Below are 114,464 nucleotides of genomic sequence, written 5' to 3' on the forward strand. Positions count from 1 at the left end.
CATGTGCGCCCGCACCTCGTCCCACTCCTCACCGTGCTCCCGCAGCATCCGCTCCGTCTCCCGGGTGATGCCCTCCTCGCGGGAGACCGCGGCGGCGACCAGTTCCGCGCCCCGCGCCTCCGCGTCCTCCTGCCCGTGCCGCGCGGCCTCCTCCGCCTCCGCGAAGGCCCGCTTGGCCTCGGACAGGCCGGCCTCGGCGGCGGCCACGAGCGACGCCTCGTGAGCCTCCGCCTCGGCCTCGCGCAAGGCGATCTCCCGCTCGGCGGCATCCCATCGCTCGGCGTGCTCCTTCTCCTGCTCCTCCAGGAGCGCGGCGCTGCGCTGCCGCATCTCCCGCAGCGCGGCCAGGGCCTCGCCCCGCCACTCCTTCACGTCACGGCGGGCCGCGATCCGCGACTCGTCCGCCGCAGCGCGACAGGCGAGCAGCCGCTGCCGGGCCCGCTCCTCGGCCTCGCCGAGGACTTCGTCGGCGTACGCACGGGCGGCGTCGCGCAGCTCCCCGGCCTCCGTGTCGGCGGCCTCCGTCGCGCGCCGTGCCTCGGCCTCGGCCGCCTCCCGTACGGCCGCCGCCTCCGCCTCGCCCAGGGCGAGGATGTGGCGCGCGCGCTCGCTCAGCGTCTCGTACGTCTGAGGGGCGAGCCGCGAGACCACGTCCCGCAGCCGCTCCGCCTCCGCCTCCATCTCCTTGGCGAGGACGGTGAGCCGGGCGGCGCGTTCCCACGCGTCGTCGCGGTCCCGGGACAGATCGAGGGCGTACGCGTCCACCTGCTCGGGGCGGTAGCCCCGTCCGCGCACGGTGACGAAGCCGTGCTCCGACGCCGCTGAACCGCTGCTCATCCTTGAATCCCTCCTCCGACACACCACGCGCGTACTACGCGATTGGCGCACATCTTGATGGATCAAGCGGAAGCGCTCATAACGCGACACTCCGCGCATCTCATCTGCTCAAGGATGCGTTATTTCTTGCCAGAAGTCGGAATCGGGGGGTGCTGTTTCTTCGCGGCGCGACAGGCACGACTCCGGCGACCCCATCAAAATCGCCGCGAAGCGGCGGCCAGGGCTACGCGCGAGGCCGCAGCCCGAGCACGCAGGAGGCGCCCGACCCGGAGAATGGGTCGAGCGCCTCGGACACCTGCCGGGGGGCGGCGGGCTACAGCAAGCCGTCCCACATCTGCTCGAGCAGCACCGACCACCAGCTCTCCGGCGAAGCCAACGCCGCCGGGTCGAGCGCGGCCAGCTGCCCCTGGAAGTCCACGGTCCAGCGGCCCGCCTGCTCCTGGTTAAGCCCGTACCGCAGCCGCCACATGCGGCCGAGCAGCGCCAGGCAGCGCGCGAACTCCGGCAGCCCCGTGTTCACGAACTGCGGCGGCACCGGAGCACCACCGGGCCCGGACTCCACCGGCACGGCAACGATGTTCGCCGTGCCGTACTGGACACAGATCGCGCGGCCGAAGTCACTGCCCATCACGAGGTACGACCCGGCGTCCGACGCCGGCTGCACCCCGCGCTCCTGCGCCGTCTCGGCGAGCGTCGGCACCGGACGGCCCGGCTGGGCCTGCGCCCAGAAGAACGGACCGAAGTCGACCGGCAGACCCGCCACCACGAGCGTGTGCGCCACGAGGTCGGGCACGCCCTGCCGCGACACCGCACGCTGGTCGAAGCGGAAGATGCCGGGCCCGAACGCGGCCATCAGCTCCTGCGCCACGCCCTCCGGCGGGATCGGCGGCGCGGGCTGCACCTGCGGCAGCGGCGCGCGTACCGGCGCGGGGCGCGCCGGACCGTCCGCGACCTGGTGCAACTCGGCCTGGTGCGCGATGAGCTGCTGCATGCCGCCCTGCCGGGAACCGTGGTCCCTGCCGTACGGGGCGATGCTCGTGATCCGCGCCTGCGGCCAGGTCTCCCGGATCATGCGGGCGCAGTACGCGCCGGGCAGCTCGCAGGACTCCAGCTCGGTGTGGAGTTCGAGCACCTGCTGCGGCGGCACGTTCATGCCGCGCAGCTCGTGCAGGATCTGCCACTCCGGGTGCGGCGTGCCGGGCGCCGAGCGGCGGATGAGCTGCTGCTCGGAGCCGTCCTGCGCGCGGTAGCGGAGTACGGCCTGATAGCCGGGGCCGACGGTCGGCTGACCGGTGGGCGGCTGCGGGTAGCCGTAGGGCTGACCGGGTACGGGCTGACCCGGCGCGGGCGGCGGCATGCCGGGAGCACCCGGAGCGCCGGGAGCCTGCGGCGGCATGGGCGCACCGGGACCGCCGACCGCGGGACCGGCCAGCATCGTCGCGGCGTGGTGAACACCGCCACCGGGAGCGCCAGGAGCACCGGGAGCTCCCGGAGCCGCAGGCGGCTGGGGCGCACCAGGAGCGCCCGGAGCGCCGGGCGGACCGGGCGGACCGGGAGGCTGCGGGGCACCAGGAGCGCCGGGAGCACCCGGCGGCTTGATCCCACCAGGGCCACCCAGACTCGGGTCCGCCAGCATCGTCGCCGCATGGTGCACACCACCGGGAGGCGTACCCGGAGCACCGGGCGGGCCAGGAGGCTGCGGAGCACCCGGAGCACCCGGAGCACCCGGCGGCTTGATCCCACCGGGACCGCCCAGACTCGGGTCCGCCAGCATCGTCGCCGCATGGTGCACACCACCAGGGGGCGTACCCGGAGCACCCGGCGGCTTCGGCGCGTCCGGAGCCGGAGCCGCGGGCGGCTGAGGTCCGTCGGGGCCGAGCGCCGACACGAACTGCGTCGGGACGTAACCGCCCGCAGGGGCGCCCGGAGCACCGGGCCCCGACGGCGGCGGCGTACCGCCCGGCGGCATGCCCGGAGTCCCCGGGGCACCGGGAGGCGGCGGCGTGCTCGCACCGCCGCTGCCACGCGCACCACGCGGCGGGGCCTGCGCCTTGCTGGTCGCGGCGTCGGCGATGTCCCCCGCGCCGGGCGGCACGGAACCCTGCGGGTAGCCGTACGCGGACGGGTCAGGAGCGCTCACGCCCGGAGGCGGCGGCATGTTCACCGCGGCACCGGCGGGCGGCGGGGGCAGGTTCGGCCCCGGAGCAGCCGGCGGCTGCGTGCCGGGAGAGCCCGCCCCCGGAGGCGGCGGCAAGTTCGGGCCGTCAAGCGCGGGCGCCACCGTCGTCGACGGAAGGCCGCTCCCGCCGTGCATCAGCGCGGTCTTGGCCTCCGGCGCCACACCGGGCGGCGCAGTGTCGTCGTCACCGCCGACCAGCGGCGGCGCGAACACCGTCGCGGGCGCGGGCACCGAACGGTCGTCGCCGGAGTCCGCGTTGGTGTCCGTACCGGCCCACGGGGTGGCACCGACAGGCGCGCCACTCGACCCCCCGGCCGCGGGCCACGGCGTACCGCCACCGGGCGCCTCGGGAGAAGCGGACGCGGCGGGAGCCACGGGCGCCGCATCCGAGGGACCCGCATCCGAAGGACCCGCCCCCGCGGACGCACCCGCGCCCGAGGACGACTCCCCCCTGCGATCCGGGATGCCCAGCTTGTCCGCCGCCTCCTGGAGCCACTCGGGAGGGCTCAACAGGAACGACGTCTGATTCAGGTCGACCCGCTCCGGAGGTGCCGGCGCCGCGTCCTCCGGCGCCGTCTCCGGCGTGCCGTACTCCTCCTCGTACCGGCGGATCACCTCACCGACCGGCAGACACGGCCAGAGCGTGGCGTCGCCGCTGTCCCGCGCGATGACGAGCCGCTGACGGCCGCCGTCGGACACCGGACCGTTCTCACGGTCCTCCGCCCACACGACGAAACCCAGCTCGAACTCCCGTACCCGCACCGCACGATGCTGGTAGCCGGGCACATCGCCGTTGATCCATTCCTCGGCGCGCTCCTGCGCCTGCGCGAAGGTCACCATCGCCAAGTCACTCCCCCACCGGGACGGCGCGCGCGAAGCCACCGTCCACCATCAGGTTCGCCACGGTCTCCAACTCCGGCGGGTTACCCGCCAGACGGGACAAGAACGCGTCGAAGTCGTCACCGCACGGCAGCAGCAGCCGCTGCACCCGCTCGGCGGGCTGCCAGCCCACCGTCTCCGAGACGTCCCGTGCGTCGTCGTACGCGCAGAACCACACCGAACCGATCTGGTCACCCTTGACCTTCACGGCCAGGATGCCGCCCTGCACGAAACCGACCCCCAAGTAGTCCTTGGTGAGATGGTCACGCAGGCACTTGTTCACGTACACCAGGTCGTTGACCGCGGCCTCGTCCCGCACCGTGAAGAACGGCTGGTCGATCAGGAGACCGAGCTCCGCGTCGAGCGCCGTACCCACCGGCGCACAGCCGCCCGCCGCCTTCAGGAACGAACGGTAGGCGCCGGGCAGCCGGTACCCCAGCTCCTCCTCCGCGCCGAGGATCTCCTGCTCGCTCACCGCGACCGCCGACTTCGGCAGCGCGAGATGCGCGGGCCGGGTCTCCTGCAGCGGGCGCGTACCCCTCTTGTCCTGGTCCACCGGCGTCGTGGCGAGCCCGCCGTGATGCCGCAGGAGCGCCTTCACCTCCACCGGGACCAGCTCCAGACGCCGGCCGCCCGGCACGTGGTGCCAGGTCCAGCCGTGCGGGGTCGCCACCGGCGGAATCGTGTCCCACAGGTCATGGTCCGCCGCGGCCATCGCCGCGTTCGCGGAGACATAGTCCGTCAGGCGCAGCTCGTCGACACCGAAGCCCTCCGGGGGCTCGGCGATCTCGGCGGCCGCACGCGCGTAGGCCGAGAAGTCCGGATGGCCGTGCTCGTCCACGCGCACGCCTCTGGGATGGCGCGTGGCCCGGACCGGGTCCGGGAAGTGCACGACCTGCCCGGCGTAGGCCGCGTTCGGCGGTGCGGCTTGCTGCCCCAGCCGACCTGTCGTCATGGCGGTTGCCCCCTGCGGCACTGTTAATGGTTTCGCGGATCGGTGTGCGTGGATCGATGTGCGTGGATCGTGCGACTTCGTCCTGCGTTCCGCGGTCTGCGGATGTCGACAGCCTATGCGCAAGGACGACACCGGTCACCGGGCCTCCGGTTCCATGACCAGCAGCCACCGGACCGTCACCGTGCGACGAAAGCCGGGCGTGTCGCGGTGCCCCAGCTTCCGCACCACCCGCCCCATTTGGCAGGCTGTCCCCGCAACGCGGGGGCGTGGCACACGCGGTCACAGCCGCGAGTTGCGGGGAGGGAAGCACCACCATGCACACGGCACAGACCGGTACGGCCCACAGTACGGCGGCCACGACGGCGCCCTCGGCGACCGCCGAGCACCTCGCCGACGCGGGAGATCCACGCGTCGGCTGGAGCAGCGCGTCCGCGCACGCACCCGTCCTGCGCCAGCGCCGCGACGGCATACTTCCCACCGTCGCCGCCGCGCTCTCCGTGCGCGGCGCGACCCTCACGAGCACCGCGGGCCGCGGCGAGGAACCGCCCTCCCTGCACCCCCTCGTACAGGACTTCCTCGACACCCTCACAAGCAGTCAGCGCGAACGCTTCACCGGGCGGTGCGCCGAAGCCATCCTCATCTCGCGCCACCTCACGACGGCCGACGCGAGCCGCTCCAAACGCGCGGCACGCAAACCGATGACCAACGGCGAGGCCCGCAAGGCCCTCAAGCACGCCAAGCTCACCACCCGCCGCATCCGTGAGGACGGCGACCCGCTGCACGGCGGCTTCGCCCGCCCCTGCCGCTCCTGCACCGCCCTCACAGCGCACTTCGGCGTACGGATCGTGGAACCCGCGACACCCGAATCCTGATCCCCACCACCGAGCCGCTGACCCCGAACCGCAACGAGGGCCACCCATGCACGCCGAACAGCACACCGAGAACGCCGCGCACGCCACCCAGACCGCCGCGTCACCCCGCTTCCCCGTCCCCGTCGACGCCGCCCTGCGCGCGGCCGGCTGGACCCCCGGACGGTGGGACATAAAGCAGGCCGAGATCTGGGCCGACGTCCTGCGCCGCCACACCTCGCCCGCGGGACACCAGCACGCCGTCTTCCCCGCCGCCGTCGAGGCCTGGGCCGAATTCGGCGGACTGCACATCACCCCGCAGGGCCCCGGCCGCCACATAGCGCCCGCCGCCGTGCACCTGGACCCCCTCTACGGCCTCCACCTCGCCCGCACCCTCGGCGACCTGGGCCGCGCCCTCGACACCGAGGTGTGCCCCATAGGAGAGGAGACGGAGACCCAGGCACTCCTGGCCATCGACGCGGAAGGCCGCGTCTACAGCCTCGACCACAGCGGCGACTGGTACCTGGGCGCCCACATCGACGAGGCCCTCGCCACCCTGGCCTCCGGCACCCAACCGGAACGCCTCAAGGCGGGCTGAGAAGAGCCCGCCGACGACCGGCGCGCGGGCCCCGCGACAGTGGCCGGCCGCCATTGACGACGTCGGGCCGGGCAGGCCGAGAAACCGCCCGACGACTGCGCCCCTCCGAAGGCAGGCCGCGGACCTCCGCAAGCGGGCCGCGGACCCGCCCCGCGGCTACGCCGCCTAGGCCGCCGCCGGCAGTACCGCCGACACCCGGAAGCCGCCCGCGTCCGTCGGGCCCGAGACGAAGACGCCGCCCAGCGCGACGACCCGCTCCTTCATGCCCACCAGGCCATTGCCCCCACTGGGCAGCCGGGCGTCACCGGGACCCACCTCCGGCGGCGGCTCGTTCTCCACCTGCATCGCGATCTCCGCACCGCGATGCGCGAGACGCACGTACGTCTTGGCGCCCGCGGCATGCTTGTGGACGTTGGTCAACGCCTCCTGGACCACCCGGTACGCGGTCTGCTCGACGTCCGCCGCGTACGCACGCGACTCACCCTCCACGGACAGATCCACCGCCATCCCCGCCGCACGGGACTGCCCCACCAACTCGTCCAGCTCCGCCAGACACGGCCCGTCCTCGTCCACCGCACGCGACGCCGCGGCGGCAGCGGCGAACCCGACGGCGGCCAACGGCATCACGTCCGAGACCGACCCGTGCCGGCCCCCCGCCGGCGTCGGCTCCCCCGTCCGCAGCACACCCAGCATCTCGCGCAACTCCGTCAGCGCCTGCCGCCCCATGTCACCCACGAGAGCCGCGTTCTTCACGGCCTTCTCGGGATCCTTCCGCGCGACAGCCTGCAACGCGGCGGCATGCACGACCATCAGACTCACCCGGTGCGCGACCACATCGTGCATCTCCCGCGCGATCCGGGTCCGCTCCTCGTTACGCGCCCACTCCGCCCGCTCCTCGGCCCGCTCGGCCAGCAGCTGCAACTCGCCCTTCAGGCTGTCGGCACGCTCCCGAAGACTCTCCATCAGCCGCCGCCGCGCCCCGATATACAGCCCCAGCAGAATGGGCGGCGCGGTCAGACCGATGGACGTGGTGATCGCGATGAACGGTATGAACCCCTCCGCGAACCCCAGATCCCCGCTCTCCATGTCCTGCCGAGTCCGCACGAGCGTCACGATGAGCGTCCCCAGCAAGGACATCCCGGCGAGCGACCCGATGATCCGCCGGGGCAATTCGGAGGCGGCCAGCGTGTAAAGCCCGACGACCGTAAGAAAGATCCCCATCTGAGCAGGCGTGATCGCAATGGAAATGAGCACCACGGCGATCGGCCACCGCCGCCGCAACACCAGCGAAGCGCCCGCCACCACCCCGAACGCGACCCCCACCCCCGTGGGAATCCCCGTGTCCCCCGCGAACGTGATCCCCTCGGCCCCGCACTCCGCGGCCGAGGCCAACGCGAGCCCCACGTCCAGCACGGCACTGCGCCGCCGCTCCCACCACCACGGCCCACTCACGGCCGCGCTGTGGTTCTCCCCCGTCGTGGTCATGCCTTCCAGCCTACGGGCGACAAGCCCTCCTTTTCCGGCGAGTTTCCGGCTCGGTGATCGAACGCACGCGCTGTTCGATGCGAAACGAAACGGCCAGAAATCCCTCGAACTGTTGAACCGCTCCCGGTTCCCGGCCGGACGTTCGCATTCCGGACGAGGGTCGTCGCATGACAGAGATCACGGGCAAGTACGCCGACTTCGAGGGACTGCGGGAGCGGGCGATCGCCTTGCGGCGAGAAGGGCTGAGCCGCCGCCAGATCCGCGACCGACTGCACGTCGACAACAACGACATACTGAACCGCCTCCTGGAGGGCGAGCCTGCACCGGAGTGGACGAAGCGCCCGAACGCGAAGGACGACCTTCGGGAGCGGGCGCGGGAACTGCGGGGCCAGGGCCTGACCTACGACCAGATCCAGGTCGAGCTGGGCTGCTCGAAGGGTTCGATCTCCCTGTGGGTACGGGATCTGCCCAAGCCCGAGCGGAGGGACCCCTCCGAGCAGGCCAAGCTGGCGGGGCGGAAGCGGTGGGAACACGAGCTCGCGGTGCGGGACGCCGAGAGGCGGCGCACGAAGGAAGCCGCCGCCCAGTCGATCGGGAGGATGACGGAGCGCGAGCTCTTTTTGGCGGGCGTAGCCCTCTATTGGGCAGAGGGGACCAAGGACAAGCCGTACGCCCGCCGCGAGAACGTCACGTTCGTGAACAGCGACCCCGGCATGATCAAGGTGTTCCTGGCCTGGCTCGGCCTCCTCGGCGTGGAGCGACACCGCCTGCGCTTCTCCGTGATGATCCACGAATCCGCCGACGTGACGGCCGCGGAGCTCTACTGGGCCGACCTCGTCGGCCCGGACCAGACCTTCAACAAGACGACGCTCAAGAAGCACAACCCCAGGACCGTCCGCAAGAACGTGGGCCCCGACTACCGAGGCTGCCTGGTGGTCAAAGTCCTTCAGAGCGCCGACTTGTACCGTCGCATCGAAGGCGCTTGGTACGGCATAGTGTTGTCCGCGCACCGACTCGACCAGTCGAATCGGACATAAGGCGCAGACCATCCCGGGTCGTCTAATGGCAGGACAAATGGTTTTGGTCCATTGAATGAGGGTTCGATTCCTTCCCCGGGAGCAGCGCAGAACGGGTCCTGACCTCAAGGTCAGGACCCGCCCTCATTTCCGGCCCGCATCGCCCCGGTATCCTGCGGATGTCCACTCCCCGCACATTCGAAGCCGAAGGGCACCCCCGTGAGCGCCAACAGCCCGGCAGCCGTCGTCGTCCTTGCAGCGGGTGAGGGCACCCGTATGAAGTCGGCCACCCCCAAGGTCCTGCATGAGATCTGTGGGCGTTCCCTCATCGGGCATGTGCTCGAAGCCGCGTACGCGCTGAGCCCGGAGCGGCTCGTCACCGTCGTCGGGTTCGCCCGCGAGCAGGTCATCGCGCATCTGGGGACGATCGCTCCGGACGTGCGCACGGCGTACCAGAGCGAGCAGAAGGGCACGGGCCACGCGGTCCGCATCGGTCTGGACGAGCTCGGCGGTGCCGTCGACGGGACCGTCATCGTCGTGTGTGGTGACACTCCGCTGCTGACCGGCGCGACGCTGCGGAAGCTGGCCGAGACGCACACGGGTGACGGCAACGCCGTGACCGTGCTGACCGCCGAGGTTCCGGACGCGACCGGCTACGGGCGGATCGTGCGGGACGGCGAGAGCGGCGCGGTGACCGGCATCGTCGAGCACAAGGACGCCACCGAGAAGCAGCGCCTGATCCGTGAGATCAACTCGGGTGTGTTCGCGTTCGACGGGCAGCTCCTGGCGAAGGCGCTGGGCAAGGTGCGTACGGACAACAGTCAGGGCGAGGAGTATCTGACGGATGTCCTGGGGATCCTGCGGGAGGCGGGGCATCGCGTGGGGGCGGCCGTCACCGGCGACCACGAGGAGATCGCGGGGATCAACAACCGTGTGCAACTGGCTCAGGCGCGTCGGACCTTGAACGACCGGCTGCTGACCGAGGCGATGCTGGCGGGTGTCACGGTCGTGGATCCGGCGTCGACGTGGGTGGACGCGACGGTGACGTACGAGCAGGACGCGCTCGTGCACCCGGGTACGCAGTTGCAGGGGACCACGCATCTCGGTGAGGGCTCCGAGGTGGGCCCCAACTCGCGTCTGCTGAACGTCAGGGTGGGCGCGGGGGCGCGGGTGGACAACACGGTGGCGTACGACTCGGAGGTCGGGGAGCAGGCGAGCGTCGGTCCGTTCGCGTATCTGCGGCCGGGTACGCGGCTCGGTCTGAAGGCGAAGGCCGGCACGTTCGTGGAGATGAAGAACTCGAACATCGGCGAGGGCACGAAGGTTCCGCATCTGTCGTACGTGGGTGACGCGACGATCGGTGATTTCACCAACATCGGTGCTGCCAGCGTCTTTGTGAACTACGACGGTGAGGCGAAGCACCACACGACGGTGGGGTCGCACTGCAAGACCGGTTCGGACAACATGTTTGTGGCTCCTGTCACTGTTGGGGACGGGGCTTACACGGCGGCGGGTTCGGTCATCACGAAGGATGTTCCGGCGGGTTCGCTGGCCGTGGCCCGTGGGCAGCAACGGAATATCGAGGGTTGGGTGGCGCGCAAGCGTCCGGGGAGCGCGGCCGCGAGGGCGGCGGAGGCGTCGTCCGGGGAGCCCGGGAATCCGGCAAGCGGAAGCTGACCGGAAACAGGTGCGTCGGACACGGCGTACCGTGATAGATGCACACCATTTCGGCCGGCTCAGCGCTTCGGGACTGTGTTTTCCGGGGCGCGTGAGGACGGCAGCGGGAAGAACTCGTCTGAGGAGACTAGTGCTGTGACCGGGATCAAGACGACCGGCGAGAAGAAGTTGATGCTCTTCTCCGGCCGCGCCCACCCCGAGTTGGCCGAGGAGGTCGCACACAAGCTGGGTGTCGGCATCGTGCCGACGAAGGCCTTCGATTTCGCCAACGGCGAGATCTATGTGCGGTATCAGGAGTCGGCTCGTGGCGCGGACTGCTTCTTGATCCAGAGCCACACGGCTCCGATCAACAAGTGGATCATGGAGCAGTTGATCATGATCGACGCGCTGAAGCGCGCGTCGGCACGCTCCATCACCGTGATCGTGCCGTTCTACGGCTACGCGCGCCAGGACAAGAAGCACCGCGGCCGTGAGCCGATCTCGGCCCGCATGGTGGCGGACCTGATGAAGACGGCGGGCGCGGACCGCATCCTCACGGTCGACCTGCACACGGACCAGATCCAGGGCTTTTTCGACGGCCCGGTCGACCACCTCTTCGCGCTGCCGGTCCTCGCGGACTACGTGGGCGCGAAGGTGGACCGTTCGAAGCTGACGGTGGTCTCGCCCGACGCCGGCCGTGTCCGCGTCGCCGACCGCTGGTGCGACCGGCTGGGCGCGCCGCTGGCGATCGTGCACAAGCGCCGTGACAAGGACGTCGCCAATCAGGTCACCGTGCACGAGGTCGTCGGTGACGTGAAGGGCCGTGTCTGTGTCCTGGTCGACGACATGATCGACACGGGTGGCACGATCTGCGCCGCCGCCGACGCGCTGTTCGCGCACGGTGCGGAGGACGTCATCGTGACGGCGACGCACGGTGTGCTCTCCGGTCCGGCCGCGGACCGTCTGAAGAACTCCAAGGTGAGCGAGTTCGTGTTCACGGACACGCTGCCCGACCCGGGTGATCTGGAGCTCGACAAGATCACGGTGCTCTCGATCGCGCCGACCATCGCGAACGCGGTGCGTGAGGTCTTCGAGGACGGTTCGGTGACGAGCCTCTTCGACGAGCAGGCGTAGCCTCCGCGGGCTCACTGAAGATCGATTTCTGGGGCGGCCTCCCCGCCGGGTAGACTCACGGAGTTGCTCGGCGAGGGAGGCCGTACTCATATGAGGTACGGCTGTCCGTTATCGACGCGCTCTTCGTAGCAGGCCGCCAGTCGTGGCCGGGTGACCGACCTTTCTGTCACCACTTTTTACGAGGAGTGCACATGTCCGAGGTGAAGATCTCCGCGGAGCTCCGCAACGAGTTCGGCAAGGGCGCCGCCCGCCGTCTGCGTCGCGAGGACAAGCTGCCCGCCGTTGTCTACGGCCACGGCGCTGACCCCATGCACATCACGCTGCCGCACCACGGCACCCTGATGGCGCTGAAGACCCCGAACGTCCTGATCAACCTGGACATCGACGGCAAGAGCCAGCTGGTCATCCCCAAGGCCGTCCAGCGTGACGCCGTGCGCATCGGCATCCTCGAGCACGTCGACCTGCTTCTCGTCCGCAAGGGCGAGAAGGTCAACGTCGACATCTACGTGCACACCGAGGGCGAGCTCGCCCCGGGCGGCAACCTGCTCGAGCACGTGCTGAACGCGCTGCCCGTCGAGGCCGAGGCCACGCACATCCCGGAGTCGGTCACCGTCTCCATCGCCGGTCTCGAGGCCGGTGCGACCGTCCTCGCCAAGGACATCAAGCTGCCCGAGGGCACGACCCTGGCCGTCGAGGAGGACACCGTCGTCCTGCAGGTCCTGGCCGCGCAGGCCGAGGAGGCCTCGGAGACCGAGGCCGAGGGCGACGCCGCCGCCGAGGCCTGAGCCTTCGCCTTGCTCGACTGAGCTCCTCTGGGCTCGACTCTGCCGACCGCCGCTCCGCGCTCCTGCGCGGGGCGGCGGTTGGGCTATGAAGGAGACATGCAGATGACGACGGACCCCAGTGCGCCGTGGCTGATCGTGGGTCTGGGCAATCCAGGCCCTGGGTACGCCATGAACCGGCACAACGTGGGTTTCATGGTGGCCGATCTCCTCGCGGAGCGGATCGGTGGCTCGTTCAAGCGGAGCGGGCGTGCGCAGGCGCAGGTGCTCGAGGGCCGGATCGGTCCCGCGGGTCCGGGGAGCCGCCGTGTCGTGCTGGCGAAGCCGATGTCGTACATGAATGTGTCGGGTGGTCCGGTGACGGCGCTGCGCGATTTCTACAAGGTGCCGACGGCGAACATCGTGGCGGTGCATGACGAGCTGGACATCGATTACGGCACGCTGCGGCTGAAGCTGGGCGGCGGCGACAACGGGCACAACGGTCTGAAGTCGATGACGAAGGCGATGGGTCCCGACTATCACCGGGTGCGGTTCGGGATCGGGCGTCCGCCGGGGCGGATGCAGGTCGCGGACTTCGTGCTGAAGGACTTCTCGTCGGCGGAGCGCAAGGAGCTCGGTTATTTCGTGGACCGGGCCGCGGATGCGGCTGAGGCTCTGGTGATCGAGGGCCTGGAGCGGGCGCAGAGTTCGTACAACTCCTGACAACTCATGGCAACTCCTTGGCGGTGGCCCAGGAGTGTTGACTGAGCGCAGGCTCATGGCCAAGGATCGCCGCCATGAACGCGCTCCTTCTCCTTCGCCGGGTGGCGATGGGCGCGCTCGCGGCGCTGTTGCTCGTCGCGGGTGTCTGGGCGTCCTGGGGCACGGCGCAGCACGTGATGCTCACCGATGAGCGTGAGCGGGGCACGATGCGGGTGGCGCGCTGCTCCTCCGACACGTGCGTCGGTCCGTATGTTCCTTCGACCGCTGGTTTTCAGCCGCGTGCGGAGGTCGTGATCGACCGTTCCATCGCGGAGGAGAAGGGGGTGCGGGTGCCGGTGGCGGTGAAGCCCGGCACCGACGAGGTCGTCCGCACGGGTGGCCCCGGGTTCCTCCACGCGTGGCTGCCGCTGGGCGGCGCGCTGCTGCTGTCCTCGGTGGTGGTGGCCGGCGGCCTGCGCCTGCCCCGCACGGCGTGGGCCCTGGCCTTGGCGGGCGCCGCCTTGCTGACGGCGTCCTTCGCGACGCTGACGTTCTAGATGTCTCCCGCCCGCCGCAAACGGGTGGGTGGGCGGGAGAAATCCGCCGCGAAGCGGGCGGCACGGGCAGAGGCGAGGGCGCCCAAGGTGCCCGGGAGCGCAACAACCGCGCCCCGCGAGCAAAGGCGCCCCCGCCAGAGAAAATCAGCCGGTGTTGCGCAGGCCCGCCGCGACGCCGTTGACGGTGAGGAGGAGGGCGCGGCCCAGGAGGGGGTCCGGCTCCTCGCCCGCCGCTGCCGCGTCACGCTGACGCTTCAGGAGCGCGACCTGGAGGTACGAGATCGGGTCCAGGTAGGCGTCACGGATGCCGAAGGTCTGCTGGAGCTCCGGGTGGGAGTCGAGCAGCTTCGTGCCGCCGGTGATGCGCAGGACTTCCTGCACGGTCAGCGCGTGCTCGGCCTCGATGTCGTCGAAGACGTGCTTCAGCTCGTCGGGGACGAGGGTGTCCACGTAGTGACGGGCGATCCGCAGGTCCGTCTTGGCAAGGGTCATCTCGACGTTCGAGAGGAAGTTGCGGAAGAAGTGCCAGTGCTCGTGCATCTCGCCGAGCACGGTGTCCAGACCGGCTTCCCGCAGGGCCTTGAGGCCGGAGCCGACGCCGAACCAGCCGGGCACGATCTGCCGCGACTGGGTCCAGCCGAAGACCCACGGGATGGCGCGCAGTCCGTCGAGCGAGACGCCCGAGCCGGGGCGGCGGGAGGGCCGCGAGCCCAGGTGCAGGTCGGCGAGCTGGTCCACCGGCGTCGACGCGAGGAAGTACGTCGGCAGGTCCGGGTCCTCGACGAGCCGCCGGTAGGCGGAGTGCGCGGCGTCCGAGACGACGTCCATCGCGGCGTCCCAGCGGGCGAGCGCCTCGTCGGACTGGCGGGGAGAGGTGTGCAGGGCGGATGCCTGCAGCGTCGCCGCCACGGTCAGTTCGAGGTTCTCCCTGGCCAGGGACGGCACGAGGTACTTGTCGGAGATGACCTCGCCCTGCTCGGTCACCTTGATCTCGCCCTCCAGCGTGCCCCACGGCTGCGCGAGGATCGCGTCGTGCGAGGGGCCGCCGCCACGGCCGACGGTGCCGCCGCGGCCGTGGAAGAGACGCAGCCGCACGCCGTAGCGGTGCGCGACGTCGCGGAGCCTGCGCTGGGCGCGGTGGATCTCCCACTGCGAGGTGGTGATGCCGCCGAACTTGGAGGAGTCGGAGTAACCGAGCATGACCTCCTGGACGTCGCCCCGCAGCGCGACGAGCCTGCGGTACGAGGGGTCGGCGAGCATCTCGTCGAGGATGACGTCGGCGGCGCGCAGCTCGTCCGTCGTCTCCAGGAGCGGCACGATGCCGATCTTCGCCCAGCCGGCGTGCAGGTCGATCAGGCCCGCCTCGCGGGCAAGCACCGCGGCCGCGAACACGTCGTCGGCGCCCTGGCACATCGAGATGATGTACGACTCGATGACCTCGGGCCCGAAGACCTGCAGGGCCTTCTTGACGGTGAGGAAGACGCCGAGGGTCTTCTCGCCGGCGGCGTCCAGCGGGGCCGGCTGCGGGCCGAGCGGCCTGCGCGAGCGCAGCTCCTTGGCGAGCAGCTTCTGCCGGTACTCGCGCGGCATGTCCACGTAACGCCAGGACTCCTCGCCCAGGCGGTCGAAGAGCTGGCCGAGCGCGTGGTGGTGGGCGTCGGCGTGCTCGCGTACGTCCATGGTGGCGAGCTGGAGGCCGAACGCGGCGAGCGTACGGATCGTGCGGTTCATCCGGCCGTCGGCGAACAGGGCGCCCTTGTGCTCGCGCAGCGACGTCTGGACGAGGGTGAGGTCGTGCAGGAGCTCGCCGGTGCCGAGGTAGTCGCGGCCGTCCTCGTGGGCGGTGCCGCGGGCCAGGCGCTCCTTGGTGTTCTCCAGCTTCTGCCGGATGCAGGTGGCCTTGAGGCGGTAGGGCTCCTCGGCGTTCAGCCGCTTGTAGCGGGGGCTGATCTCGGGCAGCCGCTCCAGGTCGAGCTGGAGGGATGCCTTCAGTTCCTCGGTGGCTCCGGTGTAGCGGATGGAGTTGGAGAGGAAGCCGCGCAGCTCGTCGACGAGGGCGAGGGCGTCGTTGATGCCGTGCTCGTGCTGGAGGATCAGGACGTCCCAGGTGACGGCGGGCGTCACGTTCGGGTTGCCGTCGCGGTCGCCGCCGATCCAGGTGCCGAAGGTGAGCGGCCGGGTGCCTTCCGGCAGCTGGACGCCGACCCGCTCCAGCTCCGCGGTGAGGTCTTCGAGGACGTCACCGACGGCGCCGGCGTGCAGCTCGTCCAGGTAGTAGATGGCGTTGCGGGCCTCGTCCGCGGGTTCCGGACGGACGACGCGCAGCTCGTCGGTCTGCCACACCAGGTCGATGCTCTCGGCCAGGCGGGTGTCGTGACGGCGCCGGTCGGACTCGATGACCGGGGTCTCCAGGAGCTCGGCGATGCGGCGCAGCTTGTTCAGGACGGAGCGGCGGGCGGCCTCCGTGGGGTGCGCGGTGAAGACGGGGCGCACGTTCAGGTGTTCCACGGTCTGGCGCAGGTGCTCGGGGTCGGCGTCCTTGAGCCGGTCGGCGGTTCGGGCGAGGAGCCCGCCCTCGGCGGCCCTGCGGGCGCGCAGCTCGCGTCCGCGGTGGACCTGCTCGGTCACGTTCGCCAGGTGGAAGTACGTGGAGAAGGCGCGGACGAGCTTGGCCGCGGTCTCCAGTTCGGTGCCACCGAGCAGGCGCGCGGCGGCCTCGCCGTCCTCACGGGTCAGGCGGCGGACCTTCTCGACCAGTTCGAGGAGCTCGGAGCCCTCCTGACGTACGAGGGTCTCGCCCAGCAGATCGCCGAGGCGGCGGATGTCGGCGCGCAGCTCGGTGCTGGCTGTGGTGGTCTGGTCGTCGGCACTGCTCACAGGTGCGGCTCCTTGCAGTGTTGAAGCACGTCAGGTCTGGGAGGGGTCCCCGGCCGGATATGAATCCGTGTTCCGGGGGAATGAGAGAGAGCGGACCGCGCTGTCCGACCGATTCCAAGGATAGGTGTCACATCGCGGCACGGACTCGCGGCCTCTTGCCGCCGGGTTCCGCGCTGCCATACTTACGTCGCCGTAGGTTACGGGACCGTAGCCAACACGGGACCCGTGATCGTGCGCCCGCCGCACCCGCGCCGTGACCCTCACCCTCGACCCCACAGGGGACGTGCCCATGACCACATCTTCCGATGCGTATTCCGACACTGATGTGATCGAAGACGCTTCGCCCTCCCCCACACCCTCCGGCTCTCCCACCCCTTCCGCGACGCTGGGCGGTGAGCAGAAACGTTCGCTGGAGCAGCTGGCGCTGCTGCTCTTCATCACCGTCCCGTTCCTCGCCCTGCTCTTGGCGGTGCCGCTGGCCTGGGGCTGGGGGGTGAGCTGGCTGGACCTCGGCCTGCTGGTGTTCATGTACTACCTGGGCTGCCACGGCATCACGATCGGTTTCCACCGTTACTTCACGCACGGCTCCTTCAAGGCGAAGCGTCCGCTGCGGATCGCGCTCGCCGTGGCGGGGTCGATGGCGGTCGAGGGTCCGCTGGTGCGCTGGGTGGCGGATCACCGCAAGCACCACAAGTTCTCCGACGCGGAGGGCGACCCGCACTCGCCGTGGCGCTTCGGTGAGACGGTCCCGGCCCTGATGAAGGGCCTGTGGTGGGCGCACATCGGATGGATGTTCGACGAGGAGCAGACGTCGCAGGAGAAGTACGCGCCGGACCTGATCAAGGACCCGGCGCTGCGCGCGGTCTCCCGTCAGTTCCTGCTCTGGACGATCGTGTCCCTGGCGATCCCGCCGCTGGTCGGCGGTCTGGTGACGATGTCGTGGTGGGGTGCCTTCACGGCGTTCTTCTGGGGGTCGCTGGTCCGGGTCGCGCTGCTGCACCACGTGACGTGGTCGATCAACTCGATCTGCCACGCGGTCGGCAAGCGCCCCTTCAAGTCGCGTGACCGCTCCGGCAACGTGTGGTGGCTCGCGGTCCTGTCCTGCGGCGAGTCCTGGCACAACCTCCATCACGCCGACCCGACGTCGGCGCGGCACGGTGTGCTGAAGGGCCAGGTCGACTCGTCGGCGCGGATCATCCGCTGGTGCGAGCAGCTGGGGTGGGCGACGGATGTCCGCTGGCCGTCGGAGTCCCGTATCGACGCCCGCCGGAAGCAGAAGACCGTCGGCCCGGCATGATTGACGACGTGGCGACCGACTCCAGCAATTCCAGCCCCTCCAGCAAAGAGAAGCAGCCCCGGCGTGCGCGCCGGACCCGGATGACGGGTGCCGAGCGCCGGGAGCAGTTGCTGGACATCGGCCGCACCCTCTTCGCCGCCAAGGGCTTCGAGGGCACGTCGGTGGAGGAGATCGCGGCCAAGGCCGGGGTCTCCAAGCCGGTCGTGTACGAGCACTTCGGCGGCAAGGAAGGTCTGTACGCGGTGGTGGTGGACCGCGAGATGCGGGCGCTGCTCGACGGTGTGACGGGCGCGCTGACGGCGGGCCATCCGCGTGAGCTCCTCGAACAGGCGGCGTTCGCCCTCCTGGACTACATCGAGACGTACACGGACGGTTTCCGCATCCTGGTCCGTGACTCGCCGGTGGCGCAGTCGACGGGCACCTTCGCCTCGCTCATCTCGGACATCGCGACGCAGGTCGAGGACATCCTGGGCCAGGAGTTCAAGACGCGGGGCTTCGACCAGAAGCTGGCGCCGCTGTACGCGCAGGCGCTGGTCGGCATGGTCGCGCTGACGGGTCAGTGGTGGCTGGACGTCCGCAAGCCGAAGAAGGCGGAGGTGGCGGCGCATCTGGTGAACCTGGCGTGGCACGGCCTGGACGGCCTGGAACCGAAGCCGCGCCTGATAGGCCACCGCAAGAGCTAGCACCCCGGCCCCGGGCTACGGCTGCTCCGGTTCCAGGAATTCCAGGCGGTTGCCCACCGGGTCGTCGGCGTAGCAGCGCCGGTGGCCCGGCAGGGCGTCGTCCCAGGTGACGGGGGTGCCCCGGGAGGCGAGGCGTTCCGCGAACGCGGTGATGTCCCGTACCCGCAGCCCTGGGTGCGCCTTCCGTGCGGGGCGGAAGTCGGCCTCGATGCCGAGGTGGAGCTGTACGGCCCCCGAGAGGAACCAGCAGCCGCCCCGCGCGGCCAGCGCCGGCGGCTTGGGGATCTCCGTCATGCCGAGCACGCCGCCGTAGAAGGCCCGCAGCGCGGGCTCGCTGCCGGGCGGGGCGGCCAGCTGTACGTGATCGACGGCCACCAGCATCAGGCCCCGCCCTTCCGTGCCACCCCGAAGACCCTGCGGAAGGGGAACACCGTGCCGCCGCTCCCCGCCGGATATGCCTTGCGCAGCAGCTCGCGGTACTCGGCGAGGAACGCGTCCCTGGCCTGCGGGTCCTCCTCCAGCGCCGTGAGGACCGGCCGCAGGCCCGTCCCCTTCACCCAGTCCAGGACCGGGTCCTCGCCCTGAAGGAGATGCAGGTACGTCGTCTCCCAGACGTCCGCCTCGCAGCCGAGCCCCACCAGCCGTTCCAGGTAGGCCGTCGGCGTGAGCACCGCGTCCGCGTGCCGCAGCCGCCCGCCGAGCCGGTCCCGCCACCGCGCGGACTCGCTGAGCTCCCGCATCAGTACGTGGCTGGGGGCGTCGAAGTTGCCGGGGACTTGGAAGGCGAAGGTGCCGCCGGGGGTGAGCGCCGCGGTCCAGGCGGGGAAGGATTCGGGGTGGCCGGGGACCCACTGCAGGGTCGCGTTGGACAGGATCAGGTCGTACGTCCCCTCGGGCGGGGTCCAGTCGCCCGCGTCCGCCGGGGCGAAGTCGAGGCGGCCGCCGCCGGACGTGGGGCCCGCAAGGCGCTCGGCCTGCTCCAGCATCTGGGGGGAGTTGTCGAAGCCGGTGATGTGCGCGGTGGGCCAGCGTTCGGCGAGGAGCCGGGTGACGTTGCCGGGGCCGCAGCCCAGGTCCGCGACGCGTGGCGGGCGGCCGCCGGTGGCGGGGAGTTCGGGGATGCGGGCCAGCAGGTCCACGAAGGGGCGGGCGCGGTGCCCCTCGTGACGCAGGTACTGGCCGGGATCCCAGGTGGGGGCGGGGGCTGCGGACATGGGGCGGGACCTCCTCGATAAGACTCCGTACAGACGCCGTACCGCCATACTCAACCCCGAAGTATCTTGACGTCAAGAGACTTCATGTCGACAGACCCTCTACACTGATCGTCATGGAGGACGAGGTCGACCGTCTGGTCGCAGCATGGCGCCGGGAGCGCCCCGACCTCGACGTGGAACCACTCGAGGTGCTCAGTCGCGTCAGCAGGCTCGCGCGGCATCTCGACAGGGCCCGCAGGCTCGCGTTCTCCGAGCACCATCTGGAGCCCTGGGAGTTCGACGTGCTGACGTCGCTGCGGCGCGCGGGCGCGCCCTACCAGCTCTCCCCCGGACAGCTCCTCACCCAGACCCTGGTCACGTCCGGCACGATGACCAACCGCATCGACCGGCTCGCGAAGAAGGGCCTCGTCGAGCGGCTGCCCGATCCGAGCGACCGGCGGGGCGTGCTCGTGCGGCTGACCGGCGAAGGGCAGGACCGCGCGGACCAGGCCCTCGCCGGACTCCTCAAGCAGGAACGGGCGATCCTCGCCGAGCTCTCGCGCGGACAGCGCGGCGAACTCGCCGGGCTGCTACGCCAGTTGACCGCCCCGTTCGACAACATCCCCGGCTAGGTCGACCGGACCGACCCCTGCCCTGCGCGCGAGCGCGACGGCGGCGAGCGTGGAGTGGACACCCAGCTTCCCCAGCACGTTCTGCATGTGCGTGCGAACGGTGTGCGGGGAGAGGAAAAGCCGCTCGGCGACCGCCTTCCTGCCGAGACCCGCCACCATGCAGCGGAGCACCTCACGCTCGCGCGGGGTCAGCGACTCCACCAGGCGCTCGGATTCCGTGCGGTGCTTGCGGGCGGCGGTCAGCTCGCGCAGGACGCCGGTGAGCAGCGCGGGCGGCAGATGCGTCTCCTCGCGCAGCACCCCCCGGATGACCGTCAGGAGCCGGGAGAGCGAGCAATCCTTGGCGACCCAGCCCGAGGCGCCGGCCTGCAGCGCGAGGGCGGCCCTGCGCGGGTCGTCCTTCTCGGCGAGCACGACCGTACGGACCATCGGCTGGCCCGAACGGACCCCGGCCACCAGGGAGATGCCGTCCACCAGGCCGTCGGCGTTGCCCTCCTGCACGGAAGGCGCGGGGCGGACACCCTGCATGGCGCTCGCGGACGCGCCCAGATCGGCGTCGACGAGCAGCACGTCGTATCTGCGCCCCTCGGCTATCGCCCGCTCCAGGCAGCGCAGTGCGGCCGGGCCACTGCCCGCCGCGGACACGTCGACGTCGGGCTCCGCCGCCAGTGCCGCCGCGAGCGACTCGGCGAAGATGCGATGGTCGTCGACGACCAGGACTCGGATACGAACCACTGAAACCCCCTTCCCCAGGCTCTCCTCGAAGAGCAGGGGATACCCCGACCTCGGAGGACGTACGGTGCGGGCACGACACCCGGAACGGGGATCGCCGCAGTCGCACGGCCGCCGCCGAGCTGTGACTGCCACCCCCACGCCGGGTGTCGTACCCGACTGTCTCGCCCCCTGATCAGTGCCGGCCCCCACCGGCACTGCCACTCAGAGTAGGGCCGCACGGCAGGAGCGGAAGGTAATTTACAGAACTGACTGGCCAGCGCGTTTAGGGTGAGCCGTATGTTTCGTATTGAGACAGGAGTCGACAAAGACCGGTTCGCTCTGCTCCTCGCCGGTCTCGAGGACGCGAACTCCGCGGCGTCCCCCGTGATCCGTGCCCTGCGCGACACCCCGCAGGACCGCGAAATACCACTGGCCGTCTGGCTCATGGACGAGACGGAAGGCCTCGCGGGCGGTCTCGCCGGACACACCTGGGGCCGCTGGCTCCACGTCAACTACCTCTGGGTCAGCCGGAAACACCAGGGTGCGGGCCTGGGCGCAAGCCTCCTGGCGGAGGCGGAACGCATCGCACGCGAGGAACGCGAATGCGTCAACTCCCGAGTGGAGACCTGGGACTTCCAGGCCCCGGGCTTCTACCGCGGCCAGGGCTACGAGGTCGTCTCGGTGATCCCGGACTACCCGGAGGGCGCAAAGGAGTTCACCCTGACGAAGCGGCTCAGCTGAAGCCACCCTCCTCCCTGACACCCTTCCCCTCGGTCTTTCGGCACCGGTACTTTCGCCCATGCATGACAGTGACCGGTGTTGAGTACGTGACGGGGGTTACGAGATGGCGGGGAATCGTCCGGCGGACTGGCATGTCCTGGACCTGGACAGGGACCCAACGCCCGGTGATCCGGACCGGGTCCGAAACTTAGCGAAGAACTTGCACGACTTCGCCGACGACGTATCCAAGGTGCTGCGTGACATCAAGGGGATGGCGGGCGAGGACGCCATCCTCACCTGGGCGGGCAAGACCGCGGAGTCCTTCACGGCGGAATTCGAGGACGCCCCGGGCAAGCTGAAGAAGCTCAAGAAGAGCTACGAGATGGCCGGTGACGCGCTCTCCGCCTACTGGCCGGAACTGGAACGCTCCCAGGCCCTGGCCGACAAGGCCCTGGCCCAAGGCCGCGAGGCCCAGACCAGCCTCTCCGCCGCCCAGTCCCGCCTGACCTCGGCCGACTCCTGGGTCGACCGCGCGGGCAAGGAAGCCGACAAGTACAAGGACGACGACGGCGGTTCCAAGGCCGGCAAGGACGTCCCCAAGCCCGACCCGGACAAGGTCAAGGCCGCCACCCGCAACGCCGACTCCGCCGAAAAAGCCCAGACCGCCGCCAAGTCGGACGTCAACGCCGCCCAGGGCAACCTCGACGCCGCCAAGAAGATGGCCGAGGACGCCCGCAAGATGCGTGAGAACGCGGCGGGCACAGCGAAGAAGAAGCTCGAAGAGGCCTCCGACGCGGGCATCCAGAACCGCAAGTGGTGGGAGGAGGTCGGCGACTGGGTCACCGACAACTGGGACACCATCGTCGCCGTCTGCAAGGTCGTCGTCGCCGTACTCGGCGTCATCGCCCTGATCGTCGGTGGGCCCATCCTCGGCGCGATCGTCCTCATAGCCGCCCTGGTCGTACTCGCCGACACCCTCCATAAATACGCCAACGGGGAAGCGGGATTGCTCGATGTCGCCTTCGCCGCCCTCGACTGCATACCCGGCATGAAGGGCCTCACCTCCCTCCGCGGCCTCGCCAAGGGCATGAAGGGCCTCAAGGCCGGGATGAAGGGCATGGCTGCCGGAGTGAAGGGGCTCGGCAAGAGTGCCCGGTCCATGCTCGGGCGAGGCAAGGACGCCTTCGCGCGCAACTCCAAGGCGATCTGGAACAAACTGACCGACCCGGTCGACCTTGCGACCGGAAAGATGTACTTGCCGCAGACCGACCTGGAACTGCCGGGCCTGTTGCCGCTGGTGCTGTCACGCCGAGCGGAGTCAGGGTACGGGGTGGGCTGGTGGTTCGGCCCTTCGTGGACCTCCAGCTTCGACGAGCACCTGGAGATCGACGAGCAGGGGGTCGTCTACGTCACCGAAGGCGGGCAGCTGCTGCCCTACCCCCACCCGTCGGGGCCCGACACCCCTGTCCTGCCGGAGGCCGGCCAGCGCTGGCCGCTGCGGCGCCTGGACGACGGCGGCTATGCCCTCACGCAGACGGACACCGGTCACATACGCCGTTTCCACACCCCCGCGGGCGGCGTGGCCCGACTCCGGCAGATCACCGACCGCAACGGCAACTCCATCACGTACGAATGGGACGAGGACGGAGCCCCTGCCGCGGTGCGGAGTTCCGCGGGGCACCACATCACAGTGGACACCGAGGACGGGCGAGTCACCGCTCTCCACCTGTCGGAGGCGGCGACCGACGGCAGCGCCGTCACGATCAAGCGCTTCGGGTACGCCGACGGCAATCTCACCGAGGACATCAACTCGTCCGGCGAGGCGCTCCATTACGCCTACGACGAGCGGAGCCGCATCGTCTCCTGGACCGACCGCAACAACTCCCACTACACGTACACGTACGACGAGTCCGACCGTTGCACGGCGGAAAGCGGAGAGGGCGGGCACTTCAGCCTCACCCTCGACTACGACCGGACACTGCCGGAGTATCCGGGCTGCCGGGTCACCACGCTCACCACGGCCGACGGAGCGGTGTCCCATTTCGTCATCAATAACGCCTGCCAGGTGATCGCGGAGATCGACCCGCTCGGCCACACCAGCCGGACCAGCTACGACGACCGCCACTACATCACCTCGTACACGGACCAGGTGGGCAACGTCACCGAGTACGTGAACGACGAGGGCGGCCGCCCCGTGGTGATCCGTCGCCCCGACGGCGAGGAGACCACGGTGCGCTACAACGAGCTCGGTCTGGCCACCGAGACGGTGTTGCCCGGCGGCCGACGCTGGGTCCGCGCGTACGACGAACGGGGCAACGGCCTCACCCTCACCGACCCGAGCGGCGCCACCAGCCAGTTCGCCTACGACGAGCGGGGCCGCCTGACCACGTTCACCGACGCGCTCGGCCGCACCGCGCAGCTCAAGTGTGACCGGGCGGGGCTCACGGTGGAGGCGGTCGATCCGCTCGGCGGACGTACCCGCATCGAACGGGACGCCTTCGGCAGGCCGGTCGCCGAAACCGGGCCACTGGGCGCCACCTCACGCTGGCAGTGGACTCCCGAGGGCAATCTGCTCAGTCAGGAACTGCCGGACGGGTCCACCGAGTCGTGGACGTACGACGCCGAGGGCAACTGCCTCACGCACACGAGCGCGACGGGTGCGGTCACGCGGTACGAGTACACCCACTTCGACCAGCCCAGTCTGCGCATCGAGCCGGACGGCACACGGCATGGCTTCGAGTACGACGCGGAACTGCGGGTGACCCGGGTGACCGAGGCCTCGGGACTCTCGTGGGACTACACGTATGACGCAGCCGGTCGACTGGTCGCAGAATCGGACTTCGACGAGCGTACGACGCGCTACGAGCGCAACGCGGCAGGATGGGTCGTCTCCCGTACGACACCGCTCGGCGACGTCGTACGCCATGACCACGACGTTCTCGGCCAGTTGGTCCGCAAGGAGGCCGGCGGCCACATCACCTACTTCGCGTATGACGCGGCGGGAAACCTGATCCGTGCGGCGTGGCCCGACGGCGAGCTGAGCCGTTCGTACACATCCACTGGTCTGTTGGCATCCGAGACCGTCAACGGACGTACGTTGGAACTGACTTACGACGTCATGGGCCAGCTCGTCGAGCGACTGACGCCCACCGGGGCCCGGACGGCCTACACCTTCGACGCGGCCGGCCAGCGCACCCGGCTCACCACCGAGGGCCGCACGATCGACTACGCGCACGATGCCGCCGGCCGCGAGACGAGCCGACGCTGGGGTACCGCGGTGCGGCTGGCACACCGTTGGGACGCGGCGAACCGCCCGCTGGCCCGGCGCCTGAGCGGGAGGGGCGATGCCCACCTCGTCGAGCACAGGTACGACTGGCGGCCCGACGGAGTCCTCACCGGCGCCGACGAGCAGCGCTACACCCTGGACGGTGCCGGGCGCGTCACCGAGGTGCGGTCACCGGAGCGGACCGAGTCCTACGCCTACGACGCATCGGGCAACCAGACACAGGCACAGTGGCCGGAGGCCCTCCCCGGAGCCGACGCCGCCTGGACGCGGCACTACGAGGGCACCCGCCTGGCCGCGGCTGGGAACGTGCGCTACGAGCACGACGCGGGCGGGCGCCTCACGGCCCGGCGGCGCGCCCGGATCTCCCGCAAGCCCGACGTGTGGCGCTACAGCTGGGACGTGGAGGGCCGGCTTGCCTCGGTCACGGTGCCGGACGGCACGGTCTGGAGCTACCGGTACGACCCGCTCGGGCGCCGGATCGCCAAGCTCCACCTGGCCGCCGACGGGCGGACGGTCCTTGAGAAGACCAGCTTCACCTGGCACGAGGGGACACTCGTCGAGCAGTGCGCACGCTCCGCCGCGCAGCCCAGCAGGCAGACGCTGACCTGGGAATTCGATGAGGACGGCCTGGTGCCCGTGTCCCAGACCGACCGCTACACATTCGCTCCGGAGCCAGATTCTTCCCCTGCTGCCCTTGCGTCACAAGGAGAGATCAACACGCGGTTCTACGCCATCGTGACGGACCTCATCGGCTCCCCCACGGAGCTTCTGGACGAGGACGGCGCGGTCGTATGGCGCCGCAGCGCGACGCTATGGGGCAACACCACCTGGAACACGGACGCCACTGCCTACACACCGCTGCGTTTTCCCGGCCAGTACCACGATCTGGAAACCGGACACCACTACAACCTGCACCGGCACTACGACCCCGAGACAGGCCGCTACCTGAGCTACGACCCCCTCGGCCTGCAACCCGATCCCAACCCGGTCTCGTACGTCCAGAACCCGCTGACCGGAGCCGACCCCTTCGGTCTCTCTCCGTATGACCCCATCCGGATCAAGGCGGGGCAGCAATTGCCGGGGGCGTACAAACTGAGTCCGCCTGAGATGGACTTCGTCAAACAGCTGATGGCGAAAAAGCCGAACCTGCAGATCTTCCGCACGCACGGTGAGAAGTTCCAGGGCGACTTCATGGCAGTCGACCTGTCCAACCCTCAGGTCCCTGTCGCTTTCGTCGTGGACCATAAGATGGGCGGCGGCAATGCAGGCCAGCAGCTCAAGAACGCGATGCAGGCCGCGAATCACGTGGGCATCAGGAATCCCGCTCACGTCATCACCGGCTCCGGAGACACTCCGAAGCTACTTGACCTCATGAGTCGTGGGCGAGGGGAGTGGAGCACCTAATGATCATCCTGCCGAAGCGTCTCAACGACATGCTGAGCGAGGTCGATGAAGCCCGCAGGGCCACCCTGGCCCTGGACTTCGCCGAGCGTGCCATCGGCATTCAGGCGGAGGGGATTCACCCCAAGCTGCTTGGCGCCTGCCGCGAGTACATCGGGGCCGCCCGGGAAGCGCTGGAGCTGGGGCGGGCGCACGGGCGGCTGGTCGAGGCGCATGAGCAGCTCGTTCAGGTCAGTTGGGACTTTGCGGAGAAGTCCCTCTCCACCAACATCGTGAGCCTGGCCGTCGCGCTCGGTTGTCAGCGGATGATGGAGGAGGTCGGCGCGTTGCACAGGGCCTCCCGTAGAGCCAGGCTGGACTGCCAGTTCGTGGCACAGCAGGCTCAGTTGGACATCGCCGCGTGGTACTCCCGGCATGCACCGGACGGTGCCGACTCGCGGCAGGTGCACCAGGCCGCCCGTTGGGAGGAGGCCCGGTGGCAGCTGCTGCATGTCATCTCCACCGAGCCCAACCCATCCGTCGATCAGGCGAGTTGAGACACCCGCCCCTTACGCCTCCCGCCGCGCCCCCGCCGAAGGCACCGCCGGGAACACCCTCGGGGTCGTGAAGCCTGCCGAGGTGAATGCCTTCAGGATCGACTTCGTCACCGGGTCCGCGTCGGTCTCCTCCACCAGGACGACGGCCGAGCCGCCGAAGCCGCCGCCCGTCATGCGGGAGCCCAGTGCGCCCGCCTCGTTCGCGGCGGACACCACCAGGTCCAGTTCCTCGCAGGAGATGCGGAGGTCGTCCCGCAGGGACGCGTGGCCCTCGGTCAGTACCGGGCCGATCGCCCGCACATCGCCCGCGTCGAGCAGGCCGATGACCTGCTCCACCCGGTGGTCGTCCGAGACGATGTGGCGGACGTAGCGGCTGATCCGTTCGTCCGGCAACTTGGCCAGGGCGGCGGGGAGTTCCGCGTACGGGACGTCACGAAGGTGCGTGACGCCCAGGATGCGGGCGCCCTCCTCGCAGCCCGCACGCCGTTCCGCGTACGCGCCGTCGCCCAGTTCGTGCTTGACCCGCGTGTCGACCACCAGGAGCTGCAGGCCGTGCGCCGCCAGGTCGAAGGGCACCTGACGTATCGACAGGTCCCGGCAGTCCAGGTGCAGGGCGTGGCCCGCCTCGCAGCACGCGGACGCCATCTGGTCCATCACACCGCAGGGCACGCCCACGAAGGCGTTCTCGGCGCGCTGCGACAGCACCGCCAACTCCGGTCCGGGCAGGCCGAGTTCGTACAGGTCGTTGAAGGCCAGTGCCGTGACGACCTCCAGGGCCGCCGACGAGGACAGGCCCGCCCCCGTCGGCACCGTCGACGCCAGGTGGATGTCCGCGCCGCCGGAGACCTCGTGGCCGGCCTCCCGCAGCGCCCACACCACGCCCGCCGGGTAGGCGGCCCAGCCGCCCTGCCCGTACTCGGAGAGGGGCGTCAGGTCGTCGACCCGCAGTTCGGTGACCGGGGCGTCGATGTCCGCCGAGTGCAGGCGCAGCACACCGTCCGTGCGGCGCGCCACCGCCGCCACCGCCGTGTGCGGCAGCGCGAGCGGCATCACGAAGCCCTCGTTGAAGTCCGTGTACTCGCCGATGAGGTTGACCCGGCCGGGAGCCGACCAGACCCCGTCCGCCTCGTACCCGTACAACTCGGCGAACTGCCCCGCTACGTCCATCAGTTACCCCTTAACCCCTGTTGACCCAATTACCGCTGAGCGAAGGCCCACGCGTCCGCGACGATGCCCGCGAGGTCCGCGCGGGACGGCTTCCAGCCGAGCTTCTCGCGCGCGGTGGCGGCGGAGGCGACGAGGATCGCCGGGTCGCCGCCGCGGCGCGGGGCCATGACCTCGGGGATCGGGTGGCCGGTGACCTCGCGGACGGTCTCGATGACCTCGCGCACGGAGAAGCCGTTGCCGTTGCCGAGGTTGCAGATGAGGTGCTCGCCGGAGGTGGCTGCTTCCACGGCGAGAAGGTGCGCCTGGGCGAGGTCCGCGACGTGGATGTAGTCGCGGACGCAGGTGCCGTCCGGGGTCGGGTAGTCGTCGCCGTAGACGGAGATCGCCTCGCGCTTGCCCTGGGCGACCTGGAGGACCAGGGGGATGAGGTGCGACTCGGGGTCGTGCCGCTCGCCGAACATGACACCCGAAGACGCCCCGTACGCGCCCGCCACGTTGAAGTAGCGCAGCGACACCGCTGCCAGGCCGTGCGCCACCGCCTCGCCCGTGATCATGTGGTCGACGGCGAGCTTCGACGCGCCGTAGGGAGAGGTGGGGGCGGTCGGGTCGACCTCCGTGATGGGGGTGCTGACCGGCTCGCCGTACGTCGCCGCGGTGGAGGAGAAGACCAGCCTGCGCACGCCCGCGTCACGCATCGCGGCGAGCAGCGCCATCGTGCCGCCGACGTTGTTGTCCCAGTACTTCTCGGGCTTCGCGACGGACTCGCCGACCTGCGAGAAGGCGGCGAAGTGCAACACGGCGTCGAAGGAGGAGTCCAGCCACTTGGCGGCATCCCGGATGTCGCCCTCGACGAACGTCGCGTCGGCGGGGACGCCCTCGCGGAAGCCGGTCGAGAGGTTGTCCAGGACGGTCACCTCGTGCCCGGCCTCGATCAGATGCTGGGCCACCACGCTTCCCACATAGCCCGCCCCGCCGGTGACCAGGTACTTACCGCTCATGAACTCGCTACCTCTCGCAGTCGCTGGGCCGCGGCTTCCGGCGGCACGTCGTTGATGAACACGCTCATGCCGGATTCGGAACCCGCGAGGAACTTCAGCTTGCCCGAAGTGCGGCGAATGGTGAAAAGCTCGAGGTGCAGGGCGAAGTCGTCCCGATTGACGCCGTCATGTCCGTCCAGCGTGCCGAACGGCGCCTGGTGCCAGGCGGCGATGTACGGCGTGAGCGCCTCGCTCCCCGCCCCTCCTTCCCCTTCCCCGAAGATCCGGTCGAAGCGCCTCAACAGTTCCAGATAGACCTGGGGAAACTCTGTGCGCGCGGCTTCGTCGAGCCCGAGGAGGTCCGGGACCCGGCGCTTGGGGTAGAGGTGCACCTCGTAGGGCCAGTGCGCGGAGTAGGGGACGAAGGCCACCCAGTGCTCGGCGTCCAGGACGACGCGTTCGCCGGCCGACTCCTCGGCCACCACGTCGTCGAAGAGGTTGTGGCCGGTCGCCTCCTTGTGCGCGGCGAGCGACCTCAGCATCAGGGACGTACGCGGGGTGACGAAGGGATAGGCGTAGATCTGGCCGTGCGGGTGGCCCAGGGTCACGCCGATCTCGGCCCCGCGGTTCTCGAAGCAGAACACCTGCTCGACGGAGGGGAGGTGCGAGAGCTCGGCGGTCCTGTCGGTCCAGGCGTCCAGGACGAGGCGGGCCTGGGCCTCGGTGAGGTCGGCGAAGGACGAGTCGTGGTCGGAGGTGAAGCAGACGACCTCGCAGCGTCCCGCGTCCCCGGCCAGCGAGGGGAAGCGGTTCTCGAAGACCACCACGTCGTACGCGGAGTCGGGGACCTCGCTCAGCCGGCCGCCCGCGGAGGGGCAGAGCGGGCACTCGTCGGCCGGCGGGTGATAGGTGCGGCCCTGGCGGTGCGAGGCGATGGCGACCGCGTCGCCCAGGAGGGGGTCCCGGCGGATCTCCGATGTGGTGGAGATGGGGTCCAGGGGCCTCCGGTCGATGGCGTCGCGCACCGCGTCGTCGCGCGAGTCGTAGTAGATGAGCTCACGACCGTCGGCGAGACGGGTCGAGGTCTTCTTCACGTCCGGGGCTCCTCACCAACACCCACCCAACATAACCGCACATAACAAATCACAAGCCAACAGCATCGTCAATGGCGCGGCTGCAACGAGGCGCGAACAGGCCCACCTGGGCGACACCTGAGCGAAAGCTATGCGCCCGATCACAATCCAACAAAGAACACCAACAGAAGTCTTCAGTTCTTGAAGCGAGAAGCGTAGGTTCCGGTCTGATCAGTTCGCGCAACGAAGCGAGTTCCCCATGCAGTCCCCCACACAGACCCTGGCCGAGGGGCTTCGGCTGCCCACCAACGGCCTCGACTACGCGATCCTCGCGATCTACTTCGCCGTGGTCCTCGGCATCGGCTTCGCCGCCCGCCGCTCCGTCAGGACCAGCCTCGACTTCTTCCTCTCGGGCCGCTCCCTGCCCGCCTGGGTCACCGGCCTCGCGTTCGTCGCCGCGAACCTCGGCGCCACCGAGATCCTGGGCATGGCGGCGACCGGCGCCCAGTACGGCGTCGCGGTCGTCCACTGGTACTGGATCGGCGCCATCCCCGCGATGGTCTTCCTCGGCCTCGTGATGATGCCGTTCTACTACCGCAGCAAGGTCCGCTCGGTCCCCGAGTACCTGCTCCAGCGCTTCGACAAGTCGGCGCACCTGCTCAGCTCGGTGCTCTTCGCCTTCGCCGCCATCCTCATCGCGGGCGTGAACCTCTACGCCCTGTCGATCGTCGTCGAGGCGCTCCTGGGCTGGCCGCAGTGGGTGGCCATCGTGGTCGCCGGGTTCTTCGTCCTGATGTACATCACGATCGGCGGCCTCTCCTCGGCGATCTACAACGAGGTCCTCCAGTTCTTCGTGATCCTCGCCGCGCTCATCCCGATCTGCGTCATCGGCCTGAAGAAGGTCGGCGGCTGGGACGGCATGTCCGACTCACTCGTGAAGGCGCACGGCGACGACTTCATGAGCGCCTGGGGCGGCACCGGCATCGGTGACGCGAACCCGCTCGGCGCGAACTGGCTGACGATCATCCTCGGCCTCGGCTTCGTGCTCTCCTTCGGCTACTGGACGACGAACTTCGCCGAGGTGCAGCGCGCCCTGTCCGCGAAGAACCTCTCCGCCGCCCAGCGCACCCCGCTGATCGCCGCCTTCCCGAAGATCTTCATCGTCTTCCTGGTGATGATCCCGGGCCTGGTCGCGGCCGTCCTCGTCCCGAAGATCGGCACGCCGGGCTCGGACCTCACCTACAACGACGCGATCCCGTACCTGATGCAGGAGTTGCTGCCCAACGGCGTGCTCGGCATCGCGGTGACCGGTCTGCTCGCGGCGTTCATGGCGGGCATGGCGGCGAACGTGTCGTCCTTCAACACGGTCTTCACCTACGACATCTGGTCGAAGTACGTGGTCAAGGGCCGCGAGGACGCCTACTACCTGAAGTTCGGCCGTCTGATCACCGCGATCGGCGTCCTTGCCTCCATCGGGACGGCCTTCATCGCCTCGTCGTTCTCGAACATCATGGGGTACCTCCAGACGCTGTTCTCCTTCTTCAACGTCCCGATGTTCGTGGTCTTCATCATCGGCATGTTCTGGAAGCGCGCCTCGGTGAAGTCCGGCGTCTGGGGCCTGGTCGCGGGCACCACCGCCGCGATGGTCAACTACTTCTACATCTACAAGCAGGGCGTCATCGACATCCCGACCGACCAGGGCGCCAACTTCGTCTCGGCGATCGTCGGCTTCGTCGCCGGTGCCGTGGTGATGGTCGCGGTCACGCTGTTCACCGCCCCCAAGCCGGAGGCCGAACTGGCCGGTCTGGTCTACGGGACGACCGCGCCGGACCTCGACGAGCCGCCGGCCGAGGGCGACGACGCCTGGTACCGCAAGCCCGCGCTGCTCGGCTGGGGAGCGATCGTGCTCGCCGCGCTCTGCTACCTGCCCTACTCGCTCTAAGCCCGATCGGAGGTCTGGAAGAACATGTCTGAACTGCGAAAAGAAGTCTCCGCACTGGAGCGCAAGTCCGCCACGGCGGCCCGTCTCTTCGACATCCGGCGGATCATCGGCGGTCTGTTCGTCGTCTACGGCATCATCGTGACGATCGCCGGAATCTCCCCGTCCGACGCCGACATGAAGAAGGCCGAGGACATCAACATCAACCTCTGGACGGGCCTGGCCATGCTGGCGCTCGGGCTCTTCTTCCTCGGCTGGCTCTGGCTGCGGCCCACGCCGCCGCCCACCGAGGCGCCGGAGGAGGAAGAGTAACGTCCAAAGGCGGGGCCCGAGTTCACTGTGCCGGTGGCTCGGGCCCCGTCGGCGTCTCCGTGTCCTGCGGGTAGGCCGGGACGGGACGTTCCGCGCGGTCGAGCAGGCCCGTCCGCGCGGCGAGCGCCGCCGCCTCCAGGCGGGAGCCGACGCCCAGTTTCATCAGGACGCGCTGCACGTGCGTACGCGCCGTGCTGGGCGCGATCCCCATTCCGGCGGCGATGAGGCGGGTGTCCTCGCCGTCGGCGACCCGCACCAGGACCTCGACCTCGCGCGGCGTGAGCATCTGGAGCAGCCGCTGCCCCTCGTCGTCGGGCTGCGCGGCCGGATTGAGCAGTTCGCTGAACGCGCCCTGCAACAGCTGCGGCGCGACGGCCGCCTCGCCGGCTCTCGCCTTCATGATGGCGCGCTCGACACCCTCGATGCGCTCGTCATGGCGTACGTACCCGGAAGCACCCGCGGCGAAGGCCGCCGCGATGCCGCGCGGGCTCGGCACCGGGCCGAGCACCACCACGGCCACCTGCGGCCGCTCCCGCTTGATCTTCACGACCGGATCGAACATGCCGGTCTCCGCGGGTGTCGCCGTGCCGAGCAGGCAGACCTCGGGTGCCCGGCTGATGACCAGCTCCGCCGCCCCGGCCGCGGGCGCGGCCGCGGCGAGCACCCGGTGCCCGCGCAGTTTCAACGCCGAGGCGAGTGCCTCCGCGAGAAGTCGGTGGTCGTCGACCACCATGAGTCGCACACCCATCGAGCAGCCCCCCACTTTCCCCCACGGAACCCCCACGGATCGAGGGCCCCCCGGCCCCACGCCCACTCATCCCCCGGAAGCTACACGCTTGTTCGACGCCGCGCGCCCCCTCCCGGCGATAAGCGGCCCGGATTGCCGAAATCCCGGCCATATTCGAGTGAAGGGGAGTACGTGCGTACGGAACGGTGCACACGGGGAGACGAAACGGCCCCGCTCCTTTGCAGGAACGGGGCCGTCCGGTGCGTACGCGGAGGTCAGAGGGCTTACTGGGCGACGAAGCCCAGGGCCGTGTACTCCTTCTCGTCCTTCGAGTACGGCTTGCTGATCAGCTCCTTGCCGAGGTACAGCCTGCCTCCGGCGTAAAGGAGTTCGTTCGATTTCGGGACCATGCCGCTGATGGCGCTGCCGACGGATTCGGCCGCGGGGGTCTCCAGGAGCTTGGTCTCCTTCATCGTCTTGCCGTTGAGGGAGATGACCTGGGCGCCCTTGTCGTAACCGGCGTCCTTGTAGGCCAGGATGTTGCCGCCGTCCATGCGGATCGGGAACATCTCGCCGTTCTCGCCCGCGTCGGCACGGTCACCCGTGGTCTTGCCGGTGGCCAGCGAGAACGAGATGATCTCGTTCGTCTGGCTGTAACCGTCGCCGCCGCCGTCGTGCTGGCGGGTCGGGACGTAGAGCTTGTCGTTGCCGACGGCCAGCGAGGAGCAGGCGTAGACGACGTTGACCTCGCAGTCGTGGTCGTACTTGCCGTCGGGCAGCGAGATCTTGGCGCGGAGCTTGCCCTGGTCGTCGAGCGAGAAGGCATCCGTGACGCCGCTCGCGGTGATCTCCTGGGTGTCCTGGCCGAAGACGATCGGGCGCGTCGAGATGATCTTGGCGTTGTCGACGCCCGGCGTCACCGGGTACGTCCACTTCGACTTGCCGGTCTTGGCGTCGAGGAGCTGGATCTTCAGCTTCTCGTCGCCGTAGTCGCCGCACTTCTGGACGGCGACGAGCTGCTCGCCGCCCGCGTAGCCCTCGTCCTGGCACTCGTCACCCGGGGTGGGCTCCCACAGGTGCTTGCCCGAGGTGAGGTCGAAGGCCGCGCCACCGGCGCTGGAACCGGCCGCGACGGTGCTGCCGCTGATGGTGACCTCCTGGACGCGGGCGGCCATGCTGCCCTCGTCGATGGTCTCCGTCCAGAGCTTTTTGCCGTCCGTCAGGTCGACCGCAGAGATCTGCGAACAGGTCTTGTGGTCACCCTTCTTGGTCCGCTTGCCGTCTTCGTAGGCAACCGCGACGATGCCGTCCTTGGTGACCTCGCGCGATCCCGCGCAGGTCTGCCCCTTCAGCGGCAGCGTCCACAGTTCCTTGCCGTCGGACGGGTTGTACCCGACGATCTCGTTGACGCCCGCCTTGGCGTAGACGTCCTCGGTGAGCCAGGAACCCTTGATGCTCCAGACGTCGTCCTTGGGCACCTCGGGCTGCGGGAGCTGCATGGAGACGGTGGCGCTGGTGTTGGCCGGGACCTTCTCCTTGCCGGGACCGCTCGGGCCCTGCTCGCCGCCGCCGCCCTTCTTGTCCTCGCCGCCCTTGCCCGTGGGGCCCGCGGAGCTGGCCTCGTCGTCCTTCTTGTCCGAGGTCGAGGCGTAGAAGACACCGCCGCCGACGATCAGGGCGATGGCGACGACCGCACCGATGATGATCTTCATCTGGCCGCTGAGCTTCGAACCGCCCGGGCCGCCGGGCACGCCCGCCTGCGGAGCCATCGGCATCGTGCCGGGCTGCTGGTAGGCGCCGTACGGAGGCTGCTGGCCGTACGGAGCCTGCTGGCCGTACGGCTGCGTCGGCTGGTTGTACGGCTGCGTCGGCTGGCCCGGGTAGCCGTAGCCCTGGGGCTGGCCGGGGGGCGGGGTGCCGGGGGCCTGCGGCGCCTGCGGGTAGCCGTAGTTGGGCTGGCCCTGCGGCTGCGTCGGCGGCTGGGCAGGCGGCGTCGGCGGCTGTGCCGGCGGCGGGGTCTGCGGGTATCCGTACGACGGGTCGTTCGGCTCGGGGGCCTTGCCGAAGCCGACCGGCGGGGGGTCCTGCGGAGGGCCGAACCCGCCCTGCGGGGGCTCGTTGGGCGGCTGGGGCGGCTGGGTCATGACGTCGATTCCTTGGGGACGAGAGATGAACTGAGCGACGAAGAGGACGCGGGCACCTGCCCGACGGAGAAGGTCACTTGCCGTAGGCCAGCATCAGCTTCTCCTGGCCCTTCGCGCTGCCCGAGAGCCGCGTGGTGGAGATGTAGAAGCGACCGTCCACGTAGTCGACGTCCTTCGAGAAGAAGCCGCTCTCGATCTCCGAGGTCCCCTCGGGGTTCTTCAGGAGCGTCTTCGGCTTGTGCGAGCCCGAGAGCGGGATCGAGACGACCTGACCACCCGAGTCGTACGCGGGGCTGACGTAGGCGATCAGCTCACCGCCCTCGACCTTCATCGGCAGCATCGATTCCTCAAGCGGCGACTTCACGCGCCAGGCCTCCTTGCCGTTGGCCAGGCTGATCGCCACGACCTCGTTGGCGCCGGTGGTCGCCTTGGTCGGCAGGTAGAGGTTCTTGTCGTCGGTCGTCGCGCCGAGGCAGCCCTGGAGGCTGCCGCCGAGGAACGTCGAACCGCCGCACTCCGGCGCGAAGTCCTCGTCCACGCCGACCTCAGAGCGCGTGGCGCTGCTGTTGGGCTTCAGCGTGGTGATGTTCCACTGCTTCTTGTCCTCGTTGGTGAGGTAGACGATCGTCGGGCTCTCGGAGTAGATCCGGCCGATCTGCCAGCCCTTTTCGAACTTCCTCGTCCACACGGCCTTGCCGGTCTTCGGGTCGATCTGCTGGAGCTCGTCGTGCTCGGTGGGCGAGCTCGCGCCGCACGAGAGCGCGCGGAGCATCTTCTTGCCGCCGGTGAAGCCGCTGGGGAAGCAGGTGCCCTCGTCCTTCTTCCCGGACACGAAGAGCTCCTTGCCGTCGCTCATCCGCAGTGCCGTGCCGGACTGGGAGCGGCCGACCATCAGCGTGTCACCGGTGATGGAGAGGTCGGCGTCGCTGGAGAAGTCGAAGAGCCCCTCTTCCTTGACCGGCTTGGTCCAGCCCTTTTCGCCGGTCTCCAGGTCGACGACCTGGACCTGGCTGCACTTGGCGGAGTCCTTCTGGCCGTCCTTGTACGCGACGACGATCTTGTTGTCCTTCGTGACCTGCGGTGTCGTGCCGCAGATCTTCTGCGGGAACTTGATCGTCGGCCAGGCCTCGTCGCCCGTCTTGACCTTGTAGGCGGTGATCTCCTTGTACGCCGCCTTGATGGCGACGTCACCCTGGATCCACATGCCCTTGGCGTCGGCGCCGGAGCCGGGCACCTTGGGCGCCTCCTTGTACCAGAGCACCTTCGCCTCGCCGGGCTGGCGGCCCGCGTTGAGGTCCTCCTGCTGGCCGCCGTCACCGTCGCCGTCGCCCGGGTTGACCGGTGCGGACTCGCTGGACTTGGGGTCGTCGCTCTTCTCCGCGACCGGCTTCTTCTTGCCGCCGTCGTCACTGCCGACGACCGCCCAGGCGACGCCGCCGATGACGAGCGCCGCGGCGGCCACGGCCGCCACGACCAGAAGCGGCTTGCCCTTGAAGGGGTTCTTGCCGCCGCCACCGCCGCCGGGCGGCTGGGTGCCGGGCACGCCGGGGGGCGGGAACTGCTGCTGCGGGTAACCGTACTGAGGCTGCTGGGCGTAGGGGCCCGGCTGCGTCGGCTGGCTGTAGGGGCCCGGCTGGCCGGGCTGCGTGGGCTGGCCGTACGGCCCGGGCTGACCCGGTTGCGTGGGCTGGCCGTAGGGTCCGGGCTGGTTGTACGGTCCGGGCTGCTGCGGGTAGCCGTAACCCGGCTGGGGCGCGGGCGGCGTCTGCGGGTAGCCGTAACCGGGCTGGGGCGCGGACGCGGGCGGCGGAGTCTGCGGGGCTCCCGACGGCGGGGCCGGCGGCTGGCCGGGCATCTGCGGTGGCTGACCCGGTGGCTGCGGCGCGGATCCCTTCTCCGGATCCTGCGGAGCTCCGAAACCGCCGGACGGCGGCTGGTTGGGCGGCTGAGTCATCAGCGCTTCCCCCTTCACTGATTTTTCGGCACGCCAAGTGGTGCTCAGGCCGCCCTTTCTATCACCCTGCGGCACTAGCACAACTGACCGGTCCGTCCCCTGTTCCCAAGGGAGGACCGGCCCGTGATGCGTCTGTTACGAGACCTCTACGCGCTCTCCGCGAGCTCCAGCCAGCGCATCTCCAACTCGTCGCGCTCGCTCACGAGTTCACGCAACTCGGCGTCCAGTTTGGCCACCTTTTCGAAGTCGGTGGCGTTATCGGCGATTTGGGCGTGCAGCCACGTCTCCTTCGTCGACATCTTGTCCAGCTGCCGCTCGATCTTCTGCAGTTCCTTCTTCGCGGCGCGTGCGTCGGCGGAGGAGACCGCCGCTTTCTGCGGGGCCGCGGACGGCGCCGCGGACGTGGCGACGGGCGCCGAGGGAACGCCCGCTTCCGCCATCCGCTTGCGCCGCTCCAGGTACTCGTCGATGCCGCGCGGCAGCATCCGCATCGTGGCGTCGCCGAGCAGCGCGAAGACCTTGTCGGTGGTGCGCTCCAGGAAGAACCGGTCGTGGGAGATCACGACCATGGACCCCGGCCAGCTGTCGAGGACGTCCTCCAGCTGCGTCAGCGTCTCGATGTCGAGGTCGTTCGTCGGCTCGTCGAGGAAGAGGACGTTCGGCTCGTCCATCAGGAGGCGCAGGAGCTGGAGCCGCCGCCGCTCACCACCGGAGAGATCACCGACGGGAGTCCACTGCTTCTCCTTGTTGAACCCGAACGTCTCGCAGAGCTGCCCGGCGGTCATCTCCCGGCCCTTGCCGAGGTCGACGCGCTCGCGGACCTGCTGCACGGCCTGCAACACCCGCAGCGTCGGGGAGAGTTCGGCCACTTCCTGCGAGAGGTAGGCGAGCTTGACGGTCTTGCCGACCGCAACCCGCCCCGCCTCGGGCTGTACGTCGCCGTCGGAGCGCTGCGCCTCGGCCATCGCCCGCAGGAGCGAGGTCTTGCCCGCGCCGTTGACGCCGACCAGGCCGATGCGGTCACCGGGGCCGAGCTGCCAGGTCAGGTGCTTGAGGAGCACCTTCGGTCCGGCCTGCACGGTCACGTCCTCAAGATCGAAGACGGTCTTGCCGAGCCGGGTCGTGGCGAACTTCATCAGCTCGCTGGTGTCACGCGGCGGCGGCACGTCGGCGATGAGTTCGTTGGCGGCCTCGATGCGGTACCGCGGCTTGCTGGTGCGCGCGGGGGCGCCGCGCCGCAGCCAGGCGAGCTCCTTGCGCATCAGGTTCTTGCGCTTGGTCTCCTCGGTGGCGGCGATGCGCTCACGCTCGGCACGCGCGAAGACGTAGTCGGAGTACCCGCCCTCGTACTCGAAGACGGACCCGCTCTGTACGTCCCACATGCGCGTGCACACCTGGTCCAGGAACCAGCGGTCGTGCGTGACGCAGACGAGCGCCGAGCGCCGCGTCCGCAGGTGCCCGGCGAGCCAGGCGATGCCCTCGACGTCCAGGTGGTTGGTGGGCTCGTCGAGCACGATCAGGTCGGGCTCGCCGATGAGCAGTTTCGCAAGGGCGATACGGCGGCGCTCGCCACCGGAGAGCGGCCCGATCACGGTGTCGAGGCCCTGCGGGAAGCCCGGCATGTCCAGGCCGCCGAACAGACCGGTCAGCACGTCACGGATCTTGGCGTTGCCCGCCCACTCGTGATCGGCGAGGTCACCGATGACCTCGTGCCGCACGGTGGCCTCGGGGTCGAGCGAGTCGTGCTGGGTCAGCACGCCGAGCTGCAGACCGCCGTTGTGCGTGACCCGCCCGGTGTCGGCCTCCTCCAGCTTGGCGAGCATCCGGATGAGGGTCGTCTTGCCGTCTCCGTTGCGCCCCACGACGCCGATCCGGTCCCCCTCGGACACGCCGAGGGAGACACCGTCGAGCAGGGCACGGGTGCCGTACACCTTGCTGACTGCCTCGACATTGACCAGGTTGACGGCCATTAACGCTCCAGGGAAGGGGATCGATCGACCTCCAGCGTAGTCGGAGGCGGCGACCACCTGCCCGGGGGCCGGTCAGGGCCCCGGATCAGCAGGACGGCATTCCTGGGGCCCCGCCCCGCACGCCCCGGCCCGCCCGCTCGACAAGGAGCCACCCGGCCAGGGCCATGCCCACCGCCACCGGCGCCGTCACCCGCACCGCGACGAGCATCGCCGTACGCCCTTCGAGCAGTCCCCCGAAGCCGACCATGGAGAGGCCGAGCACCCCGAAGAGGCAGAGCGTGACGCCCACGGCAGCTGCCGGGCCCGCGCCCGGCGCACCCGTCGACTCCTTCGCCGCGACCGGCTTCTCGAAGCGGCGGAAGGCGGCGACCAGCAGTGCGGTGAGCACCACGGCGGCCGCCATGCGCAGCGGAACCTGTGTCCACCACTCCGCCGTGGCAGGCTCCGGCAACGGCACGTCCGCCGCGATCAGCACCCCGTACACCCCGAGCATCGCCGTCAGGTGCCACAGGAACGCCGTCATCGAGACACCGTTCGCCGCCACCACTCCCCGCCATACCCGCGGTCGTGCCAGCCACCGGGTCGCGGGGCCCCGCAGCAGTTCCACCGCGCCCACCAGCCACATGCCGTGGCAGAGCAGGGCGAAGGTCGGCGGAGCCATGTTCGAGACGCGCTCGCCGGGCATCCCCACCATGGAGAGGGGGTACGGGCCGAGGGCCACCAGGGCCGCGGCTCCGGCGAGACCCGCCCCGGCCATGGCCGCCGGCATCCGCAGCCTGCCGTCCGCCCGCAGGAAGCCCAGCTGATGCACGGCGAGCCACACGAAGGCGAAGTTCAGGAACTCCACGTACGGGACGCCGAACGCGAAGCGCGCCAGGTCCACCGCCCCCGCGGCGAGCACCAGGCCCCCGAAGGCGCCCCAGCCGTACCGCTCGTGGAGCTTCAGCAGCGGCGGCGTGAACGCCACCATCGCCAGGTAGATGCCGATGAACCACAGCGGCTGGGCGACCAGGCGCAGCGTCACGTCCAGCAACGCACCGCCCTCGCCCGCGAGTTGCACCGCCAGAGCGGCGACGCCCCACACCCCGATGAAGACCATCGTCGGCCGCAGCAGCCGTTGCAGCCGCGCCCGCAGGAACGCCGAGTAGACCGAGCCGCCGCCCTCGGGGGCCTTGCGGCTCAGGGAGCGGTACGACAGCGCGTGGGAGAAGCCGCCGACGAAGAAGAACACCGGCATGATCTGCAGCGCCCAGGTGAGCAGCTGCAGGTCGGGCACGACGGCGAGGAGGTTGCCGACCTCGGTGCGGCCGTCGTCCCCGACGGTCACCGCCGCCATCAGCCAGTGGCCCACGACGACCGTGCCGAGCGAGGCGACCCGCAGCAGGTCGATGTACCGGTCGCGCCCGGTGGGCGTCTTCTCGGCCAGTTCACGAACGCTTGATCCCATGTACGTACGGTCGCGCGCACCGCGGGTCCCGCGTCAGCGCGCACGTACTCAGATCGGCGTCTGAGTACGTGCCCCCTGTACGTGCCCTAGAGGATCGTGGCGCCCGGCGCCGGGGAGTCGGCCACCCGGGCGGTCCGGCAGGTGCCGGAGGCCGAGAGCGCTTCGGCGACCCGTCGCGCGGACTCCGCGTCCGCGGCCAGGAACGCCGTCGTGGGCCCGGAGCCGGAGACGAGCGCGGCCAGGGCGCCCGCCCGGGTCCCCGCGGCGAGGGTGTCGACGAGCGAGGGGAACAGCGAGAGCGCCGCGGGCTGAAGGTCGTTGCTCACGGCATCGGCGAGCGCCTCGGCGTTCCCGTCCCGCAGGGCGTCGAGCAGCGCGGGGGATGCCTGCGGGGCGGGGGCGTCCGGGGTCAGCCGGTCGAACTCGCGGTAGACAGCGGGCGTGGAGAGCCCGCCGTCGGCCACCGCGAAGACCCAGTGGAAGGTGCCGCCGACCTCCAGGGTCTCCAGCTTCTCCCCCCGCCCGGTGCCGAGCGCCGCCCCGCCGACCAGGCTGAACGGCACGTCGCTGCCCAACTCGGCGCAGATGTCGAGCAGTTCTTCGCGCGAGGCCTCGGTGCCCCACAGCGCGTCGCACGCCACGAGCGCGCCCGCGCCGTCCGCGCTGCCGCCGGCCATTCCGCCTGCGACGGGAATGTCCTTGGCGATGTGGATGTGCACGTCGGCGGTGCGCCCATGCCGTGCGGCAAGGAGTTCCGCGGCCCTCGCCGCCAAGTTCGTGCGGTCGAGCGGCACTTGGTCGGCGCCGGGCCCCGAGCAGGTGATCCGCAGCTCTTCCGCGGGCGTCACCGTGACCTCGTCATAGAGACCGACGGCGAGGAAGACATTGGCGAGGTCGTGGAACCCGTCCGGGCGGGCGGCGCCCACCGCGAGCTGCACATTGACCTTCGCGGGAACGCGGACGGTCACTTCGGGGTTCACAGGCCCGCGCCCTTGTTCTCGGCGATCCGCGCGAACTCCTCCACCGTCAGCGCCTCGCCGCGCGCCTGCGGCGACACCCCGGCGGCGACGAGCGCGGCCTCGGCGGCGGCAGCGGAGCCCGCCCATCCGGCGAGGGCGGCCCGCAGGGTCTTGCGGCGCTGGGCGAAGGCCGCGTCGACGACGGCGAAGACCTCCTTCTTCGAGGCGGTGGTCTTCACCGGCTCGGCACGCCGCACGAGCGAGACGAGACCGGAGTCGACGTTCGGGGCGGGCCAGAAGACGTTGCGCCCGATGGAACCGGCGCGCTTCACGTCGGCGTACCAGTTCGCCTTCACGGAGGGCACGCCGTACACCTTGGAGCCCGGATCGGCGGCGAGCCGGTCGGCGACCTCGGCCTGCACCATCACGAGCGTGCGCTCGATGCTGGGGAAGGTGTCGAGCATGTGCAGCAGCACGGGGACGGCCACGTTGTACGGAAGGTTGGCGACCAGCGCGGTCGGGGCGGGGCCCGGCAGCTCGCGCACCAGCATGGCGTCGCTGTGCACCAGCGCGAAGGACGCGGCCTTCGCGGGCATCCGGGCCTCGATGGTCGCGGGCAGAGCCCCCGCCAGCGCGTCGTCGATCTCCACGGCGATCACGCTGTCCGCGGTGTCGAGGAGGGCGAGGGTCAGCGAACCGAGCCCGGGGCCGACCTCGACGACCACGTCCTGCGGGCCGACGTCCGCGGTGCGGACGATGCGGCGGACGGTGTTGGCGTCGATGACGAAGTTCTGGCCGCGCTGCTTGGTCGGGCGTACGCCCAGGGCAGCGGCCAGCTCGCGGATGTCGGCGGCGCCGAGAAGGCTGCCGGGCTCACTGTTGCTCACCGCACCAGATTACGGGTCCTGACCTCGGGCCCCCACCAGCCGCCGGAGCGGGCCGGCCCCTCTACAACCGCCCCCCGCAGTGCGGCCACGGGCTCGCGCCCCGTTGTACGTACAGCTTCTTCGCGCGGAACGTCTGTTCCTCCGACGACGCGTCCTGCGGGCGGCCCGAGCCGCCGAGGCCCTGCCAGGTCCGGGTGTCGAACTGGTACAGGCCGCCGTACGTCCCCGACGCATCCACCGCGTTCGGGCGGCCGCCCGACTCGCAGTGGGCCAGCGAGCCCCAGTTCAGGCCCTCCGCCCCGGCCACCGAACTCGGACGCTGCTTCGTGCCGACCTTCACGATCTGCGTCTGCGGCTCCCGCACGATCTCCGAGCGCAGCCGCCGCGGCTTCTGCTTGACGCCGTTGACCGTACGCAGCGCGTACGTCACCCGCCGGGTCCCCTGGTGGCCCTGCCGTTCCACGACCTCCGTGCCGACGAACAGGGAGGAGTCGTCGGTCCGCCGCACGTCGAACGGGATCGGCTCGTCCCGCACCTCCTTGCGGCCGGAGATGCGCATGACGGTGATCGTCTGCCCGTCGCGCGGGAAGCTCTCGGGCGCGACGGAGGTCGTGTCCTGGCCGTTCAGGCTGATGCCGGACTCCTCGACGGCCTCCCGCACGGTCGCCGCGTTCGTCCGGATGGTCCGCTCACGGCCGTCCGCCATGATCGTCACCGTGCGCTCGGTACGTACGTCGAGGTCGAGGCCGCCCCGGTCGATCCGCTTGCTCCGCGAGGCCGACAGATAGGCGCCCTCGGCCCGCACCCCGAGCTGGCGCAGCGCACCGTCCACCGTGCGGGCCGTCGTCCACACCTCGCGCCGCTGCCCGTCGAGGGTGAGCTCGACCGGCCTGCCGTAGCGGACGGCGATCTCGTCGCCGCTGGCCAGGGCCGTGCTCGCGGTCGGCGCCACGATGTCGTGGGCGCCGAAGTCCACGCCCTCGTCCTCAAGGAGCTCGCCGACGTCGTCCGCGAAGGTGTGCAGGGTGCGCGACTCGCCGTCGACGCTCAGCTCGATGGCCTTGTCGTCGGCCACGAAGGCCGAGGTGCCGCCCGCGAGGAAGGCGACGACCAGCGCCTGCGGCAGCAGCCGGCGCAGCGTCTCGGGCCGCTGCGTCTCGGACCGCTGCGTCTCGGACCGCTCCGACGAGGCCGGGTCCGGGGTCCTCGACCTGGACTGCGGCTTGGACCGCGGCTTTGGCTTCGGCTTCTTCCGGCGGGCCGCCCGCCGTGCCTCGGCCCGCCCGCCGTCAGGGATGACCACGGTGGCCTGCCGGGGGAAGAACTCCGGCTCCGGCTCCGCCCCCTGCTCCGGCTCCGGGTCCGGCTCATAGGTCGTGCCGCCCCCATAAGACGTCTCGTACTGCGGCGCATGACTCACGACGACGCTCCAGCGTTCTCGTTCCGGTCCGGATCGGGCGAGGCGGACCAGAACCTAGCGGAGCAACCGTCACTCTCCAAAGCAGCGCGACCACGCAGCGTGGTGACGCTGCCCGGAACCGCGGGGGTATGGGCGTTATCGGTCAGTAATCAAAGGCGCGTGCCGTGTTGGCCGAGATCGCCTCGGCCATGGCGTCCTCGCCGATCCCCCGCACCTCGGCCATGGCCCGCAATGTGACCGGAATGAGATACGGCGCGTTAGGCCGTCCGCGGTAGGGGGCGGGCGTGAGAAAGGGCGCGTCGGTCTCCACGAGAACCAGTTCGAGGGGGGCCACGGCCAGCGCGTCCCGCAGACCCTGCGCGTTCTTGAAGGTCATGTTGCCGGCGAAGGACATGAAGTAGCCGTTCTCCGCGCACACTTGCGCCATCGCCGCGTCTCCCGAGTAGCAGTGGAAGACGGTGCGTTCCGGAGCCCCCTCCTCCTTCAGGACCCGCAGCACATCGTCGTGCGCCTCGCGATCGTGGATGACCAGGGCCTTGCCGTGCCGCTTGGCGATCTCGATGTGGGCGCGGAAGGACCGCTCCTGGGCGGCCTTGCCCTCGGGCCCGGTGCGGAAGTAGTCGAGGCCGGTCTCGCCGACGCCCTTGACGTGCGCGAGGGCGGCAAGACGGTCGATCTCGGCGAGCGCGGCGTCCAGCGCCTCGTCGCCGCCCGCCCGGCGCGCGCCCTGCCGGGACCAGCCGTCGGGGTCGCCGTGCACGATGCGCGGCGCCTCGTTGGGATGCAGGGCGACGGTCGCGTGCACGCTCGCGTGCGCGGCGGCCGTCTCGGCGGCCCAGCGCGAACCCGCCACGTCACAGCCCACCTGCACGACCGTCGTCACCCCGACCGCCGCGGCCTTGGCGAGCCCCTCGTCCACCGTCCCCGACTGCATGTCGAGGTGCGTGTGGGAGTCGGCGACCGCCACCCGAAGGGGTTCGGGCAGCGGCGGCGCGGCGTTCTTGGCGTCGGCGTTCTTGCGGTCGGCGTTCTTGGAAGGCATGCCCCCGATCCTACGAAGGGGACGTCACCCCGCCTTGCGGTGGTGGAAGGGATGCAGCAGCGCCGAGAGGTGCCAGTGGTGGTGCTTGGGCTCACGGGGCTCGGGCACTCCGGCACCGGTCTCGTCCCCCGTCGCCTTGCCCGCGCCGGCCGCCGCCCGCGGGGCGTGGTGCCGCTGCATCAGGTCCAGGACCGACGACACCTGTCCGGCCCGCATGATCCGCACGACGTGCCCGCCGCAGTTCTGACACGTCGGCCGGGTCAGCGGCGACGGCACGTGAAGGCCGTCCGCCACGTACACCACGAATTCCTTGCCCTTGCCGTCCACGTGATGCTCGATCTCGTAGGACTGTTCCCAGCCGTGCCCGCACCGCATACAGGCGAATGCATAAGATTCGTGAACGGTATTGGTCGCTTGCGTCGCACGCGTCGCATCGGGCGCCGTGGTGGGGTGACCGGTGTCGGCGATCTCACTCATGCCAGCTCCTCTTGTCCGCTGGACAAGCGCTGCCGGACCGGGGATTTCCTCCCGGCCGGAAGCGTGGGGACGGGTGCGTCCCCTTTGACCAGTGGACGCCTTTCCCGAGGCGAAAGCATCAGACCTGTCGACAGTTGAAGGCGATTTGGCCTTTCCTTAGCCTTCAGGCCCGGTGCACGGCCCGCACTTTGCTTTTCACGATAGTCCTTTGCCTTCCGATGGGGCGGCCCGAGCCGCATTCTTTGCCGCCACGACCGCATCGAACACGTCGCGTTTGGGCAGCCCCGCATCGGCCGCGACGGCGGCGATCGCCTCCTTGCGCCGCTCCCCCGCCTCCTCGCGCACCCGCACCCTGCGCACCAGCTCGTCCGGGCCCAGGTCACCGGGGCTCTTCTCCGGGGCTCCCTCGACGACGACGGTGATCTCACCGCGTACTCCGTCGGCCGCCCACTCGGCGAGTTCCCTCAGCGAACCGCGCTTGATCTCTTCGTACGTCTTGGTCAGCTCGCGGCAGACCGCGGCCCTGCGTTCGTCGCCGAACGCCTCGGCCATCGCGACGAGGGTGTCGTCGATCCGGTGCGGTGCCTCGAAGTAGACGAGTGTGCGACGGTCCTCGGCCACCTCGCGCAGTCGCGAGAGCCGCTCGCCCGCCTTGCGCGGCAGGAAGCCCTCGAAGCAGAAGCGGTCCACCGGGAGGCCCGAGAGGGCGAGCGCGGTGAGCACCGCGGACGGTCCCGGCACGGCGGTGACCCGGATGTCCTTCTCCACGGCGGCGGCGACGAGGCGGTACCCGGGGTCGGACACCGACGGCATCCCGGCGTCCGTCACGAGCAGCACCCGCGCGCCGCCGACCAGGGCTTCGACCAGCTCGGGCGTCCGCGCGCTCTCGTTGCCCTCGAAGTACGAGACGACCCGGCCGCCCACCTGCACGCCGAGCGCCTGGGTGAGCCGGCGCAGGCGCCGGGTGTCCTCGGCGGCCACCACGTCGGCCGACTGCAGCTCGGTGGCGAGCCGCGGCGGAGCGTCCGCGACGTCGCCGATGGGCGTGCCGGCGAGGACGAGGGTTCCGCCGGAGGAATGTCCGGGGGACGGGCTCGAGGGGGGCGGGCCGTCGGGAGAATCTGCGCTTCCAGTCACTGTTCCATCCTCGCAGGGGCCGGGTGGGGCCCAGGAGCGGGACTCACACAGTCGGGTTCCCTACGATGGCGCGGTGACCAGTACCGCGTCTTCCCCGGACACCCGCCAGGGCCAGGCAGCCGAGGAGCAGCAGCCGTCGTGGCAGCACAGGCTGCGCCGCTTCGGTTACGTGGCGCGGCCCGGCGAGCCCACGGCCGACGTCCGGGCCCGGCTCGTGCCCGCGTACACCGAACCGAGCCCGCGGCTGTGGGCGACGATCGGCCTGCAGAAGAGCTCCGCCGACCTGCTGGTCCGGTGGTCGGGCTGGATCGGCCCGCTGCTGATCACGCTGGTCGCGGGCATCACCCGGTTCTGGAATCTCGGCAGCCCGAAGGCCGTGATATTCGACGAGACGTATTACGCCAAGGACGCCTGGGCGCTGATCCACCGGGGCTTCGAGGTCAACTGGCCCGAGAAGGTCAATCCCGACGTCCTGAAGCAGGGATCGGACATCGCGATCCCCACGGACGCGGCGTACGTGGTGCATCCGCCGGTCGGCAAGTACGTCATCGGCATCGGCGAGTGGATCTTCGGCTTCGATCCGTTCGGCTGGCGCTTCATGACGGCGGTGCTCGGCACCCTGTCGGTCCTGATGCTGTGCCGGATCGGTCGGCGGCTGTTCCGCTCGACGTTCCTGGGCTGTCTGGCGGGCGGGCTGCTCGCGGTGGACGGGCTGCACTTCGTGATGAGCCGCACCGCGCTGCTCGACCAGGTCCTGATGTTCTTCGTCCTCGCCGCGTTCGGCTGCTTCCTGATCGACCGGGACAAGGCGCGCGCGAAGCTCGCGGCCGGCCTTCCGGCCGACGAGGACGGGCGGGTCCGTCCCGACGCGTGGGTCGCCGAGACGCTGCGCCTGGGGTGGCGTCCGTGGCGCTGGGCGGCCGGTCTCTGCCTGGGTCTCGCCTTCGGCACCAAGTGGAACGGCCTCTACATCATGGTCTTCTTCTGCTTGCTGACCGTCCTGTGGGACGTGGGCGCCCGCCGCGTCGCGGGCGCCGAGCGTCCCTACCGGGCGGTCCTGAAGCGGGACGTGTTCCCGGCGTTCGTCTCGACGGTGCCGGTCGCGATCGGCGTGTACGTCCTGTCCTGGCTCGGCTGGATCCTCTCCCCGACCGACGGCACCGGCGGCTACTACCGCAACTGGGCGGCGACGGACGGCAAGGGCGGCTCCTGGACGTTTTTGCCGGACTGGCTGCGCAGCCTGTGGCACTACGAACACGCGGTCTACGACTTCCACGTGGGGCTCTCCTCGCCGCACACCTACCAGTCCAACCCGTGGAGCTGGATCGTCGACGGCCGCCCGGTCTCGTACTTCTACGAGTCGCCGCTGCCCGGCAAGGACGGCTGCCCCGCGGGCACCGCGGAGAAGTGCGCCCGCGAGGTGCTCGCGCTCGGCACGCCGATGCTGTGGTGGGCGGGGGCGTTCGCGCTGCTCTACGTGCTGTGGCGGTGGGTGTTCCGCAGGGACTGGCGTGCGGGCGCGATCGTGTGCGGGATCGCGGCGGGTTATCTGCCGTGGTTCATGTACCAGGAGCGGACGATCTTCTTCTTCTACGCCGTCGTCTTCGTGCCGTTCCTGTGCCTGGCCGTGGCGATGATGATCGGCGCGATCCTCGGTCCGCCCGGTTCGAGCGAGCGGCGTCGGGTGGTGGGCGCCGCGGCCTCGGGCGTCCTGGTTCTCCTGATCCTCTGGAACTTCATCTGGTTCTGGCCCATTTACACCGGCCAGGCCATTCCGATCGACTCCTGGCGGGCCCGCATGCTCCTGGACACGTGGGTCTAGACATCTGGTTGTAGCGGGCACCCAGGACACCTTCGGATAACAGCTCCCTCCTTCTTCACCTGCGCCGCTTAAGGTTCTGTTCGAACCACCCTTCCGGACACACATTCGGGAGGGCTCCTGGGGAGGGGGCGCGGAATGCGCAAAGGGGTAAAGGTCACTTTGGTGGGCGGCGTGTTCGCCGTCATGGTCGGGGGCGCGGGGTACGGCGCGTACAACTTGGTGAACGGCGTGACCGGGGGCGGCGGTTCGCCGGGGGCGGGTCCCGCCTCGGTGAAGACGGGTCCGCCGACGAGCGGCGAGGTCAGTGAGACGGCGAAGGACTTCCTCGCCGCGTGGGCCAAGGGCGACGCCAGGCAGGCCTCGTCCCACACGAACAACGCGGAAGCGGCCTCGACGCTCCTGACCGGCTACCACGACGACGCCCATCTGACGAAGGTGCGGCTCACGCCGGGCAAGGCCTCCGGCACGACCGTGCCGTTCTCGGTCAAGGCGACGGTGTCGTACAAGGGGAAGACCAAGCCCCTCGCGTACGACTCCGAACTGACCGTCGTGCGGGGCGAGACCACGGGGCGCGCACTCGTCGACTGGACCCCCTCGGTCGTGCACCCGGACCTGAAGAGGGACGACACCCTGGAGACCGGCGAGGCCGCCGTGCCCCCCATCCAGGCCGTCGACCGGCACGGCACGGTCCTGGACAAGAAGGACTACCCCTCGCTCGGCCCGGTCCTCGACCAGCTGCGCGCGAAGTACGGCGACAAGGCGGGCGGAACACCCGGCGTCGAGCTCTACGTCCGGCACGCCGACGAGAACGCGGGCACCGAGACGCTGCTCACGCTCGCCAAGGGCAAGGCGGGCCACCTGAAGACGACGCTGAGCGCGCCCGCGCAGCGCGCCGCCGAGAAGGCGGTGACCCGGCACGCGGACTCCTCCGTGGTCGCCGTGCAGCCGAGCTCCGGCGAGGTCCTGGCCGTGGCGAACAACCGGAATGACGAGTTCAACGCGGCCTTCGAGGGCAAGATGGCCCCGGGCTCGACGATGAAGATCGTCTCGGCGGCGATGCTCATCGACAAGGGCGTGACGAAGGCGAGCGGTCCCGCGCCCTGCCCGGACACCGCGACCTGGCAGAGCAACACCATCCAGAACCTCCCCGGTCTCGCCCCGAACGAGAACGCGACCCTGGCGGACAGCTTCGCGCGCTCGTGCAACACCGCCTTCGTGAAGCTGGTCGACGAGGACGGCGTCACGGACTCCTCCCTCACCGAGGAGGCGCAGAACGGCTTCGGCCTCGGCCTCGACTGGCAGGTGGGCGTCCGGACGGTGGACGGCTCGGTCCCCGCGTCCCCCGGCCCCGACCGCGCGCAGAACATGATCGGCCAGGGCCAGGTGCAGCTGAACCCGCTCAACATGGCCTCGGTCACGGCGACCGCGATGACGGGAGCCTTCCGGCAGCCGGTGATCGTGGACCCGTCCCTCGACGACCGGCAGCTGGCCACGGCACGCGGCCTGCCCGCGTCCACCGTCCAGCAGCTGCGCCAGATGATGAACGCCACGGCGGTCAGCGGCACCGGCGCCCCCGCCATGTCCGGGCTGAGCGGCAGCATCGGCGCGAAGACGGGGTCGGCGGAGGTCGCGGGCCAGGAGAAGCCCAACAGCTGGTTCGCCGCATACCGCGGTGACGCGGCGGCCGCGGCCGTGGTGGAGCGGGGCGGCCACGGCGGCGACGCGGCGGGTCCTATCGTGGCGGCGGTGCTTGCCGCAGGCAGTTGAGGTGATTGGTAGGGGGCTTCATGAAAGCCCCCTAGTGTGGGGCCTTCCGGTGCAGAGCCTGGGGGTTCTGTGTTCTGGGATCTGCGGAGGGTCAGTGGGTAAGCGAGGGCGCGCCAGCGAGCGCAAGGGCATCAGGAACATCACGGGCACATCGGGCGCCAAGAGCGCCAAGGTGCACCCTGGTGTGCTCGGCGGCGCGGCCGCCGTGGTCGTGTGCGGCGTGGGCGTCGCCGCGTACAGCCTGATCGGGGGCTCGTCCGGCGACGGACCGACGGTCGACGAGAAGCCGGTGGCCGCGGGGCCGCCGACTGCCTCCGAGGTGCGTGCCACCACGCGGGACTTCCTTGCCGCGTGGGAGAAGGGCGACGTCGCGGGGGCCGCGGCGCTCACGGACGACCGGACGACGGCCAAGACCGCCCTCACCGCGTACGCCAAGGACTCCCACCTCACGAAGGTGAAGCTGACGCCGGGCAAGCGCTCGGGCGCGAAGGTGCCGTTCTCGGTCACCTCCACGGTCTCGTACGAGGGAACGAACAAGCCCTTCGCGTACGAGTCCGAGCTGACGGTCGTACGAAGAAAGCACGACGGCAAGACGCTGGTCGGCTGGCAGCCCTCCGTCGTGCACCCGGACCTGAAGGCCGGCGACCGGCTGGTCACCGGTGAGGCCGGGGACCCGCCGATCAAGGCGGTGGACCGCGACGGCGGCGAGCTGACGAAGGCGAAGTACCCCTCCCTCGGCACCGTGCTCGACAGCCTGCGCGAGAAGTTCGGCGACAAGGCCGGCGGCAAGGCGGGCGTGGAGCTGCGGGTCGTGCGCGGGGACAGCGCGAAGGACGCCGAGAAGTCGGCGACGACGAAGGACGACGCGAAGGCGACGCCCGACAAGACGCTCCTGACGCTCTCCCCCGGCACTCCCGGCACCCTGAAGACCACCTTCGACGCCTCGCTCCAGGCGGCGGCGGAGAAGGAGACGGGCAAGCGCAAGCAGGCCTCGGTGGTCCTGGTGAAGCCGAGCACGGGCGAGATCCTCGCGGCGGCCAACTCGAACCCGACCGGCTTCAACATCGCCTTCCAGGGCTCGCTGGCCCCCGGCTCGACGATGAAGGTCGTCACCTCCTCGCTCCTCCTGGAGAAGAAGCTCGCGGGAGTCGACAAGAAGCACCCCTGCCCGAAGTACGTGACGTACGGCGGCTGGAAGTTCCAGAACGACGACAAGTTCCAGATCAAGGACGGCACGTTCCGCGCGAGCTTCGCCCGGTCCTGCAACACGGCCTTCATCAGCCAGGCCAAGAAGCTGGAGAACGACTCCCTGACCAAGCAGGCGCAGGAGGTCTTCGGCCTCGGCCGCGACAACTGGTCGATCGGCGTCCCGACCTTCGACGGCGCGATCCCCGTCCAGAGCGACGCGCAGATGGGCGCGTCGCTGATCGGTCAGGGCGGCGTCCGCATGAACCCGCTGAACATGGCGTCGGTGGCGGCCACGGTGAAGTCGGGCGAGTTCAAGCAGCCGTACCTGGTCTCCCCGGACGTCGACAAGCGCACCCTCGCGACGGCCCCGCGCAAGATGTCGGGCGCGACGGCATCGGCACTGCGCGACCTGATGCACTACACGGCGGTCGCCGGGACCGCGGTGAAACCCATGTCCGGACTCGGCTCCGACATGGGCGCGAAGACGGGCTCCGCGGAGGTCGACAACCAGAAGAAGCCCAACGGCTGGTTCACGGCGTACCGCGGTGATCTGGCGGCGGGCGCGGTGGTGCAGGAGGGCGGCCACGGCGGCGACTCCGCGGGGCCGCTGGTGCGGGCGATGTTCCTGGCTGCGAAGTAGCCGCTCACGCGCTCACGCTGAGCGGGACCGGTTGTCCGTCATCCGGATACCTGGTCGCGTGCCCGGTACACGGACCGCTAGCGTGCGGCGCATGACGGCAACAGATTCCCGCGCCAATCCCCGTTTCGCCGAGGCCCTGCACCAGCTGGGCCTCGGCGAGCTGATCGCAGAGGTCCGCAGCTTCCCGGAGGGAACGCGCACTGCCCAGGAGGCCGCGGCGGCCATCGGCTGCGAGCTGAGCCAGATCTGCAAGTCCCTGATCTTCGCGGCGGACGGCGTCCCGGTCCTGGTCCTGATGGACGGCGCCTCGCGGGTGGATCTGGAGCGCGTGCGGTGGGAGTTGTGCGCGGCGAAGGTGACACGCGCTAAGGCGGACATCGTCCGCGAGACCACGGGTTACGCGATCGGCGGCGTGCCGCCCTTCGGCCACGCGACGAAGACACGGGTCCTGGCCGACCGCTCGCTCCTGAACCACGACGTGGTGTGGGCGGCGGCGGGCACTCCGTACGCGGTCTTCCCCATGGCGCCCAAAGACCTGATCCAGCACGCGAACGGCACCCTGGTGGACGTGCGCGAGACCGCCAAGTGACGCCGCTGGTCGCGACGGCGGTGCTCCTTGCCGCCGTCACGCACGCGAGCTGGAACGCGATCGCGCACCACATCACGGACAAGCTGGTCGGCTTTACGCTGATATCCGGTGGTGGGCTACTGATAGGCGTACTCATCGCCCCGTTCGCGGCGATACCGGCGGCAGGCGCATGGCCGTACCTGGTGCTGTCCGCGGTGATCCACATCGGCTACTACGCCCTGCTGATGAAGTCATTCAAGCTGGGCGACTTCGGCCAGGCGTACCCGATCGCACGGGGCACGGCGCCCCTGGTGGTCACGGTCTTGGCGGCCATCTTCGCGGGCGAGATCCCGGACGGCTGGCAGGCGGGGGGAGTCGCGGTCTCCTGCGCGGGCCTGACGGGGTTGGCGCTCTGGGGCATACGCGGCTCGGGCCGGCGCCCCGACTGGGCGGCGATCGGCGCGGCGCTGGCCACGGGCGTCTCGATCGCGGCGTACACGGTGGTGGACGGCCTGGGCGTCCGCGCCTCGGGTTCCTCGATGGGCTACATCGCGTGGCTGATGATCCTGGAGGGCATGGCCATCCCGCTGTACGCGGCGTACCGCTGGCGCGGGGCTTTCGTCGCCCGCCTACGCCCGTTCGCGGCGGTGGGCCTACTTGGCGCGGCCCTCTCCGTGGCGGCGTACGGCCTGGTCCTATGGGCCCAGACAAAGGCAGAACTGGCCCCCATCTCGGCACTCCGCGAGTCCTCGATCATCGTGGGCGCGGCGATAGGCGCGGTCTTCTTCAAGGAAAAGTTCGGGGCGCCGAGGCTGGTGGCGGCGGGTCTGATGGTGGCGGGGATCGGGTTGATGCTGCACGCGGGGTAGGGGTCGGCCGTCAGCCCCGGATCGCGTAGGAGGGGGAACGGAATTTCGCGCCTCCCGGGGGCTGGGGGGCGGCCTGGGGCTTCGGCGGGCCTGGGGCTTCGGCGGGCCTGGGGCTTCGGCGGACCTGAAGCTCCGGCGGACCTGAAGCTCCGGCGGACCTGAAGCTCCGGCGGACCTGAAGCTCCGGCGGACCTGAAGCGTTGATTCGTGCCGGGGCCATCCGGTGTCGCGAGGTTGGCGGTTCCGGGCCGGGAGTCAAGGGCGCTTCGCTGCGCTACGCGTCGGCTGCGCCGATTCCGCTGCGCTCCACCCTTGACACCCGTCCCTCCACCGCGCGAGGGAAGACGACCGGACGGCCCCAGGGGCGGGACTCTCGGGGACTCCCGTGGGTGGGGGCGGTGTGCGTGCCGGGTGCGGACCAGTCCGTCGCAGGGCACCCGGCGGCGGACGGGGTGCGCGGTCGGCCGGGAATGGGTGACGCTCTCGTCAAGCGGGCGCGGACCGGTGAGTTGGGGGTGAGTCGGGGGTGATCTGGGGGTGAGCCGGGAGAGAGTTGGCGGTGAGCCCCGGGGGGGAGAGAGTTGGGGGGTGATGGTGATGGTGATGGTGATGGTGATGGGGTACCTGGGTCGTTGGGTGGTTGGGTCGTTGGGTCGTTGGGCCGTTCGGGGATGGGCGTCGGGCTCGTCAAGCGTCTGCGGGTGATCTCCTCCCGACGGGAACCGAATGCAATGAACTCCCGGAGATAAGGCCTCTGGGGGGCGATTGCTGGGATTTCTTTGCATTCCGCGTGCGATGCGTGCTGTGGGCCCCGGCCCGGCGCCGGGGGTGGGGACCTACTTTGGGAAGGTTGTGTTCTGGCAGACAGGGGGCGCGCGGCACTGCGAAACACAACTTCTGCGAAGTAGGTGCCAGCCCCCCCACACACAGCCCGCTGGTCGCCATTCGCCATTCGCAGGTCGCCACTCTCCGGTAGCCGATCAGCCGCTCGCTCGGCCAAGACGCCCCCGCCCCCATATCCCGCCGACCACCCCCAACTCACCGGTCCGCAGCCGCTTGACGAGACCGGCATCTCACCCCCGGAGAGGCCGCGCGCCCCTGCCCGTGACGGTCACGCCGGAAGATCCGGTCCGCGCCCGGCAGCGAGACCCACGACCCCACGGGAGTCCCCGAGAGTCCCGCCCCTGGGGCCGTCCGGTCGTCTTCCCTCGCGCGGTGGAGGGACGGGTGTCAAGGGTGGAGCGCAGCGGAATCGGCGCAGCCGACGCGACGCAGGAGCGCCCTTGACTCCCGGCCCGCAACCGCCAACCTCGCGACACCGGATGGCCCCGGCACGAATCAACGCCCCAGGCCCGCCGAAGCCCCAGACCGCCCCCCAGCCCCCACCGAAGCCCCCGCCAACGCCCGTACAAGCCCCTGCGCCCGCGGATCCGCCGTAACCCCCTTGTTCATCCCGTTGGTCACGTACCCGAACGCCACCCCCGACTCCGGATCGGCGAAGCCCAGCGCGCCGCCGCGCCCGGGGTGGCCGAACGAGCCGGGGCCCAGGAGGGGCGACGCACCGCCATGCAGCATGTAGCCGAGGCCGAAGCGGGTGTTCACGATCAGGACACGGTCGGGACCCGATGACGCCTCCGCGCGGGCCAGTTCGACCGTGTCGGGCCTGAAGAGGCGTGCGGCGCCGTCGACTGAACCGATGAGCGAGGCGTAGAAGCGCGCCAACCCGCCCGCCGTGGCGACGCCGTTGGACGCGGGGAGGACAGCCGCCCGGTAAGCGGGATCGTTCTCGTCCGGCTCCGGAGTGATCGCGGCGAACGCCCGCCGCGTGAGCGAGGCGGGATCCGCGTAGGCCTCCGCCACGTCCCGCTTGGGCCGCACCCTGAGACCCCCGGCGGCACCGGCCGCCTCGATCCGGCCCAGCCGCCCCACGCGCCCCGCCTCCGCCGACGGAAGCCCCACCCACAGCCCAAGGCCCAGGGGCCCGGCGATCTCAGCGGACACGAACTCCCCGAGGGACCGCCCCGTCACCCGCCGCACCAGCTCACCGGTCAGCCAGCCGTAGGTGTGCGCGTGATACCCGTGGCCCTCCCCCGGCTCCCAGAACGGGGCCTGCGCCGCGACCGTCTCAGCGGCGAGATCGGGATCGAACGCCTCCGCGGGCGTCAACGGCCGGTCGAGCGCGGGAACGCCCGCCCGGTGCGCGAGAACATGCCGGACCAGCACCCGCTCCTTGCCCTGCGCCTTGAACTCCGGCCAGTAGGAGCTGACGGGAGCGTCCAGGTCCAGCTCACCGCGTTGATGCAGAAGGAGCAGAGCAGCGGCGGCCACACCCTTCGTCGCCGAGCGGACGATCTGCGCGGTGCTCCGCTCCCACGCCCCGCCGCCCCCGCCGCCCCCGTCACCCCCGTCGACGTTCTTCGTGCCGCCCCACAGATCCACGACCGGCCGCCCGTCGCGGTACACCACGACCGCCGCGCCCTGCTCGCCGAGGTCGGTGAAGTTCCGTACGAAGGCGTCCCTCACCGGCTCGAAGCCCTCGGCCACTGACCCGTGCACATCAACGTCCATGCCACACCCAACAGCCGCCCGCAGCCGTGGATTCCCTACCGGTTCACCTTCGCCGTCTTCGGATCGAAGCCGAAGGGTAGTTCGAGCCGGTGCGCGGCCATCAAGCTCTCGTCGGCGAGCAGCTCGCCCGTCGGGCCGTCCGCGGCGATCACGCCCTCGCTCAGGATCAGGGCCCGGGGGCACAGTTCGAGGGCGTACGGCAGGTCGTGCGTGACCATCAGGACCGTCACGTCCAACGAGCGGAGGATGTCGGCGAGTTCGCGGCGCGAGGCGGGGTCCAGGTTCGAGGACGGTTCGTCGAGGACCAGGATCTCCGGCTCCATCGCGAGGACCGTCGCCACCGCGACCCGCCTGCGCTGGCCGAAGGAAAGATGGTGCGGCGGGCGGTCCGCGAATTCCGCCATGCCGACTTGACCAAGGGCCTTCTCGACCCTGGCCTCCAGTTCAGGGCCGCGCATCCCCGCCGCCGCCGGGCCGAACGCCACGTCCTCCCGCACCGTCGGCATGAACAGCTGGTCGTCCGGGTCCTGGAAGACGATGCCGACCCGTCGCCTGATCTCGGCCATGTGCTTCTTGCCCACGGGGAGTCCCGCGACGGTGACCGTGCCCGCGCCGCCCGTCAGGATGCCGTTCAGGTGCAGGACGAGCGTCGTCTTGCCCGCGCCGTTCGGGCCGAGCAGCGCGACCCGCTCACCCCGGCCGATCCGCATGTCGACGCCGAAGAGCGCCTGGTGCCCGTCGGGGTAGGCGAAGGCCAGTCCGGCCACTTCGAGCGAGGGTGCGGCAGTCACAGGGTCCATCCCAGCAGGCAGACGACAAGAGCGGCGCCCGGCAGGGCGAAGGCGTAGGTCCACTGTGCACGGGAGGCGGTGACCTCGTCGATCACCGGCATCGAACCGGCGTACCCCCGGCTGACCATCGCCAGGTGCACCCGCTCGCCCCTCTCGTACGAGCGGATGAAGAGCGCCCCCGCGGACTTCGCGAGGACGCCCCACTGCCGCACGCCCCGCGCCTCGAAGCCGCGTGACTCACGGGCGATCTTCATGCGGCGCATCTCGTCCGTGATCACGTCGCCGTAGCGGATCATGAACGAGGCGATCTGGACGAGCAGCGGCGGCAGCTTCAGGCGCTGCAGGCCCAGGAGCAGTGAGCGCAGTTCGGTGGTCGAGGCGAGGAGGACCGATGCCGCGACGCCGAGTGTGCCTTTGGCCAGGACGTTCCAGGCGCCCCAGAGGCCGTTCACGCTCAGGGACATGCCGAGCACCTCGACCCGCTCGCCCTCCGCCACGAACGGCATGAGCACCGCGAACGCCACGAACGGGACCTCGATGAGCAGCCGCTTCAGGAGGAAGGGGAGGGGGACGCGGGACGCGTAAGCCACCGCGCCGAGCAGGAGCGCGTACAGGCCGAACGCCCACATCGCCTCGCGCGGCGTGGAGACCACGACGACCACGAAGCAGAAGACCGCCGCCAGCTTGGTGTGCGGGGGCAGGGCGTGGACGGGTGAGTGGCCGTGCCGGTAGAGCCGGTGGGCGTGGCCCGCGCCCATGTCAGGCGTTCTCCGAGGAGACGGCCGCCGTGGACGCCGGGTCCGTGTCCGTCGTACGGCGGCGGCGCAGCGCCCAGAAGACCGCCGAGCCCGCGACGACGGTGACGCCGACGCCGATCACCCCGGCGAGGCCGCCGGAGAGGCGGGTGTCGGTGATGTCCTCGACGCCGTAGTCGGCGAGCGGGGAGTCCGAGGTGGCGTGCTCCTCGACCTTCTTGTCGATGCCCTTGTCGGCCGCGACCTTCTCCAGGCCGTCGGGGTTCGCGGAGGCGTAGAAGCTGACGAAGCCGGCGAGGACGAGGGAGGTGACCAGGCCGGCGATCCACACCTTGCGGTGCGAGCGGGCGGCGACGGGAGCGGGCTCGGGGGCCGCGTCGGGGGCGTCGACCAGCTCACCGCCCACCCGCAGCTTGAGCTTCTGGGTCAGGCCGCGGGCGCCGTACACGAGGTCGGGGCGTACGGCGATGACGGCGCCGACGGTGAGCGCGGTGATGGCGGCCTCACCGATGCCGATCAGGACGTGCACGCCGACCATGGCCGTGGCGACCTTGCCGATGGAGACGTCGGTGGTGCCGCCGAGCGCGTAGAGGAAGGTGAAGGCGACCGCGGCGGCGGGCACCGAGATCAGCGCGGCCACGAAGGAGGAGGCGGTGATGGAGCGGCGGGTGCGCGGAAGCACCTTCACCAGGCCGCGGAAGGTGAGATAGGCCACGACGGTCGTGACGATGGCCATGTCCGTGATGTTCACGCCGAGCGCGGTGAGGCCGCCGTCGGCGAAGAGGACGCCCTGCATCAGGAGGACGACGGACACGCACAGGACGCCCGTATAGGGGCCGACGAGTATCGCCGCGAGCGCGCCGCCGAGCAGATGTCCGCTGGTCCCGGCCGCGACCGGGAAATTCAGCATCTGCACGGCGAAGATGAACGCGGCCACGAGCCCGGCGAGCGGCGCCGTCCGCTCGTCCAGTTCGCGCCGTGCGCCGCGGAGGCTGACGGCGATCGCTCCGGCGGCGATGACCCCGGTGGCGGCGGAGACGGGGGCGTTGATGAATCCGTCGGGGACATGCATGCGCGCGCTCCTGGGCAGGACAGGAAGAGGAAGGCAGAGCGGATCGCTCGTGAACCGTTCAATGATAGTGCTCTGTTGCGAACGGTTTGCAAGAGCGGTGACTACCCAGTTATCCCGGTCACACCTGGAGCAGGAATCGGAATATATGGGACATTAGAGGGCAGAAAGCGCGTGACGGCGTGCGTGATGGTGAGGAGTTCGGCGATGTCCGCAGTAGAGCAGTTCGCACGTGCCCACGTCGTCACGGACTCCCCCGACGACCAGCTCGCCGTCCCCGCCGTCCTCCGGTACGACCCGGAGGCCGACCCGCTCTCGGTGCGGATCGGCCTCCCTGGTTCACCCGGGGGTTCCCACGAGTGGACCTTCGCCAGGCAGCTGCTCGAACAGGGCCTGCGGGCCCCGGCCACCAGCGGCGACGTACACATCTGGCCCTGTGGGCGGGTCCAGACGGTCATGGAGTTCCACTCGGCGCACGGGGTGGCGGTCGTGCAGTTCGACGCAGCGGCACTGATCCGCTTCCTGCGCCGCACCTACGCGGCCGCCCCCGTGCCCCACTGACGCGTCAGACGCGCTCCAGCTCCCGGCCGTCACCATTGCGCCCGGCGGCCACCTCATCGGCGTCCCGCAGGGCCTCGCCCTCGACGTCCACGTTCGGCAGCGCCCGGTCGAGCCACCGCGGCAGCCACCACGCCTTCTTGCCGAGCAGCGCGAGCACCGCCGGGACCAGCGCCATGCGCACGATGAACGCGTCGAAGAAGACGGCGATCGCGAGGCCGAAGCCGATCATCTTCACCATCTGCTCGGACGAGCCGATGAATCCCGCGAAGACCGCGATCATGATCACGGCGGCTGCCGAGACCACCCTCGCCCCGTGCCGGAAGCCGGTCACGATCGCCTGGCCGGGCCGCTCCCCGTGGACGTACGCCTCGCGCATGCGCGTCACGAGGAACACCTCGTAGTCCATCGCGAGGCCGAAGACGACGCCCACCATGAAGATCGGCATCATCGACATGATCGGGCCGGTCTGCTCCACGCCGAAGAGCGAGCCGAGCCAGCCCCACTGGAAGACCGCGACGACCGCGCCCAGGGCCGCGAGGACCGAGAGCAGGAAGCCGAGGGCCGCCTTGAGCGGGACCAGGATGGAGCGGAAGACGACGATCAGGAGGAGGAAGGCGAGGCCGACGACCAGGGCCAGGTAGGGCAGCAGCGCGTCGTTCAGCTTCTGGGAGACGTCGATGTTCATGGCCGTCGTGCCGGTGACCATGACGCTCGCACCGGTGTCGGACTTGATGTCGGCGCCCGCGTCACGGATCGCGTGCACGAGGTTCTCGGTCTCGATGCCGCTGGGCTTCGAGGACGGGACGACGCTGATGATCGCCGTGTCGCCCGCCTTGTTGATCATCGGCGGGGCGACCGAGAGGACGTCGTCGAGCTTGGAGATCGTCTTCTGGATCTCCCCCGCCGCGGCCTTCGGGTCGTCGGAGCCCTTGAGGTCGGCGACCGTCATCAGCGGGCCGTTGAAGCCGGGGCCGAATCCGTCGGAGACCAGGTCGTACGCCTTGCGCTGGGTCGTGGACGTCGGCTGCGAGCCGTCGTCCGGGAGGCCCAGTTCGAGGGAGGACACGGGCAGCGCGGCGGCACCGAGGCCGATCACGCCGACCAGCAGGACGGTCAGCGGGCGGCGCACGACGAAGCGCGCCCAGCGCGTGCCGAGGTTGTCCTTCTTCTCCGTGACACCTTCGGTGGCCGCCGCCTTCTTGCCGCCGCCGAGCAGCTTGCTCTTCTCGCCCGTGGGCTTGACCTTCTTGCCCGCGTAGCCGAGCAGCGCCGGGATCAGGGTGAGCGCGATGAGCACGGCGATGACCACCGTGCCGGCCGCCGCGAAGCCCATCTTGGTGAGCATCGGGATGTTCACCACGGCGAGGCCGACAAGGGCGATGACCACGGTGAGCCCGGCGAAGACCACGGCCGAACCGGCGGTGCCCACGGCGCGGCCCGCGGCCTCCTCACGGTCCCGCCCGTCGGCGAGTTCACCGCGGTAACGGGAGACGATGAAGAGCGCGTAGTCGATGCCGACCGCGAGGCCGATCATCATGGCGAGCGTCGAGGTGGTCGTCCCCAGGTCGAGCGCGCTGGCGAGCGCGGTGATCGAGGAGACGCCGATGCCGACGCCGATCAGCGCGGTGAGCAGCGGCAGACCCGCCGCGATCAGCGAACCGAAGGTGATGACGAGGACGACGGCCGCGACCGCGATGCCGATGATCTCGGTGGCCCCGGTCTCGGGCATCGCCTGCAGCGCGTCGCCGCCGACCTCGACCGTGAGCCCGGACTCCCGCGCCTGGTCGGTCGTCTTCTCGAGCGCCTCACGGCTGTCCTCGGTCAGCTCCATCGAGGTGACCTTGTACGAGACCGACGCGTACGCCGTGGACCCGTCCTTGCTCACCGTCTTGGTCCGGAAGGGACTGTCCGCCCTCGCGACCTCGTCCGAACCGGACTTGAGGGCGGTGACGGTCTTCTCGATCTCGGCCTTGTTGCCCGCGTCGGTGACCTTCTCGCCGTCCGGCGCCTTGAAGACGACCCGGGCGCTCGCGCCGTCGGCACTGGCTTCGGGCACACGCTCTTCGAGCAGGTCGAAGGCCTTCTGGGCCTCCGTGCCGGGGATGGAGAAGGAACTGGAGGCCGCGGTGGGCGCGGACGCGGCGCCGACTCCGGCGAGCGTCAGGAGCGCCACCCATATCAGGGCGACGAAGTGCCGTCGCCTGAAGGCGAGTCGGCCCAGTTTGTACAGGAAAGTGGCCACGGGGGCGTACTCCCGGTCAGGTCGTGGTGTCTACAGGGCAGGGGGGATCAGCCCGACGACGTGAGCGGTCGCGTCAGGTAGAGGTGGTCCGGTGAGGGGGCTGGGTCAGACGCCGAGAGCGGGGAGGATCACGGCGTTGATGTAGGAACGGAGGAACTCACGGTCGACCGTGCGCTCCTCGATCAGGTCACGGGCGACGAAACCGCCCACCATCATGTGGATGACGAAGCCCAGCGCGGGGTTGTCCGGGGACACTTCGCCGCGCTCCACGGCCCTGCGCAGCAGCGCGTTCAAACCGGTGATCTCCGGCTCGATGAGCACCTGCCGCAGCGCGTGGTGGAGTTCGGGATTTCCGTGGATGACGTGGAACAGGCTCCGCATCAGCGCGGCGTCCCGCTCCATCTGGCAGTCGTCCGAACGCTCGACGGTCTCCAGGAGGTCGCCGCGCAGGGAACCGGTGTCGATGTCCTCGATGGACACCGGCTTGTTGTGCCGCAGCGCCCTGGCGATCAGCTCGGGCTTGCTCCCCCACTGGCGGTAGAGGGTGGCCTTGCTGGATTTCGTGCGGGCCGCGATGGCGTCCATGGTGAGCGCCTCGTACCCGACTTCGCGGAGCAGGTCGAGCGCGGCCGCGTAGAGCTCGGCCTCACGCTCGGGTGTGATCCGACTGCGCCGCACCGTTGCCGCCTCAGCCATGATCCCTCCGCCCCTCGTCGCATTCGTTCCGTACGCCATGACTGTACCCGCGGGCTTAACGAAACGAAACCGTTTCGTACGTGTGCTGCATCACGCGCCGCCCTGACCGCGGTGCGCGCCGCGTCGCACACCCCTTTCACCCCATGTACGAGTTGCCGCGCCCTGCGCCCCGGAAAAGCATGGTGAAGTGACCGACGCGCGCGATGAAGCCCATGCTGACCACGCCTACCTGCGATTTCCGCACCTCAGCGGCGACCGTCTCTGTTTCGCGGCCGAGGACGATCTCTGGGTGGCGCCGCTGAGCCCGGACGGCGCACCCGCCGGCCGGGCCTGGCGGGTGACCGTCGACCGGACCAAGGTGAGCCATCCGCGCTTCTCGCCTGACGGCCGCCACATCGCGTTCACGACCTGGCGCAGTCTCGACCCGGAGATCCATCTGGCCCCGGTCGACGGCGGCCCGGCCCGGCGCCTCACCTACTGGGGGAGCACGGACACCCGGGTCTGCGGCTGGTCCCCCGACGGCGACATCCTCGCCGTCTCCTCGCACAATCAGCCCTTCTCGTACTTCTGCTGGGCCTACAGCGTGCCGACCGACGGATCACCCGGCGGCAAGCTGCCCTGGGGTCCGGTGTACGACATCGCGGTCAACGACATCGAGGGCGAGCGCAAGACCCTCCTCCTGACCGGGAAGCCGCCGCACGAGCCCGCCGCCTGGAAGCGCTACCGGGGCGGGGCGACCGGCCGCCTGTGGCTGCACGGCGACCAGCTCCTGCCCGACCTCGACGGACACCTCGACTCCCCGATGTTCGTGGACGGCAGGATCGCCTTCCTCTCCGATCACGAGGGCGTCGGCAACCTCTACTCCTGCCTGCCGGACAGCTCCGACCTGCGCCGGCACACCGATCACGACGCGTTCTACGCCCGGCACGCCTCCAGCGACGGTGCCCGCATCGTCTACCAGTGCGCGGGCGACGTCTGGCTGGTGGACGACCTGTCCGCCGGCTCCGTGCCGCGCAGGCTCGACGTACGCCTGGGCGGACCGCGTGCCGGACGGCGGATCTATCAGGTGCCCGCCGCGCAGCACGTCGACTCGCTCTCGGTGGACACGACGGGCCGGGCCAGCGCCGTCGTCGTACGCGGCAGCCTGTACTGGCTCACGCACCGGGACGGGCCCGCCCGCACCATCACCGACACCCCGGGCGTGCGCGTTCGGCTCCCGGAGATGCTCGGCAAGGGCGGGCAGGTCGCCTACGTCACCGACGCGGAGGGCGAGGACGCCGTCGAGATCGCCTATCTGCCGCGCGCCAGCGGCGACCGCGCGCCGCGCAGGCTCGCGCAGGGGCAGCTCGGCCGGGTCCTCGAACTGCTCTCCGACCCCGAGGGCGAACGGCTCGCGATCGCGTCGAACGACGGGCGGCTCCTCCTGATCGACGCCTCCGAAAAACCCGAGGGCGAGGCGTCCGAGGACGAGGACTCCGAGGGCAAGTCGCCCGAGGGCGAGGTGACGGAGCTGATCCGCTCCGAGAACGGCCCGGTGCGGGACCTGGCCTTCTCCCCGGACGGGGCCTGGCTGACCTGGTCGCATCCGGGCGTCGGCCGCTCGCTGCGGCAGATCAAGATGGCCCGCATCGAGGGGCCCGGCTGCCGCATCATCGTCGACGTCACCAATGGCCGCTTCGAGGACGAGAACCCGGTCTTCACCAGCGACGGCCGCTATCTGGCCTTCCTGTCCTGGCGCGGCTTCGACCCGGTCTACGACGTGCACACCGGCGACCTGTCCTTCCCCCTCGGCTGCCGCCCCTATCTGGTCCCGCTGTCGTCGGCGACCCCCTCGCCCTTCGCCCTCTCCCCCGACGGCCGCCCGGCGGCGGGCGGCCTCGACCCGGCCGACGGGCTCTCGCCCGCCGGCTCCGCCATCGTGGAGGTGGAGGGCCTGGAGAGCAGGGTCACGCCCTTCCCCGTCTCGGCGTCGAAGTACTCGGCGCTCTCCCCCGTCAGCGGCGGCGGCCTCGTCTGGATGCGCTGGCCGATCTCGGGCGCGCTCGGCGAGACCTTCGCCAACCCGTCGGACACCTCCGGGCGCCCCACCCTGGAGTACTTCAACATCACCAAGGGCAAGAAGTCCGAACTGGTCGACCACCTCGACTGGTTCGCGCTCAGCGGCGACGGCTCGCGGCTCGTGGTGGTCGACGAGGGCGAGCTGCGCGCCGTCCCCTCGACGGAGACCGGCGACAGCGACACGACCGTCTGGATCGACCTGCGCCGCATCCTGCACGAGGTCGACCCGGCGGCCGAGTGGCGCCAGTCCTACGACGAGGCGGGCCGCCTCATCCGCGCCTACTTCTGGGAGCCGCACATGTGCGGCATCGACTGGCCCGCGATCCTGGACCAGTACCGGCCCCTTGTGGAACGGGTCGCGTCCCCCGACGAGTTCGCGGACCTGCTCCGCGAGGTCCTCGGCGAGCTCGGCACCTCGCACGCGTACGTCTCCGCCGCCCGCCGCAACGAAGGCCCGCCGCACTACCAGCGGGCGATGGGCCTGCTCGGCGCCAACCTGGTCTGCCGCGAAGGCAGTTGGATGATCAAGCGCATCCTGCCCGGCGACTCGTCCGACTCCAAGGCGCGCTCCCCGCTCGCGGGCGCGGGCATCCGCGAGGGCGCGATCCTCACGCACATCGACGGCCGCCCGGTGGACCCGGTGACGGGCCCCTTCCCGCTGCTCGCGGCCGCCGGCGGCACGACGGTGGAGCTGACGTTCCGGCCGGCCGAGGGAGAGGGCAGGTCCAGGAGGGTGGCGATCGTCCCCCTCATCAACGAACGCCCCCTGCGCTACCAGGACTGGGTGGCCAAACGGCGTGACGTCGTACGGGAGTTGAGCGGGGGCAGGTGCGGCTATCTGCACATCCCCGACATGGGCGGCTCCGGATGGGCCCAGTTCAACCGGGACCTGCGCCTGGAGGTCTCCCGCCCGGCCCTGCTCGTCGACGTGCGCGGCAACGCGGGCGGGCACATCAGCGAGCTGGTGGTGGAGAAGCTGACGCGCAAGATCCTGGGCTGGGACCTGACACGCAACGCCCAGCCGGTGTCGTACGCGTCGAACGCCCCCCGCGGCCCCGTCGTGGCCCTGGCCGACGAGGCGACGTCGTCCGACGGCGACATGATCACCGCGGCCTTCAAGCTGCTCGGCCTCGGGCCCGTGGTGGGCCAGCGCACGTGGGGCGGTGTGGTGGGGATGACCGGGCGGCACGTGCTCGGTGACGGGACGGTCATCACGGTGCCGATGAACGCGGGGTGGTTCGACGAGTACGGCTGGTCCGTGGAGAACCACGGCGTGGCCCCCGACCTGGAGGTGCTCCGTACGCCGCTCGACTGGGCGGAGGGGCGGCACGCGCAGCTGGACGACGCCGTGCAGGTCGCTCTCGACCTCCTGGAACGGCAGCCCGCGGTGACGCCGCCGGGCCTCGACGACGTACCGGACCGGCGGCGTCCGAAGCTGCCGCCGCGCGGCTGACGCGGCTGAGGGGGCGGCTTCCGAGCCCGTGATCACTGCCCGTCATTGATCGAAATGCGAGGTAAGTCCCCCCATGTAAGTCTGGTCGAGGCCCCTCCCACCTCACCCTCTAGGAGTGAACAAGCATGGGCATCAAGGACCAGTTCCAGGACAAGGCCAACGACCTCGCCGACAAGGCCAAGGGCGCGATGGGCGACCGCAAGGACGAGGCGAGCGAGCGGGCTTCGCAGGGCCGGGACGAGGCGAGTGAGCGCGCCTCGCAGGGCCGGGACCAGGCCCAGGACGCCGCGCAGGAGCAGCGGGAGAAGTTCGACCGCTGACACGCCTGGTGCTGCACCGAGCTTGACGAGATGAGGCCCTCCGGGACGCCGGAGGGCCTCATCGCTGCGCAGGGGTACTGCCCCGGGGCATCGACTACCCGCCGGTACGCGCCTGCTCGTCGGCGGAACCGCCCGCTCCCACGAGGCCCGTGGACACCGACGAGAGCCGCGGCTCGAAGCGCCGCATCTCGCGCTGACCGACCGTGCCGATGAGCGCCGGCAGGTAACCCCGGATGCCCTGCATCCCCCGCAGCCACCACTGCGCGTACACATGGCTCGACCGCCGCTCGATCCCGGCGACGATCCGGTCGACGGCCGGACCCAGCGGGTACGTCTTGTTGGACGGCCACGGCAGGCGCTGCCGCAGCTCCCGCATCACGTCGTTCTCGTCCGCGCCCCGCACCATGTCCGTGTCCGTCCAGGACAGGTAACCGACGCCCACCTTCACGCCCTTGTAGCCGACCTCGGCCCGCAGACAGTGCGCGTACGCCTCGACGCCCGACTTCGAAGCGCAGTACGCCGTCATCATCGGCGCCGGCGTGATCGCCGCGAGCGAGGCGATCTGCAGGAGATAGCCGCGGCTCTCCATCAGGACCGGCAGGAACGCCCGCCCCGTCACCGCGCTGCCGATGAGGTTGACCTCGATCACCCGGCGCCACGCCACGGGGTCGGACTCGACGAAGGGACCACCGTTGGCGACACCCGCGTTGGCGACGACGATGTCGACCTTGCCGAACCGCTCCTTGACCTCCTGGGCGACCCGGGCCATCGCGTCATGGTCCGTGACGTCCGCGTGCCAGGCCTCGGCCTCGGTGTGCAGCCGCCCCGCCACCTGCTTCAGCTCGTCCGGCTCCAGGCCGACGAGCGCGATCTTCGCACCCCGCGCGGACAGCTTGCGCGCGAGCAGCTCCCCCACGCCGCGCGCCGCCCCGGTGACGACCGCGACCTGACCCTCAAGGCTGACCTTGCTCATGCGCTGCTCCCTTCGAGCCCCTGAACCTGAACCTGCTGACCGGCGCCCCTTACGTACCTCCGCACGAGGCCCCTGATCCCCGATGTGACCGCTTCCGGAGCCTCCACCGGGGTCATGTGACCGATCCCCGGCAGCTCGGTGAGGCCGAGGGAGTCCGGCAGCATCCCGGCCAGGCGCCGCGCGTGCGTGACGGGCGTCATCCGGTCGGCCGTACCGGCGATGACGGCGGTCGGCACCTGCAACTCCAGTACCCCCGCGTCGAGTGCGATCTCGTCGAGCACGTGCGACCAGCGGTAGCGCACCACCCGCGGGCAGCCATGCACGATCCGCGCGCACACGTCGACCCGCTCCGGCGCCGAACCGGGGCCCATCGTGGCGTACTTGAGGATGCGCCTGGCCATCGGCGTCACGGGTCCCAGCGGCGCCTTCGCCCCGAGGACCGACCGCGTGAGCCGGGTGCGTATCCGCCCGGCCCGCATCGGCACCACCAGCGACTCGGCGACGAGCCGCGCACTTCCCGTGCTGCACAGCAGAACCGCCGCCGCGTGCTCCCGGAACCCGGGACGCGTGCTCGCGGCCATGATCGTCATGCCGCCCATGGAGTGCCCGGCGAGCACGGCCTGCTCCCCCGGCTCCAGCGTCGCCGCGAGCACGGCTTCGAGGTCGTCGGCGAGGGCGCTCGTGCTGTACCCCTCCACCCCGTCCGGCGCGACGCTGCGGCCGTGCCCCCGCTGGTCGTACGCGATCACCCGGTGATCGACCGCGAGGTCACGTATCTGCGCCGCCCAGAAGGCGGTCGAACAGGTCCACCCGTGCGCGAGGACCACCGCGGGCGCGCCGTCGGGTCCGTGCACCTCGGCGTGCAGCCGCGCGCCGTCCGCCGACACGACGGTCAGTTCCCGCGCGGCGGCAGGCGGCGCGAACGGCCCGCTCGTCACATGCGTCAGCCTGCTCATGCCCCTGCCTCGACCTTCTTCGCCTTGCCTGACTTCGGCGCCGCCGCCACCGCGCTCACCTTGGGCGGCCGCACCACCTCGTACTCGGCGAGATCGACGCGCCGGGTGGCGGCGCGGAACTCGCTCGTCGTGCCCGGCCAGATCGTCGTGTTCACGCCGTTCTCGTCGAGGTACCAGCTGTTGCAGCCGCCGGTGTTCCACACGGTGCGCTTCATGCGCTCCTGCACCTTGTCGTTCCAGGCGTCCACGGCGCTGGTGCGCACGGCGAGCGCGGCCCGGCCGCCGAGCACGTCCAGTTGCCGCATGTAATCGGCGAGATAGTTCAGCTGGGACTCGATCATCAGGATCATCGAGGAGTTGCCGAGGCCGGTGTTCGGGCCGATGACCGTCATGAAGTTCGGGAAGCCCGCGGCGGTCGCGCCGCGCAGGGACTTCATGCCGTCCTTCCAGGACTCCATCATCGTCCCGCCGTCGGCGCCCACCACACGGTCGGCGATCGGCATGTCCGTGACGTGGAATCCGGTGCCGAAGATGATCGCGTCGACCTCGGTCTCGGTGCCGTCCGCGGCGACGACGGTGTTCCCGCGCACTTCGCTGAGCCCGCTGGCGACGACGTCGACATTGGGCTGCGCGAGCGCCGGGTAGTAGGTGTTGGACAGCAGGATGCGCTTGCAGCCGATGCGGTACGACGGCGTCAGCTTGGCCCGCAGGTCCCGGTCCTTGATGGCACGGGCGATGTTCCGCTTGGCCAGCTGCTCGACCGCACCGAGCTCGTTCGGCCGCTTGGTGAACGCCTGGACCTGCAACTCCCGTATGCCCCACAGGATTCCGCGCCGGGCCTGCGTGGTGAACGGCAACTGGCGGTGCACCCAGCGCTCGGCCTTGCTGATGGCGCGGTCCATGCGCGGCATCACCCAGGGCGGGGTGCGCTGGAAGAGGGTCAGCCTGCCGACCTCGCGCTGGATCGCCGGCACGATCTGGATGGCGGACGCGCCGGTGCCGATCATCGCGACGCGCTTGCCGCGCAGGTCGTAGTCGTGGTCCCAGCGCGCGGAGTGGAAGACCTTGCCCTCGAAGGTGTCGAGGCCGGGGATGTCCGGGAGCTTGGGGTCGGAGAGCGGCCCGGTGGCGGAGACGACGACGTCAGCGGTGAGCGTGCCGTTGCTCGTCTCGACCTCCCACCACAACTGCTCGGCGTTCCAGCGCAATTGCGTGACCTCGGTACTGAGGCGGATGTGCGGGCGCAGCCGGAAGGTGTCGGCGACCTGCTCCAGGTACTCCTGGATCTTCTCCTGGCCGGAGAAGGTGCGCGGCCAGTCGGGGTTGGGCGCGAAGGAGAACGAGTACAGGTGCGAGGGCACGTCGCACGCGCAGCCCGGATAGCTGTTGTCCCGCCAGGTGCCGCCGACGGAGTCGGCCCGCTCCAGGACCACGAAGTCGGTGATGCCCTCGCGGCGCAGCCGGACCGCGGCACCGAGCCCGCCGAATCCGGTCCCGATCACCGCCACCCGCACGTGTTCGCGTTCGCGCTCCTGCTGGCGCTCGTCCTCGGCCATGCCGCCGCCTCCCGAACTGCTTCACGACTCTGCCAGTGACCACTGGCGCAATTGGGAGCGTAGAACACCTGCCTACTGATGGGTAGGGGTCTGGCGACTTGAGTTGCCCTCAGTGTTACCGCCGGTAGATCTCGACCGAAAGCCCGCGCGATCCGGCACCACATAGGCTGCTGCCGTGGCAGAGACACGCGAGTACCGCATGGAGGAGCTGGCCAAGGCGGCCGGCATCACGGTGCGCACCGTGCGCTTCTACCGGGAGCGCGGCCTCATCCCACCGCCCCGCCGCGAGGGCCGCATCGCCTGGTACGACGACCATCACCTGGCCAGACTCCGCACGATCGCCGCACTCCTGGAGCGCGGCCACACTCTGAGCGGCATCGCGGAGCTCGCGGAGGCCTTCGAGAACGGCCGGGACGTCGGCGAGCTCCTCGGCATCGGCGAGTCCACCGAGGAGACCCCGGTCCGCCTCACCCCCGAGGAACTGGCCGACCACTTCGCGGGCGAGGTCACCCCCGAGAACCTCGCCGCGGCCCTCGACCTCGGCTATCTCGGCACGGACGGCGAGGAGATCGTCCACGTGAGCCGCCGCCTCCTGGACGTCTCGTCGACCCTGGTCCGCGAGGGCATCCCGCTGGCCGCGGTCCTGGAGGCGGGCCAGCGCGTACGCGAACACGCGGACGCGCTGGCCGAGTTGTTCATCACGATCATCCGCGCGCACACGCCGCCCGAGGCGGGCAACGTCAGCATCGAGCGCCTGCGCCCGCTGGCGAAGAGCGTGGTGGAGGCGGAACTGTCGATGGCGCTGGACCGCCGCCTGGCGTCGGAGAAGCCGGAAAGCATGTAGCCCGGCCGGCGTTTGAGGCCATCTTCCCGAAACCAGGGGGCTCCGCCCCCTGGTTTCGGGAAGGGGCGGGATCGGGGAAAGAACCGCCGGAGGCACGACCTCAGCCCCCACGCCCCGTCCGCCCTACCGCGGCAGGAACCACCGAGCCTTGTAAATCCCGCCGTTGACCAGCTTGTACTCACCGGCAGGGCGATGCACGCTCACCTTGGTCGTCCACCAGGTCTCCTCAAGCCCACCCTCCGGCACGGTGGAGATGACCTGCCCCGTCCGCGGATCGTCGCCGACACCCTTCACCGACTTCCGGGAGATCTCCTCGGCCCCGGCGAAGTCCTGCACGAAGGCCCGGTCACCGATGTCGTACTGGAAGACGGCCGCGTTCGTCGTCACCCACAGCCGCCCGGGACGCCCGGCCACGGGGAAGAGATCGTGTCCGCCGGGGGTCTTGCCCGGAGTCCCGACCGGCAGCCCGACCGAGGACCGCTGCCGCAACGTGGGCCTGGCCCGCGTACCGCCCACGTCGTACGTGACCAGCTCGTCGTCCCCGATGGCCCACAGCACCTCGCGCGCACCGTCCCAGTGCAGCCCGTGCGCACCCTTCAGCTCCGCCTCGGCGAACCGCGAGGCACGCGGCCCCTGCGACGCCGCGTACAGCCGGACCAGCGCACCCGTGCTGCACGCCACCGCGACATTGCCGTCCGGCAGGATCTCCGCGCTGTGCGGATTGAAGAGGTCGTCGCCCGGCCCGATCGCCGCGCCCCAGTACCGCTTGCCGGAGGGGTAGTCGACGACGGCGACGAAGCCGAAGGACGCGGTGGTCAGGACGTACGTACGCTTCTTGTGCCTGCGCACCTTCGACTCGCTCGGATACACGAAGCTGTCGTCGGGCCGCAGATCCTCGTACCCCTCGCGCTCCCGCGGCGAGAACGCCCACCGCACGACGGAAGGATTCTCCTCCGGGTCCCAGACCCTGCGGCGCGGATCGAGCACGAGGATCTGCTGGGTCGCCTGCTCGGTGAGGAGCACCGGCGGCGTCCGCCGGGGAATCCCTCCGACACCTCCGGCGTCTCCGCCACCACCGGCCGCGGCGGGCGACGCGGCCACCATCGGCAGCCCCGCCCCGATCCCCGCTCCCAGAGCCCCGAGCAGCACACCCCGACGAGACGGTCTCGACATACCGGACATGAAGTTACCCCCACACGGCTGACAGTTGAGACATTGTCAGGTACGCGCTCGCAACATGCCATGGCGCCGCGCGGCATCACATGTCGTAGACCACCGTGACGGGCGCATGGTCCGACCACCGCTGCTCGTGCGTGGCCGCCCGCTCCACGAACCCCTTGACCGCGCGCTCCGCGAGGCCCGGCGTCGCCACGTGGTAGTCGATCCGCCAGCCCGTGTCGTTGTCGAAGGCGCGCCCCCGGTAGGACCACCAGGAGTACGGGCCCTCGACGTCGGGATGCAGCGCCCGCACGACGTCGACGTACCCGGCGTCCCCCTCGAAGACCTCGCTCAGCCAGGCACGCTCCTCGGGCAGGAAGCCCGAGTTCTTCTTGTTGCCCTTCCAGTTCTTGAGGTCGGCCTCCTGATGCGCGATGTTCCAGTCACCGCAGACCACGACCTGCCGCCCCTCGGCGGCAGCCCGCACCTTGAGACCCTTCAGGTACGTGAGGAACTCGTCCATGAAGCGGACCTTCTCGTCCTGCCGCTCCGTGCCGACCTCACCGGAGGGGAGATAGAGGCTCGCGACGGTCACACCCGGAAGATCTGCCTCGACATAGCGCCCGCTGTCGTCGAACTCCTGCGACCCGAATCCGATCTGCACGCGGTCCGGCTCACGGCGCGTGTAGAGGGAGACACCCGCACGCCCCTTGGCGGCGGCCGGCGCGTGGACCACGTGCCAGCCCTCGGGATCCCGCACCTCGGCCGGCAGCTGCTGCGGCTCGGCCCGCACCTCCTGGAGGCAGAGCACGTCGGCGGAGGTCTCGGCGAGCCACTCGACGAAGCCCTTCTTGGCGGCGGCGCGCAGCCCGTTCACGTTCACACTGGTCACTTGGAGCATCCCGGCACGATACCGGCACACTGAATGGACACCCACACGCCTCGATGGACACCGGCACACGTCAATCGACTCCCACACACCACCGCATAGAAGTACGATGTTTCGCATGAGTATTCAGTCACCGTCGCAGCGGGCCGCCGTCGAGCTGCGCCCCACCCCCTTCGACCACCCCGACGCGGTCAGGCTCAACGACCGCGTCCAGCTCGAATACGCGGAGCGGTACGGAGATGAGGGCGACGTCACACCCCTCGACCCCGCCATGTTCACCGTCCCGCGCGGTCTGTATCTCCTCGCGTACGACGAGAGCGGCACCCCGGTGGCCACCGGCGGCTGGCGCGGCCACGAGGAGAACGACGAGGGTTACGAGCTCGGCGACGCCGAGATCAAGCGCATGTACGTCACCCCGGAGGCCCGCGGCCTGGGCCTGGCCCGGCTCATCCTGGCGGCCCTGGAGAACGACGCGAGGGCGGCGGGCCGTACGCGCATGGTCCTGGAGACGGGCACGAAGCAGCCGGAGGCCATAGCCCTCTACACGTCGACCGGCTACACCCCGGCCCCCTCGAAGTTCGGCCACTACCGCTTCGAGGACCTGAGCCGCTGCTTCGCGAAGCCTCTGTAGGCGCCGCGCGCGGGGCGCACGCAAAGATCCCGCCCGGTTCGAAGAACCGGACGGGATCTCATGTGCAGTGGACCTGTGGGGATTTGAACCCCAGACCCCCTCGATGCGAACGAGGTGCGCTACCAGACTGCGCCACAGGCCCTTGCAACGAGTGAAACTCTAGCATCCCGATCCGGGTGCTTGGAAATCCGTTCCTGCCCGGTCCCTCGCTGGTCAGGCGTCACTCGTTGGCGGCCCGCGGCCGCTCCCCGTCGTCGTACTGATCGAAGAGGGGCGTGCGTCCGCGTTCGCGGGCCCTGCGCGCGGACGCGGCCCGGCGTGCGTCGCTGCGGCCACCGCCGCCGTCCGCGCTGTCGGCGCCTTCCGCGGGCCCGGCGTGATCGGCGTACTCGCTCTCGGCGGCCTCGGCCCGCACCTCGTCCGCGCTCGGCTCCACGGAGCTGGACCGTGCCGAGCTCCAGGCGTCGGGTGCGCCCAAGTCCACGTCACCGGTGGCGCGCGGGGCGACCGGCGCGGTCACGTACGTCGGCAGGGGAACCGGCACCGGGTCCCAGCTGTCGCCGTGGCCGGGGCGGCGCTGGCGCTCGCGCTGCTGGTCCACCCACTCCGCGTGGTCGGTCTGCTCGACCAGGGCGCGGCGGTCGGCGGCGAGGGCGGAGAGGCCGGTCTCCGTCTCGGGGCCGGGTCCTTCCTCCGGTTCGTCGACGACCGCGTCCGCGCCGCCGCCCGGCGCACGCCTGCGCGGCTGGCGCTCGCGCAGCCGCTGGGCGGCGACCTCGGCCCGGCGCCGGTCCATGGTGTAGGTGTAGCGGCGCCGCTCCTGGCCGCGCAGGTACACGATGTACGCGCTGAGGAGCGCGGCCGGTGCCGCGGGCGCCCAGAGGAACGCGAGCCCTCCGACGGCGGCGACGACCGTGCCGGCCGTGAAGGCGATGAACAGCATCACCGTCGTACGCCTTCGGCGCGCGAGCACCTTCGTGCGCCGGGCGCGCGCGGCGGCTTCCGCCGACGCGGCCCGCCGGGCGGCCGACTGCTGGGACCGGGGTCCCGTCGGGGCCGGGGTGGGGGCCGGGGTCGGGACCGGGGCCGGTGTCGGGACCGGGGCCTTCACGGAGGGCTTGGCCGGGGGCTTCGCCGCGGGCCGTTCCTCCTGGGCGCCCTGCCGATGCGGGGGCGCGACGAAGGCCCGGACGTCCACCGCGCCGGTGGCGTTGTCCGGGTCGCGCGACTCCTCCTCTTCAGGCGAGCGCGCTTGCAGGTCCTTGGCGTACCGGCGCTCCATCCCCGCACGTCCGGACAGGAGCCGGATGGCGGTGCTGAAGCGTTCCGTCGGACGGGCTTCATTGAGCTCGTCCTGCCTACGGAGCCACATCGGCACCAAGTAGGCGGCCCAGGCCCCGACGATGACTGCGTAGATGAGGCCGCTGCTGCTCACGCCTCACACGGTAGAGGGGTTTGCGGGAGGCCATCTGCCAATTGAGCCGGTGTGTCGCACGATCTGGCTGATATCTCGAACTTTTTTTGTGACTGATGCGATCAACAGGCCACCGGGACCGTGAAATTAATGCCTCAGAGGGACCAAGTCGGGCCCCAGACGGTCGATCACGGATATATTTCAAACACTTATTCTATTTACGCGGTGTTCCGAGGTCGTGCCTGGTGCCAGCGCCGCAGCAACCCTTCCGGTACCTCTTCCGCGGTGAGCGCGAAGACCAGATGGTCACGCCAGGCGCCGTCGATGTGGAGATAGCGCGGACGAAGCCCCTCCTCGCGGAATCCGAGTTTCTCCACGACCCTGCGACTCGGCCCGTTCTCGGGGCGAATACAGACCTCGATACGGTGCAGCCCGACCGACCGGAAGCAATGATCGACCGCGAGGGCGACGGCGGTGGGCATCACGCCGCGGCCCGCGACCGACTGGTCGACCCAGTAGCCGACATGGCCCGAGCACATCGATCCCCAGGTGATCCCGGCGACCGTCAACTGCCCCACGAGCCGCCCCTGGTACTCGATCACGAAGGGCAGCATGCGCCCGGCGTGCGCCTCGGCGCGCAGATGCCGGACCATCTGACGGTACGTCGGGCGGTGCACGATCGGGCCACTCGGCGTGGGCGGCGGGATGGTCGCCTCCCAGGGGCGCAGCCAGTCCCGGTTGCGCCGGTTGACCTCACGCCAGGGCCGCTGGTCGCGCATCTTTATCGGACGGAGGGCGACGTCGCCGTCCGTCAGCTCGACGGGCCAGGAGGGGCTGTTCAGCTCGCACCGCCCGGGGGTCTGGGATGGTCGCCGCCCCGGAGCTGCTCGACGGCGTGCGCGAGGAGGGGCTCCAGGACCGCCATGCCGTCCCGTACGCCGCCGGTGGAGCCCGGCAGGTTCACGATGAGGGTGCGGCCCGCGACCCCGGCAAGACCGCGGGAGAGCACGGCCGTGGGGATCTTCTCCCTGCCGTACGCGCGGATCGCCTCCGGGATGCCGGGCACCTCGTGGTCGATGACGGCGCGGGTGGCCTCGGGGGTGCGGTCGGTGGGCGAGATGCCGGTGCCGCCTGTGGTGAGGATCACGTCGAAGCCGGCCTCGGATCCGGCGCGCAGGGCCTGCTCGACCGGGTCACCGTCCGGGACGACTTGCGGTCCTTCGACCTCGAAGCCGAGGGCGGTCAGCGCCTCGGCGATGATCGGCCCGCCCCGGTCGGCGTAGACCCCGGCGGCCGCGCGGTTGGAGGCCGTGACGACCAGTGCGCGGTAGGCGGTCATGCCCCGGCTCCTTCGCGGCTCCAGTCCCCGGACTTGCCGCCGGTCTTCTCCTCGACGCGCACGTCCGTGATGACCGCGCCCTTGTCGACGGCCTTCACCATGTCGATCACCGTGAGGGCGGCGACGGTCACCGCGGTGAGCGCCTCCATCTCTACGCCCGTACGGTCCGTCGTCTTGACCGTGGCGAGGATCTCGACGGCGTCGTCCGCCACGGAGAGGTCCAGCTTCACCCCGGAGACGGCCAGCGGATGGCAGAGCGGGATCAGGTCGGGCGTGCGCTTGGCGCCCATGATGCCCGCGATCCGCGCGGTGGCCAGGGCGTCGCCCTTGGGCACGCCCTCGCCGCGCAGCAGCTCGATCACGCGGGGCGAGACCAGGACGCGGCCACTGGCCCGGGCGGTGCGCGCCGTCACGTCCTTCGCGGATACGTCGACCATGCGGGCGGCGCCCGCTTCATCGATGTGCGTCAGTCGCTGCTCGGTACTCATGTGCTGTCGCGCTCCCGGTCCGGGCCCTCCGGCGGTGCGGCGCAAGGGGGCCTATGTGCGCGACACCGTACCGCGCGGACACGCCCTTCAGCCGAGCAGGACCACTTCGACGTCCGTACCCGGCTCCACCGAAGTGATGTCCTCGGGGACGACGATCAGCGCGTTCGCGTGCGCGAGGGCCGCGACGAGGTGGGAGCCCGCGCCGCCCACGGGGCGCACCTCGCCCGCCTCGGCGTCGTACTGCCCGCGCAGGAACTGCCGCTTGCCCGCGGGTGAGGTCAGCGCCTTGTCGGCGGTGAGCTCCGCGCGCGCCGTGGCCCGGTGGACGTCCGGGAGGCCCATCAGGGCACGCACCGCGGGACGCACGAAGATCTCGAAGGAGACGTACGACGACACCGGGTTGCCCGGCAGGGCGAGCAGCGGGGTGTGGTCGGGGCCGATGGAGCCGAAGCCCTGCGGCTTGCCCGGCTGCATGGCGAGCTTGCGGAACTCGATGCCGCTGCCGTCCTCGTCCTCGTCCCCCACGGAGGAGAGGGCTTCCTTCACGACGTCGTACGCCCCGACGCTGACGCCGCCCGTGGTGACGATGAGGTCGGCGCGGATCAGCTGGTCCTCGATGGTGGAGCGCAGCGTCTCGGCGTCGTCGGCGACCGCGCCCACGCGGTAGGCGATCGCGCCGGCGTCCCGGGCCGCGGCGGTCAGGGCGAAGCTGTTGGAGTCGTAGATCTGGCCCTTGGCCAACTCCTCGCCGGGCTGGATCAGTTCACTGCCGGTGGACATGACGACCACGCGGGGGCGCGGGCGCACCTTCACCGTGCCCCGGCCGATCGCGGCGAGCAGGGCGATCTGCGGGGCGCCGAGGACCGTGCCCGCGGTCAGCGCGCGGTCGCCGGCGCGGACGTCGCTGCCCTGCGCCCGCACGTGCGCGCGTGCCTCCGCGGAACGGTGCACGCGGACCTCGCCGGAGGCTCCTTCGGGGGCGCCGCTGTGCGCGCGCATGCCGGAGACGGGGCCTTCGCCGAGGCCTCCGTCGGTCCACTCCACGGGGACGACGGCCTCGGCGCCGGGCGGCAGCGGGGCGCCGGTCATGATGCGGGCGGCCTGGCCCGCGCCGACCTCCGGCTGCTCGACCTGGCCCGCGGCCACGTCACCGATGACCGTCAGGACGGCGGGGAACTCCTCGCTCGCGCCCGCGATGTCGGCGACCCGGACCGCGTAACCGTCCATGGAGCTGTTGTCGAAGGGCGGCAGCGAGACGGGCACCGTGACGTCCTCGACGAGGACGCAGCCCTGGGCGTCGAGGAGTTGGAGCTCGATGGGCTCCAGGGGCCGGACGGATCCGAGGATGTCGTCCAGGTGCTCGCTCACCGACCAGACGTGTTCCTGGCCGGTGACTTCGGTCGTCGCGCTGCTGCTCAAAGTGCTACATCTCCTCGGACACGTAACTGCGAAGCCAGGCCTGGAAGTCCGGGCCCAGGTCTTCACGTTCGCACGCGAGTCTGACAATGGCACGCAGATAGTCGCCCCGGTCGCCGGTGTCATAGCGGCGGCCCTTGAAGACGACGCCGTGCACGGGCCCGCCGACCTTCTCGTCCGCGGCGAGCTGCTGAAGGGCGTCGGTGAGCTGGATCTCGCCGCCGCGGCCCGGCTCGGTCTTGCGCAGTATGTCGAAGACATGGGGGTCGAGGACATAGCGGCCGATGATGGCGTAGTTGCTGGGGGCGTCCGCCGGGTCGGGCTTCTCGACGAGGCCCGTCACCTTCACGACGTCGCCCTCGTCCGTGGCGTCCACGGCCGCGCAGCCGTAGAGGTGGATCTGCTCCGGGGCCACCTCCATGAGGGCCACGACGCTGCCGCCGTGCCGCTCCTGGACCTCGACCATGCGGGCCAGGAGCGGGTCGCGCGGGTCGATCAGGTCGTCGCCGAGGAGCACCGCGAAGGGTTCGTTGCCCACGTGCGGGGCGGCGCACAGGACGGCGTGACCGAGTCCCTTGGGGTCGCCCTGGCGTACGTAGTGCATCGTGGCGAGGTCGCTGGACTCCTGGACCTTCGCCAGCCTCGCCTCGTCGCCCTTCTTCAGGAGGGCCGACTCCAGCTCGTAGTTGCGGTCGAAGTGGTCCTCGAGAGGGCGCTTGTTGCGGCCCGTGATCATGAGGACGTCGTCGAGGCCGGCGGAGGCGGCCTCCTCGACCACGTACTGGATCGCCGGCTTGTCGACTACCGGCAGCATCTCCTTGGGAGTGGCCTTGGTCGCCGGCAGGAACCGGGTTCCGAGACCTGCTGCGGGAATGACAGCCTTGCTGATCCGCGGGGGGTGAGACTCAGTCATGTCCGTAACCATAACCGGTGAGTATGTGCGGAATCTGCGGCTCAGGACATTTTGTTCTCATATGAGCGCACCTGGAAGGATTTGTGAGCGCACCATGCAAGAAACCGGCCCCGCCGAGCCAACCAAGCGCACATTGCGCGGAGAAATCCTCGCGGTGAGAAGCCGGTTGACTAGGGATGACGCACAGAAGGCCGCCGCGGTTCTCGCCGACCGCGCATTGGAGTCACCGGAGCTTGCCGGGGCGCGCACGGTCGCCGCGTACGTCTCCGTGGGGAGCGAACCGGGGACGCGCGCACTCCTCGACGCCCTGCACGCGCGCGGGACGCGGGTCCTGCTGCCGGTGCTCCTCGACGACAACGACCTGGACTGGGCGGACTATGAGGGCGCGGACTCGCTGGCCCCCGTGCAACACCCGGGCAAGATCCGGCTCTTGGAACCCTCGGGGCCACGCCTCGGGCCCGAGGCGGTCGTGGCGGCCGACGTCGTGCTGCTGCCGGGCCTGGCCGTGGACGCGCACGGGATGCGCCTGGGGCGCGGCGGCGGCTCGTACGACAGGGTCCTCGCGCGGCTCGGAGGGGCCGGGGCCGATCCGGCCCTCGTGGTGCTCCTGTACGACACCGAAGTCGTCGCCCATGTCCCCCGGGAGCCGCACGACAAGCCGGTGCACGCCGTCGTCACCCCGTCGGGAGTACGCCACTTCCGCTGAGGCCCCCGCCGACGGAAAGGGCCCTCCACGCGCGCGTGGAGGGCCCTTTCACTGCTGCGTGCGGCGGTTCAGGGCCGCAGCACCAGGGTGTCGTTCGTGCTCTTCTTGACGGCGTCGCCCGAGTAGGACCACGGCAGCAGCTCGCCCTTGACCCACTTGCTGGTCTGGTCGGTGTAGTGCGCGCTGTAGGCGTGGCCCGAAGCACCGGTGAGGTTGATCCACTTCGACTTGTCGAAGTCGTCGAGGTTCACCACCATGCGCATCGAGGGCACCCACTGCACTCCGTAGCCGCCCGCCGCGTTCCAGCCGGTCGCGTTGACCGCCGCCTCGCCGCCGCCCAGCTTGAACGGGCCGCGGTTGAGCATGAACTGGAGCCAGCCGGGGCCTTCGACGCCCAGGGTCTGGTTCTTCAGGGTCAGCCGGTGCAGGCGGCCCCAGCTCCAGGTGTCGACGTCCTTGCCGAGCTTGGCCGTCAGGTCCCAGCGCGCGTCCTCCATGGCCCGGCCGAACAGCTGGTCGCGGGTCTTGGTCTCGGCGTCCGTGCGGGTCTTCGGCGACTTCCACCAGTCGTTGTCCTGGTCGTCCATGATCGACCGGATCACTTCGTAGTAGCGGTCGCCGCCGTCGGGCTGCGCGGATTCGGCGTCACGCTGGCCGCACTCGCGCACCGGCTCGGCCTCCTCGGCGGGACCGGTGTTCCCGGCCGGCTCGACGTTCAGGCACTGGCCCTTGACCCGCAGCTCCTTGGGCAGCTTGTTGCCGATGGAGAGCTTGAGGATGTTGCGCCAGACCGAGTTGAAGTACGCGGCAGCCGCCGAATCGGGGTCCTGGGTGTAGTCCCAGCCCTCGAGCAGCTTCTGCGCCTCACGGACGTAGCTGTCCTTGACGTCGATCTTGAGCAGCTTGGGCACCAGCAGCTTGGCGATCTCGCTGCTGTTGTCCATCTGCATCGTGCGCATGTCCTCGGTGGAGACCTTCCCACCGTCCTTGATCTTCGACTGGATCAGGTCGGTGATGCGCTGGCTGCGCGCCCCGTAGCCCCAGTCCGACGTGAGCTTGTACGGGTAGTCGGACTTCTCGTCGTCGATGACGGCCTGGTTGGCGGTCACGATGTAACCGCGCTTCGGGTCGTACTCGTAGGGCAGCGCGGCCTGCGGGATGTAGCCGGTCCAGCGGTAGTCCGAGTCCCAGCCGGGCGCCGGAAGCGCGCCGTCGCCCTTGCCGCGGACCGGGATCTTGCCCGGTGCCTGGTAGCCGATGTGGCCCTTGGTGTCCGCGTAGATCAGGTTCTGCGAGGGCACTTCAAAAGAAGAGGCGGCCTTGCGGAAGTCCGAGAAGTCCTTCGCCTTGTTGAGCTCGAAGACGGCGTCCATCGACTTGCCCGGCTTGAGCGCCGTCCAGCGCAGCGAGACCCCGTAGCCGTCGCCCCGGTCGGGGGCGGCGCTGTCGACGGTGGCCTTCTTGCCGACCTTCACCAGTTCGTCGTCGCGGTCGGACAGCAGGGGTCCGTTGCCGGTCTCACGGACGGTGATCTTCTTGGAACTGCCGCCGGCGACCTTGATGGTCTCCGTGCGCGTCTTGAAGGGCAGCACCTTGTCGTCGTACGCGTAGCCGTCACCCTCGAACTTCTCGAGGTAGAGGTCGGTCACGTCGGCGCCCAGGTTCGTCATGCCCCAGGCGATGTCCTGGTTGTGGCCGATGACCACACCGGGCATGCCGGCGAAGGTGTAGCCCGAGACGTCGTACTGGCAGTCCTTGGAGACCGTCCGGCAGTGCAGGCCCATCTGGTACCAGACGGACGGCAGCTGCGGTGACAGGTGCGGGTCGTTGGCGAGCAGTGGCTTCCCGGTGATCGTGTGGTCGCCGGAGACCACCCAGGAGTTGGAGCCGATGCCGTTGCCGTTCGGGCCGAGGCCCGCGTCCGGGACGCTGTCCAGGATGTCGGAGAGGCCCGACAGCTGGGACTGCAGGCCGTCGGGGGCCTGGGTGTTGCCCGCGAGGCCCGTGCCCGCCGCGCCGCCGGTCTGCGACTGGCTGCCCGTGCTGCTGCCCTTGCCGTCGTACTCCTTGGTGACGCTGTTGAAGGCGCCCTCCTGGACGATCGGCTTGTTCCGCGCGTACGGGTACTCCGGGTACAGGTCCTTGATCTGCGACGGGCCGAGGCGGCTGGTCATCAGGGACCGGTCGATCTCGTCCTGCATGTTGCCGCGCAGGTCCCAGGCCATGGCCTTGAGCCACGCCACGGAGTCGACGGGGGTCCACTCCTGGGGCTCGTAGTCGTTGGTGAAGCCGAGGGCGGCGTACTCCAGGGAGATGTCCTTGCCGCTCTTGTCCTTCAGGTAGGCGTTGACTCCCTTGGAGTACGCCTGGAGGTACTTCTTCGTCGCGGGCGAGAGCTTGGTGTCGTACTCCTTCTGCGCCACGCGGTGCCAACCGAGCGTCCGCAGGAACTCATCGGTCTTTACTTGGCCCTTGCCGAACATCTCGGAGAGGCGACCGGAGGTCATATGGCGGCGGACGTCCATCTCCCAGAACCGGTCCTGCGCCTGGACGAAGCCCTGGGCCATGAACAGGTCGGCGTCGGACTCGGCGTAGATCTGCGGGATGCCGTTGCCGTCGCGCTTCACGTCGACGGGCCCGGCGAGGCCGTCGAGTTTGATCGTCCCCTTGGTCTGCGGGAAGGAGGCACGCACCGTACTGACGCTCCAGTACGCCCCGTAGCCGATGCCCGCCACGATGGCCAGGACCAGGACGATGACGAGGAGGCGGGCTCGGCGCCCCTTCTTCTTGCCGGACTTATGACCGGAAGAGGCGGTGGTATTCGAGGGCATCGCTGTCCTTGCTGTCCTTACGCGAGCGGCAGGGCTGGCTGGGCGGTGGTGGGAGCGCTGGAGCAACTGTAGGCGCAGGGCACTGCGGCCTCGGACGCGGAGTCAGGAACCTACATGGCGACGTGCCGTACAGGAGTTCGATGGCGTCAAGGAAGCGTTAACAATTAGGTAAGGTAACGAAGTACTTGGCTCGCGCGGAGAGGAACGGCCCCTGACTGTCCACGACCTCAACCAGCTACTGCTCATCTGCTCGCTCGTCCTGCTCGTCGCTGTCGCGGCGGTCCGCATCTCGTCGCGCAGTGGGCTCCCCAGCCTGCTCCTCTACCTCGGCATCGGCATTGCCATGGGCCAGGACGGCATCGGCAACGTCACCTTCAACAATGCCGAGTTGACGCAGGTCATCGGCTATGCGGCGCTCGTCGTGATCCTGGCCGAGGGCGGCCTCGGCACGAAGTGGAAAGAGATCAAACCCGCGTTGCCCGCGGCCGCCGTCCTGTCTCTTGTCGGCATCGCGGTGAGCGTCGGCGTGACGGCCGCCGGTGCCCACTACCTGGTCGGCCTCGAGTGGCGGCAGGCGCTCATCATCGGCGCGGTGGTCTCCTCGACGGACGCCGCGGCGGTCTTCTCCGTGCTGCGGAAGGTGCCGCTCCCCTCTCGCGTGACGGGCATCCTGGAAGCGGAGTCGGGGTTCAACGACGCCCCTGTGGTCATCCTGGTCGTGGCCTTCTCCGCCGCGGGCCCCGTGGAGCACTGGTACATCCTGATCGGCGAGATCGCCCTGGAGCTCGCGATCGGTGCCGCGATCGGCATCGCGGTGGGCTGGCTCGGCTCCTACGGCCTGCGGCACGTGGCGCTGCCCGCGTCCGGCCTCTACCCCATCGCCGTGATGGCCATCGCCGTCGCCGCCTACGCGGCCGGAGCCATGGCGCACGGCAGTGGATTCCTCGCCGTCTACCTCGCCTCGATGGTCCTCGGCAACGCGAAGCTGCCGCACTGGCCCGCCACCCGGGGATTCGCCGAAGGGCTCGGCTGGATCGCGCAGATCGGCATGTTCGTCCTGCTCGGCCTCCTGGTCACCCCGCACGACCTGCTCGACGACATGTGGCCGGCGATCATCATCGGCTTGATCCTGACCGTGGTGGCCCGGCCCCTCGGGGTCATCGCCAGCCTCCTGCCCTTCCGCATGCCCTGGCAGGAAAAGGCCCTGATGTCCTGGGCGGGCCTGCGCGGAGCCGTGCCCATCATCCTGGCCACGATCCCGATGGTGAACGGCGTCGACGACAGTCAGCGGATCTTCAACATCGTCTTCGTCCTGGTCGTCGTCTACACCCTCATCCAGGGTCCTACGCTGCCGTGGCTGGCCAGGAAGCTGCGCCTGGGCGACTCCTCGGGCGCCGCCGACCTGGGCATCGAGTCGGCGCCCTTGGAGCGCCTCCGCGGTCACCTGCTCTCGGTGGCGATCCCGAGGGGATCGCGGATGCACGGCGTCGAGGTGGGAGAACTGCGGATGCCCGCGGGCGCCGCGGTCACGCTGGTCGTTCGCAACGGCGAATCCTTCGTGCCACAGCCCACGACCGTGCTGCAGCGCGGGGACGAGCTCCTGGTGGTCGCGACCGACCCGGTGCGCGACGCGGCGGAACGGCGGCTGCGGGCCGTCGGACAGGGCGGAAAGCTGGCCGGATGGCTGGGAACCGCTGGTCAGGACGCGGATGATCGGGGCAATCGCAGGTGACAGGCGCCTCATTCTCGCTATTCACAGGTCCATTCGCCCCATTCCCTGTACGATGAAGGAACACTTCTCCTGTAACAACTGATCGAACCAACTCTGTCTGATGCAGAGCTGGCGCCGACCGTATGGCGGCCGCATGCCCTCGCAGTGGGCACCCGGCATCTACCGCAGTTCCGCGCAAGAGGACAGCTCTCGGCGGCGTCCCCCTGAGCAAGGGGGCCGCGCTACCAGGCGGCAGAAAGGCACGGGCCGTGGCATCCACGGTCACCTCCCGCCCCGGATACGGACAGCTGCTGCGCACCCGCGGCGCCTGGACGTTTCTCCTGCCCGGCTTCGCGGCGCGCCAGCCCTTCGCGATGCTGACCATCTCCATCGTGCTGCTCGTGCAGCACACCACCGGCTCGTACGGCGTCGCGGGCGCCGTCTCGGCCGTCACCGGCGTCTCCATGGCGGTGTTCGCCCCCTTCGGCGGCAAGCTCGCCGACCGGTTCGGCCAGCGGGCCGTCCTGGTGCCCGGCGTCCTCATCCACACCGTCTCGGTGCTCTCCCTGACGGTGCTCGCGCTCTCGGACGCCCCCTTGTGGGCCCTTTTCGTCGCCGCGGTGCCCACCGGCGCCTCGCAGCCGCAGATCAGCCCCATGGTGCGGGCCCGCTGGGGCGTCAAGCTGCAGGACTCCCCCCTCGCGGGCACGGCCGCCGCCTTCGAGTCGGTCACGGACGAGCTGACGTTCGTGCTCGGCCCGCTCTTCGCGACCGCCCTGTGCACGACCATCGACCCGGCGGCCGGACTCTTCACGGAGGCCGGACTCACCCTGGTGGGCGGCCTGCTCTTCGCCGCGCAGAAGAGCACCCAGCCCAAGCCCGCCTCCCGCGAGGAGCACGCGCGCGTGGAGCACACCTCCGCGCTGCGCATCCCCGGTGTGCGGGTGCTGATCGTGACCTTCCTGGGCATCGGCGCCGTCTTCGGCGGCATGCAGGTCTCGCTCGCCGCCTTCACCGAGTCCATCGGCGAACCCGGCCTGAACGGCGTCCTGTACGGCACGTTCGCGGCCGGCAACATGCTCTCCGGGCTCGTCTGCGGCGCCATCGCCTGGAAGGTCGCCCCGCAGCGGCGCCTCCTCGTCGGCTACGCGGCGCTGACCCTGATGGCGTCCGGCCTCTGGGCCGCGCACTCCGTGCTGCTCCTCGCCGGGCTCGGCCTCCTGGTCGGCGTCTGCATCGCGCCCGCCCTGATCACCGGCTACACCCTGGTCGACCGTCTCGTGGCCCCCTCCGGGCGCACCGAGGCCTTCACCTGGCTCACCGGCGCCGTCGCGCTCGGCCAGGCCGCAGCCGTCACCGTCGCCGGACAGCTGGAGGACCGCTTCTGGGACGGCGCCGGATTCCTGGTGCCGCTGGGCGGTACGGCACTGGCCCTCGCGGTGCTCGTGACCCTGCGCTCGCGGCTCGTCCCGCGCTCGGTCGGACGCACCGTGGCACGTGGCGTGGGTCACCGCGAGCCGGTCACGGTGGACTGATCTCGCGGAATACGTCACTATGGACCGTCGTTAGCACTCATCGAGTGAGAGTGCCAGGAGGAAGCAAGTGCCGACGTACCAGTACCAGTGCACCGAATGCGGCGAGGGCCTCGAGGCGGTGCAGAAGTTCACCGATGACGCTTTGACCGTGTGCCCCAGCTGCGACGGACGCCTCAAGAAGGTGTTCTCGGCCGTCGGCATCGTCTTCAAGGGCTCCGGCTTCTACCGCAACGACAGCCGTGGCTCGTCGTCGAGCAGCACGCCGTCGACAGCGACCGCGTCGAAGTCCTCGGACTCCAAGTCGGACTCCAAGTCCTCCGCGAGCGCTTCGTCGTCCTCGACGTCCTCTTCGTCGTCGGACTCGAAGTCGTCCGGCTCCTCCTCGAGCTCGTCGGCCGCCTAGTCTCACTTTCCGGGTCCCCGCTGTCCTCCGACAGCGGGGCTCTCGGCGTTTCCGGGCCCGGCTACTGTGCTCGGCATGGTGAATACGGCGAACGCGAGTACACCGGAAGCGCTGCGGGCCGAGATCGGCGTCATCGGCGGCTCCGGCTTCTACTCCTTCCTCGACAACGTGACCGAACTGCAGGTCGACACCCCCTACGGAGCACCCAGCGACTCCCTGTTCGTCGGGGACCTCGCGGGGCGGCGGGTCGCGTTCCTGCCCCGGCACGGCCGCGGACACCATCTGCCGCCGCATCGCATCAACTACCGCGCCAACCTGTGGGCGCTGCGCTCCGTGGGCGTGCGGCAGGTGCTCGGTCCGTGCGCGGTGGGCGGGCTGCGGTCCGAGTTCGGGCCGGGGACGCTGCTCGTGCCCGATCAGCTCGTGGACCGCACCAAGTCGCGTGCGCAGACGTACTTCGACGGGGTGCCGCTGCCTGACGGGAGCATTCCGAACGTCGTCCACGTGTCGCTCGCCGACCCGTACTGCCCCGCCGGGCGCAGCGCCGCATTGAAGGCGGCCCGTGGGCGGGAGTGGGAGCCGGTGGACGGCGGGACACTCGTGGTGATCGAGGGGCCGCGGTTCTCGACCCGGGCCGAATCGCTCTGGCACGCGGCGCAGGGCTGGTCGGTGGTGGGCATGACCGGGCACCCCGAGGCCGTGCTAGCCCGTGAACTGGAGCTCTGCTACACGTCGTTGACGCTGGTCACGGACCTGGACGCGGGTGCGGAGAGCGGCGAGGGCGTCTCGCACGAAGAGGTGCTCCAGGTGTTCGCGGCGAATGTGGACCGGCTGCGGACGGTGCTGTTCGACGCGGTGGCCGGGCTGCCGGCCGAGGGTGAGCGGGACTGCCTGTGCGCGGGGGCGCTGGGCGGGATGGATCCGGGGTTTCAGCTGCCGTGAGCCGCTCGGACCGCATCTGCGGGCGGAACTTCCCCTTCGGGTGAGCGAGTTGTCCACAACCGGTGAGTAGTGCACGGGGCTCAGCAGGATTCGGCGCGGGCCTGCATCGTGAGAGCGCAAGGCAAGATCCGCAGCTCTCGCGAGCTCCCGAGCTCCCGAACTCTTCGCAGGTGGTGGCCGACATGCCGCAGCTCTCCTCAGACATCTCCTCCCCTACGCCTCCCCCGCCGTGCCCGGTCCCGCACTTCTCTCCCGTGCGGGTGCGGGGCGGGCGTCCGCGCCTGCGAAGCCTGCTGCGGCACAGGCGGCGGGCCATGGCCGCGGGTCTCGCGGTGACCGCTGCGGCGCTCGTGGCCGCCGGGCCACGCGATGGCGAACGGGCGCGGGCGCAGGGGCCTCCGACCGCTGCCGCCGCCGCGCCTTCGCGGGCCGAGAAACCGCGGGCCGCCGCCATGGTGACGGCGCCGGTGCGGATCGCGGACGCGGAGACGGTGCGTCTGCTGCACCGCGGTGACCGGGTCGACGTCGTGGGCTCGGACGGATCGACGTCCCGGGTGGTGGCGGCCGGGGCGAGGGTGACCGAGGTGCCCGAGCCTCGGGCGGGCGCTGCCGAAAGTGCTGCCGAGCCAGGGGCGTTGCTCGTGCTCTCCGTGCCTCGGGCGACGGCGGCGCGGCTCGCCGGAGCGGGCGCGGGCATGCGACTGGCGGTGACCCTGTGCTGACTCACGATGTGTGCGACTGCACCGATCCTCTGTCAAGTCGCTCGTTCGGGGCACCCGATTGGACAGTCCTACCAGGCCCTCACGTAGTTTGCGAAGCTGTCTGTTTCACGAACTGCATGTGCAACGAAAGGCCTCGTGGTGAGCGAGAAGAACGAGCCGAGTCTCTGGGAGGGCTTCAAGGCCTTCCTGATGCGCGGCAATGTCGTCGACCTGGCGGTCGCGGTGGTCATCGGAGCCGCGTTCACGAACATCGTGAACTCCGTGGTGAAGGGTGTCATCAACCCGCTGGTCGGCGCCTTCGGGACGAAGGATCTCGACCACTACAGCTCCTGTCTGCAGTCGCCGTGTGTCGTGAAGGCGGACGGCACGGTCGAGAGCGGCATCCCGATCATGTGGGGCACGGTCCTCAGCGCCACCCTCAGCTTTGTGATCACCGCGGCCGTCGTCTACTTCCTGATGGTGCTGCCCATGGCCAAGTACCTGGCGCGGCAAGCCGCGCGGAAGGCCGAGAAGGAGGGCACGCAGGAGGTCATCGAGATCTCGGAGCTGGAGGTCCTCAAGGAGATCCGCGACGCCCTGGTGGCGCAGCGCGGCACTGGGCACGACGAGCGCTAGCGCGGGCTCAGAGGTGGTGGGGCGGCTTCTCGTCGAGGAAGCGCGCCAGGTCGGCGGCGCTGTCGCCGCCGGTCGAGGGCCGCTCGCCCCATCCGCGGTCCGTGTCGTCCGAGGACTGCTGCGACAGGGGGTCGTCGAAGACCAGGGCGCTCTTGGGCTTCTTCGGCGCCTCGGAGGCCTTCGGGGTCTCCGAGTCCTTCGGATCGCGCGGTTCGGGGTCGGGGGCGGTGCTCATGCGTCCAGGGTACGTCGGTGGGGCACCGCAGCGTCCTTCAGACAGCCGTGAGCCCCTGAGCTGCGAAGATGTCCCTGGCGGCGGCCACCTGGCCGGAGGTCGGCGAGGGGGTGCCGCGCAGGGTGAAGTCCTTGCCGAGGGCGTCCCACTTCGCCTCGCCCAGCTTGTGGAAGGGCAGCACGTCGACGCGCGAGACGTTGCCGAGCGAGGCGGCGAAGCGGGCGACGCCCTCGATGTTCTCCGGGTCGTCGGTCAGGCCGGGGACGAGGACGAAGCGCACCCAGACGTCCTTGCCGAGGTCCGCGAGACGACGGGCGAAGTCGAGGGTGGGCCGCAGCGGCCGCCCGGTGACCTTCTTGTACGTGTCGCGGTCCCAGGACTTGATGTCCAGGAGCACGAGGTCGACGTCACGCAGCAGGGCGTCGGTGGCGCGCACGCCGAGGAAGCCGGAGGTGTCCAGGGCGGTGTGCAGGCCCAGTTCGTGCTTGAGGCGGTGCAGCAGTTCGCCGGTGAAGACGGGCTGCAGGAGGGGTTCGCCGCCACTGACGGTGGCTCCGCCGCCCGCCGCCGCGATGAACTTGGTGTACTTGGCGGCCTCCTTGATCATGTCGTCGGCGGTGGTCCGCTTGCCGTCGCGCATCCGCCAGGTGTCGGGGTTGTGGCAGTACAGGCACGTCAGCGGGCAGCCCGAGAGGAACGTGACGAAGCGGGTGCCGGGGCCGTCGACGCCGGTGGACAGGTCCCAGGAGTGGAGGGACCCGGTGACGGGCCGCCGGGTGACCGCGGCCGCGGGGGTCGCGGTGTCGAGCGGGGCCGTGCCGAGCGGAGTCGTTTCGATCAGGACAGCCATGGCAGAACTCCCGGACTGCTGAGGGGCTCAGAGGGAGCCGTGGAAGGTGCGGTTGATGACGTCGAGTTGCTGGTCGCGGGTCAGACGGACGAAGTTCACCGCGTAGCCGGAGACCCGGATGGTCAGCTGCGGGTAGTTCTCCGGGTGCTCCATGGCGTCCTGGAGCGTCGCCCTGTCGAGCACGTTGACGTTCATGTGGAAGCCGTCGCTGGCCATGTAGCCGTCGAGGACTCCGGAGAGGTTCTGGACCCGCTCTTCAGGGGTGCGGCCCAGGGCGTCCGGTGTGATGGTGTTGGTGAGCGAGATGCCGTCCTCGGCGTCGTCGTAGTCGAGCTTGGCGACCGACAGCGCGGAAGCGATGTAGCCGTGCTGGTCACGGCCGTTCATCGGGTTGGCGCCGGGTGCGAACGGCTCGCCCGCGCGACGTCCGTCGGGGGTGTTGCCGGTCTTCTTGCCGTAGACGACGTTCGAGGTGATCGTCAGGACGGACTGGGTGTGCACCGCGTTCCGGTAGGTCGGGTGCTGCCGGATCTTGCCCATGAAGTCCGAGACGATGCGCCGGGCGATGTGGTCGGCCCGCTCGTCGTTGTTGCCGTAGGCGGGGTAGTCGCCCTCGATCTCGTAGTCGACGGCGAGGCCCGTCTCGTCGCGGATGACCTTGACCTTGGCGTGCTTGATGGCGGAGAGCGAGTCGGCGGCGACGGACAGGCCCGCGATGCCGCACGCCATCGTGCGCAGGATCTCCCGGTCGTGCAGCGCCATCTCGATGCGCTCGTAGGCGTACTTGTCGTGCATGTAGTGGATGACGTTCAGCGCGTGGACGTACGTCTTGCCGAGCCAGCCGAGCATGGCGTCGTAGCGCTCGACGACGGTGTCGTAGTCCAGGTATTCGCCCTCGATGGGCTCGAAGCCCTCGACGACGCGCTTGCCGGTCTTCTCGTCGCGGCCGCCGTTGATCGCGTAGAGCAGGGCCTTGGCGACGTTGACGCGGGCTCCGAAGAACTGCATCTGCTTGCCGACCGCCATCGCCGAGACGCAGCAGGCGATGGCGGTGTCGTCGCCGTACTTGGGACGCATCAGGTCGTCGGACTCGAACTGGATGGCCGAGGTGTCGATGGCGACCTGGGAGGCGAAATCCTTGAAGCCCCTGGGAAGTTCGCGGGCCCAGAAGACCGTCAGGTTCGGCTCGGGGGCGGGACCCAGGTTGTAGAGGGTCTGCAGGGCACGGAACGTAGTGCGGGAAACGAGGGGACGGCCGTCCTCACCGATGCCGGCCATCGACCACGTGACCCAGGTCGGGTCGCCGGAGAAGCCCTCGTTGTACTCGGGGGTGCGCAGGAAGCGGACGATGCGGAGCTTGATGACGAAGTCGTCGATGAACTCCTGGGCCTCGGTCTCGGTGATGCGGCCGGCCTCGATGTCGCGCTGGAGGTAGATGTCGAGGAAGTTGTCGATGCGGCCGATCGACATGGCCGCGCCGTTCTGCTCCTTCACGGCGGCGAGGTAGGCGAAGTACAGCCACTGGACCGCTTCGCGGCCGGTGGTGGCGGGGTCGGAGATGTCGTGGCCGTAGGACATCGCCATGGACTTCAGCTCGCCCAGCGCCTTGATCTGCTCGGAGGTCTCCTCGCGGGCCCGGATGACGTCCTCGGTGGCCCACTCCTCGCCGAGGAGGTCCCTGTCGGCTTCCTTCGCGGCGATGAGGCGGTCGACTCCGTAGAGCGCGACACGGCGGTAGTCGCCGATGATGCGGCCGCGGCCGTAGGCGTCGGGCAGGCCGGTGATGATGCCGGAGGAGCGGCAGGCGCGGATCTCGGGCGTATAGGCGTCGAAGACACCTTCGTTGTGGGTCTTGCGGAGGTGGGTGTAGATGTCCTTGACCTCGGGGTCGGCCTCGTACCCGTAGGCGTTGAGCGCGCCCTCGACCATCCGCCAGCCGCCGTTGGGCATGATGGCGCGCTTGAGCGGGGCGTCGGTCTGGAGGCCGACGATCAGATCGCGGTCGGCGTCGACGTAGCCGGGCCTGAAGGCATCGATGCGGGACGGGGTCTTCACGTCCACGTCGTGGATGCCGCGCTCGATCTCCGCGGGGAACATCGCCAGGAGCTTCTGCCAGACCTGGGTGGTGCGTTCGGTCGCGCCGGTCAGGAAGGAGCCGTCACCCTCGTACGGGGTGTAGTTCTGCTGCACGAAGTCGCGGACGTCGATGGCGTCCCGCCACAGGCCGCCCTTGAAACCGTCCCAGGCCTGGCCGTGCACTGTCGTTTCCGCGGGAGTAGCAGTCATCGCCGACACCTTCCGAGTCGCTCTTTCGCTCTGCGTCCATTCCACTCCGATCCGGCCGGTCAAGGGCTCCGCAATGGTCCCCACTTCAGGGCCGGAGGTCCCCTCTCGCCGCTCTCCAGCGCGAATGAACCGCCCCTGACCTGGCATTTCGCTCGGGACTTTGGACCCAAGTTCGCTTGTGAAAGCATTCACAAGAATTTCCCGGACTTCCCGTGGTACGAGGCGTCCAGGGCATGCCAGTGGGCCGGGTGCTCCCACACCCGGCCCACGGTTCCGACGCCGCTCGGGGCGTCAGCTCGGGGACTCCGCGCCCTTGCGGGCGTAGAACCACCAGCAGACCGCGATACAGCTGACATAGAAGGCCACGAAGCCCCACATCGCGCTGGTGACCGCGAAGTTGGCGAACATCGCCGGGATGAAGAAGAAGCCGTAGGCCGCGATGGCGGAGGTGAATCCGGTGACGGCACCGGCCTCCATCTCGGACTGCTTCAGCGCCTTCGTGTAGGCGGGGGTGCCCTCCGTCAGGCCCTTCAGGTGCTGGGCCCGGAAGATCACCGGGATCTGGCGGAACGTCGAGCCGTTGCCTATGCCCGAGAAGAAGAACGCGCACAGGAAGCAGACGAAGAAGCCCCAGAAGTTGCCGTCGTCGCCGCCGGAGGGCAGGAAGTTGATGACGCCGATGATCGAGAGCGCCATGCCGACGAACGAGATGATGGTGACCCTCGCGCCGCCGATCTTGTCGGCGATCCAGCCGCCGGCCCAGCGGGCGAGCGCGCCCACGGCCGGGCCCATCCAGGCGTACGTGGCCGCGGAGTAGGCCGCGTCGATGGGCGTGAACGTGGTCTTGATGAGCATCGGCAGCGCTGCCGCGAAGCCGATGAAGGAACCGAACGTGCCGACGTAGAGCCAGGTCATCAGCCAGTTGTGCTTGCGCTTGAAGATGATCTTCTGCTGGCTGAAGGGGGTGGAGGCGACCTTCAGGTCGTTCTGGCCGAACCACGCGACGGCGGCCAGGATCACCAGGACGGGCACCCACAGGAACGCGGCGTTCTGCAGCCACACGGGCGTGCCGTCCGCCTTGTGCTGGGCCGAGCCGACCGCGAGCACCGAGCTGGTGATGACGATGGGGGTCACCAGTTGGACGACGGAGACACCGAGGTTGCCGAGGCCGCCGTTGATGCCGGTGGCGTTGCCCTTGTCGCGCTTGGGGAAGAAGAAGCCGATGTTGGCGAGGGACGAGGCGAAGTTGGCGCCGCCGACACCGCAGAGGGCCGCGATGGCGACCATCACGCCGTACGACGTGTTCGGGTCCTGCACCGCGATGCCGAGCCAGATCAGCGGGATGACCAGGACGATCGTGGAGAGCGCGGTGAAGCGGCGCTGGCCGATCATCGGGCCGAGGAAGGTGTAGAAGACGCGCGCCGTGCCGCCGGTGATGCCGGGGACGGCCGTCAGCCAGAACAGCTGCGAGGTGGAGAAACCGAAGCCGACGTCCTTGAGGTTGGTCGCCGTGACCGACCACACCTGCCAGACGACGAACGCGACCAGGAGGGCGGGGACGGCGATCCACAGGTTGCGGGCGGCGACCTTCTTGCCGATGGACTTCCAGAAGAGTTCGTTCTCCGGCTCCCAGTCGGTGATGGTCTTGCCGGGGCGGTACTGCGCGGGGTCGTACGTAACGCCCGATGGCGCGGTCCGCGTTTCTTGGGCGGCAGGCGATGTCATGTTGGATCCCAGTTCGCTACGGGTCCCGACCTTGCTCCGGGGCCTGACATATCCACCGTCGCGTGCGCGGTTCTTCGGGAGCAGAGGCGTAGGACATGCGTCGACCGGCCCAAAGACACGAAGATCAGAGGGCCTTCGGACGTTCGGGCCTCGGGGGCTCGGGCTCCCCCGCGTGATACGCAAGTCGCCATGGCTTCCTCGAACCCCTCCACCAGGCCCCGCACCAACTCCCTCTCCGATGTCGCCGGCCTTCGCGTGGGCCATGCCACCCGCGTCGCGCCCACCCACGCGGGTCACCTCACCGGCACGACCGTCGTGCTCGCCCCGGAGGGCGGCGCCGTCGCAGCCGTGGATGTGCGCGGCGGCGGCCCCGGGACCCGCGAGACGGACGCCCTCGACCCCCGCAACCTGGTCCAGCGCGTCGAGGCCGTGGTGCTGACCGGCGGCAGCGCGTACGGCCTGGACTCCGCGACCGGCGTGATGGCGTGGCTGGAGGAGCGGGGCCGGGGTGTGCGGGTCGGCCCCGATCCCTCCCACGTCGTCCCCGTGGTCCCGGCTGCCTGCGTCTTCGACCTCGGCCGGGGCGGCGACTTCACGGCACGCCCCGATGCCACGACGGGGCGCGCCGCGGTGGAGGCCGCCGCGGCCGGCACGCCGTTCACGCCGGTCGAGGAGGGGAACGTGGGCGCGGGCACCGGAGCCGTGGTCGGGAAGGTCAAGGGCGGTGTCGGCAGCGCGAGCGTCCGGCTGGAGTCGGGCATCACCGTGGCCGCGCTGGTCGTGGCGAACGCGGCGGGGTCGGGGGTCGACGCGGGGACGGGCGCGTTGTACGGGCGGTTCTTCGAGGGGCGGCGGGTGGCCTACCCCGCCCCTGAGGTGCACGAGGAGGCCACGCGACGGCTCGCCGAAGCCGCCGCCAAGGGCGGGCCTCCCCCGCTCAACACCACCCTCGCCGTGGTCGCGACGGACGCCGAACTCACCAAGGCCCAGGCGCAGAAGCTCGCGGGCACGTCGCACGACGGCATGGCGCGCGCCGTGCGCCCCGTCCATCTCCTGAACGACGGGGACACCGTCTTCGCCCTCGCCACCGGTGAGCACTCCCTGGCCGCCGACCATCCCCTCGCCCTGAACGAAATCCTCGCGGCGGGCGCGGACATGGTGACGGCGGCGATCGTCGGGGCGCTCCTGGCCGCGGAGTCCGTCGAGACACCGGGCGGCAACTTCCCCTCGTACCGCGACCTTTACGGCGACCTCGACAGCGAGCAAGCCGAGTAGCTGCCGAGTGCCCGCAGCGCACGGCCCGTTGGACCGCCGGTGGGCCATGTCCATGTGCCCGCGCTCACATCAAGCGGAAGGAACCTCTCCGCCCGCGAGCCGCTCTTAACCCTTACTGGATCAGAACGCGCACTTCGCACAAAGATGGAGCAGCCCGTGACAACGTCGCACATAGCCAAGCCCCGGCGACGCACCCTTCTGGCGGCCACCGCGCTCGCCGCGGTCGGTGCGCTCACCCTCACGGCCTGTGGCGGCGACGCGGACGCCGACGGCGACAGCGACGGCAAGAACGGCAAGGCCAAGAACCAAGGCGCCGACATCACCATCTCGGCGAAGGACGGCTCGACCGGGGCCTCCATCAACGCCACCGGCGTCAAGGTCAAGGGCGGCAAGCTGACCGAGGTGAAGATGACCCTGGTCTCCACGGGCGCGGCGGTCGACGGCAAGCTCTCCGCCGACGGCACCAGCTGGAAGCCCAAGGCCCAGCTGGAGCGCGGCATGAAGTACAAGATCACCGCCGACGCGAAGGACACCAAGGGCAAGGAGGCGACGGAGAACTCGATCTTCACCACCGTCTCCAAGGACAACAGCTTCATCGGCAGTTACACCCCCGACGGCGGCACGAAGGTCGGCGTCGGCATGCCGGTCTCCTTCAACTTCGACAAGGCGATCACGGAGAAGCAGTCCGTCCAGTCGCACATCAAGGTCAGCACCGACAGCGGCCAGAAGGTCGTCGGCCACTGGTTCGGCGACCAGCGCCTGGACTTCAGGCCCGAGGAGTACTGGAAGGCCGGCGCCAAGGTCACCATGAAGATCGACCTGGAGGGCGTGAAGGGCGCGGACGGCGCCACCGGCGTGCAGAACAAGACGGTCAGCTTCACCGTGGGCCGCGCGCAGGTCTCCACGGTCGACGTGAAGGCCAAGAAGATGACGGTCGAGCGCGACGGCAAGGTCATCAAGACCATCCCGATCTCCGCGGGCAGCCCCTCGAACCCGACGTACAACGGGAAAATGGTGATCTCCGAGAAGTTCACCCAGACCCGTATGAACGGCGACACGGTCGGCTTCGGCGGGGAGTACGACATCAAGGACGTCCCGCACGCGATGCGCCTGTCGTCGTCCGGCACCTTCATCCACGGCAACTACTGGGGCTCGCCCTCGATCTTCGGCAGCGCCAACACCAGCCACGGCTGTGTCGGACTGCAAGACGCGCAGGGCGCGGGCGACTCCAGCACGCCGGGCGCGTGGTTCTACGAGAACTCCCTCATCGGGGACATCGTGACGGTCAAGGGATCCCCGGACGAGACCATCGCCCCGGACAACGGCCTGAACGGCTGGAACATGTCCTGGAGCGAGTGGACGGCGGGCAGCGCGGGCTGATTCGGGCCCCCGCCCCACCCCTCTCACCAGCACCCCTCACCAGCCCCAACACCGCGAGCCGCACGGGAACTTGCCGTGCGGCTCGTACGTTTTCCAGTTCCTGGACATGATGTCCGATCCAGGGGCTACGGTATGCACTCACAAGGTGACATGCAGCAACGCCGGGAGAGACCTTGAGCGTTCCGTACGAGTACGAGACGGCGTACGAGCCCCAGTCTGCCGAGCAGAATTCTCCGCACTCCCCGCAGGAGCATCTCGAGCGGCTTCTTCGCCGCGCCATGAACTCCTTCGACCTGCCGGACGACACGATAGGGCGCCTGGACTCGGCCCTGGCGTACGACAGTTCGCTGCACTCCGCGCATCACAGCGCGGGCCTGCACCGCGAGACGTACCGCCACACGTGGCTGCTCGCCGACGCTGGCGCGCTCACCCTCTGGGAGCTCGTGCACAACACCGGCCCCGGCAGCCACCCCCAGTACGAGCTGTACGCGGACGAGGAGGAGGCCGGGGTCGCCACCTCGCGGCTGCCGCTCCCGCCCGACACCCCCTCCGCCGTCTGCGAGCAGCCCGTCGTGCTGCAGCTCCCGGTCGCCGACGAACCCCGTCATACGTACGTGCCGGACGACTCCGCGGACCACGGCCGCCGGCTGCTGCGCCGCGCGGAGAACTCGGTGAGCGAGGGGCGCCCCGGCGAGGACCTGGAGCGGTTATTGCGCTCGGCGTTCGCGCACCAGATCACGCAGGCTTTCGGCCGCCCCTGCCTGGTCGGCGAGGCGCGCCTCTGCTTCTCGCTCTACGAGCACGCGTTTCTGCTCTTCGACGGCAGCGAGCTCAGCCTCTGGGAGGTCGAGCACACGGTCACGCCCGACAAGCGGCACCGCTGCGAGGTGTACGTCTCCGAGGAAGCGGCCCGCGCGGCGATGGAGCAGCGCGCCAAGAACATTCCGCAGCATCGTACGAAGTAGACAGGGGCTGCCCGCGCGCGAGGCGAGGCTCAGGGGCGGCCGTCGCCGAACTGCCGTACCAGGCCCGCGAAGGCAGCGCGCTCGTCCGCCGTCAGCTCGACCGTCTCGGCGCCCGGCGGGCCCGTCTGCGCCGGCACCGAACCCAGCGCACGGGACGTGCGCCAGACGTCCACGTCGGCCTGGTCGCGCCGCATCACCCGCACCAGGCCCACGGCCCAGACGACGGTCGCCGCAGCCAGGACGGCCACGCCTGCCTGCTGGAGGATCGAGACATTCTGGAACATGCCGCACAGTAGACAGCACGATCCGGGGCTTACGACAGGGGGGTTGTGGGACTTACGTCCTGAAGTGACGCATGTCGCACAACCCCCGCATAGGGTCCGAACTCTCCGGGACTCAGTGAGCCGGGCTCAGACGGCCGCCGGCACCCGCTTCTCCGTCGCCGCTTCCTCACCCGTGACGCCGCTCTCCGAAGGAGCCGTCTTCCGGCCGCCCTTGAGCAGGATGACCGCCACGGTCGAGACGCCGACTCCGGCGGCGATGGCCACCAGGTACAGCAGCGGCTGCCCGATGAGCGGCACCACGAAGATGCCGCCGTGCGGGGCCCGCAGCGTGCAGCCGAAGGCCATCGACAGGGCGCCGGTGACCGCGCCGCCCGCCATCGACGCCGGGATCACCCGCAGCGGGTCGGCCGCGGCGAACGGGATCGCGCCCTCCGTGATGAAGGAGGCGCCCAGGAACCAGGCCGCCTTGCCGTTCTCGCGCTCGGTCTTGGTGAAGAGCCGGCCGCGGACCGTCGTCGCCAGGGCCATGGCCAGCGGCGGGACCATGCCGGCCGCCATCACCGCGGCCATGACCTTGAGGCTGCCCTCGGTCGGGTTGGCGAGGCCGCCGACGGCGAAGGCGTACGCGACCTTGTTCAGCGGGCCGCCGAGGTCGAAGCACATCATCAGGCCGAGGATGACGCCGAGGATGATGGCGTTGGCGCCGGACAGGCCCTCCAGCCAGTCCGTGAGCGCGCTCTGCAGCTCCGCGATGGGCTTGCCGATGACGAGGAACATCAGGAAACCGACGACCGCGGACGAGATCAGCGGGATCACGACCACGGGCATGATCCCGCGCAGCACGGCCGGGATCTTCACGCGCTGGATGCCCATGACGACCGCGCCCGCGATCAGGCCCGCCGCGAGGCCGCCAAGGAAGCCCGCGTTGATCGTGACGGCGACGGAACCGCCGACGAAGCCTGGGACGAGTCCTGGCCGGTCGGCCATTCCGTACGCGATGTAGCCCGCGAGGACCGGCACCAGGAAGGCGAAGGCGAGGCCGCCGATCTGGAAGAGGAGCGCGGCCCAGCTGGTGGTGTCCGTCCACACGAAGTGCTCGGCGACGGACGGCGCCTTGTCGATCTTCCAGCCGCCGATGGCGAAGCCGAGTGCGATGAGAAGGCCGCCGGCCGCGACGAACGGCACCATGTAACTGACGCCGGACATCAGCCACTTGCGCAGCTTGGTGCCGTAACCGTCACCGCTGTCACCGGCGTTGTCGACGGGGCTCGGGCCGACGTCCGCGGTGATCTCGCCGCGGGCCGCCTTCGCCCGCACCTCGGCGATGAGCTCGGCGGGCCTGCTGATGCCTGCCTTCACCCCGACGTCGACGGTGGGCTTCCCGCCGAAACGGTCCTTGTCCCGTACGGGGACGTCGTGCGCGAAGATCACCGCGTCCGCGGCGGCGATGACGGCCGGGTCGAGGCGGGTGAAGCCTGCTGACCCCTGGGTCTCCACCGTTAGCTCTACGTCAGCCTCGCGGGCGGCGTTCTCGAGGGACTCCGCGGCCATGTACGTGTGCGCGATGCCCGTCGGGCAGGAGGTGACGGCGACGATGCGGAACGGCTGCTCCGGGGCGGGGGCGTGCTCCGGGTGCGGGTCCGCCGGGTCTTCTGCCGGGCTGCTCGCGGCGGGCTCCCCCGTGATCAGAGCCGCGGCTGTCCCGGCGTCCTCCGCCGCCCGCAGCGCGCCCGTGAACTCCTCGTCCATCAACTGCCGTGCCAGCGAGGAGAGAATCGTCAGGTGGGCGTCGTCCGCGCCCGCCGGAGCGGCGATCAGGAAGATCAGGTCGGCGGGGCCGTCCGGCGCCCCGAAGTCGATGCCTTCGGCCGAGCGGCCGAAGGCCAGGGTCGGCTCGGTGACGTGGGCGCTGCGGCAGTGCGGAATGCCGATGCCGCCGTCGAGGCCGGTCGGCATCTGCGCCTCGCGGGCCGCCACGTCGGCGAGGAACCCGTCCAGATCGGTCACCCGGCCCAGGGCGACCATGCGCTCGGCGAGGGCACGGGCCGCCGCTTCCTTGGTGGTGGCGGACCGGTCGATTTCGAGGTCGACCAGTTCCGCGGTGATCATCTCGCTCATCGCGGGCTCCTTCGCACGCGTATCGCCCGGAGGGCGGGGGTGGGGACGGGGGTGCTGCAAGTGGGGACGGGAGTGCTGCGGGGGGTTCGGGGTGTCATGACGCCGGCTCCGTCAGTACGCGGTCCAGGGGAACCTCCGACGTGACGGTGACGGCGTCGGGCGCGAGGTCCGCGGGGGTCGGCATCGCGCTGCCGGGGAGCTGGACCGCTGCCGCGCCGTGCGCCACGGCCGAGGCGAGGGCGGTGACGCCGGTGCCGCCCGCGACGAGGAAACCGGCCAGGGAGGAGTCACCGGCACCGACGTTGCTGCGTACGGCGTCGACCGGTGCGGAGGCGAAGTACGCGCCCGAGTCGTCCACCAGGAGCTGGCCGTCCGCGCCGAGACTGGCGAGCACGGCCCGCGCACCCAGCTGCCGCAGTTCCTCGGCCGCCTTGACCGCGTCGCCGACGGTCGCCAGGGGGCGGCCCACGGCTTCGGCGAGCTCCTCCGCGTTCGGCTTGACGACGTCGGGGCGTTCGGCGAGGGCGGCGAGCAGGGCGGGGCCCGAGGTGTCGAGGGCGATGCGGGCGCCCGCGGCGTGCGCGCGGGCCACCAGGTCGGCGTACCAGGAAGGGGCGAGGCCGCGGGGCAGGCTGCCGCAGCAGGCGATCCAGTCGGCGCCGACGGAACGTTCCCGCACGGTGGAGAGCAACGACTCGGCCTCGGCCGCGCTCAGTTCGGGACCGGCCGCGTTGATCTTGGTGAGGGTTCCGTCCGGTTCGGCGACCGCGATGTTGGAGCGGGTCTGGCCCGCGACCGGGACCGGTGCGACCTGAATGCCCTGCTCGTCGAGGAGTTGGGCCACGAGTGCGCCGGGCGCGCCGCCGAGGGGCAGGACCGCGAGCGTCACCGCGCCCGCCGCCGCGACCGCCCTCGACACGTTGACGCCCTTGCCGCCGGGGTCCATGCGGTCACCGGTGGCCCGGATGACCTCGCCGCGGTCCAGAGAGGGGACCTCGTAGGTGCGGTCGAGGGAGGGGTTGGGGGTGACGGTGAGGATCATGCGCGTACGTACCGTTTCGTTGCTGACCTGCGTGGTGTCGCTCTTGGGTGTGTCCGCGCCGCTCATGCCCGGATCACCTCCGTGCCGCCGCTCTCGATCGCCGCGGCGTCCTCGGGGCTGAGGCCGCTGTCGGTGATCAGCAGGTCCACGTCGTCGAGGCCGCCGAAGCGCGCGAAGTGCTCCTGCCCGTGCTTCGTGGAGTCCGCGAGGAGCACCACGCGGCGGGCCGCACCGATCGCCGCGCGCTTGACGGCGGCTTCGGCCAGGTCGGGGGTGGTCAGGCCGGACTGCGCCGAGAAGCCGTTCGCGGCGACGAAGAGGACGTCGGCGCGGATCTCTCCGTACGCCCGCAGCGCCCACGCGTCGACGGCGGCGCGCGTACGGCTGCGGACGCGGCCTCCGATGAGGTGGAGCTGGATGCCGGGGTGGTCGGCGAGGCGGGCGGCGGTGGGGAGGCCGTGCGTGACGACGGTGAACGTCGCTTCCAGCGGGAGGGAGGCCGCGAGGCGGGCGACGGTCGAACCGGCGTCGAGGATGACGCTGCCTTCGGCGGGCAGCTCGGCGAGGGCGGCGTGGGCGATGCGGTCCTTCTCGTCGGCGGCCGTTCCCTCGCGCTCGGCGAGGTCGGGCTCGAAGTCGAGGCGCCCGGCCGGTATGGCACCGCCGTGCACGCGACGCACGAGCCCGGCCCGGTCGAGGGCCTTCAGGTCGCGCCGGATGGTCTCGGCGGTGACCTTGAACTCCTCGGCGAGCGACAGGACGTCGACCCGGCCGCCGTCGCGCGCGAGCCGCAGGATCTCCTGCTGCCGCTCCGGTGCGTACATGTCCGTTTGCCTCCGCCGGGTGCCCGAGTGTGTGGTTTCCCCTGCAGAGTACGACTGGTTTCGCGTGAAGTCCACAGGTCCGGACTCTGCGCAGACATAAACGGACTTCCCGGATCGCGAAAGCGGCCCGGGCGGAGCTCGTGGCTCCCACCCGGGCCGCGCCCTGTCGCTACCGCCGTCAGGAGGTCAACGCGGGCTCCCGCTCACCGAGCTCGTCACCGGGAACATCGACGGCCGCGTCCTCGCTGCCGACGTCATCTCCGCCTCCGCCGCCGCCCTCCACGTGCTGCCGCGGCTTCGAGGGCAGGGCGAACATCAGCAGGAAGATGGCGACGAGCACGCCGACGACCCACCACAGCGAGTTCTGGAACGCGCCCACGATCTCCATGGGCATCTCGCTCCGCGCCGCCTTCTCGTTGATCACGCCGAAGAACACCACCGAGACCAGGCCGAGCCCGAGCGCCGTACCCATCTGCTGCACGGTGTTGAGCAGCCCGGACGCAGACCCGGAGTGCTCGCGCGGCACGTCCGACAGGATGGCGTCGGTCAGCGGCGCGACGATGAATCCCATGCCCGCGCCCATCACGACCAGCGGCAGCGCCATCTGCCAGGACGCGATGCCCGCGCCGTACCGGTCCGCCTCCCAGATGTAGAGCAGCACCCCGGCGGCCATGACCAGCGCGCCGCCTTGGAGCACCTTGCGCCCGAACCGCGGCACGAGCTTCTGCACGGACATGCCGGCCGCCACCGAGACGGCGATCGAGAACGGCACCCCGGTCGTGCCCGCCCGCAGCGCGCTCCAGCCGAGCCCCGTCTGCATGTAGACCGTCCAGACCAGGAAGAAGATGCCCATCGCGACACCGAACACGGTCTGCACCGCGATGCCCGCGGCGAAGCTCTTCACCTTGAACAGGGACAGTTCCACGAGCGGCGAACCGTCCTTGGCCGCCTTCGCCTTCTCGTACGCGATGAGCGCGACGAAGACGAGGAGTCCGCCCGCCATCATGGCGTGGCCCCACAGCGGCCAGTCCAGCTCCTGCCCGCGGGTGAGCGGGTAGAGCACCATCAGCAGGCCGAGCGTGACGAGGACGACGCCGACGAGGTCGAGCTTGAGGGCCTTCGGCGCCTTGGACTCGGTGATGAACTTGCTGCCGAGGATCAGTCCCGCGACACCGACGGGCAGGTTGATGAGGAAGATCGGCCGCCATTCGAGCCCGAACAGATTCCACTGGGTGAGGAGCGCGCCGAGCAGCGGACCCGATACGGCGCCGAGGCCCACGATCATCCCGAAGAGCCCGAAGACCTTGCCGCGCTCGTGCGCGGGGAAGGTGGCGTGCACGATCGACAGGACCTGCGGCACCATCATCGCGGCCATGCCGCCCTGCAGGATCCGGGACGCGACCAGCATCTCCGGGTTCGCGGCGAACCCGCAGAGCGCGGAGGCGACGGTGAAGCCGGCAATCCCTATCAGGAACATCCGCTTGCGCCCGTGGATGTCGCCGAGCCGCCCACCGGTGATGAGGCCGGCCGCGAACGCGAGCGCGTAGCCCGCGGTGATCCACTGGATCTGGCTGTACGAGGCGCCTGCGTCCTCCTGGATGGACGGGATCGCGATGTTGACGATGGTGACGTCGACGAGGTCCATGAAGGCCGCCGTCATCACGATGGCGAGGGCGAACCAGCGGCGCCGGTCGGCTGCGGCGGCGGCGTCCGATCCGGGGGGTGTGGTGGCAGGGCTGCTGTAAGTCATGGGAGGAGACTAGAAGTCATATAGGCCAGGGCTTGTCCTAGATGGGCGGCATCCTGGAGAACATGACATCAACTTCGGGCACGACTTCGGAAAGGTCCGACTCGGGCGCTGGGTCTGGGCCTGGGTCCGGCGCTGGGTCTGGTTCCGGCTCCGGCTCTGGGTCCGGCTCTGGGTCCGGGTCCGGGGGTATGGACACCCCGGCTCGGCTGCTGCAGCTGCTCTCCCTCCTCCAGACCCCGCGCGAGTGGCCCGGCGGTGAGCTGTCGGACCGGCTCGGCGTCAGCCGTCGTACGGTGCGGCGCGACATCGACCGGCTGCGGGACCTCGGCTACCCGGTGCAGGCCAGCCAGGGGGCGACCGGCGGTTACCGCCTGGTCGCCGGGAAGGCCATGCCGCCGCTCGTCCTGGACGACGAGGAGGCGGTGGCGATCGCGGTGGGGCTGCGGGCCGGGGCGGGGCACGCGGTGGAGGGCGTGGAGGAGGCGTCGGTACGGGCCCTGGCGAAACTCGAACAGGTCCTGCCTTCGCGCCTACGCCACCGGGTCCAGACCCTTCAGATCGCGACGACCCCGCTGACCAGCGGCGACGGCGCGAGCATCGCGCCCGAGACGCTTACGGTCATGGCGTCCGCGGCGGCGGGCCAGGAGCGCCTCCGCTTCGCGTACCGCTCCGGCGACGGCACGGAGTCCCGCCGTCTGACGGAGCCGCACCGGCTGGTGTCGACGGGGCGCCGCTGGTACCTGGTCGCGTACGACATCGACCGGGACGACTGGCGTACGTTCCGCGTGGACCGGGTGTCGTCGCCCTTCGCGACCGGGGCCCGCTTCGTGCCGCGGGAGCTGCCCGCGGGGGACGCGGCGGAGTTCATCCGCCGGTCGATGTGGCGGGGTCAGCCTTCGTACGCGGTCGACGTGACGTTCGAGGCGTCCGCGGAGGCCATCGCCGGGGCGTTCCCCTCGGCGCTGGGCACGCCGGAGTCCCTTTCGGCCACGAGGTGCCGCCTCCGCTCGGAGGTGACGGACTCCGTCGAATGGCTTGCGGTGCGGTTGGCTACTGCGGGCTGCGATTTCGTGGCCCACGGCCCACCAGAACTCATCACTTCCCTCCGGGAACTGGGCTCCCGCCTGACCCGAGCGTCGACCCCCTGACCGGACCTCACGCCACCCACGGCCTTGACGCACCACGGCACGGCTCCGCGCCGGCGCCTGCAGGCCGTGGGGGACGCCCCTTCCCCGCGCTCCGCGCGGATTCCTCCCACCCACGTCCGCGCGACGGCGCCCGCAGGTCGTGGGGGACGACCCTTCCCCGCGCTCCGCGCGGATATCTCCCACCCACGTCCGCGCGCCGGCGCCCGCAGGTCGTGGGGGACCACCCTGTACCGCGCTCCGCGCGGATTTCTCCCACCCACCCACCCGATTGCCCGGGAGCAATGAGCGGGCGGGGCGGACCCCCGGGGTGGCGCATCCACGCGAGGGCGGGAGGGACACCTTGGGCGGTCCTGAGGAAGGTGACCCGGGTGATGGGTGGGTGGGCGGGAGATATCCGCGCGGAGCGCGGTTCTGGTTCGCGCGGAGCGCGGGGAGCCGGGCAAGCACCCCCGCCGGGTTGGCGCTAGGGCCAGGGGGCACCTCGGGGCGGCCGAGGAAGGTGACCCGGGTGACGGGTGGGCGGGTGGGAGATATCCGCGCGGAGCGCGGTTCAGGCCCGCGCGGAGCGCGGAGAGCCGGGCAAGCACCCCCGCCGGGTTGGCGCTAGGGCCAGGGGACACCTTGGGGTGGCCGAGGAAGGTGACCCGGGTGATGGGTGGGCGGGTGGGGGATGTCCGCGCGGAGCGCGGTTCTGGATTGCGGGGAGCCGGGCAAGCGACCCGCCGCTCCGTTGACGCGAGGGCGGGGGGCGGAGCGCGGTTCAGGTCCGTGCGGAGCGCGGGGAAGTGCAGAGAGCCGGGCAAGCGTCCCCGCCGCTTCGGGCAGGGGTGAGCCCCGGTGCCGGGGGGGATGGCACCGGGGCTCAGTTGAAGGGCGGCCCTGCTCGCCGCTCAGGCGGCCGCGTCGAAGCCCGTGTCCCGAGCCAGCTTCTTCAGCTCAAGAAGCGCATGCTTCTCGATCTGGCGGATCCTCTCCCGCGTCAGACCATGCTGCTTGCCGACCTCCGTCAGGGTCCGCTCGCGGCCGTCCTCGATGCCGTACCGCATCTTGATGATGGAGGCCGTGCGCTGGTCGAGGCGGCCGATCAGATCGTCCAGCTCCTCGCTGCGCAGCAGGGTCAGGACGGACTGCTCGGGCGAGACCGCGGAGGTGTCCTCGAGGAGGTCACCGAACTGCGTGTCCCCGTTGTCGTCCACGCCCATGTTGAGCGAGACCGGGTCACGCGCCCAGTCCAGGACGTCCGTGACACGCGCGGGCGTGGAGTCCAGCTCCGCCGCGACCTCTTCCGGCTCGGGATCGCGGCCGTTCTTCCGGTTGAACTCACGCATGACCCGGCGGATCCGGCCGAGCTCCTCCACCAGGTGGACGGGCAGACGGATCGTGCGGGACTGGTCGGCTATGGAGCGCGTGATGGCCTGACGGATCCACCACGTGGCGTACGTGGAGAACTTGAAGCCCTTGGCGTAGTCGAACTTCTCGACCGCGCGGACCAGGCCCGCGTTCCCCTCCTGGATCAGGTCGAGCAGCGGCAGACCACTGCGCGGATAGCGGCGGGCCACGGCGACGACGAGACGCAGGTTCGACCGGATGAAGACGTCCTTCGCCCGCTCGCCGTCGGCGACCAGCGTCTCCAGCTCCTCGCGGGAAGCGGAAGCGCCGGGGACGGAGTCCTCGACGTCACCGTCGAGTATCTTCCGGGCATACACACCGGCCTCGATGATCTGGGACAGCTCGACTTCCTTGGCGGCGTCGAGCAGCGGCGTACGCGCGATCTCGTCGAGGTACATGCCGACCAGGTCGCGGTCGGCGATCTCCCCGCCTACGGCGCGAACACTGCGTGCCGCGTCGGTCTCGCCGGAGGAGGCGGACTTACGACGGGCGACGGCACGGGTTGCCATGCGTGCTCCCTTGCGTGTGGAGGTCCTGGTCGGCCCTTTTCACGGGCCTCTGTGGTGGAAACCACACCCTTGCGGGTGCCCTGCTTCCGATGGAAACAACGACTGGAATCCGGACAGAATTCCCAAGCCGCGTAACTATTTTCCTGACGTTGCAGTACCCTGTGCCGCCACAAAGGGAGGCAGGATGCCGTCGGAGCGTGACGAGGTGCAGGTCAGGCCGGGCTCGGAGGCCGATCTGGGGGCCCTGACCGCCATCTACAACCACTACGTACGCGAGACGGCGATCACATTCGACACGGCCGTCTTTCTGCCGGAAGAGCGCCGCCCTTGGCTGCTCTCCCACCCTGAAGACGGCCCCCACCGCCTCTTGGTTGCCCAGGAGCGGGATTCCGGCCTGATCCTCGGGTACGTCACGAGTTCTCCTTTCCGGGTCAAGCCCGCGTACGCCACTTCTGTGGAAGTGAGCGTCTACTGCGCGCCGGATGCCGCGGGCCGCGGCATCGGCACCCTGCTCTACAAGGCGCTCTTCGAGGCCCTCGAAGGCGAGGACCTGCATCGCGCCTACGCCGGGATCGCCCAGCCGAACGACGCCTCCGGCCGCCTCCACGAACGTTTCGGCTTCCGGCACGTCGGCACGTTCCGCGAGGTGGGCCGCAAGTTCGGCCGCTACTGGGACGTCGCCTGGTACGAGCGTCCCCTCGGCCCCGGAACCGAAGCGGGTCCTAGGTCCCGACCCGGCCCGCCCTAAGCCCTGACCTAGGCCGCACGGCCGTTACGCCCGCGCCCCGGCCCGCCTACCGTGCCGCCATGGACGCCACCGCAGACAACAGAGCCGACTCCGCAGCCGACACCACCGGCACCCTCGACGAAGCCCTGCAGCGCCTGCACGCCTCCGGCCCCGAGCGGCTCGGGCGGCTCACCAACCACGCCCCGATGGCCGTCGAGGCGCTCGCCGCGCACGGCCACTCCGGTGCCGTCCACCGCTGGCTCGGGCTGTACGCGCCGAAGTTGGAGGAGTACCCGGGCTCGGTCGGAACAATCACCGACGACAACTGGCGCGAGGCCCTCGGCGATCCGCGCCGGGCGGCGGACTGGATCGCGTACTTCGGCCGGCAGGTCGGTGAACGCCCGTGGCGCGAGGTGCTCGCCGCCTGGTGGCCGCTCCTGCTGCCGGGCCTGTACGGCGGTTCCACGCACCCGGTGATCCGCGTCGGCCACGCGGTCCGCACGCTCCTGACCGGCGAGGAGACCGGCCCCCGCGTCACCGAACTCGCCCACGGCCTCGGCTATTGGGCCGCCCGCCACCACCCCGTCACCGGCATCACGCTCCTGCCGCCGGGCACCGGCACCGCTGCCGCCGCCCTGGACGCCGTGGAGCCGATCCCAGACCGGGAAAGCGGTGGCTTTCCCGCCAGGCTGGGCCGGGTCGTGGGCCTGCCCGCGTGGGCGGCCACCGTGACGGACCCGGACGAGGCGCGCCGCGCGCTCGCCGAACTCGTGCGGGCGGCCACCCACCGGTACGCCACGCACGGCCACGGCGAGGCGACCATGCTGGTGCACGCGTCCACGGCACCCAACGCCGTGCTGCGGACGCTGCCCGCGCTGCCCCGCACCCTGTGGGCGCCGAGCCTGCACGCGGCCTGGACGGCGTCGGCCGCCGTGACCTCGATGTACGCCCCCGACGCCCCGGTCACGTACACCGCGCCCGGCACCTTCACCCCCGAAGAGGTCTTCGAGCGGGCCCTGGCACACGGTGACGAGCACGTCATCAAGTTCGCCGACACCGCACTGGACGTGGGCGACGAGCGCGCCCTGACGGCGGCCCTGCGCGCGATCGAGATCAGCGAACCGCTCGCCTGAAGCGGTCAGCCGAACTGCACCGACCTCTTCGCGAGCCCCATCCAGAACCCGTCGATCACACTGCGCTGCCCGCCGAGGTCTCCCGCGGCCTCCGCGGCCCCCAGCGTCACGAAGAGGGGCGCGAAGTGCTCCGTGCGCGGATGTGCGAGCTCGCCCGCCGGAGACTTGTGCCGGAAGTCGAGGAGGCCGTCGATGTCGCCCGCGTCGAGCGCCTCGTGCCCCCACGCGTCGAACTCCACCGACCACGAGGGCACACCACGGTCCAGTTGGCGCAGCGCGGCCAGATTGTGCGTGAAGAAGCCGCTGCCGACGATCAGCACGCCCTCGTCCCGCAGCGGCGCGAGCTTGCGGCCGATGTCGAGGAGGCGGCGCGGGTCGAGGGTCGGCAGGGAGATCTGGAGCACGGGGACGTCCGCGTCGGGATACATCTCGACGAGCGGGACATACGCTCCGTGGTCGAGCCCGCGGTCCGGGATGTCCTGCACCGGCGTACCCGCCCCGCGCAGCAGTTTGCGTACGGAATCGGCCAGTTGGGGGGCGCCGGGAGCTGCGTACGTGACCTGGTAGTAGTGCTCGGGGAAGCCCCAGAAGTCGTAGACCAGCGGGGTCGCCTCGGTCGCGCCGAGCGCGAGCGGGGCCTCCTCCCAGTGGGCGGAGACCATGAGGATGGCCTTGGGGCGCGGCAGCCCCGCCGACCAGGCGCGGAGCTGCTCCGGCCAGAGCGCGTCGTCGGCCAGCGGCGGTGCGCCGTGGCTGAGATACAGGGCGGGCATGCGCTCCTGGGTCGCGGTCATGGCGGCACCTCCGGGGACGTACGGGGAATGGTCTCTCACACACCGAAGCTTTTGCTTTAACTCTCAAGCTTTCTCGACGATGACTCTACGCCCAAATTGTTTAACTTTCAAGGAAGGGCTGCGTACAGTGGACTACATGGACACGGCACCCACTTCTTCCCCCGACCTTCCCGACGGGGAACCGCGCTGGCTCGACGACGAGGAACAGCGCACCTGGCTCGCGTATCTGCAGGCCACCACGCTCCTGGAGGACCACCTCGACCGCCAGTTGCAGCGCGACGCCGGCATGCCGCACATCTACTACGGTCTGCTCGTCCAGCTCTCGGTCGCTCCGCGCCGACGCCTGCGCATGACCGAGCTGGCCAGGAACACCAAGATCACCCGGTCCCGTCTCTCGCACGCCGTCGCGCGCCTGGAGAAGAACGGCTGGGTGCGCCGCGAGGACTGCCCCTCCGACAAGCGCGGCCAGTTCGCGATCCTCACCGACGACGGGTACGAGGTGCTGCGCAGGACCGCGCCCGGCCATGTCACCGCCGTGCGCCAGGCACTCTTCGACCGGCTCACCCCGGAACAGCAGAAGTCCCTCGGCGAGATCATGGTGATCGTCGCCGAGGGACTTCAGCCGAAGGAGGCGGGGGCGGACCTGCCCTGGCTCCGCTAGACCGCCTCCCCCTTCACGTCCGGGGTCAGTGCGCGACCACCGGAATCCTGATCTCGTCCTCGACACCCTCGCCGTCGCCGGAGCCCGAGGCGGCCGGAGCGCCGCTCTGGGCGCCGGTGTTGATGAGGGCGAAGGCGATCGCGGCGGCGGCGGCCAGGATGCCGACGGCCCACCAGATCGCGCTGGTGTAGCCCTCGACCATGGCCTGCGCCTGGACCAGCTTCTGGGCCGCGGGAGTCGTCGCACCCGCCGCGTGGTCCGCGATGTACGCGGTCGTGGCGGAGGCGGCGATGGTGTTCAGGAGAGCGGTGCCGATGGCGCCGCCGACCTGCTGCGAGGTGTTGACCATCGCGGAGGCGACACCCGAGTCACGCGGCTCGACACCGTGCGTGGCGAGCGACATGGCGGGCATGAACGCCGTACCCATGCCGAGGCCGAGCAGCAACTGCGCGGGCAGGATCAGACCGGCGTACGAGGTGCCGATCTCCAGCTGCGTCAGGAGCAGCATGCCGATGGCCGCGACCACGAAGCCCGGGCCCATCAGGAGCCGCGGCGCGACGCGGGTCATCAGACGGGCGCCGATCTGCGTGGAGCCCGTGATCATGCCGACGATCATCGGCAGGAACGCGAAGCCGGTCTTGACCGGCGAGAAGCCCTTGACGATCTGCAGGTAGTACGTGAGGAAGAGGAACAGGCCGAACATCGCGATGATCGCGAGGCCGAGCGAGAGGTAGACGCCACCGCGGTTGCGCTCGGTCAGGACGCGCAGCGGGAGCAGCGGCGACTTGACCTTCGCCTCGGTGAGGACGAAGGCGGCGAGCAGGACGGCGGAGCCGACGAACATGCCGATCGTCAGGGAGTCCGACCAGCCGGCCGACTCGGCGCGCGTGAAGCCGTAGACAAGGGAGACCAGACCGAGGGTGGACAGGACCACACCCGGGATGTCGAGCGGCGAGCGGTTGCGGGCACCGGCCGGCTCACGGATGACGAAGTAGGCACCGATCGCGGCAACGGCGGCGAACGGGATGTTCACGAAGAACGTCCAGCGCCAGTTCAGGTACTCGGTGAGGAAACCGCCGAGGATCAGGCCCACGGCGCCACCACCACCGGCGATCGCACCGTAGATGCCGAACGCCTTGGCGCGCTCCTTGGCATCGGTGAACATCACGGCGAGCAGCGAGAGCGCGGCGGGCGCGAGCAGCGCGCCGAACACACCCTGCAGGGCGCGGGCGCCCAGCATCATGGCCTCGCCGGTCGCGGCACCGCCGAGCGCGGAGGCCGCGGCGAAGCCGATCAGGCCGGTCACAAAGGTGCGCTTGCGGCCCCAGAGGTCGGCTATGCGGCCACCGAAGAGCAGCAGACCACCGAAGGCCAGGGCGTAGGCCGTGATGACCCACTGGCGGTTGCCGTCGGAGATGCCCAGGTCCTGTTGGGCGGAGGGCAGCGCGATGTTCACGATGGTCGCGTCGAGGACGACCATCAGCTGCGCGAGCGCGATGAAGATCAGCGCTTTCCAGCGCCTCGGATCTGTTTCTGACATGGGAGTAGCCACCTAGCGGTACGTGTGGTGAAAAAGTGACGGAAAGCGATGCGTTCGAGCGCCCGGGCCAGGCGGGACTCAGGACTGGCGGAGGTCCTCCAAGGTCGCCGCCTCACCGGGCAGCTCGGAGCGGGCCGGTGCCATCAGGCCGTCGAGGAACAGCTGCAGATGGCGGTGGACGAAGCGGTCCATGTTCGGGCACGCCGTGCCGGGCAGCGGCCTCGTGAGCTGGGAGAGGGCGACCATCAGGTCCCCGACGGCGATGTCGGTGCGCAGCTGCCCGGCCGCGCGCGCCCGTTGCATGAGCCCGTCGATCACGGCTTCGAGCCGCTCACGGGCATCGACCAGATCCGGGTGATCGGGGTCGAAGGCCGCCTGGAGGATCGGGCACAGGGCACCGATGCGCTCGTCGGCGGAGGCATGGACGAACCGGCGCAGGGCGTCGAACGCGACACTCGGGTCGGCGTCCGCGGCCACGATCGCCGCCTCGGCGTGTGCCGAGACGCGGTCGGTGACCATCAGGACGACCTGGTGGACCAGTTCGGAACGGTCGGAGAAGTGCCGGTAGACCGTGGCATTGCCGACGCCGGCCCGGCGCGCGACCTCGTCGAGCGGCACGTCGGGGCCGAACTCGACGAACATCTCGCGTGCGGCGGCGACGATCCGCTCCCGGTTGCGCAGGGCGTCGGCCCGCGGGCGGGGCGTGCGGCGCTGCGCGGCGGTGGCGGTTTCCACGGCGGCTCTCCTCAAGTCTGCGGTGCGCGATTCACGTCCGTGATGCGCGATTCAGGTCTGTGGTGCGCGATGCGGGGAATCACTCCCCGTTTCGCTCGGACACAGGTCTAAACGGGGAGACAGTCCCCGGATATTTCCCGCTCCCGGACTTTCTTCACGTGACCCGCGTCACACCTCCGTGGGGATCCGCAGGAAGCCCTAGATGAACAAGAAACCCACGATCGGTCGCACCCAGCGAGCGCCCGCGCACCCACCGGCACAGGGTGATCGAAAGGGTGCAGCCAGGACCGGCGGCTGCCGCTAGGGGAAGGCCCACGCATGCAGCAGCCGACCTGGAGGCAGATATGCGGAGCGCGACGTGGCGCTGCACTCGCCACCTGCGCCGTCCTTGCTTTCACGGTCACCACATCGGCGAGCACCGGCCGCCTGATGGAGGAGTCCCCCACGGCGGCGGGCCCCTCTTCCCTGGCCCGCGCGACCACCCTCAACCCGTGCATGATCAGCGGCACGATGGGCGTACAGATGTCGGAGGGCATGCCCACCCCCACCGGCTACTCCCGCTCCACCGGCACCGTCCGGGCCCTGAACCTCATGGTCGACTTCTCCGACGCCCCCGGTGAGGGCCCCGCGCTCGACCGCCTCGCGGAGTTCTTCCCGCAGACGTCGGACTGGTTCCGCACCAGCTCCTACGGACGGCTCGACTACCGCCCGGAGTCCCCGGTCTCCGACTGGCTGCGGATGCCCAAGAGCTTCAAGGAGTACGGGATAGAGCGCGGCGCCCCCTTCGACCCCGGCTACCGCGAGCTGGTCACGGACATCGTGGCGGAGGCCGACCCGGACGTGGACTTCCGGGAGTACGACCTGGTGAACATCCTCATCACGCCGAACGCGGGCCCTTCCGCGCTCGACACGGTCCTTTCGGTGACCTTCGCCGGGAACACCGAGGCCCCCGTCGCGGACGGCGTCCCCGTATCGAACGCGTCCTTCGTCTACAGCAGGCAGGACGACGGCTCGGGCAGCTACCGCGAGACCGGCTACCGCGTGCTCCCCCACGAGAACGGCCACGTCTTCGGCCTGCCCGACCTGTACACGCAGGAGGGCGGCGGCGCGGTCGGCCACTGGGACATCATGAGCGAGGACTGGGGCGCCAACAACGACCTGGTGGCCTGGCACAAGTGGAAGCTCGGCTGGCTCGGCGACGACCAGGTCAGCTGCGCGTCGAACTCCGGCACCACCGAGCACACGCTGAGCCCGCTGCCGACGGAAGGCGGCACCAAGCTCGCCTTCGTGCCGCTGAGCGAGCGGACGGGGTACGCCGTCGAGGTGCGCACCCGCGGCGGCAACGACGAGGCGATCTGCAAGCCGGGGGTCCTGATCTACCGGGTGGACGCGGAGATCGACACCGGCCACGGCCCGATCACGGTCGCCGACTCCACGAAGGACAGCGGCGGCTGCACGCGCCGGCCGAACGTCCACGCGGAGCTCTCCGACGCGACCTACGAGCCCGGACAGACCTTCACGGACAAGAAGACGGGCGTACGGATCACGGTGACGGACATCGACGAGGCGGGCCGCTACCGGGTGCACGTCACCCGGCCGTAAGGCCACGCCTCAGCCGCCGTTGACCTTGGCGGACCCGGCGCCGGGCACGGTCTGCTGCACCTGGCGCAGGAAGGCGAGATTGTCCGGGGTCTTGCGCAGGCGCTCGATCAGCGCCTCCAGGTTGCTCTGCGCGTCCCTGCCGTGCAGGGCGCGCCGCAGGCCGCGTACGGCCGTCAACTCGTCGGCGGGCACCAGGAGTTCGTCACGTCGCGTGCCGGAGGGGGTGACGTCGACGGCGGGGAAGACCCGGCGTTCGGCCATGCCCCGGTCGAGGCGGAGCTCCATGTTGCCGGTGCCCTTGAGCTCCTCGAAGTAGTAGTCGTCGGCGCGCGATCCGGTCTCCACGAGCACGGTGGCGAGCATGGTCAGGGACCCGCCCTCCTCCGCGAGCCGCGCGGCCCCGAAGAGGCGCTTGGGGCCCTGGATGGCGGCGGCGTCGACACCTCCGGAGAGGGTGCGGCCGCCACTGGAGGCCGCGTTGTTGTACGCGCGGCAGAGCCGGGTGAGGGAGTCGAAGAGCATCACGACGTCCTTGCCCTCCTCGGTGAGCCGCTTGGCGCGCTCGACGGCGAGTTCGGCCAGGGCGATGTGCTGCTTGGCGGGCCGGTCGAAGGTCGAGGCGAGCACTTCACCCCGTACGGAACGCTTCATGTCCGTGACTTCCTCGGGCCGTTCGTCGAGCAGCACGACCATGAGGTGCGCCTCGGGGTGGTTCGCGCTGACGGCGGCGGCGATCTGCTGGAGCAGGACGGTCTTGCCGGTGCGGGGCGGCGCGACGATGAGGCCGCGCTGGCCCTTGCCGACGGGGGCCACGAGGTCGATGAGCCGGGTGGCGACACTGCCCCCGCCGCTGCCAGGGGTCTCCAGGCGGAGCCGTTCGCGGGGGTGCAGCGGGGTCAGGTCGCCGAATTGTGCGCGCCTGCGCAGGGCTTCGGCGGAGTGTCCGTTGACCCGCTCGACGCCGGTCAGGGTGCGGGCCTTGCCGCAGACGCCCTCGACCAGGTCACCCGCGCGCAGGCCGAGCCGGCGGATGAGCGCGGAGGGAACCTGCACGTCGTTCGGGGTGGGGAGGCAATCGCCGGTACGGAGATGGCCGTTGGCGTTGTGACTCACGTCGAGGATGCCGGAGGCGGCGACGACGGGGGTCGCGGGGGCCGTGGTGGTGGCCGGGGTGGCGGCTGTGGTGGTGCTCTTGTCGCGGGTGATGGTTGCGGTACTCATGATGGGGTCCTTTCGCGAGCATGCGAATGAAGGGGCCCGGCGGAACGGTGTGTTCACGTCCCGTACGACGGGCGGAGTGAAGAACTGCGGCAGAAGGCTTCGCGAAGAGTCACGAACCGGGGAGCCGCTGGACTACGAGAGCCTCGACGAGGCGGAAGAAAAGAAGACTGGCACCGGCGCCGCAGAAGGCGGCGTACACACGTGCTGTTCGCAAGGTAGCACAGCTCGCGGCGCTCCGAACGTGACGTGGGTCACCAGATACGCACGAGGACGCCACGCCCACC

The 114,464-nt window shown here is 70.3% G+C and carries 95 protein-coding genes and 2 tRNA genes (1 of these 97 only partly in view); 42 read left to right on the plus strand and 55 right to left on the minus strand.

Annotated features, from left to right (window positions below):
- The 3 genes from AB0I66_RS33235 to AB0I66_RS33245 all read right to left on the minus strand — a co-directional run.
- A protein-coding gene (locus AB0I66_RS33235; RefSeq protein WP_363211701.1) for a cellulose-binding protein crosses the window boundary here: on the minus strand, positions 1-837 show its 5' portion. 48 nt of this gene lie to the left of the window's left edge; the window shows 837 of its 885 coding nt (coding positions 1-837); its start codon is at positions 835-837; the stop codon falls past the left edge of the window.
- Between the two features lie 313 nt (positions 838-1,150).
- Entirely contained in the window at positions 1,151-3,856 is a 2,706-nt protein-coding gene (locus tag AB0I66_RS33240; RefSeq protein ID WP_363211702.1) for an SUKH-4 family immunity protein, read from the minus strand.
- A gap of 7 nt (positions 3,857-3,863) precedes the next feature.
- A complete protein-coding gene (locus AB0I66_RS33245; protein WP_363211703.1) occupies positions 3,864-4,850 on the minus strand; it encodes an SMI1/KNR4 family protein in 987 nt (328 codons plus the stop codon).
- Between the two features lie 314 nt (positions 4,851-5,164).
- Between AB0I66_RS33245 and AB0I66_RS33250 the strand changes: the two genes are divergently transcribed.
- Both AB0I66_RS33250 and AB0I66_RS33255 read left to right on the plus strand, forming a co-directional pair.
- Entirely contained in the window at positions 5,165-5,722 is a 558-nt protein-coding gene (locus AB0I66_RS33250; protein ID WP_363211704.1) for a YwqJ-related putative deaminase, read from the plus strand.
- A 46-nt stretch (positions 5,723-5,768) separates the two neighbouring features.
- On the plus strand, positions 5,769-6,296 hold the full coding sequence (locus AB0I66_RS33255; protein ID WP_363211705.1) for an SUKH-3 domain-containing protein: 528 nt from the start codon (positions 5,769-5,771) through the stop codon (positions 6,294-6,296).
- 165 nt (positions 6,297-6,461) lie between these two features.
- Here AB0I66_RS33255 and AB0I66_RS33260 read toward each other — a convergent pair whose 3' ends face one another.
- Positions 6,462-7,781, minus strand: a complete 1,320-nt coding sequence (locus AB0I66_RS33260) for a histidine kinase (RefSeq protein WP_363211706.1) — start codon at positions 7,779-7,781, stop codon at positions 6,462-6,464.
- A gap of 167 nt (positions 7,782-7,948) precedes the next feature.
- On the opposite strand from AB0I66_RS33260, the gene AB0I66_RS33265 reads away from it, so the two are divergent.
- From AB0I66_RS33265 to AB0I66_RS33295, 7 genes are all read left to right on the plus strand, one after another.
- Complete coding sequence (locus AB0I66_RS33265; protein WP_363211707.1) at positions 7,949-8,818, plus strand: hypothetical protein; 870 nt, start codon at positions 7,949-7,951, stop codon at positions 8,816-8,818.
- An 11-nt stretch (positions 8,819-8,829) separates the two neighbouring features.
- Positions 8,830-8,900: transfer RNA gene (locus AB0I66_RS33270), tRNA-Gln, on the plus strand.
- A 116-nt stretch (positions 8,901-9,016) separates the two neighbouring features.
- Positions 9,017-10,474 (plus strand): bifunctional UDP-N-acetylglucosamine diphosphorylase/glucosamine-1-phosphate N-acetyltransferase GlmU, encoded by a 1,458-nt coding sequence (gene glmU, locus AB0I66_RS33275; protein ID WP_363211708.1) that lies wholly within the window; start codon positions 9,017-9,019, stop codon positions 10,472-10,474.
- 135 nt (positions 10,475-10,609) lie between these two features.
- Positions 10,610-11,587 carry a ribose-phosphate diphosphokinase gene (locus AB0I66_RS33280; RefSeq protein ID WP_363211709.1) on the plus strand — a complete coding sequence of 326 codons (978 nt, stop codon included), beginning with the start codon at positions 10,610-10,612 and terminating at the stop codon, positions 11,585-11,587.
- A gap of 191 nt (positions 11,588-11,778) precedes the next feature.
- Positions 11,779-12,372, plus strand: a complete 594-nt coding sequence (locus AB0I66_RS33285; protein WP_363211710.1) for a 50S ribosomal protein L25/general stress protein Ctc — start codon at positions 11,779-11,781, stop codon at positions 12,370-12,372.
- A 96-nt stretch (positions 12,373-12,468) separates the two neighbouring features.
- Complete coding sequence (gene pth, locus AB0I66_RS33290) at positions 12,469-13,071, plus strand: aminoacyl-tRNA hydrolase (RefSeq protein WP_363211711.1); 603 nt, start codon at positions 12,469-12,471, stop codon at positions 13,069-13,071.
- Between the two features lie 74 nt (positions 13,072-13,145).
- Positions 13,146-13,607 (plus strand): hypothetical protein, encoded by a 462-nt coding sequence (locus AB0I66_RS33295; RefSeq protein ID WP_363211712.1) that lies wholly within the window; start codon positions 13,146-13,148, stop codon positions 13,605-13,607.
- 144 nt (positions 13,608-13,751) lie between these two features.
- Here the strand turns inward: AB0I66_RS33295 and ppc are convergent, their stop codons facing one another.
- Complete coding sequence (ppc, locus tag AB0I66_RS33300; protein ID WP_363211713.1) at positions 13,752-16,484, minus strand: phosphoenolpyruvate carboxylase; 2,733 nt, start codon at positions 16,482-16,484, stop codon at positions 13,752-13,754.
- A gap of 289 nt (positions 16,485-16,773) precedes the next feature.
- On the opposite strand from ppc, the gene AB0I66_RS33305 reads away from it, so the two are divergent.
- A complete protein-coding gene (locus AB0I66_RS33305) occupies positions 16,774-17,781 on the plus strand; it encodes a fatty acid desaturase (RefSeq protein WP_363211714.1) in 1,008 nt (335 codons plus the stop codon).
- Positions 17,778-18,464 carry a TetR/AcrR family transcriptional regulator gene (locus AB0I66_RS33310; protein ID WP_363211715.1) on the plus strand — a complete coding sequence of 229 codons (687 nt, stop codon included), beginning with the start codon at positions 17,778-17,780 and terminating at the stop codon, positions 18,462-18,464. Before AB0I66_RS33305 ends, AB0I66_RS33310 begins: the two co-directional genes overlap by 4 nt.
- A gap of 15 nt (positions 18,465-18,479) precedes the next feature.
- On the opposite strand, the gene AB0I66_RS33315 is transcribed toward AB0I66_RS33310, so the two are convergent.
- Together AB0I66_RS33315 and AB0I66_RS33320 are read right to left on the minus strand one after the other, a co-directional pair.
- Positions 18,480-18,845: a VOC family protein gene (locus AB0I66_RS33315; protein WP_363211716.1), complete on the minus strand. Its 366-nt coding sequence runs from the start codon at positions 18,843-18,845 to the stop codon at positions 18,480-18,482.
- Positions 18,845-19,678 carry a trans-aconitate 2-methyltransferase gene (locus AB0I66_RS33320; protein WP_363211717.1) on the minus strand — a complete coding sequence of 278 codons (834 nt, stop codon included), beginning with the start codon at positions 19,676-19,678 and terminating at the stop codon, positions 18,845-18,847. Before AB0I66_RS33320 ends, AB0I66_RS33315 begins: the two co-directional genes overlap by 1 nt.
- 113 nt (positions 19,679-19,791) lie before the next feature.
- Between AB0I66_RS33320 and AB0I66_RS33325 the strand changes: the two genes are divergently transcribed.
- Entirely contained in the window at positions 19,792-20,289 is a 498-nt protein-coding gene (locus tag AB0I66_RS33325) for a MarR family transcriptional regulator (RefSeq protein WP_363211718.1), read from the plus strand.
- Here the strand turns inward: AB0I66_RS33325 and AB0I66_RS33330 are convergent.
- Positions 20,248-21,024 carry a response regulator transcription factor gene (locus tag AB0I66_RS33330; RefSeq protein ID WP_360770453.1) on the minus strand — a complete coding sequence of 259 codons (777 nt, stop codon included), beginning with the start codon at positions 21,022-21,024 and terminating at the stop codon, positions 20,248-20,250. The genes AB0I66_RS33325 and AB0I66_RS33330 overlap by 42 nt on opposite strands.
- A 276-nt stretch (positions 21,025-21,300) precedes the next feature.
- Here AB0I66_RS33330 and AB0I66_RS33335 point away from each other — a divergent pair, with 276 nt between their 5' ends.
- From AB0I66_RS33335 to AB0I66_RS33345, 3 genes are all read left to right on the plus strand, one after another.
- Positions 21,301-21,744: a GNAT family N-acetyltransferase gene (locus AB0I66_RS33335; protein ID WP_363211719.1), complete on the plus strand. Its 444-nt coding sequence runs from the start codon at positions 21,301-21,303 to the stop codon at positions 21,742-21,744.
- Between the two features lie 103 nt (positions 21,745-21,847).
- Complete coding sequence (locus AB0I66_RS33340; protein ID WP_363211720.1) at positions 21,848-26,413, plus strand: DUF6531 domain-containing protein; 4,566 nt, start codon at positions 21,848-21,850, stop codon at positions 26,411-26,413.
- On the plus strand, positions 26,413-26,946 hold the full coding sequence (locus tag AB0I66_RS33345; protein ID WP_363211721.1) for a hypothetical protein: 534 nt from the start codon (positions 26,413-26,415) through the stop codon (positions 26,944-26,946). The genes AB0I66_RS33340 and AB0I66_RS33345 overlap by 1 nt, the downstream gene beginning before the upstream one ends.
- A 12-nt stretch (positions 26,947-26,958) precedes the next feature.
- Here AB0I66_RS33345 and galK read toward each other — a convergent pair whose 3' ends face one another.
- Genes galK through galT form a run of 3 tightly spaced genes read right to left on the minus strand, consistent with a single transcriptional unit; the run spans position 26,959 to position 30,184 of the window.
- A complete protein-coding gene (gene galK, locus AB0I66_RS33350) occupies positions 26,959-28,113 on the minus strand; it encodes a galactokinase (RefSeq protein ID WP_363211722.1) in 1,155 nt (384 codons plus the stop codon).
- Positions 28,114-28,142: 29 nt separating this feature from the next.
- Complete coding sequence (gene galE, locus AB0I66_RS33355; protein WP_363211723.1) at positions 28,143-29,111, minus strand: UDP-glucose 4-epimerase GalE; 969 nt, start codon at positions 29,109-29,111, stop codon at positions 28,143-28,145.
- Positions 29,108-30,184, minus strand: coding sequence for a galactose-1-phosphate uridylyltransferase (galT, locus tag AB0I66_RS33360; RefSeq protein ID WP_363211724.1), 1,077 nt, complete (start codon positions 30,182-30,184; stop codon positions 29,108-29,110). Before galT ends, galE begins: the two co-directional genes overlap by 4 nt.
- A gap of 238 nt (positions 30,185-30,422) precedes the next feature.
- Between galT and AB0I66_RS33365 the strand changes: the two genes are divergently transcribed.
- On the plus strand, positions 30,423-32,105 hold the full coding sequence (locus AB0I66_RS33365) for a sodium:solute symporter family protein (RefSeq protein ID WP_363211725.1): 1,683 nt from the start codon (positions 30,423-30,425) through the stop codon (positions 32,103-32,105).
- A gap of 24 nt (positions 32,106-32,129) precedes the next feature.
- On the plus strand, positions 32,130-32,414 hold the full coding sequence (locus AB0I66_RS33370) for a hypothetical protein (protein ID WP_363211726.1): 285 nt from the start codon (positions 32,130-32,132) through the stop codon (positions 32,412-32,414).
- A gap of 22 nt (positions 32,415-32,436) precedes the next feature.
- On the opposite strand, the gene AB0I66_RS33375 is transcribed toward AB0I66_RS33370, so the two are convergent.
- The 11 genes from AB0I66_RS33375 to rsmI all read right to left on the minus strand — a co-directional run bounded on the left by AB0I66_RS33375 (position 32,437) and on the right by rsmI (position 46,578).
- On the minus strand, positions 32,437-33,162 hold the full coding sequence (locus AB0I66_RS33375; RefSeq protein WP_363211727.1) for a response regulator transcription factor: 726 nt from the start codon (positions 33,160-33,162) through the stop codon (positions 32,437-32,439).
- Between the two features lie 263 nt (positions 33,163-33,425).
- Positions 33,426-35,285 (minus strand): PQQ-binding-like beta-propeller repeat protein, encoded by a 1,860-nt coding sequence (locus AB0I66_RS33380; RefSeq protein WP_363211728.1) that lies wholly within the window; start codon positions 35,283-35,285, stop codon positions 33,426-33,428.
- Between the two features lie 73 nt (positions 35,286-35,358).
- Entirely contained in the window at positions 35,359-37,239 is a 1,881-nt protein-coding gene (locus AB0I66_RS33385) for a PQQ-binding-like beta-propeller repeat protein (protein ID WP_363211729.1), read from the minus strand.
- 146 nt (positions 37,240-37,385) lie between these two features.
- Entirely contained in the window at positions 37,386-39,209 is a 1,824-nt protein-coding gene (locus AB0I66_RS33390) for an ABC-F family ATP-binding cassette domain-containing protein (protein ID WP_363211730.1), read from the minus strand.
- A gap of 85 nt (positions 39,210-39,294) precedes the next feature.
- A complete protein-coding gene (locus AB0I66_RS33395; protein WP_363211731.1) occupies positions 39,295-40,656 on the minus strand; it encodes an acyltransferase in 1,362 nt (453 codons plus the stop codon).
- An 86-nt stretch (positions 40,657-40,742) separates the two neighbouring features.
- Positions 40,743-41,636, minus strand: coding sequence for a 4-(cytidine 5'-diphospho)-2-C-methyl-D-erythritol kinase (locus AB0I66_RS33400; RefSeq protein WP_363211732.1), 894 nt, complete (start codon positions 41,634-41,636; stop codon positions 40,743-40,745).
- Positions 41,633-42,502: a 16S rRNA (adenine(1518)-N(6)/adenine(1519)-N(6))-dimethyltransferase RsmA gene (rsmA, locus tag AB0I66_RS33405; protein ID WP_363211733.1), complete on the minus strand. Its 870-nt coding sequence runs from the start codon at positions 42,500-42,502 to the stop codon at positions 41,633-41,635. The genes AB0I66_RS33400 and rsmA overlap by 4 nt, the downstream gene beginning before the upstream one ends.
- 61 nt (positions 42,503-42,563) lie before the next feature.
- Positions 42,564-43,922, minus strand: coding sequence for a ubiquitin-like domain-containing protein (locus AB0I66_RS33410; protein WP_363211734.1), 1,359 nt, complete (start codon positions 43,920-43,922; stop codon positions 42,564-42,566).
- A 142-nt stretch (positions 43,923-44,064) separates the two neighbouring features.
- Complete coding sequence (locus tag AB0I66_RS33415) at positions 44,065-44,964, minus strand: TatD family hydrolase (protein WP_363211735.1); 900 nt, start codon at positions 44,962-44,964, stop codon at positions 44,065-44,067.
- Positions 44,965-44,988: 24 nt separating this feature from the next.
- Positions 44,989-45,339, minus strand: a complete 351-nt coding sequence (locus AB0I66_RS33420; protein ID WP_363211974.1) for a hypothetical protein — start codon at positions 45,337-45,339, stop codon at positions 44,989-44,991.
- A 297-nt stretch (positions 45,340-45,636) separates the two neighbouring features.
- Positions 45,637-46,578 (minus strand): 16S rRNA (cytidine(1402)-2'-O)-methyltransferase, encoded by a 942-nt coding sequence (rsmI, locus tag AB0I66_RS33425; RefSeq protein ID WP_363211736.1) that lies wholly within the window; start codon positions 46,576-46,578, stop codon positions 45,637-45,639.
- Positions 46,579-46,651: 73 nt separating this feature from the next.
- Between rsmI and AB0I66_RS33430 the strand changes: the two genes are divergently transcribed.
- The 5 genes from AB0I66_RS33430 (at position 46,652) to AB0I66_RS33450 (ending at position 53,432) form a co-directional block, all read left to right on the plus strand.
- The gene (locus tag AB0I66_RS33430) at positions 46,652-48,400 is read left to right on the plus strand and encodes a phospholipid carrier-dependent glycosyltransferase (protein ID WP_363211737.1); all 1,749 of its coding nucleotides are present in this window, start codon (positions 46,652-46,654) and stop codon (positions 48,398-48,400) included.
- 135 nt (positions 48,401-48,535) lie between these two features.
- Positions 48,536-50,167, plus strand: coding sequence for a penicillin-binding transpeptidase domain-containing protein (locus AB0I66_RS33435; RefSeq protein WP_363211739.1), 1,632 nt, complete (start codon positions 48,536-48,538; stop codon positions 50,165-50,167).
- A gap of 184 nt (positions 50,168-50,351) precedes the next feature.
- Positions 50,352-51,995 (plus strand): penicillin-binding transpeptidase domain-containing protein, encoded by a 1,644-nt coding sequence (locus AB0I66_RS33440; protein WP_363211975.1) that lies wholly within the window; start codon positions 50,352-50,354, stop codon positions 51,993-51,995.
- 91 nt (positions 51,996-52,086) lie between these two features.
- Positions 52,087-52,584, plus strand: a complete 498-nt coding sequence (locus AB0I66_RS33445) for a YbaK/EbsC family protein (protein WP_363211740.1) — start codon at positions 52,087-52,089, stop codon at positions 52,582-52,584.
- On the plus strand, positions 52,581-53,432 hold the full coding sequence (locus tag AB0I66_RS33450) for a DMT family transporter (RefSeq protein ID WP_363211741.1): 852 nt from the start codon (positions 52,581-52,583) through the stop codon (positions 53,430-53,432). Before AB0I66_RS33445 ends, AB0I66_RS33450 begins: the two co-directional genes overlap by 4 nt.
- Before the next feature lie 1,338 nt (positions 53,433-54,770).
- Here AB0I66_RS33450 and AB0I66_RS33455 read toward each other — a convergent pair.
- Genes AB0I66_RS33455 through AB0I66_RS33470 form a run of 4 tightly spaced genes read right to left on the minus strand, consistent with a single transcriptional unit; the run spans position 54,771 to position 58,618 of the window.
- Positions 54,771-56,000: a serine hydrolase domain-containing protein gene (locus tag AB0I66_RS33455; protein ID WP_363211742.1), complete on the minus strand. Its 1,230-nt coding sequence runs from the start codon at positions 55,998-56,000 to the stop codon at positions 54,771-54,773.
- Between the two features lie 35 nt (positions 56,001-56,035).
- On the minus strand, positions 56,036-56,800 hold the full coding sequence (locus AB0I66_RS33460) for an ABC transporter ATP-binding protein (protein ID WP_363211743.1): 765 nt from the start codon (positions 56,798-56,800) through the stop codon (positions 56,036-56,038).
- The gene (cbiQ, locus tag AB0I66_RS33465) at positions 56,788-57,549 is read right to left on the minus strand and encodes a cobalt ECF transporter T component CbiQ (RefSeq protein ID WP_363211745.1); all 762 of its coding nucleotides are present in this window, start codon (positions 57,547-57,549) and stop codon (positions 56,788-56,790) included. Before cbiQ ends, AB0I66_RS33460 begins: the two co-directional genes overlap by 13 nt.
- A gap of 1 nt (position 57,550) precedes the next feature.
- Positions 57,551-58,618: an energy-coupling factor ABC transporter permease gene (locus AB0I66_RS33470; RefSeq protein WP_363211746.1), complete on the minus strand. Its 1,068-nt coding sequence runs from the start codon at positions 58,616-58,618 to the stop codon at positions 57,551-57,553.
- 204 nt (positions 58,619-58,822) lie between these two features.
- On the opposite strand from AB0I66_RS33470, the gene AB0I66_RS33475 reads away from it, so the two are divergent.
- The gene (locus AB0I66_RS33475; protein WP_363211747.1) at positions 58,823-59,176 is read left to right on the plus strand and encodes an SsgA family sporulation/cell division regulator; all 354 of its coding nucleotides are present in this window, start codon (positions 58,823-58,825) and stop codon (positions 59,174-59,176) included.
- Between the two features lie 4 nt (positions 59,177-59,180).
- Here the strand turns inward: AB0I66_RS33475 and AB0I66_RS33480 are convergent, their stop codons facing one another.
- On the minus strand, positions 59,181-61,418 hold the full coding sequence (locus AB0I66_RS33480; RefSeq protein ID WP_363211748.1) for an MMPL family transporter: 2,238 nt from the start codon (positions 61,416-61,418) through the stop codon (positions 59,181-59,183).
- Positions 61,419-61,523: 105 nt separating this feature from the next.
- A complete protein-coding gene (locus tag AB0I66_RS33485; protein ID WP_363211749.1) occupies positions 61,524-62,114 on the minus strand; it encodes a TetR/AcrR family transcriptional regulator in 591 nt (196 codons plus the stop codon).
- A gap of 187 nt (positions 62,115-62,301) precedes the next feature.
- On the opposite strand from AB0I66_RS33485, the gene AB0I66_RS33490 reads away from it, so the two are divergent.
- Both AB0I66_RS33490 and AB0I66_RS33495 read left to right on the plus strand, forming a co-directional pair.
- A complete protein-coding gene (locus AB0I66_RS33490) occupies positions 62,302-65,625 on the plus strand; it encodes a S41 family peptidase (protein ID WP_363211750.1) in 3,324 nt (1,107 codons plus the stop codon).
- 125 nt (positions 65,626-65,750) lie between these two features.
- Positions 65,751-65,945, plus strand: coding sequence for a hypothetical protein (locus AB0I66_RS33495; RefSeq protein WP_363211751.1), 195 nt, complete (start codon positions 65,751-65,753; stop codon positions 65,943-65,945).
- A gap of 94 nt (positions 65,946-66,039) precedes the next feature.
- On the opposite strand, the gene AB0I66_RS33500 is transcribed toward AB0I66_RS33495, so the two are convergent.
- From AB0I66_RS33500 to AB0I66_RS33510, 3 genes are read right to left on the minus strand one after another with little or no spacing between them, the layout of a single operon-like run.
- Positions 66,040-66,918: an SDR family oxidoreductase gene (locus AB0I66_RS33500; RefSeq protein ID WP_363211752.1), complete on the minus strand. Its 879-nt coding sequence runs from the start codon at positions 66,916-66,918 to the stop codon at positions 66,040-66,042.
- Complete coding sequence (locus AB0I66_RS33505) at positions 66,915-67,874, minus strand: alpha/beta hydrolase (protein ID WP_363211753.1); 960 nt, start codon at positions 67,872-67,874, stop codon at positions 66,915-66,917. The genes AB0I66_RS33500 and AB0I66_RS33505 overlap by 4 nt, the downstream gene beginning before the upstream one ends.
- The gene (locus AB0I66_RS33510; RefSeq protein WP_363211754.1) at positions 67,871-69,430 is read right to left on the minus strand and encodes an NAD(P)/FAD-dependent oxidoreductase; all 1,560 of its coding nucleotides are present in this window, start codon (positions 69,428-69,430) and stop codon (positions 67,871-67,873) included. Before AB0I66_RS33510 ends, AB0I66_RS33505 begins: the two co-directional genes overlap by 4 nt.
- Before the next feature lie 199 nt (positions 69,431-69,629).
- Here AB0I66_RS33510 and AB0I66_RS33515 point away from each other — a divergent pair, with 199 nt between their 5' ends.
- Entirely contained in the window at positions 69,630-70,274 is a 645-nt protein-coding gene (locus tag AB0I66_RS33515; RefSeq protein ID WP_363211976.1) for a MerR family transcriptional regulator, read from the plus strand.
- A gap of 123 nt (positions 70,275-70,397) precedes the next feature.
- Here the strand turns inward: AB0I66_RS33515 and AB0I66_RS33520 are convergent, their stop codons facing one another.
- Together AB0I66_RS33520 and AB0I66_RS33525 are read right to left on the minus strand one after the other, a co-directional pair.
- Positions 70,398-71,447: a DUF6528 family protein gene (locus AB0I66_RS33520; RefSeq protein ID WP_363211755.1), complete on the minus strand. Its 1,050-nt coding sequence runs from the start codon at positions 71,445-71,447 to the stop codon at positions 70,398-70,400.
- An 85-nt stretch (positions 71,448-71,532) separates the two neighbouring features.
- Complete coding sequence (locus tag AB0I66_RS33525) at positions 71,533-72,333, minus strand: exodeoxyribonuclease III (protein WP_363211756.1); 801 nt, start codon at positions 72,331-72,333, stop codon at positions 71,533-71,535.
- A 106-nt stretch (positions 72,334-72,439) separates the two neighbouring features.
- Here AB0I66_RS33525 and AB0I66_RS33530 point away from each other — a divergent pair, with 106 nt between their 5' ends.
- Complete coding sequence (locus AB0I66_RS33530; protein WP_363211757.1) at positions 72,440-72,952, plus strand: GNAT family N-acetyltransferase; 513 nt, start codon at positions 72,440-72,442, stop codon at positions 72,950-72,952.
- 68 nt (positions 72,953-73,020) lie between these two features.
- Here AB0I66_RS33530 and AB0I66_RS33535 read toward each other — a convergent pair.
- The 7 genes from AB0I66_RS33535 to galU all read right to left on the minus strand — a co-directional run bounded on the left by AB0I66_RS33535 (position 73,021) and on the right by galU (position 78,522).
- A tRNA-Ala gene (locus AB0I66_RS33535) sits at positions 73,021-73,094 on the minus strand.
- Positions 73,095-73,172: 78 nt separating this feature from the next.
- Positions 73,173-74,387: a gephyrin-like molybdotransferase receptor GlpR gene (gene glpR, locus AB0I66_RS33540; protein WP_363211758.1), complete on the minus strand. Its 1,215-nt coding sequence runs from the start codon at positions 74,385-74,387 to the stop codon at positions 73,173-73,175.
- A gap of 197 nt (positions 74,388-74,584) precedes the next feature.
- Positions 74,585-75,208 (minus strand): GNAT family protein, encoded by a 624-nt coding sequence (locus AB0I66_RS33545; protein ID WP_272902883.1) that lies wholly within the window; start codon positions 75,206-75,208, stop codon positions 74,585-74,587.
- A complete protein-coding gene (locus AB0I66_RS33550) occupies positions 75,205-75,705 on the minus strand; it encodes a MogA/MoaB family molybdenum cofactor biosynthesis protein (protein ID WP_363211759.1) in 501 nt (166 codons plus the stop codon). The genes AB0I66_RS33545 and AB0I66_RS33550 overlap by 4 nt, the downstream gene beginning before the upstream one ends.
- Positions 75,702-76,193: a cyclic pyranopterin monophosphate synthase MoaC gene (gene moaC, locus AB0I66_RS33555; RefSeq protein WP_363211760.1), complete on the minus strand. Its 492-nt coding sequence runs from the start codon at positions 76,191-76,193 to the stop codon at positions 75,702-75,704. The genes AB0I66_RS33550 and moaC overlap by 4 nt, the downstream gene beginning before the upstream one ends.
- A gap of 87 nt (positions 76,194-76,280) precedes the next feature.
- The gene (gene glp / locus AB0I66_RS33560; protein ID WP_363211761.1) at positions 76,281-77,612 is read right to left on the minus strand and encodes a gephyrin-like molybdotransferase Glp; all 1,332 of its coding nucleotides are present in this window, start codon (positions 77,610-77,612) and stop codon (positions 76,281-76,283) included.
- A gap of 4 nt (positions 77,613-77,616) precedes the next feature.
- Positions 77,617-78,522 carry a UTP--glucose-1-phosphate uridylyltransferase GalU gene (galU, locus tag AB0I66_RS33565; RefSeq protein ID WP_363211763.1) on the minus strand — a complete coding sequence of 302 codons (906 nt, stop codon included), beginning with the start codon at positions 78,520-78,522 and terminating at the stop codon, positions 77,617-77,619.
- Positions 78,523-78,616: 94 nt separating this feature from the next.
- Here galU and AB0I66_RS33570 point away from each other — a divergent pair, with 94 nt between their 5' ends.
- Positions 78,617-79,228: a 5-formyltetrahydrofolate cyclo-ligase gene (locus tag AB0I66_RS33570; RefSeq protein ID WP_363211764.1), complete on the plus strand. Its 612-nt coding sequence runs from the start codon at positions 78,617-78,619 to the stop codon at positions 79,226-79,228.
- 68 nt (positions 79,229-79,296) lie between these two features.
- On the opposite strand, the gene AB0I66_RS33575 is transcribed toward AB0I66_RS33570, so the two are convergent.
- Positions 79,297-82,059, minus strand: coding sequence for a penicillin acylase family protein (locus tag AB0I66_RS33575; protein ID WP_363211765.1), 2,763 nt, complete (start codon positions 82,057-82,059; stop codon positions 79,297-79,299).
- A 211-nt stretch (positions 82,060-82,270) separates the two neighbouring features.
- Between AB0I66_RS33575 and AB0I66_RS33580 the strand changes: the two genes are divergently transcribed.
- The 6 genes from AB0I66_RS33580 (at position 82,271) to mscL (ending at position 87,987) form a co-directional block, all read left to right on the plus strand.
- Positions 82,271-83,791: a potassium/proton antiporter gene (locus AB0I66_RS33580; protein ID WP_363211977.1), complete on the plus strand. Its 1,521-nt coding sequence runs from the start codon at positions 82,271-82,273 to the stop codon at positions 83,789-83,791.
- A gap of 248 nt (positions 83,792-84,039) precedes the next feature.
- The gene (locus AB0I66_RS33585) at positions 84,040-85,305 is read left to right on the plus strand and encodes an MFS transporter (protein WP_363211766.1); all 1,266 of its coding nucleotides are present in this window, start codon (positions 84,040-84,042) and stop codon (positions 85,303-85,305) included.
- 67 nt (positions 85,306-85,372) lie between these two features.
- Entirely contained in the window at positions 85,373-85,708 is a 336-nt protein-coding gene (locus AB0I66_RS33590) for an FmdB family zinc ribbon protein (protein ID WP_363211767.1), read from the plus strand.
- A 75-nt stretch (positions 85,709-85,783) separates the two neighbouring features.
- Positions 85,784-86,650 (plus strand): S-methyl-5'-thioadenosine phosphorylase, encoded by an 867-nt coding sequence (locus AB0I66_RS33595; RefSeq protein WP_363211768.1) that lies wholly within the window; start codon positions 85,784-85,786, stop codon positions 86,648-86,650.
- Positions 86,651-86,964: 314 nt separating this feature from the next.
- Positions 86,965-87,372, plus strand: a complete 408-nt coding sequence (locus AB0I66_RS33600; RefSeq protein ID WP_363211769.1) for a hypothetical protein — start codon at positions 86,965-86,967, stop codon at positions 87,370-87,372.
- A 138-nt stretch (positions 87,373-87,510) separates the two neighbouring features.
- The gene (gene mscL / locus AB0I66_RS33605) at positions 87,511-87,987 is read left to right on the plus strand and encodes a large conductance mechanosensitive channel protein MscL (protein ID WP_363211770.1); all 477 of its coding nucleotides are present in this window, start codon (positions 87,511-87,513) and stop codon (positions 87,985-87,987) included.
- Positions 87,988-87,994: 7 nt separating this feature from the next.
- On the opposite strand, the gene AB0I66_RS33610 is transcribed toward mscL, so the two are convergent.
- The 4 genes from AB0I66_RS33610 to AB0I66_RS33625 all read right to left on the minus strand — a co-directional run bounded on the left by AB0I66_RS33610 (position 87,995) and on the right by AB0I66_RS33625 (position 93,083).
- The gene (locus AB0I66_RS33610) at positions 87,995-88,222 is read right to left on the minus strand and encodes a hypothetical protein (protein WP_363211771.1); all 228 of its coding nucleotides are present in this window, start codon (positions 88,220-88,222) and stop codon (positions 87,995-87,997) included.
- Positions 88,223-88,259: 37 nt separating this feature from the next.
- On the minus strand, positions 88,260-89,072 hold the full coding sequence (gene pflA, locus AB0I66_RS33615) for a pyruvate formate-lyase-activating protein (protein ID WP_363211772.1): 813 nt from the start codon (positions 89,070-89,072) through the stop codon (positions 88,260-88,262).
- A 27-nt stretch (positions 89,073-89,099) separates the two neighbouring features.
- A complete protein-coding gene (gene pflB, locus AB0I66_RS33620) occupies positions 89,100-91,358 on the minus strand; it encodes a formate C-acetyltransferase (protein WP_363211773.1) in 2,259 nt (752 codons plus the stop codon).
- Positions 91,359-91,649: 291 nt separating this feature from the next.
- On the minus strand, positions 91,650-93,083 hold the full coding sequence (locus tag AB0I66_RS33625; RefSeq protein ID WP_363211774.1) for a NarK family nitrate/nitrite MFS transporter: 1,434 nt from the start codon (positions 93,081-93,083) through the stop codon (positions 91,650-91,652).
- Between the two features lie 189 nt (positions 93,084-93,272).
- Between AB0I66_RS33625 and AB0I66_RS33630 the strand changes: the two genes are divergently transcribed.
- The 3 genes from AB0I66_RS33630 (at position 93,273) to AB0I66_RS33640 (ending at position 96,703) form a co-directional block, all read left to right on the plus strand.
- Positions 93,273-94,358, plus strand: coding sequence for a P1 family peptidase (locus AB0I66_RS33630; protein ID WP_363211776.1), 1,086 nt, complete (start codon positions 93,273-93,275; stop codon positions 94,356-94,358).
- A gap of 144 nt (positions 94,359-94,502) precedes the next feature.
- On the plus strand, positions 94,503-95,738 hold the full coding sequence (locus tag AB0I66_RS33635) for an Ig-like domain-containing protein (RefSeq protein ID WP_363211777.1): 1,236 nt from the start codon (positions 94,503-94,505) through the stop codon (positions 95,736-95,738).
- A gap of 173 nt (positions 95,739-95,911) precedes the next feature.
- Positions 95,912-96,703, plus strand: a complete 792-nt coding sequence (locus tag AB0I66_RS33640; protein WP_363211778.1) for a DUF6227 family protein — start codon at positions 95,912-95,914, stop codon at positions 96,701-96,703.
- 29 nt (positions 96,704-96,732) lie between these two features.
- Here AB0I66_RS33640 and AB0I66_RS33645 read toward each other — a convergent pair whose 3' ends face one another.
- The 5 genes from AB0I66_RS33645 to AB0I66_RS33665 all read right to left on the minus strand — a co-directional run bounded on the left by AB0I66_RS33645 (position 96,733) and on the right by AB0I66_RS33665 (position 102,721).
- Entirely contained in the window at positions 96,733-96,987 is a 255-nt protein-coding gene (locus AB0I66_RS33645) for a hypothetical protein (RefSeq protein ID WP_363211779.1), read from the minus strand.
- 126 nt (positions 96,988-97,113) lie between these two features.
- Positions 97,114-99,105, minus strand: coding sequence for a fructose-specific PTS transporter subunit EIIC (locus AB0I66_RS33650; protein WP_363211780.1), 1,992 nt, complete (start codon positions 99,103-99,105; stop codon positions 97,114-97,116).
- Positions 99,106-99,199: 94 nt separating this feature from the next.
- On the minus strand, positions 99,200-100,147 hold the full coding sequence (gene pfkB / locus AB0I66_RS33655; protein ID WP_363211978.1) for a 1-phosphofructokinase: 948 nt from the start codon (positions 100,145-100,147) through the stop codon (positions 99,200-99,202).
- Positions 100,148-100,209: 62 nt separating this feature from the next.
- On the minus strand, positions 100,210-100,971 hold the full coding sequence (locus tag AB0I66_RS33660) for a DeoR/GlpR family DNA-binding transcription regulator (protein ID WP_363211782.1): 762 nt from the start codon (positions 100,969-100,971) through the stop codon (positions 100,210-100,212).
- A 178-nt stretch (positions 100,972-101,149) separates the two neighbouring features.
- Entirely contained in the window at positions 101,150-102,721 is a 1,572-nt protein-coding gene (locus AB0I66_RS33665; protein ID WP_363211783.1) for an MFS transporter, read from the minus strand.
- 188 nt (positions 102,722-102,909) lie between these two features.
- Between AB0I66_RS33665 and AB0I66_RS33670 the strand changes: the two genes are divergently transcribed.
- The gene (locus AB0I66_RS33670) at positions 102,910-103,869 is read left to right on the plus strand and encodes a YafY family protein (RefSeq protein WP_363211784.1); all 960 of its coding nucleotides are present in this window, start codon (positions 102,910-102,912) and stop codon (positions 103,867-103,869) included.
- An 890-nt stretch (positions 103,870-104,759) separates the two neighbouring features.
- On the opposite strand, the gene AB0I66_RS33675 is transcribed toward AB0I66_RS33670, so the two are convergent.
- Positions 104,760-105,767, minus strand: a complete 1,008-nt coding sequence (locus AB0I66_RS33675) for a sigma-70 family RNA polymerase sigma factor (RefSeq protein ID WP_363211785.1) — start codon at positions 105,765-105,767, stop codon at positions 104,760-104,762.
- 184 nt (positions 105,768-105,951) lie between these two features.
- Here AB0I66_RS33675 and AB0I66_RS33680 point away from each other — a divergent pair, with 184 nt between their 5' ends.
- Positions 105,952-106,515: an N-acetyltransferase family protein gene (locus tag AB0I66_RS33680; RefSeq protein ID WP_363211786.1), complete on the plus strand. Its 564-nt coding sequence runs from the start codon at positions 105,952-105,954 to the stop codon at positions 106,513-106,515.
- A gap of 59 nt (positions 106,516-106,574) precedes the next feature.
- On the plus strand, positions 106,575-107,627 hold the full coding sequence (locus AB0I66_RS33685; RefSeq protein WP_363211787.1) for a questin oxidase family protein: 1,053 nt from the start codon (positions 106,575-106,577) through the stop codon (positions 107,625-107,627).
- Between the two features lie 5 nt (positions 107,628-107,632).
- Here the strand turns inward: AB0I66_RS33685 and AB0I66_RS33690 are convergent, their stop codons facing one another.
- Entirely contained in the window at positions 107,633-108,421 is a 789-nt protein-coding gene (locus tag AB0I66_RS33690) for a class III extradiol ring-cleavage dioxygenase (RefSeq protein WP_363211788.1), read from the minus strand.
- A 136-nt stretch (positions 108,422-108,557) separates the two neighbouring features.
- On the opposite strand from AB0I66_RS33690, the gene AB0I66_RS33695 reads away from it, so the two are divergent.
- Positions 108,558-109,082 carry a MarR family transcriptional regulator gene (locus AB0I66_RS33695; protein WP_363211789.1) on the plus strand — a complete coding sequence of 175 codons (525 nt, stop codon included), beginning with the start codon at positions 108,558-108,560 and terminating at the stop codon, positions 109,080-109,082.
- Between the two features lie 25 nt (positions 109,083-109,107).
- On the opposite strand, the gene AB0I66_RS33700 is transcribed toward AB0I66_RS33695, so the two are convergent.
- Both AB0I66_RS33700 and AB0I66_RS33705 read right to left on the minus strand, forming a co-directional pair.
- Positions 109,108-110,622, minus strand: coding sequence for an MFS transporter (locus tag AB0I66_RS33700; RefSeq protein ID WP_363211790.1), 1,515 nt, complete (start codon positions 110,620-110,622; stop codon positions 109,108-109,110).
- A 78-nt stretch (positions 110,623-110,700) separates the two neighbouring features.
- Positions 110,701-111,357 (minus strand): helix-turn-helix domain-containing protein, encoded by a 657-nt coding sequence (locus tag AB0I66_RS33705; protein WP_363211791.1) that lies wholly within the window; start codon positions 111,355-111,357, stop codon positions 110,701-110,703.
- A 318-nt stretch (positions 111,358-111,675) separates the two neighbouring features.
- Between AB0I66_RS33705 and AB0I66_RS33710 the strand changes: the two genes are divergently transcribed.
- A complete protein-coding gene (locus AB0I66_RS33710) occupies positions 111,676-112,959 on the plus strand; it encodes a M6 family metalloprotease domain-containing protein (RefSeq protein ID WP_363211792.1) in 1,284 nt (427 codons plus the stop codon).
- 9 nt (positions 112,960-112,968) lie between these two features.
- Here the strand turns inward: AB0I66_RS33710 and rho are convergent, their stop codons facing one another.
- Entirely contained in the window at positions 112,969-114,180 is a 1,212-nt protein-coding gene (rho, locus tag AB0I66_RS33715) for a transcription termination factor Rho (protein WP_363211793.1), read from the minus strand.
- Between the last annotated feature and the right edge of the window lie 284 nt (positions 114,181-114,464).

It is taken from the genome of Streptomyces sp. NPDC050439, assembly GCF_040655335.1.
GTDB lineage: Bacteria > Actinomycetota > Actinomycetes > Streptomycetales > Streptomycetaceae > Streptomyces.

What these genes read in the sequence shown, in the direction of transcription:
- AB0I66_RS33240 (WP_363211702.1), bottom strand. Translation starts at nt 3,856, where the DNA reads ATGGTGACCTTCGCGCAGGCGCAGGAGCGCGCCGAGGAATGGATCAAC.
- AB0I66_RS33245 (WP_363211703.1), bottom strand. Translation starts at nt 4,850, where the DNA reads ATGACGACAGGTCGGCTGGGGCAGCAAGCCGCACCGCCGAACGCGGCC.
- AB0I66_RS33250 (WP_363211704.1), top strand. Translation starts at nt 5,165, where the DNA reads ATGCACACGGCACAGACCGGTACGGCCCACAGTACGGCGGCCACGACG.
- AB0I66_RS33255 (WP_363211705.1), top strand. Translation starts at nt 5,769, where the DNA reads ATGCACGCCGAACAGCACACCGAGAACGCCGCGCACGCCACCCAGACC.
- AB0I66_RS33260 (WP_363211706.1), bottom strand. Translation starts at nt 7,781, where the DNA reads ATGACCACGACGGGGGAGAACCACAGCGCGGCCGTGAGTGGGCCGTGG.
- AB0I66_RS33265 (WP_363211707.1), top strand. Translation starts at nt 7,949, where the DNA reads ATGACAGAGATCACGGGCAAGTACGCCGACTTCGAGGGACTGCGGGAG.
- AB0I66_RS33285 (WP_363211710.1), top strand. Translation starts at nt 11,779, where the DNA reads ATGTCCGAGGTGAAGATCTCCGCGGAGCTCCGCAACGAGTTCGGCAAG.
- pth (WP_363211711.1), top strand. Translation starts at nt 12,469, where the DNA reads ATGCAGATGACGACGGACCCCAGTGCGCCGTGGCTGATCGTGGGTCTG.
- AB0I66_RS33295 (WP_363211712.1), top strand. Translation starts at nt 13,146, where the DNA reads ATGAACGCGCTCCTTCTCCTTCGCCGGGTGGCGATGGGCGCGCTCGCG.
- AB0I66_RS33305 (WP_363211714.1), top strand. Translation starts at nt 16,774, where the DNA reads ATGACCACATCTTCCGATGCGTATTCCGACACTGATGTGATCGAAGAC.
- AB0I66_RS33310 (WP_363211715.1), top strand. Translation starts at nt 17,778, where the DNA reads ATGATTGACGACGTGGCGACCGACTCCAGCAATTCCAGCCCCTCCAGC.
- AB0I66_RS33315 (WP_363211716.1), bottom strand. Translation starts at nt 18,845, where the DNA reads ATGCTGGTGGCCGTCGATCACGTACAGCTGGCCGCCCCGCCCGGCAGC.
- AB0I66_RS33320 (WP_363211717.1), bottom strand. Translation starts at nt 19,678, where the DNA reads ATGTCCGCAGCCCCCGCCCCCACCTGGGATCCCGGCCAGTACCTGCGT.
- AB0I66_RS33325 (WP_363211718.1), top strand. Translation starts at nt 19,792, where the DNA reads ATGGAGGACGAGGTCGACCGTCTGGTCGCAGCATGGCGCCGGGAGCGC.
- AB0I66_RS33335 (WP_363211719.1), top strand. Translation starts at nt 21,301, where the DNA reads ATGTTTCGTATTGAGACAGGAGTCGACAAAGACCGGTTCGCTCTGCTC.
- AB0I66_RS33340 (WP_363211720.1), top strand. Translation starts at nt 21,848, where the DNA reads ATGGCGGGGAATCGTCCGGCGGACTGGCATGTCCTGGACCTGGACAGG.
- AB0I66_RS33345 (WP_363211721.1), top strand. Translation starts at nt 26,413, where the DNA reads ATGATCATCCTGCCGAAGCGTCTCAACGACATGCTGAGCGAGGTCGAT.
- galK (WP_363211722.1), bottom strand. Translation starts at nt 28,113, where the DNA reads ATGGACGTAGCGGGGCAGTTCGCCGAGTTGTACGGGTACGAGGCGGAC.
- galE (WP_363211723.1), bottom strand. Translation starts at nt 29,111, where the DNA reads ATGAGCGGTAAGTACCTGGTCACCGGCGGGGCGGGCTATGTGGGAAGC.
- AB0I66_RS33365 (WP_363211725.1), top strand. Translation starts at nt 30,423, where the DNA reads ATGCAGTCCCCCACACAGACCCTGGCCGAGGGGCTTCGGCTGCCCACC.
- AB0I66_RS33370 (WP_363211726.1), top strand. Translation starts at nt 32,130, where the DNA reads ATGTCTGAACTGCGAAAAGAAGTCTCCGCACTGGAGCGCAAGTCCGCC.
- AB0I66_RS33375 (WP_363211727.1), bottom strand. Translation starts at nt 33,162, where the DNA reads ATGGGTGTGCGACTCATGGTGGTCGACGACCACCGACTTCTCGCGGAG.
- AB0I66_RS33380 (WP_363211728.1), bottom strand. Translation starts at nt 35,285, where the DNA reads ATGACCCAGCCGCCCCAGCCGCCCAACGAGCCCCCGCAGGGCGGGTTC.
- AB0I66_RS33385 (WP_363211729.1), bottom strand. Translation starts at nt 37,239, where the DNA reads ATGACTCAGCCGCCCAACCAGCCGCCGTCCGGCGGTTTCGGAGCTCCG.
- AB0I66_RS33390 (WP_363211730.1), bottom strand. Translation starts at nt 39,209, where the DNA reads ATGGCCGTCAACCTGGTCAATGTCGAGGCAGTCAGCAAGGTGTACGGC.
- AB0I66_RS33395 (WP_363211731.1), bottom strand. Translation starts at nt 40,656, where the DNA reads ATGGGATCAAGCGTTCGTGAACTGGCCGAGAAGACGCCCACCGGGCGC.
- AB0I66_RS33415 (WP_363211735.1), bottom strand. Translation starts at nt 44,964, where the DNA reads ATGCCTTCCAAGAACGCCGACCGCAAGAACGCCGACGCCAAGAACGCC.
- AB0I66_RS33420 (WP_363211974.1), bottom strand. Translation starts at nt 45,339, where the DNA reads ATGCGGTGCGGGCACGGCTGGGAACAGTCCTACGAGATCGAGCATCAC.
- AB0I66_RS33435 (WP_363211739.1), top strand. Translation starts at nt 48,536, where the DNA reads ATGCGCAAAGGGGTAAAGGTCACTTTGGTGGGCGGCGTGTTCGCCGTC.
- AB0I66_RS33445 (WP_363211740.1), top strand. Translation starts at nt 52,087, where the DNA reads ATGACGGCAACAGATTCCCGCGCCAATCCCCGTTTCGCCGAGGCCCTG.
- AB0I66_RS33455 (WP_363211742.1), bottom strand. Translation starts at nt 56,000, where the DNA reads ATGGACGTTGATGTGCACGGGTCAGTGGCCGAGGGCTTCGAGCCGGTG.
- AB0I66_RS33460 (WP_363211743.1), bottom strand. Translation starts at nt 56,800, where the DNA reads ATGGACCCTGTGACTGCCGCACCCTCGCTCGAAGTGGCCGGACTGGCC.
- cbiQ (WP_363211745.1), bottom strand. Translation starts at nt 57,549, where the DNA reads ATGGGCGCGGGCCACGCCCACCGGCTCTACCGGCACGGCCACTCACCC.
- AB0I66_RS33470 (WP_363211746.1), bottom strand. Translation starts at nt 58,618, where the DNA reads ATGCATGTCCCCGACGGATTCATCAACGCCCCCGTCTCCGCCGCCACC.
- AB0I66_RS33475 (WP_363211747.1), top strand. Translation starts at nt 58,823, where the DNA reads ATGTCCGCAGTAGAGCAGTTCGCACGTGCCCACGTCGTCACGGACTCC.
- AB0I66_RS33485 (WP_363211749.1), bottom strand. Translation starts at nt 62,114, where the DNA reads ATGGCTGAGGCGGCAACGGTGCGGCGCAGTCGGATCACACCCGAGCGT.
- AB0I66_RS33495 (WP_363211751.1), top strand. Translation starts at nt 65,751, where the DNA reads ATGGGCATCAAGGACCAGTTCCAGGACAAGGCCAACGACCTCGCCGAC.
- AB0I66_RS33500 (WP_363211752.1), bottom strand. Translation starts at nt 66,918, where the DNA reads ATGAGCAAGGTCAGCCTTGAGGGTCAGGTCGCGGTCGTCACCGGGGCG.
- AB0I66_RS33505 (WP_363211753.1), bottom strand. Translation starts at nt 67,874, where the DNA reads ATGAGCAGGCTGACGCATGTGACGAGCGGGCCGTTCGCGCCGCCTGCC.
- AB0I66_RS33510 (WP_363211754.1), bottom strand. Translation starts at nt 69,430, where the DNA reads ATGGCCGAGGACGAGCGCCAGCAGGAGCGCGAACGCGAACACGTGCGG.
- AB0I66_RS33515 (WP_363211976.1), top strand. Translation starts at nt 69,630, where the DNA reads ATGGAGGAGCTGGCCAAGGCGGCCGGCATCACGGTGCGCACCGTGCGC.
- AB0I66_RS33520 (WP_363211755.1), bottom strand. Translation starts at nt 71,447, where the DNA reads ATGTCGAGACCGTCTCGTCGGGGTGTGCTGCTCGGGGCTCTGGGAGCG.
- AB0I66_RS33525 (WP_363211756.1), bottom strand. Translation starts at nt 72,333, where the DNA reads ATGCTCCAAGTGACCAGTGTGAACGTGAACGGGCTGCGCGCCGCCGCC.
- AB0I66_RS33530 (WP_363211757.1), top strand. Translation starts at nt 72,440, where the DNA reads ATGAGTATTCAGTCACCGTCGCAGCGGGCCGCCGTCGAGCTGCGCCCC.
- AB0I66_RS33550 (WP_363211759.1), bottom strand. Translation starts at nt 75,705, where the DNA reads ATGACCGCCTACCGCGCACTGGTCGTCACGGCCTCCAACCGCGCGGCC.
- moaC (WP_363211760.1), bottom strand. Translation starts at nt 76,193, where the DNA reads ATGAGTACCGAGCAGCGACTGACGCACATCGATGAAGCGGGCGCCGCC.
- galU (WP_363211763.1), bottom strand. Translation starts at nt 78,522, where the DNA reads ATGACTGAGTCTCACCCCCCGCGGATCAGCAAGGCTGTCATTCCCGCA.
- AB0I66_RS33570 (WP_363211764.1), top strand. Translation starts at nt 78,617, where the DNA reads ATGCAAGAAACCGGCCCCGCCGAGCCAACCAAGCGCACATTGCGCGGA.
- AB0I66_RS33575 (WP_363211765.1), bottom strand. Translation starts at nt 82,059, where the DNA reads ATGCCCTCGAATACCACCGCCTCTTCCGGTCATAAGTCCGGCAAGAAG.
- AB0I66_RS33595 (WP_363211768.1), top strand. Translation starts at nt 85,784, where the DNA reads ATGGTGAATACGGCGAACGCGAGTACACCGGAAGCGCTGCGGGCCGAG.
- AB0I66_RS33600 (WP_363211769.1), top strand. Translation starts at nt 86,965, where the DNA reads ATGGCCGCGGGTCTCGCGGTGACCGCTGCGGCGCTCGTGGCCGCCGGG.
- AB0I66_RS33610 (WP_363211771.1), bottom strand. Translation starts at nt 88,222, where the DNA reads ATGAGCACCGCCCCCGACCCCGAACCGCGCGATCCGAAGGACTCGGAG.
- pflA (WP_363211772.1), bottom strand. Translation starts at nt 89,072, where the DNA reads ATGGCTGTCCTGATCGAAACGACTCCGCTCGGCACGGCCCCGCTCGAC.
- pflB (WP_363211773.1), bottom strand. Translation starts at nt 91,358, where the DNA reads ATGACTGCTACTCCCGCGGAAACGACAGTGCACGGCCAGGCCTGGGAC.
- AB0I66_RS33625 (WP_363211774.1), bottom strand. Translation starts at nt 93,083, where the DNA reads ATGACATCGCCTGCCGCCCAAGAAACGCGGACCGCGCCATCGGGCGTT.
- AB0I66_RS33630 (WP_363211776.1), top strand. Translation starts at nt 93,273, where the DNA reads ATGGCTTCCTCGAACCCCTCCACCAGGCCCCGCACCAACTCCCTCTCC.
- AB0I66_RS33635 (WP_363211777.1), top strand. Translation starts at nt 94,503, where the DNA reads ATGGAGCAGCCCGTGACAACGTCGCACATAGCCAAGCCCCGGCGACGC.
- AB0I66_RS33645 (WP_363211779.1), bottom strand. Translation starts at nt 96,987, where the DNA reads ATGTTCCAGAATGTCTCGATCCTCCAGCAGGCAGGCGTGGCCGTCCTG.
- AB0I66_RS33650 (WP_363211780.1), bottom strand. Translation starts at nt 99,105, where the DNA reads ATGAGCGAGATGATCACCGCGGAACTGGTCGACCTCGAAATCGACCGG.
- pfkB (WP_363211978.1), bottom strand. Translation starts at nt 100,147, where the DNA reads ATGATCCTCACCGTCACCCCCAACCCCTCCCTCGACCGCACCTACGAG.
- AB0I66_RS33660 (WP_363211782.1), bottom strand. Translation starts at nt 100,971, where the DNA reads ATGTACGCACCGGAGCGGCAGCAGGAGATCCTGCGGCTCGCGCGCGAC.
- AB0I66_RS33665 (WP_363211783.1), bottom strand. Translation starts at nt 102,721, where the DNA reads ATGACTTACAGCAGCCCTGCCACCACACCCCCCGGATCGGACGCCGCC.
- AB0I66_RS33670 (WP_363211784.1), top strand. Translation starts at nt 102,910, where the DNA reads ATGGACACCCCGGCTCGGCTGCTGCAGCTGCTCTCCCTCCTCCAGACC.
- AB0I66_RS33675 (WP_363211785.1), bottom strand. Translation starts at nt 105,767, where the DNA reads ATGGCAACCCGTGCCGTCGCCCGTCGTAAGTCCGCCTCCTCCGGCGAG.
- AB0I66_RS33680 (WP_363211786.1), top strand. Translation starts at nt 105,952, where the DNA reads ATGCCGTCGGAGCGTGACGAGGTGCAGGTCAGGCCGGGCTCGGAGGCC.
- AB0I66_RS33685 (WP_363211787.1), top strand. Translation starts at nt 106,575, where the DNA reads ATGGACGCCACCGCAGACAACAGAGCCGACTCCGCAGCCGACACCACC.
- AB0I66_RS33690 (WP_363211788.1), bottom strand. Translation starts at nt 108,421, where the DNA reads ATGACCGCGACCCAGGAGCGCATGCCCGCCCTGTATCTCAGCCACGGC.
- AB0I66_RS33695 (WP_363211789.1), top strand. Translation starts at nt 108,558, where the DNA reads ATGGACACGGCACCCACTTCTTCCCCCGACCTTCCCGACGGGGAACCG.
- AB0I66_RS33700 (WP_363211790.1), bottom strand. Translation starts at nt 110,622, where the DNA reads ATGTCAGAAACAGATCCGAGGCGCTGGAAAGCGCTGATCTTCATCGCG.
- AB0I66_RS33710 (WP_363211792.1), top strand. Translation starts at nt 111,676, where the DNA reads ATGCAGCAGCCGACCTGGAGGCAGATATGCGGAGCGCGACGTGGCGCT.
- rho (WP_363211793.1), bottom strand. Translation starts at nt 114,180, where the DNA reads ATGAGTACCGCAACCATCACCCGCGACAAGAGCACCACCACAGCCGCC.